This is a genomic window from Corynebacterium xerosis NBRC 16721 = ATCC 373 (genome assembly GCF_001552415.1).
Classification (GTDB): Bacteria; Actinomycetota; Actinomycetes; order Mycobacteriales; family Mycobacteriaceae; genus Corynebacterium; species Corynebacterium xerosis.
This window is the reverse complement of sequence record NZ_BCRD01000001.1, coordinates 574,183-675,224: the sequence shown is the minus strand read 5'-3', so window position 1 is coordinate 675,224 and position 101,042 is coordinate 574,183. Positions and strand designations below refer to the sequence as shown.

Below are 101,042 nucleotides of genomic sequence, written 5' to 3'. Positions count from 1 at the left end.
TTCCCGGCCGCTTCAAGCAGCAAGATGGAAGCTTAAACCACAACCGGCAACCAAGTCAAACTCGGCCCAACCAGAAGATGAACTTCCCGCAAACTACCCGACCCCGCCAGCACCTTCCGGTGACCGGCAGCCCGTCTCGCTTGCCCCGGTAACACTACACACGACCTTCGCCCGCGACAAAATGCCAGGTCACTACCCATTTCGTCGCCAAATGACGCGTCACGCGGGCCGTCGTAAAGCGAAAACCCCGCCACCCCGCGCGAAGTGGGATGGCGGGGCGAACCGCAACGGGCTTCGGGCCGCGCGTCAGCGATTGACGCGCACGCCGGCGAAGTTCTTCTTGCCGCGGCGCAGGACCAGCCACTTGCCGTGCAGGAGGTCGGAATCGGCGGGCACCCAAGCCTCGTCGGTGATGCGCTCGTTGTTCGCGTAGGCGCCACCCTCCTTGATGGTGCGGCGAGCCTCGCCCTTCGACTTGGCCAGCCCGGAGGCGACCAGCAGATCCACGGCGTTATCCGGCTCGCCGGCGTTGACGTCGGCGACCTCGGTCTCCGACACGGCGGAAGCCAGGGTGTTCTCGTCCAGCTCGGTCAGCTCCGCACGGCCGAACAGCGCCTGCGCCGCCAGCTCCACGGCCTTCGTCGCCTCCGGGCCATGCACCAGGTCCGTCATCTCCTGCGCCAGGCGACGCTGGGCCTCGCGCTTGAACGGGCGCTCGGCGACGGCGACCTCGTACTCCGCGATTTCCTCGCGGGTCAGGAACGTGAACCACTTCAGGTAATCGACCACCACGGCGTCGCCGGCGTTGATGAAGTACTGGTACCAGGCGTACGGGCTGGTCTGCTCCGCATCGAGCCACAGCTTGCCGCCACCGGTGGACTTGCCGAACTTGTTTCCCTCGGCGTCGGTGACCAGCGGCACCGTCAGGCCATGGACCTTCTCGGCGTCCAGGCGACGGTTCAGGTCCACGCCGGAGACGATGTTGCCCCACTGATCGGACCCGCCGATCTGCAGGCGGCACCCGTAGTTGCGTCGCAGGTGCACGAAGTCGTTGGCCTGCAGCAGCATGTAGGAGAACTCGGTGTAGGACATGCCGTCGCTCTCGAGGCGGCGCTTGACGGTGTCGCGGTCGAGCATCGTGTTCAGCGAGAAGTTCTTGCCCAGGTCGCGCAGAAACTCGATGACCGACATCTTCGACACCCAGTCGTAGTTGTTGACCAGCAGGCCCCGGCCCGGCTGATCCTCCTCGACGATGTCGATGAAGCGGCGCAGCTGGCCCTCGATCTTCTCCACGTTGCCGGCGATCTCGGCCTCGGTGAGCATGGAACGCTCGCCGACGTCGCGCGGGTCGCCGATCATGCCGGTGGCGCCGCCGGCCAGGGCGATCGGGCGGTGCCCGGCCTCCTGGAAGCGCTTGAGCATCACCAGGGGAACCAGGTGGCCCGCGTGCAGCGAGGACCCCGTCGGGTCGAAGCCCACATACGCGGTGATGGGGCCGTCCTCGGCCAGGGCGCGAAGGGCGTCCAGGTCCGTCGACTGCGCGATGAGGCCGCGCCATTCCAGTTCGTCGATGATGTTCATGTCGGTCACGCGGGTCATCCTAACGTGCCGGGTCGCGGCGGGCGTCGCGGGGTCGCGGCGTGCCCCGGGTACGGCCTCCGACAGCTCCCGCTATCCGAGCCCATCCGCTTTCGCGTGGCGGCGGTACGCGGACACGCTGGGCTCGCCCGGGATCCAGAACCGCCACGGCCGTTCCGATGCACCACGTAGCCCCACGCGCGGCCCGGACTTCGGCGCGGGGCCCCGCTGGGCCTCCCCCGTCTCCAACTGGACGCGTGACCCGGCGTCGAACAGATCTAGCCCGTAGTCCCCCAAGTCAATGCCGAGGGCTTGCCCCAGGTTACCGGGGCCCCGAGCCAGGTTCGGCTTGACGACGCCCGCGCCCTCGCGGATCCGCCGCGCCATCGCGGCGTCCTCACCGTCGAGGATCGTGGCCGCCCGCAGCAGCACTCCCCCGCCGACGCCGTCGGGGCCGGCGGTGACGTTGGCGCAGAAATGGATTCCGTAGGAGCGGTACACGTACAGGTGGCCCGCCGGCCCGAACATCACGCGGTTGCGCGGCGTCGGCCCCGGCCACGTGTGCGCGCCCGGGTCGGGCCACGGGGAATCGGCGGGCCCGCCGTAGGCCTCGACTTCGGTGATCCGCGCCCGCAGGCCTTCCCCCGGAACGGCGAGCACCCGGCCGAGCAGCGTCTTCGCCGCTTCGGCCGGGTGCACGGACAGCAGTTTCGTGCCCAGTTCGCCGCTCAATTTCCCGCCGCTCATCGCGGCCAGGCGAACGCCTCGTCCGACAGCATCACGGGGATGCCGTCCTCGATGGGGTACGCGATGCCCAGGCGCTCGTTGACCAGGACGGACTCGTCCTCCAGGTACGTCAGCGGCCCCTTGTCGCGGGGGCAGGCGAGGATGTCCAGCAACTTCGGATCGAGGCTCATGCGCACCATCCTAGGACTCGCCGGAACGGACCGGGGCCGCGGCCCAGGTACGGCCGCCGAACGACGCCTCGCGGACGCGGCCGAGCTGCTCGGCCACGCGCACGCCGGCGGTGCCGCCGCGGGTGTCGCGCGACGCCACGGCACCATCGATGGTGAGCACCTCGCGCACATCCGGGGTCAGCGACTCGTGCACGCCGGCGAGCTCGTCGTCGGAAAGCTCGTGCAGGCCCACGCCGCGCGACTCCGCGATGCGGACGCACTGGCCCGAGGCCTCGTGCGCGACGCGGAAGGGCACGCCCTGGCGCACCATCCACTCGGCGAGATCGGTGGCCAGCGTGAAACCGGCCGGGGCGAGCTCGCGCATGCGGTCCACGTGGAACGTCAGGGTCGCGACCAGGCCCGTCATGGCCGGCAGCAGCAGGTTCAGCTGGGCGACCGAATCGACGATCGGCTCCTTGTCCTCCTGCAGGTCACGGTTGTACGCCAGGGGCTGGGCCTTGAGGGTGGCCATGAGTCCCGACAGGTTGCCGATCAGGCGGCCGGTCTTGCCTCGCGTGAGCTCGGCGACGTCCGGGTTCTTCTTCTGCGGCATGATCGACGACCCGGTCGACCACTCGTCGGCCAGCGTCACGTAGCCGAACTCGGGGGTGCACCAGGCGATGATCTCCTCGGCCAGACGCGACATGTCCACCGCGATCTGGGCCAGGACGAACGCGGTCTCCGACGCGAAGTCGCGGGAGCTGGTCGCGTCGATGGAGTTGTCGGCGGCCGAATCGAAGCCCAGCTCGGCCGCAATGGCCTCCGGGTCCAGGTGCAGCGACGAACCCGCCAGGGCGCCCGAGCCGTAGGGGCTCACCGCCAGGCGGCGATCGAGGTCGCGGATGCGGTCGACGTCGCGCAGCAGCGGCTGGGCATGCGCCAGCAGCTGATGGCCGAGCAGCACCGGCTGGGCGGCCTGGAAGTGCGTCTTGCCCGGCATGATCGCGTCCGGGTGGGCGGCCGACTGGTCCGCCAGGGCATCGACCAGGTCCAGCACGCCCGCCGCGATGTCGCGCACGGCGTCGCGCACCCACATGCGGAACAGCGTGGCCACCTGGTCGTTGCGGGACCGGCCCGCGCGCAGGCGGCCGCCGACCTCGGGGCCGACCCGGTCGATGAGGCCACGCTCCATCGCACCGTGAACGTCCTCGTCCGACTCCTCCGGGCCGAACGCCCCGGACGCCACGTCGGCGCCCAGATCGTCCAGGCCCTTCAGCATGGTGGCCAGGTCGTCGTCGGACAGCAGGCCCCGCGCATTGAGGACCTTGGCGTGCGCCTTCGAGGCGAGCACGTCATAGGGCGCCAGCACCCAGTCGAAATGGGTCGACTTGCTCAACGCCGCCATGGCGTCGGCGGGACCGCCGGCGAACCGGCCGCCCCACAGCGAACCCTCGTTGGTGCCGTGCTTTGCGACGGCGGACTGCTCGGACATGTCGGTGGTGCTCCTCTTACAGGTTGAAGTCGCGCTTGGCGGCCATCTTGGACGACAGGCCGTGCAGCTCCACGAAACCGCGGGCCAGGGTCTGGTCGAAGGTGTCGCCCTCGTCGTAGGTGGCCAGGTTGAAGTCGTACAGCGACGAGTTCGAACGGCGGCCGTTGACGTTGCAGTTGCCCGCGTGCATGACCATGCGGATGTCGCCGGAAACGCCCTTCTGGGACTCCTCGATGAAGGTGTCCAGCGCGCGCTTGAGCGGGGAGAACCACAGGCCGTCGTACACCAGCTCGGACCACTTGGCCTCGACGCCGCGCTTGTAGCGGGCCAGCTCGCGCTCGACGGTGACGTCCTCCATGGCGGTGTGGGCCGTCATCAGGGCGATGGCGCCCGGAGCCTCGTAGATCTCGCGCGACTTGATGCCCACCAGGCGGTCCTCGACCATGTCCAGGCGGCCGATGCCCTGCGCGCCGGCGCGGCGGTTCATCTCCTCGACGGCCTCCAGCATGGTCACCGGCTTGCCGTCGATGGCGACCGGCTTGCCGTCCTCGAAGGAGATGATGACCTCGTCCGGGGAGTTGAAGTTGAGGGTGGGGTCCTCGGTGTAGGCGTAGACGTCCTTGGTCGGGGCATTCCACAGGTCCTCGAGGTAGCCGGTCTCGATGGCGCGGCCCCACAGGTTCTGGTCGATGGAGAACGGCGACGACTTCGACTGCTCGATCGGGATGTCGTTCTTCTCGGCGAAGGCGATGGCCTTGTCGCGGGTCCAGGCGTAGTCGCGGGCCGGGGCGATGATCTTCAGGTCCGGGGCGGTGTTGGAGAAGCCGACCTCGAAGCGGACCTGGTCGTTGCCCTTGCCGGTGCAGCCGTGGGCGACGTGGGTGCCGCCGTGGTCCTTGGCGGCCTGCGCCATGTGCTTGACGATCAGCGGGCGCGACAGCGCCGAGACCAGCGGGTACTGCTTCATGTACAGGGCGTTGGCCTTGATGGCCGGCAGGCAGTACTCTTCGGCGAACTCGTCACGGGCGTCGACGATGACCGACTCCACGGCGCCGGCGTCGAGGGCGCGCTGGCGGATGGACTCCATGTCCTCGCCGCCCTGGCCCACGTCGATGGACACGGCGACGACCTCGGCGCCGGTCTCCTGCTTCATCCACTCGATGGCGACGGTGGTGTCCAGGCCGCCGGAGTAGGCGAGAATGACCCGATCAGTCATGTGGGTTCGCTCCTTCTTGAGGGGTGTTGATACTTGTCGATTCTACTGCCCGGCGTCGCCGGACAAACGCCGGGCCAGGTCCGCCCCCGTGAGGGGCTCCCGGGCCAGGCAGAAAATGGTGTCGTCGCCGGCGATGGTACCGGCGATGTCGGGCAGGCCCGCGCGGTCGATCACGCTGGCCAGGTACTGCGCGGCCCCGGGCGGGGTGCGCAGCACGGCGATGGTCCCGGAGTGGTCGGCCCCGACGAGAAGCTCGTCGAGGACGCGGCGCATCCGGGCGACCGCGCCGCGGCTGGCGGCGATCCCGTCGGAATCGCCCTCCAGCACGTAGCGGGCGGCGGAGGCGCCGTCCTCGCGGATCTTGCGGGCGCCGAGTTCGTCGAGGTCCCGGGACAGCGTCGCCTGTGCGATGTCGATGCCCTCCGCCGCCAGCAGAGCGGCCAGCTCCACCTGGCTGGAGATCCGCCGCCGCCGCAGCAGGTCCGCGATGCGGGCCTGGCGGGCGGTGCGTGAACCGGGGATGGTCATGGCGCGCCTACGCTTCCCCGCCGGTGTTGCGCTCCAGCAGCCACGCAAGCAGCGCCTTCTGGGCGTGCATGCGGTTCTCCGCCTCGTCGAAGACCACGGAGGCCGGGCCGTCGATGACCTCGGCGGTGACCTCGTTGCCCCGGTAGGCGGGCAGGCAGTGGAGAAAGATCGCCCCGTCGGCGGCCTTGGCCATCAGCTCGGCGTTGACCTGGTACGGCAGGAAGGGCGTGCGGCGGTCGAGGCCGTCGTCCTCCTGGCCCATCGACACCCAGGTGTCGGTGAGCACGATCTCGGCGCCGGCGATGGCCTCGTCGACGTCGGCGGTCACGGCGACCGTCGCCCCGGTGTCCGCGGCGACCTTCCGGGCGCGTTCGACGAACCGTGCCTCCGGCTGGAATCCTTCCGGCGCGCAGATGGTCACGTCGAGGCCGGCCGTCGCAAAGCCGACCAGGTACGAGTTGGCCATGTTGTTGGCGCCGTCGCCGAAGTAGACCGCCTTGCGGCCGGACAGGCCCGCCTGGCCCTGCTCCGGACAGAGGTTCTCGATGATGGTCTGCAGGTCCGCGAGGATCTGGCAGGGGTGGAACTCGTCGGACAGGGCGTTGACCACCGGCACGGTCGCCGTTTCGGTCATCGCCTCCAGGCCGGCCTGCGCGTAGGTGCGCCAGACGATCGCCGAGACGAACCGCGACAGCACGGCCGCGGTGTCCTGGTAGGTCTCGCCCTTGCCCATCTGCGAGGCGCCGGAGTCCACGACGATGGAGTTGCCGCCCAGGGCGGCGATGCCGGCGTCGAAGGAAAAGCGCGTGCGGGTCGACGTCTTGTCGAACAGCACGGCCACGGACTGCGGCCCCTCCAGCGGGCGGGCCGCGTACGGGTCGGCCTTGAACTGCGCGGCCAGCGCGAGGACCTCGGCTTGTTCGGCCCGGGTCAGGTCGTCGTCCGCGAGGAAGTGTCGGGTGGTCACCGTCGTCACGGCTCCTTTCTTGTCTGTTGCTTTGCGACGGCCGCCGGTGCGGCCCGCCGCGTGCCCGGTCGCAGGTGCCCCGGGCGGGTCGGGCGTGGGCTAGTCGTCGGCGGCGTCGAGCGCGTCCTGCGCCTCGGCGAGGCACTGGCCGACGAGCTCGACGGCGCGGTCGATTTCCTCGTCGGTGAGGTTGAGCGGCGGGACGATGCGGATGACGTTGGGCTGCGGGGCGTTGAGGATCACGCCGTTGCGGTAGCCCGCGTCGACCGCGCCCTTGGCCAGCGGCCCGGCCAGGACCAGGCCGAGCATGAAACCGCGGCCGCGGACGTGGTCGACGTTGTCCAGCGAGGCGAGCTTGCGGGCCATGACCCGGCCCTTCTCCGCCACGCGGTCGATGAGCCCCTCGGTTTCCAGCACGTCGATGACGGCCAGCGCCGCCGAGGTGCACACGGGGTTGCCGCCGAAGGTGGTGCCGTGGGTGCCCGGGGTGAACAGCTTCGCCGCCTTGCCGTGGGCGACGACCGCGCCCAGCGGCAGTCCGCCGCCGAGGCCCTTGGCCAGCGTCATCACGTCGGGGACGATGTTCGAGTGCTGGTGGGCGAACCAGGCGCCGGTGCGGCCGATGCCGGTCTGCACCTCGTCGACGATCATCATGACGCCGTAGCGCTCCGTCAGGGAGCGGACCTGCTCGAGGTAGCCCTCCGGCGGGGCGACGACGCCGGTCTCGCCCTGGATCGGCTCCAGGATGATCGCGGCGACGCCCAGCGGGTCGGCCTCGATGGTCTTGGTCAGGAACTCGATGTCGCCGAAGGGCACGAATTCCACGCCTGCGGGCATCGGCTCGAACGGGGCGCGCTTGTCCGGCTGGCCGGTCATGGCCAGGGCGCCCATGGTGCGGCCGTGGAAACCGTGGTTGGTGGCGATGATCCGGCGGCGGCCGGTCATGCGCGCGAGCTTGAACGCTGCCTCGTTGGCCTCGGTGCCGGAGTTGCAGAACATCACGCGGGTGTCTTCCGCGCCCCAGCCGGTGAGCTCGATGAGCTTCTCGGCCAGCTTCAAGGGCGGCTCGGAGGCGAAGATGTTGGACACGTGGCCCAACTCGGCGACCTGCTTCGACACCGCATCGACGATGGCCGGGTTGCCGTGGCCGAGGACGTTGACGGCGATGCCCGCGAGCAGGTCCAGGTAGCGCTTGCCCTCGGAGTCGGTCAGCCACGGGCCCTCGCCCTTGACCAGCTCGATGCGCGGGGTGCCGTAGTTGTCCATCATCCTGGAGGTCCAGGCGGCGGTGAAGTCGGTCATGCGTGATCCCCCTTGGAATCGGTGGTGTCGGCGGTGACGGAGTTGTCGGTGAGGTCGGCGGCGTCGGAGATGTCCGCGGCGGCGTCGGCGGCGGATCCGGAGGATCGCGGCACCGGAGCCGTCGCCGCCGCCCCGCCCTCGGCCTCGGCACGGGCGTCCTCGAGGTCGCCCATGGCCGCGCGGATCGCGCGGGCACCCGGGTCGTCGCCCAGCGTGCCGTCGCCGGGGCGCACCATGGTGCCGATGCCGCCGGAGGTCAGCAGCTCCAGCAGCACGGAGTGCGGCTGGCGGCCGTCGATGACGTGGGCGGCCTTGACCCCGTTGTCCACGGCGTGGAGGCACGACTCCATCTTCGGGATCATGCCGGCATCGAGGCCGGGGACGACCTCCCGGAGTTCGTTGGCCGCGATCTGCGAGACCAGGGATCCCTTGTCCGGCCAGTTGGTGTACAGGCCCTCGACGTTGGTCAGGATCACCAGGCGCTCGGCGCCCAGCGCCGCCGCGAGCGCACCCGCCGCGGTATCGGCGTTGACGTTGTACACCTCGCCGTCGGCACCGGGTGCGATGGTCGAGACCACCGGGATCCGCCCCGCGTCGATCAAGTCGAACAAGGATTCCGACTTGACTTCGACGATGTCGCCCACGAGCCCGATGTCCGTGGGCACGCCGCCGACGTCGACCAGGCGCTTCTCGGCGGTGAACAGCCCGGCATCCTCTCCGGAGGTGCCCACGGCCAGCGGGCCATGGGCGTTGATCAGGCCGACCAGCTCGCGGCCGACCTGGCCGAAGAGCACCATGCGGACGACCTCCATGACCTCCGGCGTGGTCACGCGGAAACCGCCGCGGAACTCGCCGTCGAGGCCCAGCCGGCGCAGCATCGCGGAGATCTGCGGGCCGCCGCCGTGCACGACGACGGGCTTGATGCCCACCGTGCGAAGGAACACCATGTCCTGGGCGAAGGCGGCCTTGAGGCGGTCGTCGGTCATGGCGTTGCCGCCGTACTTGATCACGACGACCTTGTCGCGGTGGTGCTGCAACCACGGCAGGGCCTCGGCCAGCACGTGGGCGCGCTGTTCCGGGGTGAGGTCCTCGGTGAGGTTTCCGTTGAACGGGCTCATGGGTGGCGGCCTTCCTTAGGTCGAGTACGCCGAGTTGATGTGCACGTAGTCGTGCGAGAGGTCGGTGGTGCGCACGGTCGCCGATCGCGCGTCGCCGGTGCCCAGGTCGACTTCCACGTGGATGTCGGTCCCGGACAGGTCGACCTCGCGGGCGTCGGGGGTGCCGCCGGTGTCGCGGCAGACGACGTGGCCGTTGAAGGACACCGTGATGTGCTCGGGGTCCATGTCCACGGGCGCGACGCCGACGGCGGCGAGCACGCGGCCCCAGTTCGGGTCGGAGCCGAACATGGCGCACTTGAACAGGTTGTCGCGGCCGATGATGCGTGCGGCGACCAGCGCGTCGTCTTCCCCGCCGGTGCCGGTGACGGTGATGGCCACGCGCTTGGTCACGCCCTCGGCGTCGGCCTGCATCTGGGCGGCGATGGAGTCGCACACGGCCAGCACGGCGGCGTCGAGCTCCTCCTGGGAGGGCACGTGGCCCGACGCGCCGGAAGCCAACAGCAGCACGGTGTCGTTGGTGGACGTCGAGCCATCGATGTCGAGGCGGTTGAACGTCACGTCCGATGCCGCGGCCAGCGCGGCGTGGGCCATCTCCGGGGTGATGTCCGCGTCGGTGGTCAGCACGCCGAGCATCGTGGCCATGGACGGGCTGATCATGCCGACGCCCTTGCCCATCGCGCCGACCGTGAATCCGTCGGTGCGGTGCACCGCTTGCTTGTCGACGAGATCCGTGGTCATGATCGCCGTGGCCGCGGCACGGGCCGCGGCGGGATCGGCGGAAAGCCCCGCCACCAGCGGTTCGATGCCGCCGAGGATCACGCCCATGGGCAGCCTGTCGCCGATGAGCCCGGTGGAGCACACGGCGACGTCGGTCACGGGCACGCCGAACTCGTCGGAAAGCGACTCGCAGGAGCGCAGCGCATCCTCGATGCCCGGGCGCCCGTTGCACGCGTTTGCGTTGCCGGAATTGAGCAGGACCGCCGTGATGGAGCCGTCCCGGACGTGGTCGCGGGTGACGGTGACCGGGGCGGCCTCGACGCGGTTGCGGGTGAAGACGGCCGCGGCGGTCTTCTTCGGGCCGTCGTTGACCACCAGCGCCATGTCGGGGTTGCCGGACGCCTTGATGCCGGCGGTCACGCCGGAGGCCCGGAAACCCCGCGGGGCGGTGACGCCGCCGCACTCGGGCCCGAACTCGACGGTGCCGCCCACGGACGCATCCGCGGCGGAAATGTTCCGATCGGTCACGGCGCGACTCCCGCCAGGGGCAGCCCGGCCGTTTCCGGCTGGCCGAGGACCAGGTTCATGCACTGCACGGCCGCGCCGCCGGTGCCCTTGGTCAGGTTGTCGATCGCGGAGGTGACCAGCAGGCGCCCGGCCCGCTCGTCGACCTCGACCTGCACCTGCACCAGGTTGGAGCCCACGACCGACTTCGTCTGGGGCTGGATGCCCTCGGCCAGCAGCTGGACGAACGGCTCGTCGGCGAACGTGGCCGCATAGGCCTCGCGGGCCGAGGCGGTGGTCACCGTGGCGTCGGCCAGCGGCGCGGTGGCCGTGGTCAGGATGCCGCGCGAGGTCGGCGCGAGGACCGGGGTGAAACTGACGGAGAGATCCTCGGCGAAGGGGCGCAGGTTCTGGACGAACTCGGCGGTGTGCCGGTGGCGGCCCGCGGTGTTGTACGCCTTGAGGTTGCCCATGACCTCGGAACCGAGCATCGGCACCGCGGCCTTCTTGCCCGCGCCCGAGGTGCCCGTGATGGACACGACGGCGAAATCGGGCTCGACCAGCCCGGACGCCAGCGACGGGAACAGCGCGATGGTGGCTCCCGTGGGGAAGCAGCCGGGCACGGCGATGCGGTTGGCGGCGGCGATCTTCTCGCGCTGGTTCGGCAGCTCCGGGATGCCGTAGGTCCAGGTGCCGGCATGCGGCGACCCGTAGTAGTGCTCCCACTCGGCGGCGTCGGACAACCGGAAATCGGCGCCGCAGTCGATGATGGTGACATCGTCGCCGAGCTGCTCCGCGATGGCGGCCGAATGGCCGTGCGGCAGGCCCAGGAAGACCACGTCGTGGCCGCCGAGGGTGTCGGCGCTGGTGTCCTCGATGCGGCGGTCCGCCAGCGGCGCGAGATGCGGCATGATGTCGCCCACTCGCGCGCCGGCGTTGGAGGCGCCGGTGAGGGCGCCGATGGTCAGTTCGCCGGACAGGTAAGCGGGGTGCGAAAGGAGCAGCCGGAGGATTTCTCCTCCGGCATAACCCGTCGCCCCGGCGATCGCCACTGAAATGCTCATGCGGCCATTCAACACGTTCATTCACTCCGATGCAAGATATTCATTACATCGGCGTACCGCGTCGAGTGGCCGCATGGCGCGTAGGGCGCTCGGGAAAAAGAGCGCGCGGGGCGCCGCAACGAAACTAGCCGCGCAACTCCGCATCATGGCGCTGCTTCGCCAACTCGATGGCGGCGAGGCGGCCGGCGGAGGCCTCGTCCTCGGTCAGTGTGCGGTCGGTGGCGCGGAAGCGCAGCGAGAACGCCAGGGAACGGCGCCCCTCGCCCAGCTGCTCCGAGCGGTAGACGTCGAAGATGCGGATGGACTCGAGCAGCTCGCCCGCACCCTCGCGGACGGTGGCCTCGACGTCGGAGGCCGGGACCTCGTCCGAGACGACCAGCGCCAGATCCTGGTGCACCGCCGGGAAGGGGCTGAGCACGGGAGCCGGCAGGCCCTCCTCCAGCGGCAGCGCATCCAAATCGATCTCCAGCGCGCAGGTGCGCTCCGGCAGGCCGGCGGCGGCGATGACCTTCGGGTGCAACTCGCCGGCGTAGCCGACCACGCGGCCGTCGACGCTCAGCTCCGCACAGCGGCCCGGGTGCCACGGCAGGTGCTCGGCGTTGCGGATCTCCAGCTCGACGCCTGCGGCGCGGGCGATGACGCGGGCCGCCTCGATGGCATCGGCGGCGGAGTAGTCGCGGCCCGGGCCCCACGGGGAGTCGAGCTCGATCTGGCCGCAGGCCACGGTCGCGACGTGCAGCGGCTGATCCGGCAGGGACTCGCGCAGCTCGCGCAGCTCCTCGGCGTCGGGCAGACCGGCGGTGGACGGCATGGACGACCGGCCTGCGCCGCGCACCAGGCTGATCTGCTCGACGCCGTACAGCGCCAGGTCGACCTGGCCGCGGGAGACGTTGCGGCGCAGCGAGTCGAGCATCGCCGGAAGCAGCGTGGTGCCCAACTGGGCACGGTCGCTCTCCAGCGGGTTGATCACCTTGACGGTGTTGCGGCGCGGGTCGTCGGCGTCGAGGCCCCAGACATCGAAGACGTCGTTGGCGGTGAACGGCGTCGGGAGGATCTCCAGGTAGCCGTTGTGGGCCAGCGCGTGGCCGACGGAGCGGCGCAGCTGCTGGCGCGGGGTCAGGCCGCGGCCGGCGGGGGCGACCGGGAGCACCACGGGGATGTCCTCGAGGCCCTCCAGGCGCAGAACCTCCTCGACCAGGTCGGCGGACATGGTCAGGTCCGGGCGCCACGTCGGCGGGGTGACCATCAGCTTCGCGCCGCAGGACGAGACCTCGACGGAGCAGCCGACCTCCTCGAGGCGGCCGATGACGGTCTCGCGGGAGTAGTCGACGCCGGCGACGCGCGACGGGCGATCCACGGGGAACTCGATGACCGACGGCGCCGGCACATCGCCGACGAGCGTGCGGCCCGGCTCCACCGTGCCGCCGCCGAGCTCGGCGAGCAGGCGGCAGGCCAGATCCAGCGAGGGCTCGACCAGTGCCGGGTCGACGCTGCGCTCGTAGCGGCGCGACGACTCGGACGAGAGCTTGTGGCGGCGGCCCGTGCGGAACACCCGCAGCGGCGACCAGATGGCGGCCTCGAACAGGACATCCGTGGTGCCCTCGGAGATCTCCGAGGTCAGGCCGCCCATCACGCCGGCCAGGGACTGGATGCCGGACTCGTCGCAGATGACGACGTCCTCGGGGTCCAGCGTGCGCTCGACGTGGTCGAGGGTGGTCAGGGTCTCCCCCGCCACCGCGTTGCGCACGGTCAGGCCGCCGGCGATGGCGCCGCCGTCGAAGGCGTGCATCGGCTGGCCGAGCAGCAGCATCACGTAGTTGGTGATGTCCGTGGGCAGGTTGACGCTGCGCTGGCCCGCCAGGAGCAGGCGGCGGCGCATCCACCACGGGGTCGGCGCGTCCGGGTCGACGCCGGTGACGCGGCGCAGGCCGAAGCGCAGCGCATCGGTTTCCGGGCGCACGTCGAGGTCCAGGACGGAACCCTCCGCCGGAATCGGCTCGACGGCCGCCGGATCGGCGAACCCGACGCCGAACGCCGAGGCGATCTCGCGGCCCAGGCCACGGGCCGACAGGGCGTACCCGCGGTCCGGCGTGACGTTGACCTCGAAGAGCTCGTCGTCCAGGCCCAGGAAGGCACGGGCGTCCGATCCGATGGCGACGCCGGACGAGGCGTCGTCAAGCAAAGAAGAAGGCAGCGTGATGATGCCCGCCGACTGCGCCGTCAGGCCCAACTCGGCCTCCGAGCAGAGCATGCCCGCGGAAATCTTGCCGTAGGTCTCGCGCGCGCCGATGGCGAAATCGCCGGGCAGCACCGCACCCGGCAGCGCCACGACGACGACGTCGCCCTCGGCGAAGTTGCGGGCGCCGCAGATGATGCCCTGCTTCTCCCCCGTGCCGTTGGCGTCGGCGACGTCGACCTGGCAGAAACGGATCGGCTTCTTGAACTCGGTGAGCTCCTCGATGTGGTCGACGCGGCCGAAGACCAGCGGACCGGTCACCGGCGGCAGGGGCTCGTGGCCCTCCGTCTCGAAGCCGACGCGGACGAAACCGGCGTCGAGCTCGTCGGGCGTGACGGACCAGCCGGGATTGGCGGTGGCGACGACGTCGGTGACCCAGGACTGCGGGATGAACATGGTGAAGTTTCTCCTTGAGGTGGTGGGTTACCGGACTAGCCGCGGATGCCGAAGGGCTGGGTGAAACGGACGTCGCCCTCGACCATGTCGCGCATGTCGGACAGGCCGTTGCGGAACTGCAGGGTGCGCTCCAGGCCCATGCCGAACGCGAAGCCCGAGTACTTCTCCGGGTCGATGCCCGATGCCTTCAGGACGTTCGGGTTGACCATGCCGCAGCCGCCCCACTCGATCCAGCCGGCGCCGCCCTTCTTGTTCGGGAACCACACGTCGACCTCGGCGGACGGCTCGGTGAACGGGAAGTAGTTCGGGCGCATGCGGGTGCGGGTCTCCGGGCCGAAGAGTTCCTTGGCCATGTGGTCCAGGGTGCCGCGCAAATGGCCCATGGTCAGGCCCTCGTCGATGGCCAGACCCTCCACCTGGTGGAACACCGGGGTGTGGGTGGCGTCGAGCTCGTCGGTGCGGAAGGTGCGGCCCGGGCAGATGACGTAGATCGGCAGATCGCGCTCCTGCATGGTGCGCACCTGGACCGGCGAGGTGTGCGTGCGCAGCACCTGCAGCGAACCCGACGGCGCGATGTGGAACGTGTCCTGCAGCGTGCGCGCGGGGTGGTCGGGCAGGAAGTTCAGGGCGTCGAAGTTGAAGTACTCCGCCTCGACCTCCGGGCCTTCGGCGATCTCCCAGCCCATGCCCAGGAAAATGTCGCCGATCTGCTCCGACAGGATGGTGATCGGGTGCATGCCGCCGCGCTGGCCGCGGGTGGTGTCGACGGTGACGTCGATGCGCTCCTCGACGAGGCGGCGGGCGGCGTCCTCCTCCTCCAGCACGGCCTGGCGCTGCGCGAAGTTCTTCTCCACCCGGCCGCGCGCCATGTTGACGCGGCGGCCGGCGTCCTTGCGCTCCGCCTTGGGGATCGACCCCAGCGCACGGCGCGCCTGCGGGATCGGGGCATCGTCGCCCAGGTGCGCGCGGCGCGCCTCGGCGAGCTGCGCCAGATCGGCGGCCTCGGCGAACGCGGCGGCCGCGGCGGCTGCGGCGGCGTCCAGCGCTTCCTCGGACAGGTCGATGGAGATGGGGGTGTCGCTCACGTCAGATGCCCATTTCTTCGTCGGCGGGGACGACGGGCCCCGGAACGCGCATGCGGCGACCGGGAACCCGTTCTTGACAACGGGCAATCATAGCGGTTCGGCCGCTACTTGCCGCGAGCGGTCTCCCACAGGCACATCGCCGCGGCCGTGGCCAGATTCAGCGATTCCGCGCCACCACGGATGGGGATGGACACGCGGTGGCCCGCACCGGCGATCACGTCGGCGGGCAGGCCATGGGCCTCGTTGCCGAACAACCACGCCACCGGCCCGGCCGGAAGCTCGTCGGCCCCGAGGACCAACTCGCCGTTCATGGTGGTCGCCAGCGTCGTGAAGCCCGAAGCGGCCAGGGATTCCAGGACCGCCCCCAGGTCCCGCTCGCGGGCGACGGGCACGTTGAAGACCGATCCCGCCGAGGACCGCACGACCTTGCCGCCGAGCGGATCGACGGAGTCGCCGGCGAGCACCACACCGCCGGCACCGAGGGCGTCGGCCATGCGGATGATCGTGCCCGCGTTGCCCGGATCGTTGCATTCCACGGGCACTACGAGCATGCCCGACGCCACGCCGGCGGCGACCGCGTCATCGAGTCCCGACAGCACCGCCCCCGAGGAGCACACCGCGAACAGGCCGGTGGTGGTCACCGTCTCCGCCAGCGAGGCGGCCGCGGAATCGTCGATGATCGACACCGGCCGACCGGACGCGGCGATGGCCTCGACGAGCTCACGGTGGGCGTCGATCGCGTCGTCGGTGGCGAATGCCTCGACGATCGCGCCGGCCCGCGACGCGGCGTCGACGGAGTTGAAGCCCTCGATCAGGAAGCGCCCGGCCTTGCGGCGGGCGGCGGCCCGATGGAGCTTGGAAGCCGAAACGACCCGCGGAGTCCTTGCGGTGAAGGTATCCACGGGTCGTCGGAAGTCGTCAGCCATGCAGCAGACGTTACGCGAGGGGCGCGCCCTACTGCGCGGCCGGGGCGTTGACGTCGTCCGGCAGGGCGGCCTTGGCGGTCTCGACCAGGGCGGCGAAGGTCGCGGCGTCGTTGACGGCGAGCTCGGCCAGGTTCTTGCGGTCGACCTCGACGCCGGCCAGGGCCAGGCCCTGGATGAAGCGGTTGTAGGTCATGCCGTTGGCGCGGGCCGCGGCGTTGATGCGCTGGATCCAGAGCTTGCGGAACTGGCCCTTGCGGTGACGGCGATCGCGGAACTCGTAGGTCTTCGAGTGGAGCATCTGCTCCTTCGCCTTGCGGTACAGGCGGGAGCGCTGGCCGCGGTAGCCCTTGGCGGAATCCAGGACTTCGCGACGCTTCTTCTTGGCGTTGACGGACCGCTTCACACGTGCCACGTTGGTACTTCCTTACTTATCTAACGGATGTTGTGTTCGTTGTCGCGGGACCCGATGGTCGGGGCCGCGGGCAGTGGGAGGCTTACGCCTTGCCCAGGAGTCGCTTGATGCGCTTCTCGTCGGCCTTGGCCACGTCGGTGGTGCCCTTCAGACGGCGGGTGCGGGTCGAGGGCTTGCCCTCGAGGAGGTGGCGGCGGTTGGCCTGCTCGCGGCGGAGCTTGCCGGCGCCGGTGACCTTGATGCGCTTGGCGGTGCCCTTGTGGGTCTTCTGCTTCATGGTGTTTCGCGTCCTTTTCGAAATCTTGTTGTCCGGAACTCCGCGACGCCCGGCATCGGGGCGCGGTGGACCACCCGGGGATGCCTGCCGCATCCCCGGTTCGCGTCATTCCGGCCGTTGGCCGGCTACTTCTTGTTGCCCTTGCGGACCGGCCCCAGGACCATCGTCATGTTGCGGCCGTCCTGTTTGGCGCGGGTCTCGACGATGCCGTGTTCCTTGACATCGTCGGCGAGGCGCTCCAACAGTCGGAAACCGAGCTCCGGGCGCGACTGCTCGCGGCCGCGGAACATGATGGTGACCTTGACCTTCGAACCCTTGTCGAGGAAGCGGACCACATTGGCCTTCTTCGTCTCGTAGTCGTGATCGTCGATCTTCGGCCGGAACTTCTGTTCCTTGACCACAGTCTGCTGCTGGTTCTTACGAGACTCGCGGGCCTTCTGGGCCTGCTCGTACTTGAACTTTCCGTAGTCCATGATCTTGCAGACCGGCGGCTTCGCATTGGGAGCGACCTCGACCAGGTCGAGATCGGCTTCGTAAGCGAGCTTGCGGGCGTCATCCGTGCGAACGATGCCGACCTGCTCACCACCGGGTCCGACGAGTCGGACTTCGGGAACTCGGATTCGCTCGTTGATGCGAGCTTCAGCGCTGATGTGGCCTCCTAGGTAGTGCCTGTACATTTCGTTGCCGAACCGCCGGAAGCAAATGTACGAGGGAAGCCACGCGAGGCGACCCGTTTCCGGGCCACGACGCCTTCCGATGAAATCGGGCGCGCGGGCCTGGAATGGCCTTCTTCGCCCCATCGGGTCGACCCCGGCGCAACCATGATTCTTCGGCGCACCCAGGGTGGGATTCTCTCCTCTTCGCAACCAAGGCGGGGCACGGTGAAGTGCCACCGCTTGGCGGTCGTGGGAACGACGCTAGCACGGACCCACCCGAACAGCCAAAACCCGGGCCGTTTCGTGTCGCCACCCCATCGAACCACTTCCGATCAGCGTGAATAAAAAATAGACTGACCCGACTAGACAGACTTGTCCGTCCGTGTGTAACGTGCCCACGGCGGACGGCGCCCACACAAGCGTCGTCAAGCGGTTTTGAAATCTTTTTCCCTTCCGGGCAGGCATTCCCGCTCCCCCGGACATGATGAACAGGACGGTGCACTCGCATGCTCCTCACCGGTGCGGCCCTCGGGGCCATCCTCGGTTACGTGCTCCAGCGCGGACGCTTCTGCGTCACGGGCTTCCTCCGCGACCTCTGGCTGACCAAGTCGATGCGCGGCTTCACCGCCCTGATGGTCGTCATCGCGGTCCACGCGGTCGGCTTCTGGGTGCTCGCGGCGCTCGGCGTCGTCTCCGTCGGCGAGGAGTCCTTCGCCCCGGTGGCCACCATCGCCGGCGGCCTGATCTTCGGCTTCGGCATGGTGCTCGCCGGCGGTTGCGCCACCGGCACCTGGTACCGCGCCGGCGAGGGCCTCGTCGGCTCGTGGCTGGCCCTGATCGGCTACGCCATGACCGCCGCGTTCATGCGCATCGGCCCCCTGTCCGGCTTCACCGAGGCCGCGCGCGACCAGACCATCGGCTCCGGCACCATCCACGGCGACCTCGGCGTCCCCGTCCTCGTGCCGCTCGTCGCGCTGGTGGCCATCACCGCGTGGCTGGTCTACCGCGAGGTGTCCAAGCCGAAGATCGAGATCCCCGGCCTGCCGCCGCGCAAGACCGGCATCGCCCACATCCTGGCCGAGAAGCCGTGGGGCCTGTTCTCCACCGCCATCATCGTCGGCCTGATCGGCACCCTCGCGTGGCCGCTGTCGCAGGCCACCGGCCGCGACTCCGGCCTGGGCATCACGACCCCGTCGGCGCACCTCGTCGGCTGGTTCGGTTCCGGCGACTCCGCGTACATGAACTGGGGCACCCTGCTGGTCATCGGCATCCTCGTCGGCTCGTTCGTCGCGGCCAAGGCCTCCGGCGAGTTCCGCGTCCGCGTCCCCAGCGCCGAGATCGCCAAGCGCTCCGTCGGCGGCGGCATCCTCATGGGCGTCGGCGCCGTGCTGGCCGGCGGCTGCACCGTCGGCAACGGCATGGTCAACACCGGCCTGTTCTCCTGGCAGGGCTGGATCTCCCTCGCCGCCATGGCGCTGGGCGCCGGCCTGGCTGCCCGCATCTACCTGATGCGCAAGCCCCTGCTGCCCGCCTCCGTCCGCGCCTCGCTGTCCCGCAAGGCTTCGAACGACGTCGGCGACGCCAAGACCGCCACCGACAAGACCGACGCCGAGACCGTCAAGGTCAACGCCTAAACCCCCGCACTTCCCCGCACTTTTCCGAAAGGACCCATCACATGGCCACCCACGTTCTCGAAACCAACGGCGAAGTCTGCCCCTTCCCCCTCATCGAGGCGAAGCAGAAGATGGAGGAGCTGAACACCGGCGACGAGCTGGTCATCGGCTTCGACTGCACCCAGGGCACCGAGTCCATCCCGCGCTGGGCCGCCACCGAGGGCCACGGCGTGAAGGACTTCAAGGTCGTCGGCGACGCCGAATGGTCCATCACCGTCGTCAAGAAGTAGGCGCGAAGAAGTAGCCGTGCGTTAAAAGGCGCGGCACACGGCCCCTGCGCGGGCCGTCGCCAAGCAAGGAACCCGTCCCGGAACATTCCGGGGCGGGTTTCGCGCTTTTCGACGGACGGTCGCCAGGCATGATTGGCGGGGCGAACGTATCGTCGGGCCCATGACTACGCCCGATGACCGCAATAGGGAATTGGCCGCCGCGCTGACGGATCTGGCCGATGCGGCCGAGCGCGTCGCGTCGGCGGCGAAGGGCATCCGCGGGGAATTGGATGGGCACGGGCAGGGCGCCCCACGGGAGGCTCCCGCCCGGCCGGCCGCCCGACCCTCCCCCCGTTTCCCGGAACGGGCAGCTCCCCCGCCCGGCCCTGCCCTGGCGCCACCGCGGTCCGACCAACGGTTCCGGCCGGCGCCGATTGGGCCGTCGGGGCCAATGGAGCCGATGGACGGCGAGACCCCCCGCCCGATGTCGCCGCAGCCGGCGATGGGGCCCGGGCCGGGCCCTCAATCAGGTCCCCGGCCGGCCCCCCAACAAGGTCTCCGGCCCGGGCCCGCGCAACCGCCGCACGGCCCGCTGCCGCAGCAGCAGGTGCACGTGCCGCCGCGGACCCGGACGGAACCGTGGTGGAACGACGAGAAGCTGGTGCTGAAGGTCACCGCGGCGGTCGGTGCCCTGATCACGGTGTCGGGCATCATCCTGCTGGTCGCGTTCGCCATCCAGTCGGGCCCGCTCGGCCGCGTGATCCTCGCCTACTCGCTGGCCGTCGTCCTCGCCGTGGCCGCGGTCGTCGTCCACCGGAAGAACCCCGGCAACGCCGGCGTCACCGCCTCGGGCGCGGCGGCGGTGATCACCTCGCACATCACCACCGCGGTGCTCGTCCACGGCCTGGAATGGTGGCCGAATTGGCTGGGGACGGTGGTGGTGCTCGCCGTGATGGGGCTGGGTTTCCTCGGCGCCAGAGCATGGAAATCCGTCGCATTCCTGATGGTCGGATTCGTCGTCTCCTTCATCGCCGCATCGATCACCGTGTGGCCGCGCATGAACGACGCCTTCGACGTCATCGTGCTCGTCCTCGTCCCATCCGTCGCCGCCGCCTGGACCTGGCATGACCGGGAACACCGCGGGGTCGTCTCCATGAGCGCCGTCGTCCTGTACCTGATCGGCTCCATCGGGGTCCTCGGCACGGCCGAACCCGGGTGGCTGGCGGTGGCCGCGTTCATCGCCGCCGGCGTGGCGCTGGCGGTCCGCGAATTCCTCGACGACGACGTGATCGAAGGGATGGAAGTAACCGCCGGAGTCGATGCCGCGCAACGCGAACGATCGGCCCCGGAACAGTGGGCACTCATCATGCCCGTCCCGGGAGCCGCCGAACGGCGCGGCCTGGGCCTGCTCCCCCTGTATTTCCTCGCCTGGACGACGGCGCCGTTGTTGTCCGCGCTCGGCCCCGGGCCGACGTTCGCGCCCACCGTCGCCCTTGTGCTCGGGCTGGCCATCGGCGTGGCAGGTTTCGGCCCGTGGAAGGACCGCACCGACCCGCGCATGAACGCGGTGCGGTGGGCCGGCTTCATCTCTGCCGCCTGGCCCGCTCTGCATCTGGGCAGCATGGATTCGGACGGGTCGTGGACCCGCATGCCCGCGCTGATCCTGGCCGCGGCGTTCATCTGGATCCACGTTTTCCGGCCGTCGCAGTTGGGCAAGGTTCTCATCGTCCTGTGGACGGCCGTCGCCCTGGTCACCAACACTGCGGCGTTGGTGCTGACCATGTTCGCACCGTCGTACCTGCTCGAGCACCGCTTCCGCATCGACGCCCTCGACGTCCCGAACGTCACGCTGTCCGCGCTGCTGATCGGCGTCATGGCACTGGGCCTGATCGCGGTGCTGGTGGCTCGACGCGACCGGGCCGAGATGTTCGAAAAGGGCGCGGCCCTGCTCGGTCTGCTGCTCACCGCAGTGCCCGTGATCATCGTGCTGACCACGGCCGGCGTGCGATTCAGCCTCGCCCACGTGCTGGTCTCCATCGGGTGGATGATCGCCGCCGCTTGGATGATGCTCGCGCCGAAGCGCCTCAACGTCGACGCCAACATGGCGGCGTCGCTGGTCATCGCCACCGTGGCGGTGCTGAAGCTGGTGTTCTACGACATGCAGGCCATGAGCGGCCTGACTCGGGTGTCGGCGTTCCTGCTGTGCGGTCTGCTCATGCTCGGCATGGTCGTCGCACGCAGCCTGCGGGACCGCAACGCCGACCTCGCCGAGGCCAAAGAGACCAAAAAGACCTCGGAAGCCACGGCCGCGGCCGGGCGGGCGCCTGCCACCGCCGACGGACACACCGACGCCGGGGAGACCCCCGATGATTGGGGGCGGCCCTCGCCGTCCTAGCCGCGCAGCCTGGGTCTCGCAGCCCCGGCTTCGCAGCCCGGGTCGCGCAGCCCTAGCCGCGCAGCCCTAGCCGCGCAGCCCTGGCCTCGCCGCCTTCGACTCCTCGCTCTAACCCTGGAGCTGGAGCAACGGCTTGAGGTACTGCCCCGTGTGCGACGCCTCGACCTCGACGACGTCCTCCGGGGTGCCCTGCGTGACCACGGTGCCGCCGCCGGCGCCACCCTCGGGCCCCATGTCGATGATCCAGTCCGCGGACTTGATCACGTCGAGATTGTGCTCGATGACGATGACGGTGTTGCCCTTGTCCACCAGCCCCTGCAAAACGAGCATGAGCTTGCGGATGTCCTCGAAGTGCAGGCCCGTCGTCGGCTCGTCGAGGATGTACACCGTGCGGCCATTGGAGCGCTTCTGCAGCTCCGCCGCCAGCTTCACGCGCTGCGCCTCGCCACCCGACAGCGTCGTCGCCGCCTGGCCCAGACGCACGTAGCCCAAGCCGACGTCGACGAGGGTGTTCAGGTACCGGGCGATGGACTGGATCGGCTCGAAGAACTCCGCGGCCTCCGAAATCGGCATGTCCAGGACCTCGGCGATGGTCTTTCCCTTGTACAGCACCTCGAGGGTCTCGCGGTTGTACCGGGCCCCGTCGCACACCTCGCAGGGCACGTAGACGTCGGGCAGGAAGTTCATCTCGATCTTCAACGTGCCGTCGCCCTTGCACGCCTCGCACCGGCCGCCCTTGACGTTGAAGCTGAAGCGGCCCGGCTTGTAGCCGCGCACCTTCGCCTCCTGCGTATCGGCGAACAGGTTCCGGATCTTGTCGAACACGCCCGTGTACGTCGCCGGATTCGACCGCGGCGTGCGGCCGATCGGCGACTGGTCGACCTGCACCAGCTTGTCCAGCTGATCCAGGCCCTCCACGCGGGTATGGCGCCCCGGCACCTGGCGGGCGCCGTTGAGCTCGTTCGACATCACCTTGGCCAGGATCTCGTTGACCAACGTCGACTTGCCCGAACCGGACACGCCGGTCACGCAGGTCAACAGCCCCAGCGGAAAGTTGACGTCGACGTTCTTCAGGTTGTTCTCCCGGGCACCGCGGACGGTGACCAACCGGTCGAAGTCGACCGGGCGGCGCTTCTCCGGCGGGAGGATCTTCCGCCGGCCCGCCAGATAATCGCCCGTGATCGACCCCTCCGCATCGAAGATGCCCATCGGCTCACCCGAGTAGACGATCTCGCCGCCGTACTCGCCGGCGCGCGGGCCGATGTCGACCAGCCAATCGCCTTCCCGGATCGTGTCCTCGTCATGCTCGACGACGATGAGCGTGTTGCCCAGATCGCGCAGCTTTTTCAGCGTCTGGATCAACCGGTGGTTGTCGCGCTGGTGCAGGCCGATCGACGGCTCGTCGAGGACGTACAGGACGCCCGCCAGACCCGAGCCGATCTGGGTGGCCAATCGGATGCGCTGCGCCTCGCCACCGGACAGCGTTCCCGCCGACCGTTCCAGCGACAGATAATCCAGCCCGACGTCGAGCAGGAAACGCAGGCGCGCCTGCACCTCGCGCAGCACGCGGCCGGCGATCATCTCCTCGCGTTTGCCCAGGGTCAGCGAATCGAGGAACGCCGAACAATCCGCGACCGACAGCGCCGTAAGACCCGCGATCGACTTCTCGCCGAAACCCTCCGCCGCAAGCGTCACCGACAGGATCTCCGGGCGCAGACGGGTGCCGCCGCACGTGCTGCACGGCACCTCGCGCATGTAACCCTGGTAGCGCTCCTTCTGCGACTCGCTGTCCGCCTGCTCCAGCTTCCGGTGCAGGTACGGCATGACGCCCTCGAACGGCGCCGTGTACTCACGGGTGCGGCCGTAACGGTTGCGGTACCGCACGCTGATCTTGTGCTTCGACCCGTGCATCAGCGCCTTGTGCTGCGCCTTCGTCAAATCCTGCAGCGGCGTCGACGGATCGAAGCCCATCGCATCGGCCAACCCCGTGACCAGCTTCTCGAAGTACTTCTTGTTCAGGGTCCGGTTCCACGGCCCGATCGCCTCGGTCACCGGCTTCGACGGATCCGGGATGATCAGATCCTCGTCGACCTCCAGCTTCGTGCCCAGGCCATCGCAGGCCGGGCAGGCGCCGTACGGGGAGTTGAACGAAAACGACCGCGGCTCCAGTTCCTCGATGTCGATCCGGTGCCCGTTGGGGCACGAGATGTTCTCGGAAAAACTCTGCAACCGGTTCTCGTCATCGTCGTCAAGCCCGACCGCATCGATGACCACCACGCCATTGGCCAGGCGCAGCGCCGTCTCCACCGAATCGGTCAGGCGCTGCTTCTGCGCCGCCTTGACCTGCAGGCGGTCCACCACGACGTCGATGTCGTGCTTGACCTGCTTCTCCAGCGTCGGCGGATCCGTCAGGCGGTGCATCTCGCCGTCGACGACGACGCGCGCATACCCCTCGGCGGCCAACTCGGCGAAGAGATCGACGAACTCGCCCTTGCGGGTGCGCACCACCGGAGCCAGCACCTGGAATTTGGTGCCCTCCGGCATCTCCAGCACCTGATCGACGATCTGCTGCGGGGTCTGCGACGAAATGACCTCGCCGCAGGTCGGGCAATGCGCCGTACCGGTGCGGGCGAAGAGGAGACGCAGGTAGTCGTACACCTCGGTGATGGTGCCGACCGTCGACCGCGGGTTCCGGTTGGTCGACTTCTGGTCGATGGACACCGCCGGCGACAGGCCCTCGATCAACTCGACCTCGGGCTTTTCCATCTGCCCCAGGAACATGCGGGCATAGGAGCTCAGCGACTCGACGTAACGGCGCTGCCCCTCCGCGAAGATCGTGTCGAACGCCAGCGACGACTTGCCCGACCCCGACAAACCGGTGAACACCACCATCTTGTCGCGGGGGAGGTCGATGTCGACGCCCTTGAGATTGTGCTCCCGGGCACCACGGACGATGAGCCGATCGGCCAACGTGCGCACCTTTCCTAGTCGGACTGATCCTCCGCGATGATACATCACTCATACATCCGTTCGAAAGAAACCCGGCGGGAACCGCCGACCCCCGCTACCCTGGCGGCCATGACCGCACACGACGTCACCATCAACGACGACTACACCGGAGACCTGTCCCGCCACGAAGTCCAGCGCGTGCGCGTCGGCGCCATCGACGTGTACAAGACCTCCGTCGGCGAGATGGACAACAACTGCCATCTCCTCGTGGACACCAGGGCCCCCGAGCGTTCGCTGCTCATCGACGCCTGCGACGAAGCCGACCACCTGAAGGCGCTCGCCGACGCGGCCGGGGCGACGGTGACCACCATCGTCACCACCCATTCCCACGGCGATCACGTGCAGGCGCTCGCGGAACTGGTCGAGGCGTGGGGCGCCGAGCACCTCACCTCCTCCCTCGATGCGCCCGACATCGAGGTCCCGGCCGACCGCCTGCTGGACCAGGGCGACACCGTCACCTTCGGCGACGGGGCGACGCTGGTGTCCTTCATCCTGCGCGGCCACACCCGCGGCGGCGTGGGCCTGGGCCTCGACGCCGGCGAGCCCGCCAATGCGGAATCCCCCGCCGACGACGCCCCGATCCACCTTTTCGTCGGCGATTCCCTCTTCCCCGGAGGGGTGGGCAAAACCGCGAACCAGGAGAACTTCGCCCAGTTGCTCCACGACGTCGAAGAGCGCATTTTCGACGCGTACCCCGACGACGCCACGGTCCATCCCGGTCACGGTTCGGATACGACCGTGGGCGCTGAGCGACCCCACCTGGAGGAATGGCGCAACCGCGGCTGGTAAACCCCGGACACCCGGTACAACCCCGCGTAAGATCGATACATAGGGCACCGCAGCAGGCTCGCGCGGATTCGACATCACCGCCGACCGGCCCCGGCCCGCAGACGAGACACACGACAAACAGGAGATGACCTCAAAAATGATCCGCAAGCTCGCCCGTCCGATGCTCGCCTCGGTCTTCGTCGCCGATGGCGTGGACACCCTGATGAACCAGAAGGACCACGTCGAAGGCGCCCGCGAGGTGACCAAGCGACTCCGCACCGTCGTGCCCGCCCAGTACGTCTCTTTCCTGCCCAGCAACCCGCAGACGTCCGTGCAGATCGTCGCCGGCACCAAGGTCGCCGCCGGCGCCCTGTACGCACTGGGCAAGGCCCCCCGCGTCGCCGCGACCGCCCTGGCCGTCGTGCAGGTGCCCACGGCCCTGGCCCGCCACTCGTTCTGGGAGACCCAGGACCCGAAGGAGCGCAAGGCCCGCAAGACCGGCTTCCTCACCGACGTCGCGCTGCTCGGCGGCCTGTTCCTGGCCACCGCCGACACCGCCGGCCGCCCGGGTCTGGCCTGGCGCGCCGAGCACGCCGGCAAGCAGGTGAACAAGAAGGTGCAGAAGGCGCTGCCGACCAAGTCGGAGGCCGAGAAGCGTGCCGAAGAGCTCAAGGGCACCGCCGCCGAGTGGGCCGAGAAGGCCCAGGTCGCCGGCGCCGACCTGCAGGACAAGACCGCCGTCGCGTACCACCGCGCCGAGGACTACGTCGCCGACAACAAGGACGACTGGAAGGATTCGCTGGCCTCCTTCGCCGAGGACGCCCGCGACACCCTGGTCGGCGCCGCCGAAACCGCCCGCGAGTCACTGGCCGAGGCCGCCGACACCGCCCGCGACAACTTCGCCGACGTCGCCGACACCGCGGCCAAGGAAACGAAGAAGTCCCGCAAGCAGGCGCGCAAGCAGCTCAAGAAGGCCCGCAAGAACTTCAAGTAGGCCACGCCCGCCCGCACAGTCATGCGGCCCCGCCACCGGCACCCCGGTGACGGGGCCGCGGTGCGTTTCCGGGCCGTGCCCGACGGGTGCGGGCGCCCGCGGTGACATCGGCCCGTCGTCACGCGGCGGTGGCCGGGCGGGAAACCCCGTGCCGTAAACTGTTTCCTTCCCGCCACCGAGAGCCAAGATGATTGGAGCGCACGTGCCGCACCCGGATCTGCCCGCCGAGCAGGACCATCTGGACGAGGTGTACGCGCACCTCGACGCCGCGCGGCGCCGCGACCAGGAATCGCTGCGGAAGGTGATGCTCGACGACGACCCGGAGCCGCAGGCCCGCGTCGAACGCGAAGTGGAGTACCACCGGCTGCAGACGAACCTGGAGCGCTACCGGCACGCCGAGGTGGGCCTGGTGTTCGGGCGCATCGACATCGCCGACGATGAACCGGACAACCCCGTCCCCGGCGCCCCCGGGCTGGACCGGCGCTACATCGGCCGCATGGGGCTTTCCGACGCCGACGACGACTACCGCTCGCTGCTGATGGACTGGCGCGCCCCGCAGGCCCGGCCGTTCTACCTGGCCACCACCGCGCACCCCGAGGGCGTGACGTTGCGCCGCCACCTGCGCACCCGCGGGCGGACGGTCCGCGCCATCGACGACGAGCGACTGACCGGGGACGACGCGACCGCAGGCGCCGGTGCCGACGGTGCCGGTGCCGGTGCCGAAGCGAGCATCGAGGACGGCGTCGGCGGCGAGGCCGTGCTGCGCGAGGTCATCGACTCCGCCCGCACCGGCCACATGCGCGGCATCGTGGAAACGATCCAGCGCGAGCAGGACCTGATCATCCGCGACGCCGGCCGCGGCGCGATGGTCGTGCAGGGCGGCCCGGGCACCGGCAAGACGGCCGTCGCGCTGCACCGCGTCGCCTGGCTGCTGTACACCCACCGCGACCAGCTGGCGAAGACCGGCGTGCTCATCCTCGGCCCCAACACCACGTTCCTGGAGTACATCTCGCGGGTGCTGCCCAGCCTCGGCGAGACCGGCGTGGTGCTGCGCACCATCGCGGACCTCTACCCCGGCGTGTCCGGCACCGGCGAGGAGTCCCTGGCCACCCGCGAGGTCAAGGGTTCGGAGGAGATGACGCACATCCTCCGCCAGGCCGTGCGCGACCGGCAGCCCGACCTGGCAGAGGCGGAAACCGTCACCTTCGACGGCGTCGAGTTGGCCATCACCCCGGCCATGGTCCGCGCCGCCCGCACGCGAGCCCGGCGTTCCCGCAAGCCGCACAATCTGGCGCGCCCGCTGTTCCGCGAGCATCTGGTGGAGTCGCTGGCCCGCCTGCTCGCCGACCGCATCGGCGCCGACCCGCTGGGCGGCGAGAATCTGCTGTCCACGACCGATGTCGCGGACCTGCGCGACGAACTCGACGACGACGCCGTCATTTCCGGCGTCCTCGACGACATGTGGCCGGAGCTGACGCCGGAGGAGCTGCTCACGGATCTGCTCGAGTCCGAGGACCGCATCGCCTCCGCCGCCGCCGAGTACGACGACGCCACCCGCGCGGCCCTGCTGCGGCCGGCCGGCACCCCGATGGGCCCGTCGGACCCACCGCTTCTCGACGAGCTGGCGGAGCTCCTCGGCGACGTCGCCGACGTCGGCGACGAGCGCGAATGGTGGCGTGAGCAGATCGCCGACGCGCAAGACGCGTTGGACATCCTCACCGGCTCTGCCCAGCAGGAGCTCGACGACGGCTCCGACGCCGAGATCCTCATGGCCTACGACCTCATCGACGCCGAGGCGCTAGCCGAGCGCCACCGCGACCGCGACGTGCGCAGCACCGCCGACCGCGCCGCCGGGGACCGCGAGTGGACCTACGGCCACGTCATCGTCGACGAGGCCCAGGAGCTGTCCGCCATGGCGTGGCGGATGGTGCGCCGCCGCTCGCCCAACGGCTGGATGACCATCGTCGGCGACATCGCCCAGACCGGCTCGCCCGCCGGCGCGGAGAGCTGGGCCGGCGCACTGGACCCGATCATCGGCGACCGCTGGCGGCTGCACCGCCTGACCATCAACTACCGCACGCCCGCGGAGATCATGGACGTCGCGGCAGATGTTCTCGCCCACATCGCGCCGGAGGCGGAGCCGCCGCGTTCGATCCGCTCGACCGGCCGCGCGCCCGTGCGCGTGGACGCGATCGGCCGTGCGGTGGACATTGCCCGCGGCCAGTCCGGCGATTCGCGCCTCATCGCGGTCATCGCCCCGGCGGCACGGCTCGGGGAGGTCACGGGCTTGCTTGACGACGCCGACGTCTCCGTCCACGACGTCGTCGACGCGAAGGGGCTGGAATTCGACGAGGTCATCCTCGTCGACCCCGACGCCATCGTCGCCGAGTCGCCCCAGGGCCTGCAGGATCTCTACGTGGCGCTGACCCGCGCCACGCAGGGCCTCACCGTCGTCGCCGACGCCCAGCCGGAGTCGCTGCCGGAGATCGCCCCGGCGGGCTGAGTCACGGCACGCGAAAACCCCGCCGGCCACGGATGGACGGCGGGGTTCGGCGACTGCGCCGCAGAAACGGCGGAAGCGGCTACAGCGTTACGCGACGGTGTGGACGATCATCACGTCGCAGTCGGACTGGCGCGCGACGTCGGCCGGCACCGAGCCCAGCAGACGGCCGGTCAGGGAGTTGATGCCGCGGTTGCCCACGACGAGGAGGTCGGCCTTGCGGTCGTTGACCAGTGCCATGAGGGCCTCCACCGGGGAACCGGCCTTGATCTCGGTCTCGACCTTGGTGGCGCCGGCGGCCTCGGCGGCGGCCTTGGCGGTGTCGAGGTTCTGCTGGGCGGGATCGTCGCCGAGGACCTGGACGGAGTCCTGGCGCAGCGTGGAGGAGGCGGCGTCCTGGTTCTCGTAGTACGCGCAGCCGATGACCAGGGTCGCGTCGAACGCGGCCGCAATCGCCGCGGCGCGCTCCACTGCCAGAAGCGAGGACTTCGAGCCGTCGGTGCCGACGACGATGGTCTGGTAAGCGCTCATGAAAACTGCCTTCCGCAAAGCTCGGTTGTGATTAACGTTCGCCCAACCCTAGCAAAATCCGAGGGGGTTCGACCGGGGGTTTCCATGCAAGTGCGAATGACGATTCACTGAAAAATCAACATCTGCGCATGTCATCACGGATGCGGCCAATTGTGACGCGCATCTCAAGGGCGCAGAAAAGTATCCCCCGTCACTAACCCCGTTCGCCGGGAAAGATGCCGCCCACCACGGAAACGGTCCCGAGCACCCTCCAAGGCACGGTCCAAGGCACGGTCCCGGGCACCGTCGCGTCCACCGCTTCGGTCCCCGCTACTCCAGCCCCGCCTCCTCCATTCCGCGCAGCTCCTTCTTCAAGTCGTAGATCTCGTCGCGCAGCCGCCCGGCGAGCTCGAATTTCAATTCGCGCGCTGCGGCACCCATTTGAGCGGTCATGTCGTCGATGAGCTTCTGCAGCTGCGCCTTGGGCATGCCCTCGACGGTCGCGCGCTCCGCCAGCACCGCGTCCACCGCCGCCGCATCGCTGCCCACCCCATCGCCGACTTCGGCCTGATTCTCATGGACCTGATCGAGGATGTCGGCGATCTTCTTGCGAAGCGGCTGCGGATCGATGCCGTGCTCGGTGTTGTAGGCGATCTGCTTTTCGCGGCGACGCTCGGTTTCCTCGATCGCCCGCGCCATCGAATCGGTGATGGAGTCGGCGTACATGTGCACCTCGCCGGAGACGTTTCGCGCCGCGCGGCCGATGGTCTGGATCAGCGACGTCGTCGACCGCAGGAACCCCTCCTTGTCGGCGTCGAGGATCGCGACCAGCGACACTTCCGGCAGGTCGAGGCCCTCGCGCAGCAGGTTGATGCCCACCAGCACGTCGTAGTCGCCCAACCGCAGCTGGCGCAGCAGCTCGACGCGCTTGAGGGTGTCCACGTCGGAGTGCATGTAGCGGACGCGGATGCCGTTTTCCAGCAGGTAGTCGGTGAGATCCTCTGCCATCTTCTTGGTCAGGGTGGTCACCAGCGCGCGCTCGCCCTTTTCCTCGCGCAACCGGATCTCGTGGATGAGGTCGTCGATCTGCCCCTGCGTGGGCTTGACCACCACCTTCGGGTCCACCAGGCCGGTGGGGCGGATGACCTGCTCGACGACTTCTCCCCCGGTTTGCCCCAGTTCGTACGGGCCCGGCGTCGCCGACATGAACACCACCTGGCCGACGCGCGCATCGAACTCGTCGAACGTCAGCGGTCGGTTGTCCAGCGCCGACGGCAGGCGGAACCCGAACTCGACGAGGTTGCGCTTGCGCGACGCGTCACCCTCGAACATGCCGCCGATCTGCGGCACGGTGACGTGCGACTCGTCGATGATGGTGAGGAAGTCCTCCGGGAAATAGTCGATCAACGTCGCCGGCGCCGACCCCGCCGCGCGCCCGTCGATGTGCCGCGAGTAGTTCTCGATGCCGGAGCAGAACCCGACCTGCTGGATCATCTCCAGGTCGTATTCGGTGCGCATGCGCAGCCGCTGCGCCTCGAGCAGCTTGCCGCGATTCTCGAAATCCGCCAGCCGCTCGGTCAGCTCCATCTTGATCTCCTCGATGGCGCGCTCCATGCGCTCCGGCCCCGCGACGTAGTGGGTCGCCGGGAAGATCCGGAGTTCCTCGACTTGCTTGACGACGTCGCCCGTCACCGGATTGAGGTAGTAGAGGGAATCGATCTCGTCGCCGAAGAACTCGACGCGCACGGCCAGTTCCTCGTAGGCGGGGATGATGTCGACGACGTCGCCCTTGACGCGGAAGGTGCCGCGGGTGAAGGCGATGTCGTTGCGGGCGTACTGGATGTCGACGAGCATGCGCAGGAACTCGTCGCGGTCGACTTCTTCGCCGGTGCGCAGCATCGCCGACCGGTCGAGGTAGGACTGCGGGGTACCCAGGCCGTAGATGCAGGACACGGAGCTGACGACGACCACGTCGCGCCGCGACAGCAGCGCCGACGTCGCGGAGTGGCGCAGGCGCTCGACGTCTTCGTTGATGGACGAGTCCTTCTCGATGAAGGTGTCCGTCTGCGCGATGTACGCCTCGGGTTGGTAGTAGTCGTAGTAGCTGACGAAGTACTCGACGGCGTTGTTCGGCAGCAGCGAGGACAGTTCGTTGGCCAGCTGGGCGGCCAGCGTCTTGTTCGGTGCCATGACCAGCGTGGGCCGCTGCATCTTCTCGATCAGCCACGCCGCCGTCGCCGACTTGCCGGTGCCGGTGGCGCCCATGAGCACCACTTCCCGCTCCCCCCGGGTCAGGCGCTCGGACAGCTCTGCGATGGCCTGGGGCTGGTCGCCGGACGGTTCGAAGTCGCTGATGACCTCGAAGTCGCCGCCGGCGCGCTCGATCTCCCCGACGGGCCGAAACTCGGAATGGGCGACGACCGGTTGTTCTGCTGCGAAGGCCATGAACACAGCCTACAAGCGCCCGGCCACCTTCGCACACCCGTTCGCCGCACGCGGCTATTGCTTGAGCAGCTCGCTCACCAGATGCTGCTGCATCGGCTGGCCGACGGCGGCCATGCCGAACTCGGTGACCAGTTCCGTGCGGCCGGCGTCGAGCACCCAGGTCCGGGCGGTGGCGTCGACCTGCTTGGCGGTGCCGGAGTTCACCACGGTCGATTGGTCCATGACGATGCTCAGTTCACCGTCCGCACCGGCCTCGACCCGCCCCTCGAGCACCTCGGTCTGGCCGGTGGGCTGGGCCAGGATGAATTCGACGCGGCCGTCTCCGAGCGGCCGGAAGAAGCCGCATTCGGTGTGCATCGGCCGACTCTCGGCCCCGGCCGTCTTCTGCTCGTAGCGCAGGAAAGGCTTGCCGGGGATCGACGCGAAGGTCAGCGTCTCGTTGTACCGGAAGGAGTCGATGGTCGGGTAGTGGCCGCGACCGGGGCCCTTCCACGTGCCGATGAGGAACTCGAACTCGGCGATCAGGGGATGAAGGTTCATGCCCCCGAGGGTACCGAGTTCCCCGCCGGACCTCGCCCGCGGCCGCACCCCTGTCGGCGGCGGGCGAAGCCGCTACCCCTGCGTCGCCAGCAGCTCGTCCGGGGTCTCCGGCAGGTCGGCGGTGAGGGTCTTCGCCTCCCCCTTCAGGTCGACCACGTGGACCTTCTTGGTGGCGGGATCGGTGACGTAGGCGACGTCGCCCTCGACGGCCAGCGCCGGGCGCGGGTCCTGCCACTCCTCGGACTCCTCCCAGGCGTCGATGACGTCGATGGTCTTGACCACCTTCGCCTGCTCCGCGTCGATGAGGTGCAGCTTGCCGTCGGTGCCCAGCACCACGGCCAGGCCGTCGTCGTTCATGCCCAGCGAACGGAACGTGTAGGACGTGCCCAGGTCGACGAGCTTCAGCTCACCGGTTTCGGCGTCGATGATGGAGACCTTCTCGGGGCGCTCCAGCTCGTCGTTCTCGGCGGCCTTCTCATCCGACTTGTAGTCGCCGAGGACGTACTTCGACTCGGTGGAACCGGCCTGGTTGCCGATGCGGCCGTACGCGTTGGGCGACTTGACCTTCGTCACCTCGCCGTCGCGATAGACCAGGCCGCCGTCCGCGCAACCGACGAAGACGCCGGCGGCGGTTTCCTCGGCGCCGTGCGCGCCGGGGCACTCCTCGAAGCGCTTGAGCTCCTTGCCGTCGGCGTCGACCTGGGCGACGCCGGTGCGCTTGCCGTCGGCGTCGGCGATGGTGACCATGTACGTCCCGTCCTCGCCGAGCACCGCGATGCCGTGGTGGGCGGGTACGCGGAAGTGATCGATGGCGTCCATGCCGGTCAGCCGCAGGGTGGTGACGTCGCCGGTCTCGTCGTCGAAAAGCACCGCCTTGTCGTCAGCCGCGACGACGTGGCCCGGCTTCTCCGCCGCGACCTCGAAGCCGGTGAACAGCGGGTCGCCGGCGTAGTGGTGCGAGTGGTCGCCGTGCGGCTTGGAGTAGGAGCCAAGATCCAGGGCCCGGAAACCGGCGTCGGTGGACACGAACACGTGGCGGCCGTCTCCGGCCGGGCTCAGGCGCAGGTACCCCTCGGCGGGCAGATCGGCCAGCACCTTCGGGGCCTCCCCCTTGCCCAGGTCGCCGGCGTCGAGGACCATCACGCCGCCGTCGTGGCTGATGGCCAGGCGGGGCTCGGCGGAGCGGGATTCAGGGGCCTCGGCCGCCGTCGTGGCGGTGGTCACCGCGGGCGTCGCCGCGGACGGGGTGGTGCTCGAGTCGGTGCCGGCATCGCTTTCCGACGACGACGGGTCAGTGGAGCAGGCGGCCAGGAAAAGAGAGGCGGCGGCGAGAGCGCCGACCGCGATCTTGGTATTGGTCATGGTTTGCATTAGAGCATTTATTGCGAACCATTTTCAACTAGATTGCGGCGTTGGTGGCATCATCCCGCCAGCAGCACCCCCGCCAATCCGATGACGGCCACAACGACGGTCGCCGCCGCAGCCATCACCACGGGCGCGCCACCGACCTTCCGGATCAGGGAAAACCGCACGCCGACGCCCAGCGCGAACATCGCCGCGCCGAGCAACAGCTGTTCGGCGACGCCCGCGGCATCGAGAACGCCCTGCGGAACCACACCCGTCGACCGCACGGCGACCATTGCCAGGAAACCGGCGACGAACAACGGCATGATCGGCGGCAGATCCACGTCGCCGCCCCCGCCGGCCGCGCGGATGCGGCGCCGCTCCACCACTCCCAGAACCGCCATGACGGGCGCGAGCATGAGCACGCGGCCCAGCTTGATCACCACGGCCGCACCCAACGCCGCACCGCCGACGGAACCACCGATGGCCACGACCTGCGCGACCTCGTGCACCGACGCCCCGCCCCACATGCCGACCTCCATGTCGGCCAATCCCAGCGCGTGCCCGAGCATGGGCACGAGCGCGATCATGAGGGTGCCGAAGACTACGACCAGCGCGATGGCGGCCGCGACGGATTCGCGCAGACCCGGCTCCCCCGCCCCCTCGGCATTCGCACCGGCCCCCGCACCGGCCTTCCCCCCGTCCCGCCCACGGTCCCCGTCGTCTTCGCCATCTGAGACCTTCCCACCATCTGCACGGCCACCGAGCACCCCGGCCACCGCCGCCACCGCCGCGGCCCCGCAAATGGCGATTCCGCACGCGATGAGCAGGCGCTGCCTCCGACCGATGCCGAGTGCGCGGCCGATGGCCACGCCGGTCACGATGCCGCCGGCGACCACCGCAATGACGGTGAGGATCATTCCCGCGCCGAGGCCGGCGACGTCGTGAAGCGACAACCGCAACCCCAGGACCACGATGCCGATGCGCAGCACCCTCTTCGACGCGACGGCCAGCCCCGGCTCGAGCACCGACGGGACGCGGGCGACGTTGCCGACGACGACGCCCAGCACGATCGCCGCGACCATCGGGCCGACCATGTCGAACGGCGCCGACACGGCGTAGGCCACCGCGACTCCCGCGGCGGCGAAGAGCAGCCCGGGCCAGATGGAGGCGCGGGAGCCTGCCGCGCGCCCTGCAACGGGACCCGGGGCGGCCCACGGGGCGGACTCCGGGGCGGGCACGGCATTGGCCTGCATGGCGGGGATGCGGTCATGGTCGATGTGGGCGGTCACCCATCCAGTGTCGGGCACCGGCGGGTGGGCCGGTAGAGCCCGGTTCCGGCTGAGGGCATACGATTTTGATATGACCCGGCCCGCTCCCCGCCCCGATCGCCCGCTGCACCTGACCGCACTGCGGCTGTTGGCCGCCGTCGATGAACTCGGCGGCCTCGGCGCCGCCGCCCGCGCGATGGGCATGGCCCAGCCCAACGCCAGCCGGGCGCTGGCCGCCCTCGAACGCGAACTCGGCGCCATGCTGCTCGACCGCGGCCCGCGCGGGTCCGCACCCACGCCCATGGGCCGGGCGATCCTGGCCGCCGCGGTCCCGCTTTTCGACGCCGCCGACGCCTTCCACCACGACGTCGACGTCCTCACGTCGGACGGCACCGCACCACTACGGGTCTCCGCGAGCCTGACCGTCGCCGAACACCTCATGCCCGGCTGGCTGGCGACCTACCGGCGCCTCCACCCCGGCGCCGAGGTCGGGCTGCGGGTGCGCAACTCGGATCGAGTCTTCGACGAGGTGCTCTCGGGAGCCTGCGACATCGGGTTCGTGGAAACGCCGCTGTCGCGCAAGAATCTCCACGGCACCGTCGTCGCCGACGACCACCTGGTCGTCATCGTCGCGCCGGATCATCCGTGGGCGACGCGCGGATCGACCGAGGGTGGCGAGCAGAACCGGGTCACCGCCGCCGAGCTGGCCGCCACCCCGTTGGTGCTGCGCGAGCGGGGATCCGGCACCCGCGCCATCCTCGACCGTGCGCTGGCCCCATGGAACCCCGTGCCGCCGGCGGTGGAGCTGGGCAGCAACGCCGCCGTCGCCGCCACCGTCCGGGCGGGCCAGGAACCCGGCGTGCTCAGCGAACTCGCCGTCGCCGACGCGCTTGCCCACGGCGATCTCGCGGTCGTCGACGTCGGCGACGAACTCGACTTCAGCCGCCACATCCGCGCCGTGTGGCGCGGCACGGGGCCACTGCGGGCGGCGCGGGACCTGATCCGCATCGCGTCGTCGTAAAGCACCGGCCGCCGCCGAGCGAAACAGGGTCAGGCGCCGGCGACCCGCGCATCCTGATCCGGGGTCTTCTGGCGCACCAGCGTCACCGGATTGCCAGGATCGAGGCTCTCGACGTGCCTGCCGACGCGCCGCCACGGCGCCCCCTCGATGTCCGGATCCCCGTCGATGGTGAGCACCAGCCGCTTTCCGCTGAGCACCGAACCGACCACGCCAACGCCGAACTGCCGGGTCACGCGGGCGATCTCGCGCTCGATGCGGCCCGACGGCCGCACCGGCTGCGGTTCCGCCAAACCGGCGACGCCCGCCATCGGCACCAGGCGCGTGCGCCACACCCGATCGACCTGGGTGTGCAGGGCCCGCTCGGTGCCGGAATTGTCGATGACCACGTCGGCGGCGGCCAACCGCTCGGCATCCGGGATCTGGGCCGCGATGCGGCGGCGGGCATCCGCCTCGTCGACGCCGCGGTTTTCCACCAGACGGCTGACCCGAAGCTCCACCGGCGCATCCACGACCAGCACGATGTGATGATCGGGCGCCAGACCATTCTCGACCAGCAACGGCATGTCGTGGACGACGATGTCCTTGGCCCCGGCGGCGTCGAATAGCTCCGCCGTGCGCTCCTTGATGCGGGGATGCGTGATCGCGTTGAGCTTCGCCGTCGCTTCCTGCGACGCGAAGGCCCGATGCGCCAGACGCGCGCGCAGCAGGCGTCCGTCGGCGTCGAGGATGTCCGGCCCGAATTCCTGGGCCAACTCCTCCAACGCGGGCTGACCGGGTTCGACGATCTCGCGCGCAATGGCATCGGCGTCGATGATCACGCACCCGAGCTCGCGCAGCCGCCGGGCCACCGACGACTTGCCGCTGCCCATTCCTCCGGTCAATCCAACTTTCAACATGTGCGTCACAATAGGCCACCGGGCGGACGCCGATCCCCCCCGACACCCCAAAACCCCTGCGAAGCAACGGATTTGACCAGACTGGAGTGAATTCCGGTTACCCCCGGGCGCGCGAAGGGCCCCGCGCACGTAAAAGGCCCTCGGCATGCGAAAGGCCCCGGCCCCGCACCTTCCGTGGAAGATGCGGGGCCGGGGCCCGGTTCAGCCGGCGGAGATCAACCCCGGGCGGCCGTACCTACTCGACTCAGTTGCCGGACAGGCGGGCGCGCAGGGCGGCCAGCTGCTCGTCGGAGGCGAGGGTGCCGCCGGACTCGGCCGGAGCCTCGGTGGCCGCCGCCGGGGCGTCCTCCGTGGTCTCGGACGAGTAGTTCGACGGGGTCGCGGCGGCCTCGGCGGCCTGCGCGCGGTGACGCTCGATCTGCGCGGCGTGCATGCCGTGGTGGCGCTCCGCCTCGGCGTAACGGGCCTCCCACTCGGCGCGCTGGGTCTCGAAGCCCTCCATCCACTCGTTGGTCTCCGCGTCGAAGCCCTCCGGGAAGATGTAGTTGCCCTGCTCATCGTAGGAATCGCCCATGCCGTACTTGGTCGGGTCGAACTCCTCGGTGAAGTCCTCGTCGGCCTGCTTCAGCGACAGGGAGATGCGGCGGCGGTCCAGGTCGATGTCGATGACCTTGACCATGGCCTCCTCGCCGACGGTGACGATCTGGTCCGGGACATCCACGTGGCGCTCGGCAAGCTCGGAGATGTGGACCAGGCCCTCGATGCCCTCCTCGACGCGGACGAACGCGCCGAACGGCACCAGCTTGGTGACCTTGCCCGGGACGATCTGGCCGATGGCGTGGGTGCGGGCGAACACGCGCCACGGGTCCTCCTGGGTCGCCTTCAGCGACAGGGAGACGCGCTCGCGGTTGAGATCGACCTCGAGAACCTCGACGGTGACCTCGTCGCCGACCTGGACGACCTCGGACGGGTGATCGATGTGCTTCCAGGACAGCTCGGAAACGTGCACCAGGCCGTCGACGCCGCCGAGATCGACGAACGCGCCGAAGTTGACGATGGAGGACACGACGCCCTTGCGGACCTGGCCCTTCTGCAGCTGGTGCAGGAACTCGGAGCGGACCTCGGACTGGGTCTGCTCGAGCCACGCACGGCGGGACAGGACCACGTTGTTGCGGTTCTTGTCCAGCTCGATGATCTTCGCCTCGAGCTCCTGGCCGATGTACGGCTGCAGGTCGCGGACGCGGCGCATCTCGACCAGCGACGCCGGCAGGAAGCCGCGCAGGCCGATGTCCAGGATCAGGCCGCCCTTGACGACCTCGATGACGGTACCGGTGACCGGCTCGTCCTTCTCCTTGAGATCCTCGATGGTGCCCCAGGCGCGCTCGTACTGCGCACGCTTCTTGGACAGGATCAGGCGGCCTTCCTTGTCCTCCTTGGTGAGGACCAGGGCGTCGATCTCGTCACCGACCTCGACCACCTCGTCGGGGTCGACATCGTGCTTGATGGACAGCTCGCGGGAGGGGATGACGCCCTCCGTCTTGTAGCCGATGTCGAGCAGGACCTCATCGCGATCGACCTTGACCACGGTGCCTTCGACGATGTCGCCATCGTTGAAGTACTTGATCGTGGAGTCGATGGCGGCGAGGAAATCCTCAGCGGTGCCGATGTCGTTGACGGCGACCTGAGGGGTGTTGGAGGTGGGCATATGTAAGTTGCTCCGAAGCGGATAGGAATCGAGTTGGACAGGGTCGGTCCGGTACACCCGCATCCGCCCTGATGGACGGGGTGGGGTCGTCGGATCGGCAGGCGGGCGCCGGTTGCGCACGCATACCGCGAACACGATACGCGCCCACCTGCACCGAATCAAGTCCCGCCGCAGGTGAGACGGGTGTGACGGAAGGGTTCCGGCGCGTCCTAGACTCGCCCCATGTCCCAATTCTTCGGTTACGCCCCGGTCGGCGACGACGAATCCGCCAGGGCGAACCGCTCCTGGTGGGATTCGGACGCCATCGACTACCACCGCGAGCACCCGCTCTACCTCGGTGAAGGACGGCCGGAGGGCGATTTCGTCTGGTGCCCCGAGATGCTGCGCGAAGAGCACGCCCATCTGCTTGGCGACGCCGACGTGCTCGCGAGTTCCGACGTCCTCGAGATCGGCTGCGGTTCCGCGCCGTGCTCTCGCTGGCTGGCGGCCCACCGCCCGCCGAAGTCCTTGACCGCCTTCGACGTGTCGATGGGCATGCTCGCCCACGGGGTGACCGCGGCGGCATCCGACGACGCCGGCGGACGCGCTGGGCGCGGGCCGTCGTCAAGCGGGGGTGGCCCCCGGGAATTGGCTGGCGTGAATCTGGTGCAGGCCGACGCCGCGGCGATGCCGTTCGGGGACGCTTCCTTCGACATCGCGTTCTCCGTGTTCGGGGCCATCCCCTTCGTGGCGGATTCGGCCGGGCTGATGCGCGGCGTCGCCCGCGTGCTGCGGCCCGGCGGGCGCTTCGTGTTTTCGGTGACTCACCCGATGCGCTGGTGCTTCCCCGACGACCCCGGGCCCGCCGGATTGAAGGCGGGCATCCCCTATTTCCACCGGTCGCCGTACGTGGAGCGCGACGCCGACGGCACCGCGATCTACGTGGAGCACCACCGCACCATGGGCGACCGGGTCCGGGACCTGGTCGGGGCGGGCTTCGTCCTCGAGGACCTCATCGAACCCGAATGGCCCGAGGACCTCGACGTGACGTGGGGCCAATGGTCGCCGCTGCGCGGGGCCGTGATCCCGGGGACGGCGATCTTCGTGGCGCGGCTGGCGGAATAGCCCGCGGAACATGTCGCCGGTGCCCCGAAGACGAGCGGGGCGAACCGGCGGAATGCGATGGCGGGGCACCCGTGTTCGAATGCCGCCGGGCGGTGATCCGGGAGCTTTCCTAGCATGGGGCCCATGGAGATCACTTTCGGTTGGGGCCTGGACGGGGCCGCGTGGGAAAGGCCCTGTCGCGAGGGCGAATCGCGGGCGACGCTCGGGCACGCGGCGGTCGGGCCAGCCGGGCTGGCGGGGATTCTGGGCACGCGCCTGGGCATCGGCGGGGTGATGCTCGAGCGCCCCCTGCGCATCGGCGCGTACCGTGATGCGCTGGCGCGGACGTCGCGGCAGTGGTGCGGCGATTCCTTCCAGCTCGACGCGTGGGCGGTGGCGAAGAAGATGCTGTCGTGGCGCGACGAGCTCGTCACCGCAGGGTGGGACGGTTCCCCGGTGGCGGGAGCCTCTCCCCGCTTGGCCGATCTCGCGGAGGCCGAAGAGCTTTTCGACGCTCCCGGAGCCGCCGATGATCTGCGGGGCGTCGCGGCGATGCTGCGCGAACTCGTCGTCGACGGAGTCGTGTGGCCGCTGGGCATCGACCGGTTGACCATCTTGGGGTCGCGCGCGGAGCTGCCGGCCCCGTGGCCGGGGATCATCGACGACGTCGAGGCGCTCGGCGTGTCCATCGGCGAGGAAGGTGCGCCCGCCTCGGTCGAGAGATTGCGGGTGATCACCGCCGCCACCGAATGGGAGGCGGCCGAGGCCGCGGCGCGCATCCTGGCGACCGCGCCCGGCACCGCCCTGGTGGCCACGCACCACACGGAGGTCCTCGATCAGGAGCTGTCCCGCCGGGGCATGGCCCGGCTCGGGGCGTTGGAGGCCTCGGACCAGCGCGCGACGGCGCAGGTCTTGCCGCTCTTCCTGGACGCCATCTGCGGGCCGATCGACGTCCACGCCATCGCCGCGTTCCTGGACATGGGCCTGACCACCTCCGATACCCGCACCGGCACGGTGACCGACCTGGGCGTCGTCCCCTACGTCATCCGCCGCGGACTGCTCGGGGCACTCGCCGCGCAACCCGGCGTCGGCGGCCCGGCGTGGCTCGGGGCGCTGGAGGACATCCGCGCCGACATCGCGGCCCGGGCCGACGAGTCCGTGGACGAAGTCGCGAAGAGCGCCGCTCACCGTGCGGCGACACACGAAGAGCTGCTGGACGCGCTCGACTTGTACCTGCGCACCTCGCGCATCGGGTTCGTCGACGGCGTGTGCGACACCGCCGCGATCATCGAGCCCCTGGACTGGCTGGCGAAGCGCCTGCGCAACATGGGCGCGATCTTCGAGGCTCCGGAGCTGTTGGTCGCGGGGAGGTCGGTGACCACGGCGATCGAGGTCCTCGGGCGGCAGGCCACCGTAAGCGAGCGTGAATTGCAGAGGATCCTCGAAGACTGCGGTTCCGCGCAGCAGTCTCCCCTGGCGGGGGCCGAGGCCGCCGAGGGCTCCCGCGTGCCGTCGCCGGCGTTGATCCGCAATCCCGGCCCCGTCGTGTGGTGGGGCGCCGTCGACGACGGCCGTACCCGGCGCCGCATCTGGACTCCGGAGGAGGTGCGCACGCTCGCCGTTGCCGGCGTCGACGTACCCGATCCCGGCATTCTGGCCAGGCTGACGTCCACGGCGGAACTGGCGGGACTGTGCAGGGCCGGCGACGTCGTGGCGGTCGTCCCGGCCGTCCTCGATGGTGCGGCGACGACCCGGCACCCCGCCCTGTCCTTCGCGGCCCACGGCAGCACGGGATACGACGGGGCCGAATCCGAATTCACCGCCCGCCAACTCGTCGTCGACGGCACCTGGAATTTCGGCGGCGCCGACCTTCCCCTGGATGTCCCGGAGCCTTTCGTCCCGGACGCCGACGCCCTCGCCGCGAACGCGTCTCGCCGTGAGGTGCCTCCGGGAACCCACCTGTTGCCGGACCGGCTGTCCTACTCCCAAATGGAGAAGCTCCTGGTCCACCGCCTGGAGTGGCTGCTGGCGTACCCGCTGCGGATCCGCCAGGGTTGGGTGACCGACATTCCCACCGGAAACCGGATGATCGGCACCTTCCTCCACGCGATCATCGAGAAGATCGTCGAAGAAGGACTGGACGGGGCCGACGTCGCGACGGTGCGGACCTGCTTCGCCGAATTGCTCCCCCACTACGCCTCGGAGCTGAACCTGCCGGGCAATGCCCGACTGCGCCAGCAGGTGGAGGCGGAGGCCCTCGAGAGCATCCCCGAGCTCTTCGGGACGCTGCGCCGCGGCGGCATGATCGTCACCGCTGCCGAGGCCCCCATCGAGCGGGAACTCGTGCTGGCTCTTCGGGACCCCGACGGCGACCCGGATGATCCGGCGAACGTCCACGAGCATCCGGTCACCATGGTGGGCTTCCGCGACCTCGACGCCGAAACGGCCGACGGCACCACCGTGGTCATCGACATGAAGTACTCGGTCAGCCGACGCAAGTACGGCGACCTCATCGAATCCGGCCGCTCCCTGCAGCTGGCCACCTACGCGTGGTCGGTCGCCGATGAGCTTCCGCTGGAGAGCATCGTCACGGCCTACTTCGAGCTCAAGTACGCGCGCTTCGACTCGCTCGACCCCGCGCTCGGCGGCCTGACCCCCGCCACCGGTTCGGTCGCCCCCGAAACGCTGTGGCGGCGGGCCGTGACCTCCGTCGAAGAGGCGCTGTCCGAGATCGCGTTCTCCGGGGTCGTCAAGGACGAGGGCAACGCCATGCTCGTCGCCGCCGACGGCGTCGAGCGCGAGATCGCGAAGAGGTCGGCGAAGGCGTCCGAGGCCGCCGACATGAACGACCGCTACCTGCCCATGGACACCGCGAAGTACGTGGACTACGGGATCATCACCGGCATCGAGGCCGATCCGTCATGACCGATGGGAACCAGAAGAACACCATGAAGTCGACCATCATCACCGCCAGCGCCGGCACCGGCAAGACCTACACGATCACGGGCAAGCTCGCGGACCGCATCAAGGACGGGTTGTCGCCGTCGGCCATCATCGCCACGACCTTCACCACGAAGGCCGCCGGTGAGCTGTCGGAGCGCATCCGCTCGAAGCTGATGGAAGACGGCCTGGCGGAGCAGGCCCAGGCCATCGGTTCCGCCCTGGTCGGCACCGTCAACTCGGTGTCGGCGACGCTGGTGCGCGACTTCGCCATCGACGCCGGCCTGTCCCCCGAGCTCGAGACGCTGACCGAAGACGCCGCCGCCAGGGCCTTCGACCTCGCCTGCGATGCCGTCATCGCCGATGCAGAGGACGCCCACCGCGATCTGCTGCGCCGGACCGGATACGACAAGCCCGTCGACGCGTACGAGTTCGATCAGCGGAAGTCCTTCTCCGACACCGTCCGCGCCATCGCGGAGACCGCGCGGCAGAACCTCATCGGCCCCGAGGGCCTCGCCACCGCCGCCGAGGCGTCGGTCGCGGAGCTCATCGAGGTCCTCGATCAGGTCAATCGCGAATCGGTTGGCGCCGTCGAAACCGACGACCGTGCCATGTGGGCAAGTGATGCAATTTCTGCATGCGAAGCCGCGATCGAGCTGGACGCGGGCGACGAGCGCAATGCCGCCATTGGCCGCCGCCGCAAGTTCGCGGAGCTGGCCAAGGCGATGTCGCGCGACGTCGATCGGATCCCGTGGAACGAATGGGCGAAACTCGCGGACGTGAAGTCCCCCAAGGCCATCGGCAAAGTCTTCGAGGGCTTCGCCGAGATCGCCGCGGACATCGCCGCCAGCCCCGCCTACCGCGAGGACATGGCCGCATTGACGCGGTTGGTGCTCGGCACCGCCGCCACGTGCCTGACCGCGTACGACGACCACAAGAAGGCGCTCGGCCTCATCGATTTCACCGACCAGGAGGTCCTGGCGCTAGAAATCATCACGACGTCGCCGTCGGTGCGCGCGGCCATCGCCGAAACGTACGAGGTCCTCGTCGTCGACGAGTTCCAGGACACCAACCCGATCCAGCTCGCCCTTTTCTTCCAGTTGGGCGAACTGGCCGGCGAGGTCATCTGGGTCGGCGACCCGAAGCAGTCGATTTACGGTTTCCGCGGTTCCGATCCGCAGCTGATGGCCGCCGCCTTCGACGAGCTCGCCGTTCACGGCACCGTCGAAAAGCTCGATCGGTCCTGGCGTTCCTTCAGAGAGCCGCTGGCGCTGACCAACGAACTGTTTTCCGCGTCGATGCCGGACGCGGACGTCCGCCTCCGCGTCGCCGAACCGAAAGTGTTCGAGCACAAGGGCGGTGACGTGCGTGTTTGGCAGCCCTCCACCGACGGCGGCACGTCGAATGCGCCGTGGTTCGGGGCGATCGCCAAGGGCGTGTCCTCGCTCATCGCGGAGGGCACGGCGCCGAAGGACATCGCCGTTCTCGCACGGTCGAAGTCCAACGTCGAGAACATCGTCGACACGCTCACCGAGGCGGGCATCCCCTGCACCGGCGACAAGGCGGATCTGCGCACGGCGCGGGAAGGCCAGGTCATCCGGGCGGGACTCGGATTCCTGCTCGATCCGCGGGACACCCGCTCGCTGGTCGAACTGATCGTGCTGTGCGATGACCACTCGGCGCACGACACCTGGTTCTCCCGGCTCACGGCCGCCGATACGACCCGGGAATCGCGGAGCGAACTGTTGCGATCCTGGGCAGACGACGAGGCGCTCGCCCCGCTGCAGCAGCTGCGCACCGCCGCGGTGAACCTCACCCCGGTCGAATGCGTCCGACAGGTCATCGATGCGCTGGACCTGCGCCGCCGGATCGTGGGATGGACGCGACCGTCGCGGCGCATGGGATCGCTCGACGCCTTCACCGGTCTGGCACGCGAGTACCAGGACGAGACCCGCTCGGCGGGCGGGGCGACGTCGCTGTCCGGATTCCTCAATTGGTTCGACGCCATCGATGAACTTCCGGAGGCCGGCGGCGACGACGATTCGGTGTACGTGGGCACCATGCACTCCTCGAAGGGCCTCGAGTGGGATGCGGTGTGCGTCGCGGTGCCCAAGCCCAAGGACATGTTCACGCCCGACGGTCATTGGGTGGCCTCGCGCGAAGCGCCCACGCTGGAGAATCCGCTGGGCGACCGCTACCTGCGGTTCTGGCCCGCAGCACCAGGCAAGGCGAAGGTCATCGTCGAGACGATGGCCGCCCAACCCGTGCAGAAGGAACGCGCGGCGGCCGAGGTCGAGGACGCCCGCCGCCTGGCCTACGTGTCGCTGACGCGCGCGGCCAAGCACTCGATCCTGTGCGCCCGGTCGGGATTCGAGGACTTCGCCGCCGTAAAGGGCACCCCGGTGACCATGAAGGCGGTCGGTGACCACGTGGCGGTGAAGGACGCCGCGGGCAGCGTGGTCCAGGTGCCCGCCCTGATCGAGGCGATGATCTGGGACGACGCCGACGCGACTCCGCCCATGCCGTCGCGGCATCGCCCCGGCCTCGATTCGATGCGCGGCCCCGCACCGGCCGGCCGACTGGCGCCCGCGCGCGTTGCGCCGTCGTCGATCGCCGCGACCGACGACCAGAGGGCCGCGGCCGCCGTCGTCGAACGCGTCGTGCTGGGCGCGCCGCTGGTTTCCGGCGGAGGCCAGCATTGGGAGCGCGTGGGCGAAGCCGTCCATGGTTACCTCGGCCTGCCGCTGGCCACGCTCGGCGCGGACCTGCGCGAGCGGGCCGCCGAGCGCCTCATCGATTCTTGGGGAGTAGGCGCGCACGTCTCCGCCGAAACGATGACGGACCTGGGCAGGCGCTGGCTGGATTGGCTGAATGCGGAGTTCCCCGGTGCCGTGATCCGCTCGGAAGTGCCGGTGACCTGGCGCAACGACGACCACCAGATTCACGAGGGCTGGATCGACCAGCTCCTGGAACTTCCGGACGGCCGCGTGGTCCTCATCGATCACAAGACCTATCCGGGAGACGACCCGATCGACCATGTCCGGAAGAACTACATCGGCCAGCTCTCCGGCTACGCCGACGCACTGGAACGGGCGGGCGCGGGACGGCCCGCCGAGATCCTGGTCCACCTGCCGCTGAAGGGGTTGGTGGTGGCGATCAGGCCGTGACCCCGCGGCGCACTAGCCGTCATGCTCCGGTAGGAAGCGTTCGCAACCTACCGGGGCAAACAACTGGCCCGCCATCCAGCCCGTCGCCCCACGGGCATCGCCCTAGTGCGCCGCCTCGTCCCAGTTCGAGCCGGCGCCGACGGACACGTCGAGCGGCACCTTCAGTTCGAAGGCGGCGTCCATCTCACGGCGGAGCATCTCCTCGATGACCTCCCGCTCACCCGGAGCCACCTCCACGACCAATTCATCGTGGACCTGCAGCAGCACGCGGGAAGCGTAGGGGCCGTCCTCGCCGCCCCGTCGCAAAGCATCGTCGACGCGCAGCATGGCCACCTTGATGATGTCCGCCGCCGTGCCCTGGATCGGCGAGTTCAGGGCGGCGCGCTCGGCCATGTCACGGGCCATGCGGTTGTCGGAGTTGAGATCCGGCAGATAGCGGCGGCGGTCGAACAGCGTCGCGGTGTAGCCGTCCTTGCGGGCGCGCTCCACGACGCCGTCGAGGTAGGCGCGGACGCCGCCGAAACGCTCGAAGTACTCCTCCATCAGGCGCTTCGCCTCGCCCTGCGGAATGTCCAGCTGCTGGGCCAGGCCGAACGCCGACAAGCCGTAGGCCAGGCCGTAGGACATCGCCTTCACGCGGCGGCGCAGGTCCGGCGTCACGCCGTCGATCGGCACGTCGAACACCTTCGAGCCGACGTAGTTGTGCAGGTCCTCGCCGCGCCGGTAGGCGTCGATGAGCCCCTCGTCACCGGACAGGTGCGCCATGACGCGCATTTCGATCTGCGAGTAGTCGGCGGTGACCAGGCCCTCGTAGCCCTCGCCGGCGACGAACGCCGATCGAATCTCGCGGCCGAACTCGGTGCGCACCGGGATGTTCTGCAGGTTCGGCTCGGTCGACGACAGGCGGCCGGTCGCGGCGACGGTCTGGTTGAACGTCGTGTGAATTCGCCCGTCCTCGCCGACGGCCTTGACCAACCCCTCGACGGTCGACTTCATCTTCTGCGACTCGCGGAACGCCATCAGCCGCTCCAGGAACGGGTGATCGTTGGTCTTGGCCAGGTTCTCCAGCTCCTTGGCGGCGGTGGAGTAGCCCGTCTTCGTCTTCTTGGTCTTCGGCATGCCCAGCTGGTCGAAAAGCACCTCCTGCAGCTGTTTCGGCGACCCCAGATTCAGCTCCGGCCGGTCGACGATCCCGCGCGCCGCGTCCTCGGCCGCGGCCTGCGCCTGCGCCGCCTCGTCGCGCAGGGCCTTGAGCTTGGCGACGTCCACCGCGATCCCGGCACGCTCCATCCGCGCCAGAACCGGCGCGAGAGGCACCTCGATGTCCGCGTAGACGTCGTAAAGCCCATTGGCGTCGAGTTCCGCGGCCAGCGCACCCGCGAGATCGAACACAGCGACGGCGCGGTCGGCGTTGCCGGGGCCGGGCTCGTCGAGCAGCGTCAGCTGGCCCTCCGCCTGCGCCAGCGTGCGGTTGAGGTGCCGCTGCAGGATGTTGTCCAGCGTGTAACTGCGCTGGCTGGGCCTCAGGAGGTACGAGGCCAGGAACGTGTCGTGGACGACGCCGGACAGCTCCAGCTCATGGCCCCACAGGGCATGCATGGTCGACTTCGAATCGTGGACCATCTTCGGGTGGTCGCCGGCGAGCCATTCGGCCAACGCTGCGGCGTCGCCCGGCACCAGCCCGGCAGGGTCGACGACGATGGCGGAGACGGTGGACGCTGCGGTGGTTTCGTCGGCGTCGGCTGCATCGTCGGTGGCCGGCTCCTCCTCATGCTCCGACGCGGCGATGGCCAGCTCCCCGCCGGAGTAGTCGATGGCCGCGGGGCCGCGGCGGGCGGCGAGCCACCCCGCCAGCGCACCATCGTCGAGGCTCTCCACGACCACCTCGGTGCCGGAGTCGCCCTCGGCGGCGGTGACGCCCGCGCCTTCGACGGACAGGGTGCGGAACACCCGGTCGCGGAGGCTGTCGCCGAACTCGAGGCGGTCGAAGAAGTCGGCGATGCCTTGAGCGTCGGCCGGCCGCAGCTCCAGCTCACCGGGGCCGTAAGGCAAGGGAAGATCCTTGACCATCTCGGTGAGGTCGCGGTTCATCTGCACGGCGGCGACTCGCTCGCGCAAGTTGTCGCCGACCTTGCCTCGGACCTCGTCGACGCGGTCGATGAGCTCGGCCAGGCTGCCGTACTGCAGGATCCACTTCTGCGCCGTCTTCTCGCCCACGCCCGGGACACCGGGCAGATTGTCCGACGGGTCGCCGCGCAACGCGGCGAAATCCGGGTACTGCGCCGGCGTCAGTCCGTACTTCTCCTTCACGGCTTCCGGTGTGAAGCGATGGAGCGTCGACACGCCACGCATGGGATAGAGGACGGTCGTCGCATCGTTGACGAGCTGCAGCGCATCGCGATCGCCGGTGACGATGAGCGTCTCGAAGCCCTCCGGCAGCGCCTCGGTGGCCAACGTGGCGATGATGTCGTCGGCCTCGTAGTTCTCCTTCTCCAGCGTGACGATGCCCATTTCCTTGAGCACCTGCTGCAGCAACGGCACCTGGCCGCGGAACTCCTCGGGGGTCTTCTCGCGCTGGGCCTTGTAGTCGGGGAACTTGTCCGTGCGGAAGGTCTTGCGGCCGACGTCGAACGCGACGGCGACGTGGGTGGGCTTCTCTTCCGCCAGGAGGTTCGCCAGCATGGACAGGAACCCGTACACCGCGTTGGTGAACTGCCCGCCGGTGGTGGAGAAATTGTCGGTGGGCAACGCGAAGAAGGCCCGGAAGGCCATGGAGTGGCCGTCGACCAGCATGAGGGTTCGTTTCATGCGGACCAGTGTAGGAAAACGCGCCGGCGCGGGGACCGCCCCCACCGCCGCAGGTGCCGACGACGGTCATCACCGACCCCCGGCCCATTTGACCCACGGCGACAAACATGGGGAAAATCGATGTGAAAAGCGCCAGCGGCGCTGGGGGTGCCGGGGGTGCTACCCCCTCTCGATTCCGGCGAATGCAGATTAAATCGGAACTATGGATCGGGCCCCGAAACTCTATCAGTCAACGCCCGCCCGAAACGCCACCCCCGACAGGGGCTGTCCGGCCGCTCGTCCACCCCCACAAGAAGCCATTCCCGGGCACCCCAACTAGGTCCATACCCCCACCGGCTTTATGCTATTTACCATGGATAGCGAAACCTCCCGCCCGCGCCGCCAGAACTCGGCGACGACCCGGGCCCGCATCGTCGAGGTGGCTGCGGCGTACTTCACCCGGAAACCATTCTCGAAGGTCTCCCTCAAGGAGATTGCCACCGAGGCCGGCGTCAGCGCGCCGTTGATCATCAAATACTTCCGCACCAAGGAAGGGCTCCTGGAGGAGCTGATCAACTTCGAGGCGATGAAGGATCTCATCTGCGAGGTTCCCTTCGGGGACATCGGCACGTCGCTGGCCGATGACGCGATCAACGGCGACCGCTCCTCCACCAGCTCGCTGGTCGCGCTGCTGATGGCCACCGCCGGCAGCCCGGCCGCGGTGAAGACGGTCACCGACCAGTTCCAGGAGAGCATCGGCGGCGCCCTGTTCGACCGCATCCGTGACGAGGCCCCCGGCGTGACCGGCGACGAGGATGCCGAGCAGCGTTGCCAGTACGCCCTGGCCATGTACACCGGCCTGGGCACCGTCCTGGTCAGCTACGCCCGCGGCATCCCCTCGGAGGGGGCTGCGGCGGTCGATTCATACGGCGCCCACATCCAGCGGGTCCTGGAGACCCCGACCGAGGTTCCGGTCTCCCCCGCCGGCGACTGACGGCGGCACCCGCGCACTGCCCCGCATCGCCGACGCGCCGCCCGCGCACTTATCCTCGTCGGCGCAGTCGGGCGCCGCACCCCCATGTGACGCGCGCCACCCTCCGTCACCACGGGTTTTTCGGCCATGACCTAGTAACATCGCGTCGCGATGGATACCAACGAAAACACCCGGCCCGCCCCCCGCTCCCGCGTGCCCGCACCCGTGGACGGCCCGGCGGTCAACACCGATCCCCGCCCTCCGACGCCCGCCGGCACGGCGGCCAACGTGGTGCGCGGCGGCCTCATCGGTCTCGCGGAGACGGTCCCCGGCGTGTCCGGCGGCACGGTCGCGCTGGTCACCGGCATCTACGAGCGCCTGATCGCGTCGGCGAAGAACATCACGGAGCTCCCGAAGGACGCCGTGACCAAGGGCGATTGGCGCGCCACGGCCCGCAAGATCGATTGGTGGCTGCTGCTGCCGGTGGCCGTCGGCATGCTCGCGGTCGTCTTCTCCATGGCCGGCATCATGGAATCGTTCGTCACCGACCAGCCGGTTGCGTCGAAGGCACTGTTCATGGGCATGATCGCCATGTCGGTGCTCATCCCCTTCCAGGAGATCCGCCCCGGTGCGCTGGAGCGCCCGGGCATGCGGGGCAAGGTGATCGCGATCTTCGTGTTCTTCGCCGTGGCCACGTTCTGGCTGACGTCGCTGCCGCAGGCCACCGCATCGACCGACCCGTCGCTGTGGATCGTGTTCTTCGCGGCGTCGATCGCCATCTGCGCCCTGGTGCTGCCCGGGGTGTCGGGCTCGTTCTTCCTGCTCGTGGCCGGCCTGTACGCGCCGACCATGGCCGCCGTCGACCAGCGCGACTTGGCCTACCTGGGCGTGTTCATGCTCGGCGCGCTGCTGGGCATCGTGCTGTTCGTGCGTCTGCTGGAGTGGCTGCTGGAGCACAAGCACACCGTCACCCTCGTCGCCATGGCCGGTCTGCTGCTCGGTTCGTTGCGCGCCCTGTGGCCGTGGCAGGCCGAGGACGGCTCGATGCTGCGCGTCGGCGACGACTGGCCGATGGCCCTGGGACTGTTCATGCTCGGCGCATTCATCGTGGGCGTCGTCGCGTGGGTCCAGCACCGTTTCTCGGAGCCGGAGGACGTGCGCTAAGATTCTTCGAGTTGCTTCACGATGGCCACCGGCCGCACCGGAGCAGCCTGGAGCGCCCCTGTAGCCCAATTGGCAGAGGCAACGGATTCAAAACCCGTCCAGTGTGGGTTCGAGTCCCACCGGGGGCACCGGAGATGAACCCCGCCACCTGTTTCACCGCAGGTAGGCGGGGTTTTTTCGTGCCCGTTGCCACGTACCGAATGGTGCTGTGCTTCGCCATGGGTCGTACAGTGGGCGGTACGATGAGGGAAGGCACGGGTGGTGAGGACATGGACCGGAACGCGAACGCCGACGGTTACGGCAACGACGGCGGCTACGGCTCCGAATGGGCCCGCCCGCCGCTGTGGAAAATCGCGTTGGCCGTGCTGTCGATCCTCGCCGGTGCCGTTTGTCTCTTCGCGGCCATCGCTCTGCGTGGTCTGCCCGGAGTGGCCATCGGAGCGGCCGTCGCCGCCGGCCTGATTCTGCCGGGCGCATGGTGGTCGTGGCATGAAAGCCGCGAACACCGCGCCGCCGTCGACCCCGACGCCCCCGCCGCAGTACTCGACCGGCGCTGGCGTTTCATCGCCCCCATCGCCGTCGTCCTGCTGGCCCTCGGTTCGGTGCTGGCCGTGGCGCTGCCCGACCCCGACGCGGCGCCGGCGACGAACGAAGAGGAATCCAGCTCGCAACGGACCCCGCCGAAGCCGTCGAAGACATCCACGTCCCGGACGGCGACCCAGCGCCCCACGGCGACGGAAACGTCGGTGACGAGGACGGAAAGTTCGTCGGAGACATCGTCGGAGGAAACGTCGACGTCGGAAAGCGAAAGCACCGGCACCTCCACGCCCACGGTCCCCACCACCGAACCGACGACGCGACCCACGACGCAGCCGACCCCGACGACGCAACCGACGCAACCCACCCAACCGACCCAAACGCAGCCCACCCAACCGACGCAAACGCAGCCTCTTCCCCCGGAACCGCCGCAAACGCAGCCTCTTCCCCCGGAACCGCCGCAGGACCCCGCCGGCGCATAGGCCCGGCCGGTGGAGCCCGGCGGGGTTGCGCGGGACGCTCTCGCATGCGCCGCGAACGCCGTCGATTAGGCTGTCTTGACGAACCGACGGGCGAACGACGCCCGTCCGACGAACGAGGAGCCGACGCAGATGGCCAGCGCCAAGGACGAGAACAAGGGCAACGACATCGTCGATGGGATCGGCGACGGCACCGTGGATGCCACGGCCGAGGCCGGCAACGGTGACGTCGGCAACGGTGACGCGGGCGAAGCCTCCATCACGACCGACGAGATCTTTCGCGCGCACGAGGGCGGCAAGCTCATCACCGCGTCGACGCTGCCGCTGAACTCCACCCGGGACCTCTCCATCGCCTACACCCCGGGCGTGGCCCAGGTCTGCGAGGCCATCCACGACGACCCGAAGCTGACGCGCACGTACACGTGGACGGGCAACAACGTCGCCATCATCTCCGACGGCACCGCCGTGCTCGGCCTCGGCGACATCGGCCCCAAGGCCGCGCTGCCGGTCATGGAGGGCAAGGCCCAGCTGTTCGGCCGCTTCGCCGGCCTCAACGCGGTGCCCATCGTCCTGGACACCACCGACCCCGAGGAGCTGGTGGAGACCATCGCGCGCCTGGCCCCGTCCTTCGGCGGCATCAACCTCGAGGACATCTCCGCGCCCCGCTGCTTCGAGGTGGAGCGCCGCCTCGACGAGATGCTGGACATCCCGGTGTTCCACGACGACCAGCACGGCACGGCGATCGTCATCACCGCCGGCCTGCGCAACGCCTGCAAGCTCACCGACCGCCGCCTGGAGGACCTCAAGGTCGTCATCTCCGGCGCCGGCGCCGCGGGCGTGGCCACCACCCGCATGCTCCTGTCGGCGGGCGTGACGGACATCGTCGTCTGCGACTCGCGCGGCATCATCCACGAGGGCCGCGAGCCGCTCAACGAGGTCAAGGCGACCCTCGCCGAACTGACCAACCCGCGCGGGTTGCGGGGTTCGATCTCCGACGCGCTGGTCGGCGCCGACGCCTTCATCGGCGTGTCCGCGGGCCACCTCAACTCGGAGCAGATCTCCAAGATGGCCGAGGGGCCGTTCCTGTTCTCGTTGGCCAACCCGAACCCGGAGATCCCCCAGAAGATCGCCCTGGAGTACGGCTCCGTCGTGGCCACCGGCCGCTCGGACTACCCGAACCAGATCAACAACGTCCTGGCGTTCCCGGGCATTTTCAAGGGCGCGCTGGCCGCCGGCGCGACGCGCATCACCAAGTCGATGAAGCTCGCCGCGACCCGCGCCATCGCCGCCGTCGCCGCCGAGGATCTGCGCCACGACTACATCATCCCGTCGCCGCTGGACACCCGCGTCGCCCCGGCCGTCGCCGCCGCGGTGGAAGTCGCCGCCCGCAATGACTCGACCTCGGGGGCGTCCCGGTAAAGTCGTCTCCCATGAGACGACCCCTCGCCGCCGCCGCGGCTTCGCTGGCGGCCGCACTGACATTGGGGTTGGCCGGCTGTGTCACCAACGACGAAGGCGGCCATCCCGACGGGTGGGAACCGGTGGCCCCGGACGCCGTGCCCGAACTCGCCGAACGGGTGCCGGAGGACATCCGCGCCCGCGGCACCATCTCGATCGGCACCAACCCGCCGTTCGCGCCGCTGGAGTTCAAGGACGCGGGCGGGCAGATCATCGGCTTCGACCTCGATCTCGCCCGCGCCGCGGCCAACGTGCTCGACCTGGACCTGGTCGTGCGCGAGCAGGACTTCACGCTGATCCTGCCGTCGATTTCGGCGGGCACCGTCGACTTCGGCGCGTCCGGTTTCACCAGCAACGACGAACGGCGCCAGACGTACGACTTCGTCGATTACCTGGACACCGGCCTGCAGTGGGCGCGCCCGGCGGGTTCGACCATCACGCCGGACGACGCCTGTGGACGCGAGATCGCCGTCCAGCGCGGCACCGTCGCGGAGATGGAGGACCTGCCCGCCCGCAGCGCCGCCTGCGTCGAGGAGGGCAAGGAGCCGATCAAGCGCCTGGCTTACCAGGACGCGGGAACCGCGGCGACGGCGGTCGTCCTCGGCCGCGCCGACGCGATGGCCGCCGACTCCCCCGTGTCCGCGTGGGCCGTCGCCCGCGCCGACGGGAAGCTGGAGATGGCCGGCGACATCTACGACGGCGCCCCCTTCGGCTGGCCGGTGCCGAAGGACTCGGAATTGGCCCCGCTGCTGGCCGACGCATTGCAGCACCTCATCGACACCGGTGAGTACGAGCGCATCCTGACCATGTGGGGGCTCGACGACGGCGCCGTGGACCAGGCGCGCATCAATGGAGAGGACATCCGATGACGGAGACGACCGACGGCTCCCGCCACGAGCCGACCGAGCGCGAGCTCGACGCGCCCATCAAGGCCAAGCCGCTGCCCCACCCGGGCCGGTGGATCGGCGCCGCCATCCTGCTGGCGCTGGCCGCGTGGTTCGTCATCGGCGCCGCCCGCAACGAGGCCTACCACTGGGACGTGTACTTCAAGTACCTCCTGGACACCCGCATCGCGGAGGCCGCGCTGCACACGCTGGCCCTGACGATCCTGGCGATGCTCATCGGCATCGTCGGCGGTGCGCTCATCGCGGTGCTGCGCATGTCCGACAACCCGGTGCTGTCGACCATTTCGTGGGTCTACCTGTGGATCTTCCGCGGCACCCCGGTCTACGTCCAGCTGGTCTTCTGGGGCCTGCTGGGCACCATCTACAGCTCCGTCAACGTCGGCTTCGCCGAGCTGGACCTGCAGACGGCGCTGCAGAACACGTTCCTGCTCGCCGTGCTGGGCCTGGGCCTCAACGAGGCCGCCTACATGGCCGAGATCGTCCGCGCCGGCATCCAGGCGGTCCCGGAGGGCCAGACGGAGGCGTCGAAGGCCCTGGGCATGAGCTGGGGCCAGACCATCCGCCGCACGGTGCTGCCCCAGGCGATGCGCATCATCATCCCGCCGACGGGCAACGAGTTCATCTCGCTGCTGAAGACCACCTCGCTGGTCGTCGCGGTGCCCTACACCGCCGAGCTCTACGGCCGCGCCACGGACATCGCCAACGAGCTGTTCCTGCCGGTGCCGATGCTGCTCGTCGCCGCCACCTGGTACCTGGTCATCACGTCGATCCTGATGGTCGGCCAGCATTTCCTGGAGAAGCACTTCGCCAAGGGCGCCACGCGCCATCTCACCGCCCGCCAGCTCGCGGCCCTCGCCGACGCCGAGGGCGTGCCCCCGGTCAACGCCCGCGTCGTGGAGAAGTCCGAGCGCGCCAACTACGAGGAGGATCAGCGATGAGCCCCGCCACCGCACACGGACCCGCCAACGGACGCACCGGCGCCGAGCGCCCCATGGTCGAGGCGCACCACGTGCGCAAGTCCTTCGGCCGCCTGGAGGTGCTCAAGGGCATCGACCTGGAGGTCCCCCGCGGCACGGTCACCTGCCTCATCGGCCCGTCGGGCTCGGGGAAGTCGACGCTGCTGCGCTGCGTCAATCACCTGGAGCAGGTCAACGCCGGTCGCCTGTACGTCGACGGCGAGTTGATCGGCTACCGCGAGCGCGACGGCGTGCTCCACGAGATCTCGCCGCGCGACGCGGCCCGCCAGCGCGCGGACATCGGCATGGTGTTCCAGAACTTCAACCTGTTCCCGCACCGCACGGTGCTGGGCAACATCATCGAGGCCCCGATGCACGTGAAGGGCGTCAAGCAGGACGCCGCCACGGATCGGGCGATGGAGCTGCTCAACCAGGTCGGCCTGGCCCACAAGGCCGACGCGTACCCGGTGCAGCTCTCCGGCGGCCAGCAGCAGCGCGTGGCCATCGCCAGGGCGCTGGCCATGGATCCGAAACTGATGCTTTTCGACGAGCCGACGTCCGCCTTGGACCCCGAGCTCGTCGGTGACGTCCTGGGCGTCATGCGCGGCCTGGCCGACGACGGCATGACCATGATGGTGGTCACCCACGAGATGGCGTTCGCCCGCGAGGTCGCCGATCAGGTTGTCTTCATGGACGACGGCGCCGTCGTCGAGGCGGGCACGCCCGACGAGGTGCTGGGCAACCCCCGCGAGGACCGGACGAAGTCGTTCTTGTCGTCGCTCTTCTAGGCTGCCCTGTTCCAGGCGGGGATGTTCCGGGCGGCGCTGTCCCAGCTTGGCTGCTCCGCTCGGCACCGGCTCCTAGAACATCCCGATGAGGCCGCGGACCAGCGTCACCGCCGCGCCGGTGGAGGCGACGATCAGCGCCAGCCGCCGGGCTTTCCGCACGTCGGTGCGCTTGGCGATGACGGTGCCGATCTTCAGGCCCGCCACCATGGCCACCAGGCCGATGGCCCACAGGTGCCAGGGCGCATGCGGGATGATCGGTTCGGCGGCCGACAATTCCTTCACCGTCAGCGACACGGCCCCGGAGACGAAGAACAGCGGCTGCAGCGTCGCCGCGAACGTCTTCTGCGGCCACCGGCTGGCCTGCGCGTAGACGGTGATGGCGGGCCCGGCGATGCCGGCCAGGGTGTTCATGAACCCGCCGGCCGCACCGGAGGCCATCGCGTAACCGCGGCCGTCGATGCGCACGTGGTTGGGCATGATGGTGGTCACCGTCAGCCCCAACAGAACCAGAGCGCCGACGATGACCTGCAACGGCGCCGTCGGCGTGGAATGGACGACCCAGGCGCCCGGGATCGCCCCGGCGAGCATCACCGGGCCGATCAACCAGAACTTCCGCCAATCCACGTTCTCGCGCACCGACAGCGTCTGGAAGATCGCGTTGACGGCCGCGAGGACGTTGATGATCAGCACGCCCGCCACCGGCCCCACGATCAGGCTCAGCACCGGCGCGCCGATCAGCCCCAGCCCCATGCCGGAGACCCGTTGCAGGCACGCCCCCACCAGGGCAACCACGGCGATGACGAGCAACGCCCACGTCGAAAGGTCCATGGCGGGGAATGTTACCTCCCCTGCCGGGGCCGCCCGACGTGGGCGTGGGTCGTCGTGAAGCGGAAAAGCGCTAGTTAACGCTAGATGATGCCCTGCGCGAGCATCGCGTTGGCGACCTTCTTGAAGCCGGCGATGTTGGCGCCGACGACGTAATCGTGCTCGCGGTCGTAGGTGGCCGCCGTCTTCGCGCAGTTCTCGAAGATGTTGGACATGATGCCCTGCAGGCGCTCGTCCGTGTACTCGAAGGACCAGGAATCCCGGGTGGCGTTCTGCTGCATCTCCAGCGCCGAGGTGGCCACGCCGCCGGCGTTGGCGGCCTTGCCCGGGGCGAAGTTGATGGAGGACTTGCGGAAGTACTCCACGGCCTCCGGCGTCGACGGCATGTTCGCGCCCTCGGCGACGTACTTGCAGCCGTTGGCGACGAGCATCTTGGCGTCGTCGCCGTTGAGCTCGTTCTGGGTGGCACAGGGCAGCGCGACGTCGCAGGCGACCTCCCACACGTTGCCCTTGGCGTGGAACTCCGCACCCTCGGCCTGCTCGGCGTACTCGCCGACGCGGCCGCGGCGGACCTCCTTGATCTCGCGGAGGAGCTCGACGTCCACGCCGCCCGGGGTGGAGACGTAGCCGGAGGAGTCGGAGAACGCGACGACGGTGGCGCCCAGCTGCTGCGCCTTCTGCATGGCGTAGATGGCCACGTTGCCGGAGCCGGAAACGACGATCTTGGCGCCGGAGAGCGACTCGCCGTGCTCCTCCATCATGCGCTGGGTGAAGTACACGGTGCCGTAGCCGGTGGCCTCGGTGCGGACCAGGGAACCGCCCCAGGTCAGGCCCTTGCCGGTGAGGACGCCGGACTCGTGGCGGTTGTTCAGGCGGCGGTACTGGCCGAACAGGAAGCCGATCTCGCGGCCGCCGACGCCGATGTCGCCGGCCGGCACGTCGGTGTACTCGCCGATGTGGCGGTTGAGCTCGGTCATGAAGGACTGGCAGAAGCGCATGATCTCCAGCTCGGACTTGCCCTTGGGGTCGAAGTCGGAGCCGCCCTTGCCGCCGCCGATGGGCAGGCCGGTCAGGGAGTTCTTGAAGATCTGCTCGAAGCCGAGGAACTTGATGATGCCCAGGTTCACGCTCGGGTGGAAGCGCAGACCGCCCTTGTAGGGGCCGAGCACGGAGTTGAACTGGACGCGGAAACCGCGGTTGACCTGGACCTGACCCTGGTCATCGACCCACGGGACGCGGAAGATGATCTGGCGCTCCGGCTCGCAGAGGCGCTGGACCAGGCCCTTCTCGCCGTACTCGGGATCCTTGGCGAGGACGATCTTCAAGGATTCGAGGACCTCGGACACGGCCTGGTGGAACTCGGGCTCACCCGCGTTCCGACGCAGCACGAGCTGGTAGAAATCGGAGACTCGATCGTCGACGTTCAACTAAGCACCTTTCTTCGCTCCCGTCCGGCGCACCTGCTCGACGCCGGGCCCCTGGGGCCCGCCGATTCACGGGACCGCGCGTGAAGCGCCGACCGGGACGGGGAGATGGTTTTTACCAAAGTGCATTGTTTCATGCTCTTCGCCGACACGGAAACGCGCGGGGCGACCCCGTTACGCGCCGCCCCCAATGGTCACCCCCATTGATGGCCCGCGGAAATGGGCGGGAAACGGGCGCGAAACACGTCGGAAACATTGGCGGACCGATGCGCGGGTTTCTTCGCTTTACGACGGCCCGGCGTGAAACTCGTCACTCGGGGCGGGATCAGGGGCGCACCGCCACGGACCACGGGTAGCGGGCGACCTCCTCGAGCATGTCGTCGAACTCGCGGAGCACCGGGTCGTCGGGAAGTTTTGCCGCGGGCGTCAGCAACCGCGAGAGGTCCATGGTCAGCGCGTTGAGCGAACCCTCCAGCCCGGCGAGGTCGAGCGTGTAGCGGCGCATGGTGCGGTCGCCGACGGGTTCGTCGGGGTTCTCTCGCTCCCACTGCTCCAGGAGCTGGTCGTCGGCGGGCGCATCGGAGACGATGACGTCGGCGTTGGAGATCTTGCCCTCGGCCTCCAGCTGGCCGAGGCGGGCGGCGAAGGCGCGGGCGAGATCGTCGGAATCGGCGGGCGGTACGAGACATTCGAAGATGATTGCGGGCATGCGGTGAGGGTACCCTCACTCGACTGCTCCGCGCCATGATGGGCGCATGGACGCGCAGGCCGAATTCACCGTCATCTGCTGCCCCGACAGCTTCAAGGGCACCGCCACCGCGCGGGAGGCCGCCGAGGCGATGGCCGCGGGGGCGCGCGACGCTGGGGCGCGGGCGATCGCCGTCCCCATGGCCGACGGCGGCGAAGGCACGGCCGAGTTGCTCGCGCAGGCGTGGGCGGGGACGGCAGGCGGCACAGGCCCCGTTGGCATAGACGGCACAGGCGCCACCGCCCATGACGTCGCCACCGTCGACGCCATCGGCCGCCCGATCACCGCGCGTTGGTGGGAGCCCGCGCCGGGGCGGGCGGTGCTGGACCTGGCGTCGGCGTCGGGGCTGCCGGCCGTCGCGGACTCCCCCGACGCTTCCGGCGCGTCGACGTTCGGCACGGGCGAGTTGATCCTCGACTGCCTGGCCGCCGGCGCCGACGACGTCACCTTGTGCCTCGGCGGCTCGGCGACCACGGACGGCGGCGCCGGGCTGATCACCGCGCTGGGTGCCCGCATCCTCGGCGCGGATGGCCGGGAGCTTCCCCGCGGCGGTGCCACGCTGGCCGACGCCGCGCGCCTGGACCTCGCGGGCCTCGACCCTCGCGCCCGGCGCGCCCGGTGGACGCTGGTCCTCGACGTCACCACCTCTCCCCGGGATGCCCCAGCGGTCTTCGGCCCGCAGAAGGGGGCGTCGCCGGAGCAGGTGGACCAGCTCACCTCGGCCCTGTTGACGTGGTGCCGCCTGTGCGGCGTCGATCCCGGGGAACCCGGCTACGGCGCGGCGGGCGCGACGCCGGTGGGCATCGCGGCGATCGCGGGCGCGGACTATTGTCCGGACCATTCTCCGGCGTCCCTCACCATCGAGCGCGGCGCTCCGCTGCTCGCCCGGGCCACGGGGCTGGAAGCGGCGTTGGACGGTGACGTTCCCGTCGATCTCATCCTCACCGGCGAAGGTTCCATCGACGCCCAGAGCCACGAAGGCAAGGTCCTCGGCTGGATCGTCGCCCGCGCGGCGACGCCGCCATCCCCGGGTGCCCGTCCCATCCCGGTGCATCTGATCGGGGGCCGGGTGGAGTGGGACGCGGTCGTCGTCAAGCGAAGTGCCGGGGCCACCGCCCTTCCCTGGCCCATGGCGCGGACCCTGGACCAACTGCGGGAGGCGGCCCGCCTGGCCACCCTCGACGCCCGGCGCGGGACCGGTGCCGGAGCGGGGAGCGAAGCGGGGAACGCGGCGGGGAACGCGGCGAGGATTCCGCGGCGGTCGTAATCTGGGGGCATGCAGGAAATCGGAACGCCGTTGGTCACGCTCGCGGATGGCACTGTCAAGCAGCTCAACCCATTCTCCGGCACCCAGGTCTGGACGGTCCCCGGGCGCGGCAACCGCCCGCTGGGCATCTCGCGGCCCGATCCGAAGCCGCTGACGGACGCGGACTTCACCGCACGCGACGCGTTCGGTTCCGACAATGCGCTGCAGACGCCGCCGGAGAAGTCGCGCGTGGTGCGCGACGATTCCGCCCCGACCGGTTTCCGCACCATCCACGGCGTCCTGCCCGGCCAGATCCACGACACCGTCGCGGAGTTCCGGCGGGTGCCCAACCTGTTCGAGATCGTCAGCTACGACTACTGGGCCGCCAACTACGGGTTCATCCCCGACGACGAGACCCGCTCCCGCATGGCCCGCTACCTCGCCGACCCGGCGGGGCGCGAACACGTGCTGGCCATCGTCCGTACCCGGCTCAAGGCCGCGGGGCAGGCACCGGAGAAGGTCGCGGCGCTGACCGACGGCGAGCTGCTGGAGCACGCGCCCGGCTACTTCGCCGGCGGGCACGACGTCATCGTGGCGCGGCGGCACTTCGTCGATGGGGCGACCCGCGACGACCAGCTGGCGTCGTCGGGCACACTGACCGTCGACGAGCACCGGGCGTTCATCGCCTTCACCGTCGAGTCCATGGCCGACCTGTACCGCCGCAACCGGTACGTGCGCTACGTCGCGGCGTTCCAGAACTGGCTCAAGCCGGCGGGCGCGAGCTTCGACCACCTGCACAAGCAGCTCGTGGCCATCGACGAGCACGGCGAGCAGCTCGAGCAGGAGATCCGCCGCCTGCGCGAGAACCCGAACATGTACAACGAGTTCGCCGTCGACTACGCCGCGCGGCACAACCTGGTCATCGCCGAGAACGACCACGCGGTGGCGTTCGCGGGTTTCGGGCACCGCTACCCCACCCTGGAGATCCACTCGAAGTCGCCGACCTGCGAGCCATGGCGGCAGACGCCGGAGGAGGTCGCGGGCATGAGCGACCTCATCCACGCCTGCCACGCCGCCGCCGGCCCCGACGTGCCGTGCAACGAGGAGTGGCACCACCGGCCCATCGACCTGGACGTGCGGATGCCGTGGCGCGTCATGATCAAGTGGCGCGTGTCCAACCTCGCCGGGTTCGAGGGCGGCACGAAGATCTACCTGAACACCATCTCCCCGCAGGCCCTGCGCGATCGCGTCGTGCCGCAGCTGTACCGCCTGCGCGACGAGCGCCGCATCGCCGCCGATACCCGCATCGCCGTCGAGTGCGCCTGCCGGCCGAACTCCCTGCACTACAACCCGCAGGTGTCCACGGAGTCGCGGTTGTAAGGGCTTGCTTTTCGCTTGACGACGGCCCGGCGCCACCCCCATTCGCAGTACCGGCGCAAACGGCGGGCTTGCGGGGCGGCCCGTTCGAACACCGAGTTGCGGTGGAGGGCTTCGATTTTGAGATGTTGAGTCGATCATTTGTTCGACTCAGGGGCTATTTTCGCCCCATTTGATCCGGTGCATTAGATACTCTGTTCCCGTGACCAACGGGGGCGATGGCAACGGTTCGACGGGCACCGGGCGGCCCGCCGGGTGCGTCGCGGACTTGCGCGAAGCGGTCGGGCACTTCTCCGCCGCCGTCGACGTCATGGCGGGAGGCTGGGACCTCCTCGATGACGACGCCCGGCACGAGCTCTACGTCGAATTGGAAACCGCGCGCCGTCGGCTCGCCACCGTCGACACGGAGTATTTGTCGGCGACGGCGAACGGGCGCGTCGTAAAGCAAACACCCGTGGCCATGCGGAAACTCGTCGAGAACGCGCACGTGTCGCGGGCCGAGGCGCGGCGGCGATTGGCCGCGGCGCACCGGCTGCAGAGGGCCGAGGCCCAAGACCGGCCGCCGAAACACGACCTGCCGGCGGTGCGCCAACGCGTGGAGGAGGGCGTGGCGGGCGCAGATGCGGTGGAGCTGATCCACAAGGCGCTGGACGAACTGCCCGAGCGGGGCAACGAACTGGTCCACGTCGCCGATCCGCACATCGCCGATTTGCTGGACAAGGTGCAGGTCGATGATCTGCGGCATCTCGGGCCGATGCTGCGCGCGTTGCTGGGGCTGGATGACCCGTATTCCGACGAGGACCGGCAGCGGCGCCGCAGCGTGCGGTTGTCGCAACCCGACGGAGACAACATGTCCCGGATCAGCGGGCACGTGACGCCGGAGCTGGGCGCGATTCTCCGGCGGCTGTGGGCCGATTTTGCGGGGCCGGGGGCATTGCTGCCCAAGGGTGCCGACGACGACCGCACCGCGGATCAGCGTCGCCACGATGCGGTGGAAGCGGCGATCGCCGCGGGGTTCGGGAGCGAGGGGTCGGATGAGGAGGCCGGTGAAGGACCGGATGAGGGGCCTCCTCCCACCTCCCCCGCTCCTCCCGCCCCTTCCCCGGCGCCGAACGTCCGTCCGGCGAAGAGGCTGCGGCCGAAACGCGGGACGACCTCGATCGTGGTGACCATGCACATCTCGGAGCTGGCGAAGATGACGGGCACCGCGCTGACGGACGTGGCCACGACGACGTCCATCGGAGAAGCCGTCCGCGGGGCCGATGCGCGCGACGTCTTCCTGTCGGTGATGGATTTCCGGGGGCGGAATCTGTGGTTCGGGCGGTCGAGGCGCGCCGGTTCCCTCAACCAGTACCTCGCACTGTGCGCGGAAGAAGGGATGAGTACGGCGCCGGGGTCATCGTCGCCGCCCGCCTACTGCGACATTCACCACATCGACAGGTGGGACACGGGAGGGCCGACGAACGTCGACGCCATGACGCTCGCCGACTACGTCATGCACGGCCGCGTCGACGACGACCGGGCCGACGAAAATCGCTGGTGGACGACGAGGGCGGGGCCACCGGAGGACCGGAAATCCGGGCGCGGGGCAGCTCGGGGGCGGGAAGATGGGGCGCGGCATGGCCCCGAGAACCCCAAGGTGCGCTGGATACCGCCGAAGTCGATGGATCCGGACCGGGCGCCGCGGGAAAATCACCATCCGCTCGGATGGCTCGCGCCGGGGCGTCGGATCCGGAGGTTCTTTTCGCGGGGAGCCGGCTCCGACGGCGAACCGGACGGGGGCGATGACGGGGCTCCGCAGGCGTGAGGGCAGCGAAATTCAACCGACCAGCCGAAAATGGACTGATCGGTACACTGGCATGAGCACTTCGCGCAGGGGTTCACACCGCGCATGGTTCACACCACGCGAGCCCCCCGCACGACACGCACGCACGCCGCAAGCACAATCGCAGAATGAGGTTCACCGACCCGATGTCCGCCACCGCCCCGACCGACGCCCGCCCGTACCGCACGATCCCCGAGATCATCGCGGATCACGGAGTCGACTTGTCGTGGCAGCAATCGGTGTACCGGCACCTGCACGCCAACCCGGAACTGTCGGCCGTCGAAGAGCGCACCGCCGACTTCCTGGCACACCGCCTCTCCGAGTTCGACTGCAGCATCACCACCGGCATCGGCGGCCACGGATTGGTCGGCGTCTTCCGCAACGGCGACGGCCCCACGGTGCTCTACCGCGCCGACATCGACGCACTGCCGGTCGAAGAAGCCACCGGCGTGGACTACGCCTCCGTCGCCGACGGCGTCTCCCGCGAAGGCGTCGCCTCCAAGGTCATGCACGCCTGCGGCCACGACCACCACATGACGGCGCTGCTCGGCGCCTGCGCCATCCTCGACGCCAACCGCGAAGACTGGTCCGGCACCTTCATCGCCCTGTTCCAGCCCGCCGAGGAAACCGCGTGCGGCGCCCAGGGCATGGTCGACGACGGCCTGATGCTGAAGATCCCCCGCCCCGACGTCTGCCTGGGCCTGCACGTCGTCCCCGGCCCCGCCGGCCGCGTCATGTCCGCCGCCGGCCCGGTGCTCACCGGCTGCGACACCATCACCATCGACATCACCGGGCGCTCCGCCCACGGCTCCATGCCGCACAACGGCGTCGACCCGACCTACATCGCCGCGGCGATCGTGATGCGCCTGCAGGGCATCGTCGGCCGCGAAGTGTCGCCCCACGAATTCGCGGTGATCTCGGTGGGCACGCTGTCGTCCGGCAACTCGAACAACACGATCCCCGGGCACGCGCGGATCGTCCTGAACATCCGGTACTACTCCGACGAGGTCCGCGGGATCCTCATCAACGCCATCGAACGCGTCGTCCGTGCCGAATGCATGGCCTCCGGCGCCGGCGCCGAGCCGCGCTTCACGTACTCCGACCACGGCGACGTCACCGACAACGACCCGGAAGTCTTCGCCGACGTACGCGCCGCCTTCGACGGCGTCTTCGGGGCCGAATCCGTCACCGCCGAGCGATGGACGGCGTCGGAGGACTTCTCCGACATCCCCAATGCGTTCGGCTGCCCCTACGTCTACTGGACCGTCGGCGTCACCCCGCGCGAGCTGTGGGACTCCGCCGTCGCCGCCGACCGCATCCTCGAGGACGTGCCCTCCAACCACATGTCCACGTTCCTGCCGGACTACGAACCCACCGTCGACGCCACCACCCGCTCCGCTGCCGCGGCCGTGCTGGCCTGCCTCCGCCGGTAACCGAACCGGAGCCCCGACGTGCCCCTCCACCTGCCCACGGACCGGATGACGCTCGGCCTGGCCGAGCCCCTCAGCGGCGGCCGCGGCCCCGTCCCCGACCTGCAGGTGCTGTTGAGGGACACGGCGGCCGTCGCAAAGCACGCCGAAGACGCCGGTGCGACCGCACTGTGGTTCCGCGACGTCCCACTGCTTGTCGACGAATTCCGCGACGCCGGCCAGATCCTCGACCCCTTCACGCACATGGCGTACCTCGCGGCGCACACGTCGAGCATCGGCCTGGCCACCGCGTCGACCGTGCTGACGCTGCGCCACCCCATCCACGTGGCGAAGCAGGCCGCCAGCGTCGACCAGCTCTCCGGCGGGCGCGTGGCCCTGGGCGTGGCCACCGGCGACCGGCCGGAGGAGTTCCCCGCCTTCAAGCGCCGCCGCGCCGACCGCGCCGACGACTTCCGCCACGCCGTCGGCTACGTCCGTGCCCTGTGGCGCCCCGGCACGCCGCGCACCACGGCCAACCGCTGGGGCGGCGTGGACATGGGCATCGAGATGCTGCCCAAGCCCGTCGGCGGCTCCCCCATCCCGCTCTACGTCACCGGCCACTGCCGCCAGACGCCCGAGTGGATCGCCGAGCACGGCGACGGCTGGATGTACTACGGCCAGGACCTCGACACCACGGCGAAGCTGGTCCGCGGCTGGCGCGACAACGTCGCCCGGGCGTGCGGGACGGATGACGGGGGCGTGGACGTCGTCAAGCCGTACATCACCACCCTGACCCTCGACCTGCTGCCGGACCCCGACGCCGAGCCGAAGCCCCTGCGCTACGGTTTCCGCGCGGGGCGGACGTTCCTGCTGCGGTACCTGGAGCGGCTGGCGGGGCTCGGCGTCGATCACGTCATCTTGGGGCTTCGGGCTTCACGACGGCCCGTGCCCGACGTCCTCGACGAACTCGGCGAGCACGTGTTCCCCGTCTACCCGCGCTGAGAATTCGCGCGGCGGTGGCTGCGGCTACTCCGAGTACACCGGGTACTCCGGCTAGCCGGCTGCCCCGGTTACCCCGAATACGCCGGGTAATCGGTGTAGCCGGCCTCCCCCTGGGCGTAAATGGTGTCCCTGTCGGCCTCGGCCAGCGGCAGGTCGTCGCGCAGGCGGCGCACCAGATCCGGGTTGGCGATGAACGGGCGGCCGAAGCCGACCAGATCGACCAGCCCGGAGTCGAGCCACTCCTGCGCCGACTCGGCCGTCTGCCCGCCGGTGAAGATCACCGCGCCGGGGTACACCTCGCGCATGTGCTCCACGAACTCGCGGGGCACCTCGGGCGTCACGCGATCGCCGGTCGTCGACGACTGGTCCGCGACGTGGATGAAATCGACCCCGCGGGCGCCGAGCTCCTTCGCCAGCGCGACGTAGGTGGTTTCGATGCCGTCGTACAGCGGCATCCCGTTGACCGTGCCGTAGGGCGAAATGCGCATGCCCACGGCGAACGGGGTGCCGGGCTCGCGGGTCCCGGCGTCCTCCGCCGCGCGGACGGCGTCGCGCACCGCGGCCAGGACGGCATCGGCGACGGCGAGCGGGAACCGCAGCCGCTTGTCGACGGTGTCCGCGCCCCAATCATCCGACCGGTCGTTGACCCCGGGATTGATGAACTGCTGGATGAGGTAACCGTTGGCGGCGTGGATCTCGACGCCGTCGAATCCGGCCTCGACCGCACCGGCGGCGGCGCGGGCGTAGTCGGCGATCGTCTCGGCGATGCCGTCGGCGTCCAGGCCGATCGGGTCGGAGGCACCGGTGAAGCGGGCCTCGCCGCGGGAGTCGAAGATGTAGCACTTGGCGTCGTCCGTCGGCGTCGACGTCGAGCTCACCGGCGCCGACCCCGACGGCTGCAGCGCCGTGTGCGACACCCGGCCGCAGTGCCACAACTGGGCGACGATCCGGCCGCCCGCCGCATGGACGTCCCCGACCGCCTGGGCCCAGCCCTCGACCTGCGACGGCTTCCAGATGCCCGGCACAGCCGCGAACCCGCGCGCCGCCGGGGAGATGAAGGTGCCCTCCGACACGATCAACCCGGCCGTCGCCCGCTGCGCGTAATACTCGCCCGTCATGTCGTCGGCCACCTGCGCCTGCGAACGGACCCGGGTCATCGGGGCCATGACGACGCGGTTGGGCAGCTGCAAGCCGCCGATGCTGAACGTTTCGAACAGGGTGGGCAACGAACCTCCTCGGGAACTGCCGCGGTGCGCGGGGCATGTGCGGGAACCGAACGGAAAACTATTCCGGTGACCTTAACACCGGGCCCCGGCCCTCCCCCGCACGCGGTTCGGCTCGGCCTCAGTTAGTGGTCGGGTCCGATTCCTCCTGGACCGAACCCCGCACCGTGACGTCGCCGTCGATGACCGCGCCGCCCGGGATGTGCAGGTTGCCCTCTTCGTCGATGAGCGGCGCCGGCAGGGGTTCGCCGTTTTCGTCGTAGCCCGGGGCCGGCGTCGACTCCTGGGACTCCAGCGCGTCCGGCGTGAATGCGGGGCGCCACTGGCGGGTGCGCGGCTCCGGGATCGCTGCGGCGTCGTCGCGGATGCCCTTGACCAACGAGATCATCATGATGAACCCGAGGACGAAGAACGGCAGGCCGACGACTGTGATCGTGTCCTGCAGCGCAGTCAGCCCGGCCTCGCCCGCCCCGACGAGCAGGATCGCCGCGACCAGCCCGGTGAGCACCGCCCACAGGACGCGCTGCACGGGGTTCGACTTGTCCTCGTCGCCCAGCGCCATCATGTCCAGGACCATCGAGGACGAATCCATCGACGTGGTGAAGAAGATGACCACGATGAACACCGCGAACAGGGACATCACCGGCGCCCACGGGAAGTTGGACAGGAACTCGAAAAGCGCGCCCGGCACGTCGCCCTGATCGACCACGACGTCGACGAGGCCGCCCTGCTCCTGCTCGACGCGGAACGAGGCCATGCCGAAGATGCCGAACCAGATCAGGGAGAAGGCGACCGGCAGCGCCAGGACGCCGCCGACGAACTCGCGGATGGTGCGGCCGCGGGAAATGCGGGCGACGAAGATGCCGACGAACGGCGCCCACGTGATGGTCCACGCCCAGTAGAAGACGGTCCAGCCGCCCTGCCAGCCGGGGTTCTCCTCGAACGCGTCGTTCCACAGCGCCAGGCGGGGCAGCTCGACGAAGTAGGCGCCCACGGCCTCGATGGTGCCGCGCAGCAGGTACAGCGTCGGGCCCGCGAAGAGCACGAAGACGAGCAGCAGGACCGCGGCGCCGATGTTGAGGTTGGACAGTCGCTTGATGCCCTTGTCCAGGCCGAGCGCCACCGACACGCACGCGATGAGCGAGACGATCACGATGAGCAGAACCTGCACCGTCACCGATTCATCGATGCCGTACAGGCGGTTGAGGCCCGCGCTGATCTGCATGGTGCCCAGGCCGATCGAGACCGCCACGCCGAAGACCGTGCCGACGACGGCGATGACGTCGACGAGGCGGCCGATCGGGCCGTAGATCCGGGTGCCGATCAGCGGCGCGAGGATCGACGACAGGCGCGCCGGCAGCTTGCGCTTGTAGATGAAGTAGGCGAATGCCAGGCCCGGCAGCGCGAAGATGGTCCACGTGTGCAGGCCGAAGTGATAGAAGGTGAAGGCCATCGCCTCGCGCGCGGCGTCGGCGGACTGCGGTTCGACGTCCGCCATCGGTGGATTGGCGAAGTGGTTCAGCGGTTCGGCGACGCCCCAGAACATGAGGATCGTGCCGATGCCCGCCGCGAACAACATGCCGAACCACGTCGGCGTCGAATGCTCGGGGCGTTCATCGTCGCCGCCCAGCCGAATCCGCCCGAACCGCGACACCGCGATCCAGATGAGGAACACCAGGAAGACGGTGACGCCGAGGATGTAGAACCAGCCCAGGTTCTCCTTCAGCCAGTCGGCGGACGTGGAAAAGGTCGACGTGACCGATTCGGTCGAGATCAGCGTCCAGGCCACGAACCCGAGGATGAGCGCCACCGACGGCCAGAACACCGGCGGGTCGATGCGGAAGGTGAATTTTCGCCCCCGGGTGATGTCCCCCGGTCCGGAATCGGCGGTGCCCGCGTCCTCCTTCACCGATCTTCCGCCGTCGGATCGGCGACCGTTCGATTTCTCGGATTCGGGCAGGGACACGGGGAATCACCTCAGGTGAGTTGGTCGGTCGACTGTCTTCCTTCCACATGACCATTATTAGCCTTCAAATACAACTGGATCGGGCCGAAAAGAATCCGAATCGTTGCCGAACGGGACCCGCCCCATGTGCGCGGGCCCCACGCGAGCCCCCACGCGAACGGGCTCGTGCAGACGGCCCCTCACGAACGGCCCCCTCACGCGAACGACCCCGCCACACCGGCGGGAAAACCGCGGTGTGGCGGGGTCGTGCGGATGGAAGGGCGCGGGCCCCGGCAGGGACTACTCCCCCTTGATGTCTTCGCCCAGCATGTGGACGTGAACCAGGTTGGTGTTGCCCTCGTTGCCCGGGGGCGAGCCGGCGACGACGACCATCATGTCGCCGCGGCGGTACTCGTTCATGTCCAGCAGCGCCTCGTCGACGGTGGTCATCATTTCGTCGGTGGTGCGGACTTCGCGGGTCAGGAAGGTCTCGGCGCCCCACGTCAGCGACAGCTGGGAACGCACGGATTGGTGCGGGGTGAACACCAGCAGCGGCAGTCGCGAATGGAGGCGCGCCACGCGACGGGCGGTGTCGCCCGAGGACGTGAAGGCCACCAGGGCGCGGGCGTTGAGGCGCTCGCCGATGTCGCGGGCCGCGTAGGAGATCACGCCGCGCTTGGTGCGGGGCACGTGCGTCAGCGACGGCACTTCGCCGTCGCGCTCGGCGGCGCCGACGATGCGGGCCATGGTGCGCACGGTGGTCTCCGGGTACTTGCCCACCGACGTCTCGCCGGACAGCATCACGGCGTCGGCGCCGTCGAGGACGGCGTTGGCGACGTCCGAGGCCTCGGCGCGGGTCGGGCGGGAGTTGACGATCATCGAGTCGAGCATCTGCGTGGCGACGATGACCGGCTTGGCGTTCTCGCGGGCGATCTGCACCGCGCGCTTCTGGACCAGGGGCACGTCCTCCAGCGGCACCTCGACGCCGAGGTCGCCGCGGGCGACCATCACCGCGTCGAACGCGAGGATGATGGCCTCGAGCGCATCGACGGCCTCCGGCTTCTCCAGCTTCGCGATGACCGGGACGCGGAGGCCCTCCTCGTCCATGATCGCGTGGACGAGCTCGACGTCGGAGGGCGAGCGCACGAACGACAGCGCGATGAAATCGACGCCCAGCTTCAGGGCGAAGCGCAGGTCGCGGATGTCCTTCTCGCTCAGCGCCGGCACGGAGATGTCCATGCCCGGCAGGGACACGCCCTTGTTGTTGGACACGGGGCCGCCCTCGGTGACCTCGCAGATGACGTCGTTGCCCTCGACGCCGACGCACTTCAGGCCGACCTTGCCGTCGTCGACGAGCAGGCGGTCGCCGGGCTTGGCGTCGTTGGCGAGGTTCTTGTAGGTGGTGGACACGCGGTCGTGGGTGCCCTCGACGTCGTCGACGGTGATGCGGACGATCTCGCCGTCCGCCCAGTACGTCGACCCCTCGGCGAAACGGCCGAGGCGGATCTTGGGGCCCTGCAGGTCGGCGAGGATGCCGACGGCGTGGCCGGTCGCGTCGGAGGCTTCGCGGACCCAGCGGTAATTCTGCGCGTGGTCCTCGTGCTCACCGTGGGAGAAGTTCAGCCGGGCGACGTCCATGCCGGCCTCCACGAGGCCGGTGATCCCCTCCAGGGACGCGACGGCGGGGCCAAGGGTACATACGATCTTCGTTCGTCTTTGCACGGTCACCACCCTAGTCCCCAACCGCGGCGTCCGCGCCGCGGCCCGCCCCTCCGCGGACGGCTTCGGGTGCTTCACGACGCTTGTGCCTGAGCATGAAGACGAATCCGCAGGCCACGAGGAATACGACGGCGGAGGTGACCGTGTTGATGCGCAGGCCGCCGAAGACCTCGGTGGCGGCGTCGGTGCGGATCAGCTCGATGAAGAAGCGACCGAGCGTGTAGCCGGCGACGTAGAGCGCGAATACCAGGCCGCCGCCGAGGCGGAAGCGCCGGTCCAGCCACACCAGCAACACGCAGATGGCGACGTTCCACACCAGCTCGTACAGGAACGTCGGGTGCACCACGGCGAGGACCTCGCCGGTGGAGACGCCCGTGACGGGGGCCAGGTTTCCTGCCTCGTCGACACGCCGATAGATCTCCAGGCCCCACGGCAGGTCCGTGGGCCCACCGTGGAGTTCCTGGTTGAACCAGTTGCCCAACCGGCCAATGCCCTGGGCGAGGATGATCGTCGGGGCGACCGCGTCGAGCATCGGCGCCACCGGGACCTTCCGCCACTTCAGCACCAGCCATCCGGCCAGCGTGCCCAAGGCGACGGCGCCCCAGATGCCCAGGCCGCCGGCGGCGATGTTGAACGCCTGCCAAGGGTTTCTGCCCTCGCCGAAGTACTTCGGCCAGTCGGTGAGCACGTGGTAGATGCGGCCGCCGATGATGCCCGCGGGAATCGCCGCGATGGCGACGTCGAGGACGATCTCCGGGTTGCCCCCGCGATCGGCGTAGCGCCGCTTCGCCCACAGCACCGCGATGACGATGCCCGCGAGGATCGACAGCGCATAACCGCGCAGCGGGATGGGGCCCAGCTGCCACACGCCCTGCGGCGGCGACGGGATGTTCGCCAGCAGGTCGACGGTCACTCCCGCTCCCCCGACCGCACGCCGGCCGCCAGCTCCCCGGCGAGCGCCACGAGCTCGTCGCGGCCGGCGGTGGCGGCCTTGATCAGGGCGGAGCCGACGATGACGCCGTCGGCGAATCCGGCGATCTCGGCGGCCTGCTCCCCGTTGGAGACGCCCAGGCCGACGCACACCGGCAGATCGGTGAACTCGCGGGTGCGCGACACCAGGACACCGGCCGCGGAGTCCACGGCGCTCAACGCGCCGGTGACGCCCATGTGGCTGGTGGCGTAGACGAAGCCGCCGGTGGCGGCGGTGGTCAGCGCGATGCGCTCGTTCGACGACGACGGTGCGACGAGGAAGATGGTGTCCAGACCGTGCTTCTCGGCGGCGGCGAGCCAGCGGCCCGCCTCCTCCGGCAGCAGGTCGGGGATGATCGCGCCGAGGCCGCCGGCGGCGGCGAAGTCCTCGGCGAACTTCTCGGGTCCGTACTGGAGGATCGGGTTCCAGTAGGTCATGGTCACGCAGTTGCCGCCCGCGTCGGTGACCTCGCGGACGACGCGGAACAGATCGCGGATGCGGAAGCCCTCGGCCAACGCGATGTTCGCGGCCTCCTGGATGGTGGGGCCGTCCATCATCGGGTCGGAATACGGCAGGCCCACCTCGACGATGTCGGCACCTGCGTCGACGATCGCCTTGATGGCGTCGACCGACCCGTCGACCGTCGGGTACCCGGCCGGGTAGTAGGCGATGAACGCCGCGCGGTTCTCGGCGCGGACCTGGGCGAAAACGTCTGCGAGGCTCACTTGCCCTGCTCCTTCGGCTCATCCTTCGGCTCAGCGTCCAGCTGATCCGTCAATTCGTGCTCGGCGGATTCCGGGCCCGTCGTCTCGGCGGGCGTGCGGATGGTCTCCGGGTGGAGGTCGAACCACCGCGCCGCCGTGTCGACGTCCTTGTCGCCGCGGCCGGAGATGTTCACGATGATGACCGGCTCCCGGCCGAGATCGTCGGCAAGCTGCTCTGCGGCGACCCGGGCCGCCGCCACCGCATGGGCGGACTCGATGGCCGGGATGATGCCCTCCATGCGCGACAGATCGCGGAAGGCGTCCATGGCCCGGGTATCCGTGATCGGCAGGTACTCCGCGCGCCCCGAATCGGCGAGCTGGGAATGCTCCGGGCCGACGCCCGGGTAATCCAGGCCGGCGGAAATGGAGTGGGACTCGATGATCTGGCCGTCCTCGTCCTGCATCAGCGCGGCGAAGGAGCCCTGGAAGACGCCCGGCTTGCCGCCCGCCGAAATGGGGGCGGCGTGGCGGCCGGTCTCGACGCCGTCGCCCGCGGCCTCTGCGCCGATCAGACGGACCGTCTCGTCGTCGATGAAGTGGTGGAACAGGCCGATGGCGTTGGAACCGCCGCCGACGCACGCGATGACGGCGTCGGGGAGTTCGCCCGTGGCGGCGAGGATCTGCTGGCGCGCCTCCGCGCCGATGACGCGCTGGAAGTCGCGCACCATCGCCGGGAACGGGTGCGGGCCCGCCGCGGTGCCGAAGCAGTAATAGGTGTCGTCGGCGTTGGCGACCCAGAAGCGCATGGCCTCGTTGATCGCGTCCTTGAGGGTCCGCGAGCCGATCTGGACCTCGATGACCTCGGCGCCCAGCAGACGCATCCGGGCGATGTTGAGCGCCTGGCGCTCCGCATCGACGGCACCCATGTAAACGCGGCACTCCAGACCCAGCAGCGCGCACGCGGTGGCGGTGGCCACGCCGTGCTGGCCGGCACCGGTTTCCGCGATGATCTTGGTCTTGCCCATGTTCTTGGCCAGCAGCACCTGGCCGAGGACGTTGTTGATCTTGTGGCTGCCCGTGTGGTTCAGGTCCTCGCGCTTGAGCCACACCTTCGCGCCGATGGCCTCTCCGAACTTGGCGGCCGGGTACAGCGGCGACGGGCGGCCCGTGTAATCGCGCTGCAGCCGGTCGAGTTCCGCGAGAAACCCTTCGTCGGCGCGGGCCTTGGCGTAACCGTCCTTGACCTCGTCGATGACCGCCATCAGGGCCTCGGGGATGTAGGTGCCGCCCCACTCCCCCCAGTGCCCCAGCTCATCGGGCTCGTGGTCGGTGGTCCGCGAAATGACCTCGCCCACCGTGGGCAGGCGATCTCCGACGGCGTCCTTGTTCTTGAATTCCTGATCGTTCACCCGACCATTGTGACGCATCCGCGCCCGGGGCGCGGCCACCGGGGTGGGCGGATGCGGGCGCGCCCGCAGCCGGAATTCCGAACGGACGCGACCGGGTGCCGGGCCGGTTGGAAAACCCGCGTGACCCCCCCGTCGAACGGGAAATCGCCCTGACGGGGACCCAGCCGCCCGGACTGAGACCCAGCCGCTCGAAGCGGGAACCTAGCCGCGCGAGGCGGGGTGCTGCCCCGCGGCGACGAGGCGGCGGCAGGCGTCGCCCGGGTCGCCGGCGGTGACCAGCCCCTCGCCCACCAGCACGCAGTCGGCGCCCTGGTCGGCGTAGGCGCGCAGGTCCTCCGGGCCCTTGACGCCGGACTCGGCGACCTTGACCACGGTCTCCGGCAGCATCGGGGCCAGCTTGCCGTACACGCCCATGTCGACCTCGAGGGTCTTCAGGTTGCGGGCGTTGATGCCCAGGATCTTCGCGCCCGCGGCGACCGCGCGGTCGACCTCCTCGGCGGTGTGCGCCTCGACGAGGGCGTTCATGCCCAGCGACTCGGTGCGGTCGAGCAGCGACTCCAGCGCCGCCTGATCCAGCGCCGACACCATGAGCAGCACCAGGTCGGCGCCGTGGGCGCGGGCCTCGTGGATCTGGTACGGCGTGACGATGAAGTCCTTGCGCAGCACCGGGATGTCCACGGCGGCGCGGACGGCGTCGAGGTCGGCCAGCGAACCGCGGAAGCGGCGCTCCTCCGTCAGGCAGGAGATGACCGCAGCACCGTTGTCGGCGTAGGCCTTCGCCAGCACGGCCGGCTCCGGGATGTCCGCCAGGTCGCCCTTCGACGGGGAGGCGCGCTTGACCTCGGCGATGACCTGCACGCCCGGACGGGACAGCGCCGCCACCGCGTCCAGCGCCGGCGGGGCGTCGAGCGACCGCGCCTTGATCTCGGCGTAGGGAACCTTCGCCTCGCGGGCGGCCAGATCCTCGCGCACTCCGGCGATGATGTCGTCGAGCACCGTTGCCATGGTCAATCCCCTCACAGCGGGCCCGTCGGGGCCCTGAAGTCGATGAATTCCGTTTCCGGGTGAATGTTAACGCTTGACCCCGCCGTCACCGGGCGCGGGGTCGGGGTCCGTCGGGTCCACGCCCGCGTCCAGCGCGTCCCACAGCACGCGGCCGGACTCCGGCTCGCGGGACAGGTCGTCGCGCACGCGCTCGCGCCGGACTTCCGGGGTCTCGTACGCGCCGGAACGCCGCTTGGCGCCCGTGCCGCCCGGCCGCACCAGCAGCAGGGCGCCGCCGAGCACGCCGAGCGCCGCCATGACGATGGAGATGACCGGCCCGGTCGAATGCACCGCTAGATCCTGCACCTCCGCCCAGTCCGACACCGTCACCGGCGCGTTGGCCCGCTGCGTCGCCGCACCCGACGACAACAGGTCCAGTGCCCGCTCGGGGTCCGCACCGCTGGTGAGCAGCTGCAGCGGCGACCACGCGGCCGTCGCCGCGATGACGGCGGCCAAGGCACCGACGATGCGGCGGCCGATGCCGCCGAGGATCAGCGTCGCGCCGACGGCGGCGGCCAGGGCCAGCGCGAGCGCCGTGGTCTCCGGCGCCCACGTCGCGCCGACGAGATCGTTGACCGCCTCGCCGGACTTGTCGTCGAACGTCGTCACCGTCAACCACGCCGAACGCCCGGCCAACCACAGGCCCAGCGCCGACACCACCATGAGCAACTGCGCGACGCCGGGGCGCCGATCGGACTTCTTCTTCGGGTTCTTGGCGGTGCGGTGGCCGTCGTCAAGCAAAGAATCGTCGTGGGCGTCGTGCGTGCCGTCAGTCATCTGTTCCCCCGTCAGCGTTTCCCCGGGCTTCCCGGATGGTTTCGGCGGCGGCGACGGCGCGAAGCACCGCGGCGGCCTTGTTGCGGGTCTCGGCGTCCTCGGCGTCGGGATCGGAATCCGCGACGATGCCACCGCCGGCCTGCACGTACACCGTGCCGTCCTTGATCAGGCCGCTGCGGATGGTGATGGCCTGATCGGTGTTGCCGCGGAAATCGAAGTATCCGACCGTGCCGCCGTAGACGCCGCGGCGGGTGTCCTCGAGCTCGTCGATGATCGCCAGCGCACTCGGCTTCGGGGCACCGGACAGCGTGCCCGCCGGGAACGTCGCGGCGAACGCGTCGACGGCGGTGGACTCCTGGGCCAACGTGCCCGTCACCGTCGAGACCAGGTGCATGACGTGCGAGTACCGCTCGATGTGGCGGAAATCGTGGACCTTCACCGTGCCCGGCTCGCAGACGCGGCCGAGATCGTTGCGGCCCAGGTCGACGAGCATGAGGTGCTCGCTGTTCTCCTTCTCGTCGGCCAGCAGCTCCTTCTCCAGCAGCACGTCGGCCTCGACGTCCGCCCCGCGCGGGCGCGTGCCGGCGATGGGGTTGGTGACCACGCGGCGGCCCTTGACCTGCACCAGCGACTCCGGCGAGGACCCGACGATCTGGAACGCCGTGCGCTTCATCGATTCGTCCGGCACGTTGACCAGGAACATGTACGGGCTGGGGTTGGTCATCCGCAGCATGCGGTAGACCTCCAGCGCGGTGGCGTCGGTGTCCATCTCGAACCGCTGCGACAGCACGATCTGGAAGGCGTCGCCGGCCCGGATGTGCTCCTTGGACACGTCGATGCGGCGCTTGTGCTCCTCCGGGGTGCGCTGGCGGCGCACCTGCGGCTCCGGCAGTTCCACCTCCACCGGCGGCGTCGACAGCGGCGCGGCGAGCTTGCCCAGCATCGATTCGATGCGCGACACGGCGTCGTCGTAGGCCTCGTCGACCCGCTCGTCGGAGGCGTCCCAGTTGATCTGGTTGGCCACCAGCCAGATGACGCCCTCGTGGTGGTCGACGACGGCGAGGTCCTCGACCAGCATCTGCACCATCTCCGGCACGCCGAGATCGTCGACGCAGGTGTCGGGAAGCTTGCGCTCGATGAAGCGGATGATGTCGTGGCCGAAGTAGCCGACCAGGCCGGACGTGAAGGGAGGCACCGAACCGGCCTCCACGGCGGCGTCGTCAAGCGGCAGTTCGCTGTGCAGGAGCCGCAGCGTCTCGCGCAGCGCCACCAGTGGATCGCCGCCCTCCGGGGCGCCCTCGGGCGCCGTGCCGATCCAGCGCGCCTCGCCGTCCACGACCGTCAGGGCCGTGCGCGAACCGCAGCCGATCATCGACCATCGCGACCACGACTGCCCGACGTCCGCCGACTCCAACAGGAACGTGCCGGGGCGATCGGCGGCGAGCTTGCGGTAGGCCGACAGGGCGGTCTCGCCGTCGGCCAGCACCCGCTTGATCACCGGCACCACGCGGTGGTCGCGCGCCAGGGCGCGGAAGCGCTCCCGGGAGGTCATCGAGGTTCGCGTCGAGGTTCGCGTCATGCGTCACATCATGCCAAACGCCGGTGCCCGGCCACCGACGCGGGCCTACACCAGCGGATCGACGTCGAAGCAGGAATGCGCGCCGGTGTGGCAGGCGGCGCCGGTCTGATCGACGGTGACCAGCACGGTGTCGTGGTCGCAGTCCAGGGCGACATGGTGGACCTTCTGGAAATGCCCGGAGGTCATGCCCTTGATCCAGTACTCGCCGCGCGACCGCGACCAGTACGTTCCGCGGCGCGTGCCCAGCGTGTACGCCAGCGCGTGGTCGTCCATCCAGGCGAGCATCAGCACGTCGCCGGTGCCGGCCTCCTGCACGATCGCCGGCACCAGGCCGGCGTCGTTGCGCTTGAGGCGGGCGGCCAGGTCGGGGGCCAGGTCCCAGGTGGCCGGGTCGTCGGGGTCCTGCTTGCCGACGGTCAGCGCCGCACCCGCAGCGGCCGGCACCTCCTCGAAGCCGCTCATCGGCGGACCTCGATGCCGGCGTCGGCCATGGCGTCCTTGACCTCGCCGATGGAGACCTCTCCGAAGTGGAAGATCGACGCGGCGAGCACGGCGTCGGCACCGGCCTCGACGGCGGGCGGGAAATGCTCGGCCGCACCGGCGCCGCCGGAGGCGATGACCGGCACGTCGACGGCCGCACGGACCTTGCGCAGCAGCTCGAGGTCGAAGCCGTCCTTGGTGCCGTCGCCGTCCATGGAGTTGAGCAGGATCTCGCCGACGCCCAGTTCCTCGCCGCGGCGGGCCCACTCGACGGCGTCGATGCCGGCGGACTTGGAGCCTCCGTGGGTGGTGACCTCGAAGCCCGACGGCTGCTCCTGGCCGCCCTCGGGCACGCGGCGGGCGTCGACGGACAGGACGATGCACTGGGCGCCGAAACGCTGCGACAGCTCGCGCAGCAGTTCCGGGCGGGCGATGGCGGAGGTGTTGACCGAGACCTTGTCCGCGCCGGCGCGCAGCAGCTGATCGACGTCCTCGACGCTGCGGACGCCGCCGCCGACGGTGAGCGGGATGAAAACCTGCTCGGCGGTGCGGCGCACCACGTCGAGCATGGTGCCGCGGCCGTCCTTGGAGGCGGTGACGTCGAGGAAGGTCAGCTCGTCGGCGCCCTCCTGGTTGTAGCGGTGCGCCAACTCGACGGGGTCGCCGGCGTCGCGGAGGTTCTCGAAGTTGACGCCCTTGACCACGCGGCCGTCATTGACGTCGAGGCAGGGGATGACGCGGATCGCGACGGACATGGTTCTCCTAGTGTCGGGTGTTCGGGGCGGGATCGGGGCTGGAACGGAACGGGAACGGGGCTGAAGCGGAACGGGAACGGGGCCGGGCCGGGTCAGGCGCGGAAGTCGGTGGGCGGCTGCAGGCCGCGGACGATGTGGAGAAGGCCGGCATGGACCTCTTCCGTGCCGGCGAGCACGCCGACGGAACCGTCGTGCCATTCCTCGCCGGCCAAGTCGGTGACCACGCCGCCGGCTTCGCGGATGAGCAGGACGCCCGCGGCGTTGTCCCACACGTGCGGCGAGAAGGTGACGGTGCCGCCGAAGGAGCCTGCGGCGGTGGCGGCGAGATCCACGCCGACGGAACCGGAGATGCGGATCGTCGGGTAGCGGTCCCCCACCGCGGACAGCAGCGCCTGCCGCCAGCCGCGGGGGAACGTGCCGTCGCGGCGGGCGATGACCGAGCCGAATGCGATGGACACCGGGCGGCCGGACTTGGGGTCCATGTGGACCTCGCGGCCGTTGACGCGGGTGCCGCCGCCGAGGGTGGCGGTGACGCGGCGGCCCAGCAGCGGCATCGACGCCAGCGCGACGATGGGCTCACCCTTGTGCAGCAGCGACACGAGGATCGCGCACATGGGGAAGCCGGCCGCGTAGTTGGTGGTGCCGTCGATCGGGTCGACGACCCACACGGTGTCGGAGACGGAGTCGCGCTCGCCGCCGGTGCCGTACTCCTCGCCGTGCACGGGGAAGCCGGTGAAGTGCTGGAGCAGCTCGCGCAGGCGGCGCTCGATGGCCAGGTCGATTTCCGTGGCGAAGTCGCCGCGGGCCTTGGTCACCAGCGGGTCCGCACCGAGGTTGACGGTGAAGAGGTCCTCGACCTCATCGACCGCCGCCTCCGCCATCGCCAGCAGGGCCCGGGGCTCCAGATCCGCCATGGTCCAACGACCTTCCCGCGCTAGGAGCGCGCCACCGCCAGCGCCTCTTCCAGCGTGAAGCGGCCGGCGTAGAGCGCCTTGCCGATGATCGCGGAGTCGACGCCCTCGGGCACCAGGGTCTTGATGGCCTCGACGTCGGCCAGGGAGCTCACGCCGCCGGAGGCGACGATCGGCGCGTCGGTCGCCGCGGCGACGTCGCGAAGCAGCTCCAGGTTCGGGCCGGCCAGGGTGCCGTCCTTGGACACGTCGGTGACCACGAAGCGGGTGCAGCCCTCGGAATCCAGGCGCTCCAGCACCTCCCACAGGTCGCCGCCGTCGGAGACCCAGCCGCGGCCGCGCAAGCGCCACTCGCCGTCGATCTGGCGGACGTCGAGGCCGATGGCCACGCGGTCGCCGTAGCTGCCGATGAGCTCCTTGCACCACTCCGGGTGCTCCAGCGCGGCGGTGCCGATGTTGACGCGGCGGCAGCCGGTGGCCAGCGCCGCCTCGAGCGACTCGGTGTCGCGGATGCCGCCGGACAGCTCGACGTCGACGTCCAGCTTGCCCACGACGTCCTTGAGCAGCTCGTAGTTCGAGCCGCGACCGAAGGCGGCGTCGAGGTCGACGAGGTGGATCCACTCGGCCCCGGCGTTCTGCCAGTTCATCGCGGCATCGAGAGGGGCACCGTAGTGGGTCTCGGAACCCGCGGCGCCCTGGACCAGGCGGACGGCCTGTCCATCGGCGACGTCAACGGCGGGCAGGAGGGTCAAGGTCATGGCGGTGTATCGCTCCCCGGGGGTCGGTGGTTGATTTCGGTGGCCGCCGTGGAAAAAGCGGCCGGAAGTTCCGGATTGCAGTATAGGCGAGGGCTCCAGGGCCGGGACCGGCGCGGGCCGATGACGGGCCGATGACGGGCCATTGACGAGCCAGTGACGGGCCGGCGGCGTGCCGGGCCGGACCCCAGCCGAACGTCAGCCGTGCGTCAGCGGAGCGTCGCGGTCCAGTTGCGCAGCAGCGCGAGCCCGGCGTCGCCCGACTTTTCCGGGTGGAATTGCGTGGCCCACAGGGGGCCGTTTTCCACGGCGGAGACGAACCGGTCGTTTTCGTGTCCGGTCCAGGTCACCAGCGGCGCGGCGATGCGGGAGTCGTCGTCGAGCTCCCAGCGGCGGGCGGCGTAGGAGTGGACGAAGTAGAAGCGCTCGTCGGCGATGCCGCGGAACATCTCGGAGCCGTCGGGGGCCTCGACGGTGTTCCAGCCCATGTGCGGCAGGATCGACGCGTCGAGGCGTTCGACGGTGCCGGGCCATTCGCCGCAGCCGGGCGTGCCGATGGCGCGCGCGCCGGGGTCGGTTTCGTCGGCGTGGGCGCCTTCGGCGAACTCGACGCCGCGGTCGAAGAGCACCTGCATGCCCACGCAGATGCCGAACACGGGGCGTCCGCCGGCCAGGCGGGAGCCGATCAGGCGCGGGCCCTGGACGCGGTGGAGACCCTCCATGCAGGCGGCGTAGGCGCCGACGCCGGGGACGAGCAGCCCGTCGGCGTTCATGACGGTGTCCGGGTCGGCGGTGACGACGACGTCGACGCCGGTGGAGGCCACGGCGCGCTCGGCGGAGCGCAGATTGCCGGAGCCGTAGTCGAGGATTGCGACGGTGGTCATGGGGAGATCATAAACGCCCGTTTCCGACGCGCCCCGCGCGCCCCGCGCGAATGGCGCGACATGTCCCCTGAGGAATGCTAAGGTTAACGGCAGGTTAACTTCCACTGAACTTCACGCCAATCAGCGCAGGTGGGACGGTCATGATTGTGCTTTGCGACGGGCCGCCGCACGGAGTTGGAAGTGCAGAGCATCACCAGAAAGGGCCCTCGATGACCAATCCCCTCCTCAAGCGCCAGTTCGAGATCGTCCGCGAGGACATGCACCGCCGCTACGGCTCGCTGCACACCGCCGAGCACATCGACGCGCTGGTCGACCAGACCATCGCCGAGCGCACCGCCAACGCGAAGGTCGAGACCTTCCTTCCGGTCATGGTCGAGCGCGTCGTCTCCGAGAAGCTGGAGGAGCAGGCGGCCGCCGCCGGCGCGACGGATCCGTGCGCCCGCCAGGAGGTCCTGTACGTCTGTGAGCGCAACGCGGGCCGTTCCCAGCTGGCTTCCGCGATCACCTCGTGGATCGTCGGAGATCGGCTCTTCGTCCGTTCCGTGGGACTCAACCCCGTCGGCGGCATCAACCCGACCGTGCTGGAGGTCCTGGCCGAGCGCGGCATCCCGACGGGTCACCTGTACCAGAAGGAAATCGTCGCCCGCACCGTCCACCGTTCCGACGTCGTGGTGCTGATGGGCGTCGACCAGCGCCCGGACATCCCCGGCGACCGCTACGTCGAGTGGGACATCGCCGACCCGGAGGGCGCCTCCATCGAGGAGGTCCGCACCATCGCCGACGACGTCGAGCGCAACGTCCGCGCACTGCTGGCCGACATGGGCTTCGCCGAAGCGCAGTCCGCGTAGAGACATCTCGAGCGGGATGCTCCACTCCCCGACCACCGACGGCCGGCCCCGTGCACCGGGGCCGGCCGTCCGCGTCCCTGCGGGAGTCACGAACCCGACAAGACCGCCCCGTAGTAGGACGAATGACTCTTGACCTCGCCTGTCAGGTCATGATCGACGATTTTCTCCTCCGCCGCTCCGAACCCCGTCAGCCCCACTGGCGTAGCTCCGATCTGGACGGCCCGGTACAGATACTTGAGGATCTGATCCGCCGCCGAGTGATAGTTGTGGATCTTTCGCTCGACTCCCCGTGCCAGCACCGACCAGTCATCGCGGCGGCTCTTCGCTGCGCCGAAAAGCCTCATTTCGTCGATGATCGGGGGTTTTCCTTCTGATCCCAGCGACTCCGCGGCGGAAATCATCACTCGAGCTCCGAGACTGTGGCCCACCAGAACAAATCGACCTTCGTCGACCTTCGCCAGCAGCTGTGCAAGAACCTTCCCGGTCTTCTCTGCCCTGCTCACGGCGACCGACCACGGATTGGCGGCCAAGCTCGCCGCACCCGTGACAATTCCGGCGGGATTCAGCTTCGAGGGTGCGGTCTTCATCGCCCGCTTTGCCGACTTTCTCGCGAAACGGATCGACGCCTGCGTAGCCCCGGACGTTTGCACAGCATCGGCGAGCGACTTCAGTTCCTTGCTTCCCCAGCGGACGAGGTAGATGGACGGGTCGCCGTAGAGTTTCTCCGCCACAAGCACCGGCTCCAGCCAGTCGTCGGTGCCCTCGGTGGTGAACCCCCGGGCGATGACGACGTTCGGCCCCGCGCCGTCGCGGAGTTTCTCGATCTCGAAGGACTCGTCCTCCTTCACGTATGCACCTACGATCCCCGCGCCCTGGGCACCACCTATGGCCGCGCCTCCCATCGCCACCATCATCGCCCCGCCGGCCATCCCCTTTCCGCCCGCGGCCAGAGCACCACCACCCAGCCACGCCAGACCTGCATTCGTCGCCGCCGCACCCGAGTAACCGAACAGGTGCACGCCGATCAACCCTCCGACGGCCGGTGCCGCCACGAAGGCGGCCGCCGCGAGCGCACCGGCTCCGACGACGCCTCCCGCGGCCACTTTCGAGGTGCGTGCGACGTTTTTCTTCGCGTAAACGAGCAATTCGCCATAGTCTGCCAGGTCGCCGACGGTCGCGTGCGCCGCTTCGAAACCGAGAATGTCGTGGCGATGTTCGGCGCACAGCGGAGGTGCCGGCATCTTCCGCTGAAGCCGACGCACCGCCATGTTGTCGCAACGGGGCACCGAGCAGAGAGTGGTCGGGCTCCCGCAGTCGTCGCAAAGCCACACCTGCGCGGTCCGCGCGCGGCCATCGACCTTCCGATGGACGTAACGGCCCACGCACGCGGAGCACCAGCCGAGCCGCTCCTCGTCGCCGAGGCGATCAATGAATCGGGTCAAGGTCGTGATGTCGGAAACCACGCTTTTCGCCATCTTTTCGGCGTTGGCCCGCTGCTTCTCCACACGGGTGGCAGCATCGTCGTCGGGCATCTCCACCTCGAGGTCGGACATGTCCGGAGCTTCCACGTCGGCAGCGTCGGGGAAGGCGATTTCCCTGCTCGCGTCGGTGCCTCCCCTCGCCGCCTCCGAAAACTCGGCGAATGCCACCGCCAATGCAATCAGTGCCTTGTTCTCCGTAAGCGCAGCATCCCCCCACACCTCTTGGATCCCGTCGGCGATGTTTCCGGTGACGCGCAGCCGGTAGCCCTTCTCCGAACGGATCTCACACACGTATGAGTCATCTGCGATGAAAACCGCGTTGATCTTGATGGCCATTTTCCGCATCCTCCAGGTATCCATCGAGGAGCGATGTGTGCGCCTCGTCCCTTCGGAAATCTAGACGGGCGACCGGATTCACCGGACCGCGGGTGACCCCGCGTCCGCACCGCCGTTCGACGCCGATTGCTTAAACCCCGGCGCGGACCTTCAGCGCCGGCGAGCACGCCAGCGCGAGCAGGCCGAGCACGATGAGCAGCCCCAGCGCCACCTGCAGGCCGACGCCGGTGGCGGCGACGCCGATGGCGGGGCTGGTGACCAGGAAACCCATGCGCATGAGCCAGCCGACGAGGGTGACGCCTGCACCGTCGGACACGCCCGGCACACGGGACGCCGCGGCGAAGGCCGACGGCACCAGCGTCGCGCAGCCGAAGCCGGCCAGGGCGAACCCGCCGATCAGCACCACCGGCGCGGCGATCGCCCCGCCCAGCACCACGAGAATGCCGCCGACGGCGATGAGCCCGCTGCCCGCGCCGGCCACCTGAGCACGCCCGAACTTGTCGATCAGCGCGTCGCCCGCGAACCGCCCCAGGGTCTGCGACGACAGGAACACCGCGTAGGCGATGCCGGCCGACGCCGCCGCCAACCCGGCGAGCTGGTGGGCCGCCAGTCCGCCCCAGTTCTGGCCGAGGTCCTCGACGGCGGTGCCGGCGATCGCCACGGCCGCCAGCGGCAGCACGGCGACGAACGCCGCCCGCAGCGCCGGCCACTTCGGCGCGGCCTCTGCGCCGTCGGCGTGGGCGTCGTCAAGCTTCTCTTCCGGCAACGGCGACGCGCCCTCCCCGACCAGCCACGCGCCGACCGACACCATGGCCAGGCAAGCGGCCGACGCGACGACGAGATGGACCCCGATGTCGTTGCCGGCGATCGCCGACCACGTGGCGATCGCGCCGCCGGACGCGGCGCCGAGACTCCAGAAGGCGTGCAGCCGCGAAATGATCGACCGGCCCGAGCGATGCTCGACGCGGGTTCCGGCGACGTTCTGGCCGACGTCGGCGGTGGCGTCGCAGATGCCGAATCCGAACAGCAGCGCCGCCAGCGCGAGACCTCCGGAGATCTGGCCGATGAGGATCATCAGCACCGCCATGATCAGTGTGCCGCCGACGGCCGCGAACAACGGCCCGCGCTGCCGCACGATCCGCGCCGGCAGCGCCGACGACACCAGCGACCCCAGCGGCATGGCGGCGACGATGAACCCGAACTGGAAGTCGGTCAGCCCCCATTCCTTGACCAGCGTCGGGTACCACGGCAACAGCGACGCGAACAGCGCGCCATTGGACGCGAACATCAGCGAGGTGCCGAAAAATCCCCTGCCCATCCGATCAGTTCCTTCCGTCGGATTCGGGCCGCGTTTCCGGGGCCTGCCTGCGCTTGACGACGGCACCGCTCAACTTCCGCAGCGTTGCCCTCGTGTTGTGCCGCTCCGCCACACGGTGCGTCCCGACGATGTGGTCGAGAATCGCGGCGACGAGCCCGATGGACATCAACCCCGCCGCGACGGCGAACACCGCCGGGTACGGCTGCAGCGCCGCGCCCGCCACGAGGCCGAGGACGAAGGAGCCGGTGCCCGTGCCGGAGTCGAAGGCCATGTTCCAGTAGGCGCTGGCCTCGGCGGTGCGCTCGCGGGGCAGGCGGGCGAACATGAGCAGCAGGGCCTCGTTCTGCACCATGCCGAACCCGGCGCCGTAGAACGCCGCTGCCCCCAGCAGCCACCACGCCGACCATCCGGCGTAGACCACCAGCGCCATGAAGATCAGCCCGACCACGCCGGCGGCCAGCGCGCCGATGATGAGGGTGCCCGCCTTGCCCTTGCGGTCCGCCCACGCGCCGGCGATGTAGCGGAACACCATCTGCGCACCGCCCATCACCGACAGCGCGGCACCGGCGACGATCGCGCCGGCGACCAGATCGATCTCCCGGGCCGCGGGCGCCAGGAACGCCGAAATGCCGCCGAAGCCCATCGCGGTGGTGCCCATCGCAAGTGCGGGCACGGCGACGAGCTTCCACGTGGGCACGTTCTCCGCCGGGCCGGGATCGCCCGTGGGCAGCTCCGTGGCGGGCTTCCCCGCGACCTCCGGTGCGGTCCCCTTCGCGGTCTTCGTCCCCGTGGACGTCTTCGCCGCCGCCTTGAGCTTCGGGATCAACAAAGCCATCGCCGACCCGACCAGCGAGATGACGCCGCCGAGGACGTAAACCCACTGGTACGTGCCGGTCCAGTGCGCGATGGCAAGACCCAGCGGCAGACAGGTCAGCTGGGCGACGCCGACAGCCACGCCCAGGGCACCGGATGCCTTGCCCAGGAATTTCAGGGGCACCAGCTCCGCGATCAACGCGGACTCCGCCACCGTCAGGGCGCCGAAGCCCATGCCTCGGATGACGGCGATGCCGAGCACCAGCGCGGCGTCGGTGCCGAATACGTGGAGGAACGTGGGCAAGCCCAGCAGCAGGCCCGAGACGAACATCGTCTGCCCGTAGCCGAATCGGCGGAGCATCCGCGGCGTCTGCGTCTGCGTCAGCACCGTCGCGGCCATGAACACGCCGGTGTACGCCCCGGCCAGGCCGGCGCCGCGGCCGTCGTCGAGGATCGCCTGCGGGATCACCGGCAGCAGCAGCGACCAGCCGCCGAACGCGGCCAGGACCGCCACCAGCGTGGGGATGAGCCCGGGCGCCTTCCACATGGAGTCCACCCGGTCAGTCACGTCAGCTCATCTCCCGTTCCCCGGCGCGCGCCGGATCCATCGAATCAGTTCATTTCTCCCACGAGCCACAGCACCGCGCCGGCGGTGGCCAGCACCGCCAGCAGGCCCAGGACGACCGTCCCGAACCTCGAGCCCGCCTGGTACGCGGACCAGGCGCCGCCGACCAGCAGGCCGGCGAGGATGAACAGGAAGATCGTGGGCATGTCGGCGGCGCTCACAGGGTGCCCTTCGTCGACGGGATGCCCTGGACGCGCGGGTCCGGTTCACACGCCGCGCGCAGGGCGCGGGCGACGGCCTTGTACTCCGCCTCGGTGATGTGGTGCGGATCGCGACCGTACAGGCACCGGACATGGAGGGCAATCCGGGCGTTGAGGGCGAAGGACTCGAAGAAGTGCTCGTTGATCACGGTGGCGTAATGGCCGCCGATGACCGCCGAGAGCATCTGCTCCGGCTCGCCGGTGATGACGAAGTACGGGCGGCCCGACACGTCGACGATCGCGTGCGCCAGGGTCTCGTCCATGGGGACGTAGGCGTCGGCGAAGCGGCGGATGCCCGCCTTGTCGCCCAGCGCCTGCGCGAACGCCTGGCCCAGCACGATGCCGGTGTCCTCGACGGTGTGGTGCGCGTCGACCTCGGTGTCGCCGTTGGCGTGGAGCTTGATGTCGAACCTGCCGTGCACCGTCAGGGCGGTGAGCATGTGGTCGAAGAACGGCAGGCCGGTATCGATGTCGGCCCGGCCGGTGCCGTCGAGGTCGACCGTGCAGACGATCGACGACTCGCTGGTGGCGCGTTCGACGGTGCCGACGCGGGTGGCGCCGCCGTGGGTGGGATCGGTCATTGTCTACTCCGTTTCGGTGGTGGCGCCGTTGCCGGCCCCGGTCGTGGCTCCGGTCGTGGCGCCGGTGGTCGCGCCGGACACGATGACGCCTTCGGCGGCCTCGAGGAACGCGTCGTTTTCCGTGGGCAACCCGATCGTGGCGCGCAGGCGGCCGGGGACCCCGACGTCCCGGATGAGGACGCCGCGGTCCAGAAATTCCCGCCACGCACTGGCGGCGTCGTCGAAAAGCCCGAAGAACACGAAGTTGGCGTGCGAGTCGATGACGTCGTACCCCAGCTCCTCGAGCCGGGCGACGACCCGGTCGCGCTCGCGCGCGAGCTTGTCGACGGTGCCCAGCGTCTCCCCCGCATGGCGCAGCGCGACGGTCGCCGCCGCCTGCGTCAGCGTGGACAGGTGGTACGGCAGGCGCACCAGCATGACGGCGTCGACGAAGGCCGGGTCGGCGACGAAATAACCGAGGCGGCCGCCGGCGAAGTCGAACGCCTTGCTCATGGTGCGGCTGACGACGATCTTCGCCGGGTACTCCGCGATCAGGGAGACCGCCGAGGGCTCGTCGGTGAATTCCGCGTAGGCCTCGTCGACGATGACGATGCCCGGCGCGGCGTCGAGGATGGCGCGCAGGTCCCCGGTCGGCGTCAGGTTGCCGGTCGGGTTGTTCGGGGAGGTGACGAAGATGACGTCGGGCCGCTGCGCCTGGATCGCCGCCAGCGCCGCGTCCATGTCGATGTCGAACGTCGCCGGATCGCGCGGGACGGCGAAGAACTCCGTCTGCGTGCCCGCCGACAGGATCGGGTGCATGGAATAGCTGGGCGTGAAGCCCATGGCCGTGCGGCCGGGGCCGCCGAAGGCCTGCAGCAGCTGCTGGAGGATCTCGTTGGAGCCGTTGGCGGCCCACAGGTTCTCCTCGCCGACGCCGACACCCGTGCGGGCCGAAACGTAGTCGGCCAGCGCGCGGCGCAGCACGACGGCGTCGCGCTCCGGGTATCGGTTCAGGTCCGAGGCGACCTTGCCGATCTCGCCGACGAGCTCGTCGATGAGCGAGTCGGAGGGCGGGAACGGGTTCTCGTTGGTGTTCAGCCGGACGTCGACATCGAGCTGCGGGGCCCCGTAGGCCTCCTCGCCGCGCAGTTCCTCGCGCAGCGGCAGGTCCGCCAGGGTGATTCCGGATTCCTTCATGGGTCGTCCTCCCGTCATCGGTTCTCCTCCGGGGCCGACAGGTCCTCGAAACGGGCGCGGATCGCCTCGCCGTGGGCGGGCAGGCGCTCGGCATCGGCCAGCGCCACCACCGTATCCGCAACGCCCTTGAGCGCAGCTTCGTCGTACTCGACGACGTGGACGGCCTTGAGGAACGTGTGCGTGGACAGGCCCGAGGAATGGCGGGCGGTGCCCGACGTCGGCAGCACGTGATTGGAACCGGCCGAGTAGTCGCCCAGGGGCACCGGCGAGAAATTGCCGACGAAGATGGCGCCGGCGTTGGTCACGCGGTCGGCCAGCGCGGCGGCGTCGGCGGTGTGGACCTCGAGGTGCTCGGCGGCGTAGGCGTCGGCGACCTTGAGCCCGACCTCCATGTCGTCGACGAGCACGATCCCCGACTGCTCTCCCTCCAGCGCCTGCTTGACCCGGTCGGCGTTGAGGGTGACGCCGTAGCGCGCCTCGACCTCGCGGTCGACGGCCTCGGCCAAGTCGGTCGAATCGGTGATGAGCACCGACGCCGCCATGACGTCGTGCTCGGCCTGCGAGATCAGGTCGTAGGCGACGGCCACCGGGTCGGCGGTCGCGTCGGCGAGGATGGCGATCTCCGTCGGGCCGGCCTCGGAGTCGATGCCGACGACCGAACGGCACAGCCGCTTGGCGGCGGTGACGAAGATGTTGCCCGGGCCGGTGACCATGTCCACCGGCTCCAGGCCCTCGTCCTCGTCGCCGTAGGACAGCAGCGCGACGGCCTGGCCGCCGCCGACCGCCCACACCTCGGTGACGCCGAGCAGCGCGCACGCGGCGAGGATGGTCGGGTGCGGCCAGCCGCCGAAGTCGGCCTGCGGCGGTGATGCGACCACCAGCGACTCCACGCCGGCGGCGAGCGCCGGGATGACGTTCATGAGCACCGACGACGGGTAGACCGCGTTGCCGCCGGGGACGTAGAGGCCGACGCGGCGCACCGGGATCCACTTCTCCCGGACCACGCCACCGGGCACGACGTCGACGGACACGTCCGCCGGCTTCTGCGCCTCGTGGAAAAGGCGGATGCGGGAAATGGACTCCTCCAGCGCCGCCCGCACGTCCGGGTCCAGCTGCTCGAGCGCGCCGGCGATGACGTCGGCGGGCACGACCAGAGATTCGGGGATGACGTGGTCGAACTTCTCCGAGTACCGCATCGCGGCGGCCACGCCGTTGTCCGCGACGTCCTCGACGACGGGGCGAACGGTCGGCAGCATCGAATCGACGTCGGCGGCGCCGCGGGGCAGCGCCCGGCGCAGCTCGGCGGTGGAGGGGACGCGACCGCGCAGGTCAATGGTGGACAGCATCGGGGCAGACGCCACCTTTCGGGAGGTGCTCGGGAGCTTGCTCGTTGATCGGGTTCATCATAGTTGCCGCCGGCATCCCGCCCGGTCGCGGCCCTGCCGCGGCCCTGCCACGATCCGGAGGCAGCCCAACGGCAGCCCAACGACAGCCCCGGCAGCGGCCCCGCCGAGCCCCTCCACCCCCTTCCGAGTTCCACCTTCGGAGTTTCCGTTGCGCGGATGCCTGCGTATCCGGGACAATCGTCCGCATGTCCAGCACCGATAGCAGAGACCTGGCCGATCTGGCGCGCCGTGCACTCTCCGCCGCATGGGACGGGGATCCTCTGGCGGCCCGCCTCGTCGCGGCGGAGTTCGCGGCGTCGGGCCATGCGGAGAGCCCCGAGCCGCCGGCCGACCTGGACGCCGATCTGCACGGTGCGCACCATTCGCTGCGGCGTTCGGTCGCCGAATCGCTCGGCATGGAAAAGCTGGCCCACTCCGCGGCCATGGCGTGGACCGGGTGGGCCATGACCCGCGGCAACGCCGCCCACGAGCTGCGGGCACGGTCCCGTCTGGCCGTCGACGAAGCCAACCGCTGGCTCCGCTTCGTCGACGACAGTTCCTCTGGCGCCGACGTCACCGACATCCCGCTGCTCGCCCAGATGGTGCGGGGCCTGCCCGGCCGCGAGGGCGAACCGAGCCCGGCGACCGAGCCCGCCGATCCGATCCTCGTCGACGCGATGCTCCAGACGGAGTCCGCCGCGACGCTGGTCCGCCGGCCCGACATCGCCGAGCCGCTGGCCAATTGGCTGCGCGATCAGTCGGAGGCACCGGGCGCCGAGAACCTGTCGGACGCCGTCACCCTCATCGACGCCCGCCGCCTGCACGCCATCGGCGATCTGCCGGCCGCGGCGCGCTTGTGCGCGGCGGCGGCCGACGAACCGATGGGCGAGCCGGTGACGGCCGCCATCGATTTCCGCCGCGAACTGGCGCTGTATTCCATCGAGGCCGGTCACGACGAGACGGCCGCGCGGATGTTGGCCGGCGTCGCAAAGCAAGCCGCCGACGCCGGCCTCGCCCTCGACCAGGTCGCCGCCGCACGCCTGTCGGCGCCGGTGCTCGACCGCATGGGGCGCACGCGCGAACGCCGCGCCATGGCGCAGGCCGCGCTGGCCGCCGCCAAAGGGTTCCCGGACTCCCCCGCGCTGCGCGAGGTCGCCGCCGCCGCGAAGTAGGCGTTTTGCCTTCGCCCGCCCCGGGGACACACAATGGCCGAATGACCTGGTGGGATGAATCCGTGGACGCGTCGGCCCCGATTGTGGTGCGCGCGCCGGCGACGCCCCCTCCCGCGGTGCCCGCCGATTTGCCGGGGCTGGTGGCCTTTTCGCGGCAGTCGGCCCGCTCGCTCGACCACGTGTCCAGCTGGCGCGCGGTGACGGCCTACGCCCGCGATCATTGGCTCGACGACGACCCCGCCGAGGTTCCCGAGGAACTGCTCGGCGAATTTCACGCCCTGCGGCACGCGGCGGCCGATCAGCTCGAGCTTTCCGACGAAGCCGAGGAGGCCAGGCGGCGCTGGCTCGATTGGGCCGTGCGCACCGATCGCCCGGCGGCGGCCTTCCACGCGCGGTCCTTCGGGGCCTTCGCCGAGGCGGAGAAGTTCATCGACGCCCGTCCCGGCGGCGCCCGCCCAATGGATGCGGACGTGCCGGTGCTGACGTCGCTGACCCGCGACATCTTAGACCTGCGCCCCAGTGGCCCGGAGGCGTATCAGTTCGCACTGTCGGCCGCGGTGGCGGGTGCGGCGGCGTCGCTGGCCCGCAGGCCGGACCTCGCCGGGGCGCTATCCCGGTGGTCGGCCGAATACGCCCCTCCGCGCACCGGCGACGACGACCGCCGACTGCTGGAGGCCCAGGTCGCCCATGGCCGCGGCGACCTGGTCGAGTCGGCGCGCATCTGCGCCGCTGTCGCGGCCGCCCCCGCGTCCGAGCCGGTGACCAGCACCATCGAGGCCCGGCAGATGCTGTCGCACCTGTCGCTGGAAGCCGAGGAACCCCTCGAGGCCATGCGCCAACTGGCCCCCGTCGTGGAAGTCGGGCTGGAATACGACCTCGTGGTCGGCACGCTGCGGTCGGCGCGGCTGCTGACCGCCCTGCTCAACTCCGAAGGCGAGTACGCGCGGGCCGCCGAGCTGGCCCAGGAGGCGCTCGACGCGTCGTCCGGGATGCCGGTCAACGCGCTGGTGATGGACCTGCGCCTGATCTTGGCGCGGTCCCTGCTCGACGCCGGCGACGATGGCGCCGCCCTCGACCACGCGGTGCCGGTGGCGCAGTGGTCCTCGCTGACCAGTGACGAGGAGCGCACCGACGCGGCGTTCTCCATCGCCGCCACCGCCGCCGGGCGGGCCGGGGATTCGGGCCGCGCCGCGGACCTGCTCATCGAGCACGCCGAGCACCTGCACCGCCTCGGCGACGACGAAGGCGCCTCCCGTGCTCTGCGCCAAGCCGCGCGCAGCGCCGTCCACGACGATCCGGAACGGGCCGAGGACCTGATGGTCGACGCCCGCGACCTGATTTCCGGCGGCTGGTCCATCGCCGACTGGCACGACGACCTCGCCTACGTCTACTGGGCGTCGTCGCGCGAGGACCTGGCGTTGGGGCACGTGGACACCGCCGCGGCCGGTTACCTGGAGGCCGGCGACGGCGAGGAAGCCGCGCGGGCGCTGCTTACCGGGGTGCGCTGCTGCATGGACCGCGACGATGAACCGGGCGCGCGGCGCTACGCCGCCCGCATCGACGACCTGCTGCCGGCCGATTCGTGGTCCGGCCACCCCGTCCGCGAGGCCCTGCGCGAGCTTCTGGGGCACCTGAACTGACCGGGGCGTTCGGCCAGTAGGATCGCTGACCATGCGCACCCCCTCCGAACTCCTCGAGGCCGCGACGGCCCTGGCCGCCGACGGCAAGCTCTGGTCCGCCGCCGATTCGCTGATGGCCGGTTTCGCCGATCTCGGCGACGCCGCCGACGCGCCCGACGTCGACTCGCTGGGCCGCCCGATCCGGGGGTCGTCGCCGAAGCTCATGGACGTCGCCGCCGATTACATGGACCTGCTCGACTCCATCGAGGCCGACGACCCGGACGCCATCGACGCCGAGGTCGCCGAGGCCACCCCGCCGCGCCACATGCGCTGGGCCCAGTGGCACGCGCTCAACGGCCACGCGGAGATCCGCCGCGGCCATCCGGGCCGCGCCGTCGATCACCTGGAACTGTCGGCGGGCCTGTTCGGCTCCGATGCCATGCGCGCCCAGGAGATCCCGCTGCTCGCGCAGATCGCCCTGTGCCAGCTCGAATGCGGCGACGTGCCCCGCGCCGAAGACGCGCTCAACCGCGCCCTGGCCGCCCGCGCGGCGCTGGGCACTTCGGATCCGGGCACCGCGGCGCGGTTCGCTTGCCTGCTCGACGACGTCTCGGCGCGGATCACGGCCCAGCTGCGGCCGTGACCGCCGTTCGCCGCACCGACGTACTCGTCATCGGCGCCGGCCAGGCCGGATTGTCGGCGGCGCATCATCTGGGCCTGCGGGGCATCGACCGCATCGTCGTCGACGCGGAGGACGGGCCCGGCGGGGCGTGGCGGCATCGCTGGGACAGCCTGACCATGGCGACGGTCAACGGGATCTTCGATCTGCCGGGCATGCCCCGCGAAGACGTGGACCCGGCCACGCCGTCGAATGTCGCGATCCCCGACTATTTCGCCCGCTTCGAGGCCGCCCACGTCCCCGACGTCGAGCGCCCGGTCCGCGTGCGCCGTGTCCGCCGCGTCGACGGCGGATTCGCCTCGGAACTCGAATTCCCTGCCATCTCCGGTGCGGGCCCCGATGCGGCTTCCGGTGCGGGCCCCGATGCGGGCGGGAACACCATTTTCTCCCGCGCCCTGGTCAATGCCACGGGTACGTGGCGGCGGCCCTTCGTGCCGTCCATCCCCGGCCACGAATCCTTCCGCGGCCGGCACGTGCGCACGGTCGACTACGGGGACGCCGAGGATTTCCGCGGCCACCGCGTCGCCGTCGTGGGCGGCGGGATCTCGGCGGCCGGGTTCCTCCTCGAGGTGGACCGGGTGGCGGAGGTCCTGTGGTTCATCCGCCGCCCGCCCGTTTTGAGACGGGAGCGCTTCACCCCCGAGATCGGCGCGGACGTCGTCGCGCGCGTCGACGACCGCGTCCGCCGGGGCCTGCGGCCGCAATCGGTCGTGTCGTTGACGGGCCTGCCGTACTCCCCCGAGCTGGCCGCACATCGGGCCCTGCCGATGTTCACCGCCATCGAACCGGAGGGCGTCCGGCTTCGCGACGGCTCCTTCGAATCACTCGACGACATCATCTGGGCCACCGGCTTCCGAGCCGATTTGGGCCACCTGGCGCCCCTGAAGCTGCGTGGGCCCGGCGGCGGCATCCGCATGGACGGCACCGCGGTCGCCGCCGATCCGCGCATCCACCTGGCCGGGTACGGGCCCGGGGCGTCGACGGTCGGCGCCAATCGCGCGGGCCGCGACGTGGCCATCGCCTTAAAAGCGCTTTTCGACGACTGACTGCCCCGGGCACCCGCGGCCCCGGAAGTCGGGGCGGCCGTAAGCGGGGCAGCCGGAAGTCCAGCGCGGCCAGGAGTCGCGGACCTAGAAGTCCAGACCCAGATCCAGCACGCCGGACGAGTGGGTCAGCGCGCCGACGGCCAGGAAGTCGACGCCGCAGGAGGCGTATTCGCGGGCGACGTCCAGCGTCAGCCCGCCGGAGGACTCCAGCTGCGTGGCCGGGGAAACCTGGGCGCGGCGCTGGACGGCGATCTGCGTCTGCCACACCTCGAAGTTGTCCAGCATGACCAGCTCGGGCTTCATCTCCAGCACCTGGTCGAGCTGCGTGAGGTCGTCGACCTCGATTTCGCACTTGAGCTCCGGGTACGCGCGGCGCACGCGCTCCAGGGCGGGGACGACGCCGCCGGCGGCGGCGACGTGGTTGTCCTTGATCAGGGCCTCGTCGCCCAGGCCGTTGCGGTGGTTGACGCCGCCACCGCAGGTCACGGCATACTTCTGCAAATTGCGCAGGCCCGGGATGGTTTTGCGGGAGTCGCGGATGCGGGCGCCGGTGCCCTCGACGGCGTCGACCCAGCGGCGGGTCGCGCTGGCGATGCCGGAGGCGTGCGTGACGATGTTGAGAAGCGTCCGCTCCGCCGTCAGCAGCCCGCGGGTGGGCGCTTCGATCTCGGCGACGACGGTGCCCGGGGCGACGCGGCCGCCGTCGGCCACCAGGATCTCCACCTCGAATTCGTCGGCGATGACCTCCTCGAGCGTCCAGCGGATGGCGTCGCCCGCGGCGATGACCCCGTCGACGCGCGAGGTCACGGTCGCCCGCGATCGCTGCGCCGGCCCGACGGTGGCCAGCGACGTCACGTCGGGGCCGTAGGCCAGGTCCTCCTGCAGCGCGGTGCGGATGAGGCCGCGGGTGATCTGTTCGTCCAGCATTCGGTGCTCCTCGGTGATGGTCGGTGGTGGTCGGTGGTGGTCGGTCCGTGGTGGTTGCTTTGCGACGCCGCCGCGTCACCCGTCCAGCCGCGTGTGGCAGCCCAGGGTGGTGGGGCGCGCGGCGGCCGCGGCGACGATCGCCCGCGCCACGGCGACTTCCGCGGAGTCGGGCAGCGCCGACAGCGCGTGGGCGGCGCGCGCCAGCGATTCGGCGGTGCGCGTGACGCCGGCGCCGTCGGTCATGGCGCGCTGCAGGCGGTCGAGGTCGCGCGGCCAGGGGCGCGGGCGGATGCGGCGGCGCCGGATGTCGCCGGGCCCCTTCTCCCCCAATTCCCTGGCCGCGATGGCCGCGGCAACGTCCTCGGCGACGGCGCGGCCGACGACGATGCCCTCCAACAGCGAATTCGACGCCAGGCGGTTGGCTCCGTGCAATCCCGTGCGGGCGCATTCGCCGGCGGCGTAGAGCCCCGGGACGCGGGTGCGGCCGTCGACGTCGGTGGCGATGCCTCCGCAGGAGTAGTGCACGGCCGGGGCGACGGGCAGCAGATCCTTCGCCGGGTCCAATCCGGCGGTGGCCACGCCGGCGGTGACCGTCGGAAAGCGATCGCGCACGCCGTCGATGTGCCGGGCGTCGAGGAACACGCACTCCTCGCCGAGTTCGCGCAGGCGCGTGGCGATGGCGCGGGAAACGATGTCGCGCGGCGCCAGATCGCCGCGCGGGTCGACGCCCTCGGTGACGGAGCGGCCGCGGGAATCGACCAGCCGGGCGCCCTCGCCGCGGACGGCCTCCGAGATGAGGGGCCGGCGGCCGCGGCGCTCGCGGTCGAACAGGACCGTCGGGTGGAACTGGATGAACTCCATGTCCGCGAGCTCCGCGCCGGCGTCGAGCGCCAGGCACTGGCCCTGGCCGTGCGCCCCATCCGGTGCCGTCGTCGCGCGGAACAGATGGCCGACGCCGCCGGTGGCGATGAGCGTCGCCGCCGCCGTCACCGCACCGAGGCCGCGCGGATCGCGGACCAGGGCGCCGAAGGCGCGGTTGCCGTCGCCGACACCGCTGTTGCCGCCGGCGCCACCGTCTCCGTCACCGCCGTCGACGATGATCTCCTCCGCCACCGCATTCTGCAGCACCCGCACCCCGGCCACGGAGGCCTCCAGGGCCCGCTGGATCTCCGCGCCCGTGGCGTCGCCGCCGGCGTGGATGATGCGGCGATGGGAATGGCCGCCTTCGCGGGTGCGGGAGTACTGGCCGGCGTCGGCCGGGTCGGTCTTCGCGTCGAAGCGCGCGCCCAGGTCGATGAGCCACTGCGTGGCCCGAGCGCCGGCGCCGACGATGGCGCGGACGGCGGCCTCGTCGCAATGCCCGGCGCCCGCATCGAGGGTGTCGGCGACGTGGGACTCCACCGAATCGGGGCCGTCGGGGCCATCCGATCCGCCGGGGCCCTCCGGCCCCTGGGGCGCGTCGCCGAGGCCGACGACCGACAGCCCGCCCTGGGCGAGGTTCGTCGCCGCCCCCTCGAACCGCAGGTGACGGCGCGCGCCCTCGGACCAGTGCCCCTTGTCCACGAGCAGGACGTCGAGCCCCAACTCGCGGCCCCGGCGCACCGCAGACAGGCCCGCGACGCCACCGCCGATGACCAGCAGATCGCAGTGCGCCGCCCAGTCGAACCCGAACGCGGGCCCGTGAACACCGGCTCCGGCGCCCACGGCCCTACTCGCCGCCGCCCGGATTGCCGATGGCGATCATGCGCTCGACCGACGCGCGCGCCTTCTCGGCGACGTCGGCGGGCACGGTGACCTCGTCGGTGCCCTCGGCGAGGCAGCGCAGCAGGGCCGACGGGGTGATCATCTTCATGTAGACGCAGGAGGCACGGTCGTTGATGGCCTCGAACTCCACGTCCGGGGCGGCCTTGCGCAGCTGGTGCAGCATGCCGACCTCGGTGGCCACGAGCACCTTGCGGTCCTCGCGGTTCTCCGCGCGCTGGGCCTCGCGCTGCGCCGACGCCAGCATTTCGCCGGTGGAGAGCATGTGCACGCGCTCCGGCTCGATGGTGCCTTCGCCGGCCAGGTAGATCGCCGAATTCGCGCAACCGCACTCCGGGTGGATGTACAGGTCGGCGTCGGGGTTGTCCGCCGCCCGGCGCGCCAGCTCGTCGCCGTTGATGTTGGCGTGGACGTGGCACTCGCCGGCCCAGATGCGGATGTTGTCGCGGCCGGACTCGCGCTTGACGTGCGCGCCGAGGAACTGGTCCGGGTTGAACAGGATCTCCTTGTCCGCCGGCAGCGACTCGATGACGTCGACGGCGTTGGAGGACGTGCAGCACACGTCGGTCTCGGCCTTCACGTCGGCGGTGGTGTTGACGTAGCTGACCACCAGGGCGCCCGGGTGCTCGGCCTTCCACTCGCGCAGCTCCTCGGCCGAGATGGAGTCGGCCAGCGAGCAGCCGGCGCGTTCGTCGGGGATGAGCACCGTCTTGCCGGGGCTGAGGATCTTCGCGGTCTCCGCCATGAAGTGGACGCCGCAGAACACGATGACCTCCGCCTCGGTCTCGGCGGCCACGCGCGACAGGCCGAGGGAGTCGCCGACGTAATCGGCGATGTCCTGGATCTCCGGCAGCTGGTAGTTGTGCGCCAGGATGACGGCGTTGCGCTCCTTGGCCAGGCGGCGGACCTCGTCGGCCCATTCCGGCGTCGCCTCGACGCCCGTGTAGCCGCCCTCGCCGTCGACGACGGACGCCGCCAACGCGGACTCGAGGGGCTTGAGGGTCGCGCTTTCCTGCGCGGACGCGTGGGTGGTCACATCGGCTCCTTGGCTGGGGAGGATCTTCTTGCCGCCGATATTAGCCCGTGGGGCGGGCGTCCCCCGCATCACCGTCGCCGCCGCGCCCGGGCCCCGGTTCCGCCTCCGCCCCGGGCGCCAGGAAGATCAGGCACCAGTACGCCAGCATCGCCGCGAACGGCGCGACGAGCAGCGCCACCGGCACGTCGAACGCGGGCAGCACGTCCACCGACGAGCCCGGCGCGACGGCGTCCAGGTCGGGCTGGCGCACCCCGGCGATCAGGTTGCCCGACGCCAGCTGCACGGCGGCCATGGCCAACGCCGAAACTCCGACCCAGGCCTCCATGGCCAGGCCGCGGGCCGTCGGAAAGCGCTTGTGCGCGATCGTGCCCAGCACCAGCCCCAGCACCAGCGCGATGCCGGTGAACCACAGCAGAGCCGAGAACGTCGCGTCGAGACCGTCCTGCCCCACCGCCAAACGGCCGCCCTCGAGGAAGGTGACGGTCTGCATGGGGCGGGCCATCGCCCATGTGACGCCGCCGAGTACGCCGCCGACCAGCGCCGCGAGCAGCACGGCCGACGCGTCGCCGATGAAGCGGGGCGGGCGGCGGGCGTGCGGGACGGCCGCCGCGGGGGTCTGCGGATCCATGGGGGCGAATGTACCCGGCCCCGGCGGCCGACTGGCCTCCGGTGGGCGGGTGCTTTGCGACGCCACCCGTCCCGAACACTGTTCAAGTGATGGTTTATCGTGGGGCCATGACCGACGAACGCACGGGCCGCTCGCATCTGGCGGACCTCGGGGACCTGACCCGCGGACGCCTCGCCGCCGGGCTGCACCGGACGCTCGCGCCACGGCCGCCAGGCCCGGCCGAGCTGCTCGACCTGGCGTCGAACGACTACCTGGGCATGCACGATCACGCCGCCGTCATCGACGCCGCGGCCGCCGCGCTGCACGACTACGGACTGGGGTCGACGGGATCGCGGCTGGTCACCGGAGCGACGGACGTACACGACGAGTTGGAGAACGCGCTGGCCGCGTTCATGGGGTTCGGTTCGGCACTGACCGCCTCGTCGGGGTACATGGCCAACCTCGCGGCCGTCACGGCGCTGGCCGGGCGCGGCGACCTCATCGTTTCCGACGGCGGATCGCATGCCTCGCTCATCGACGCCTGCCGGCTGTCGCGGGCGCGCGTCGCGGTCACGCCGCTCGGTGACGTTGCGGCGATCGAAGAAGCCCTGGCCGCGCGCACGGAGACGCGGGCCCTGGTGATCTCCGACGCCGTGTATTCCACGTCGGGCGCCATCGCCGACGTCCGCGCCCTTTATGCCGCGGCCCGCGCGCATGGCGCCGCACTGCTGGTCGACGAGGCCCACGGCCTGGGCGTCGTCGGGCCCGGCGGGCGCGGCGCGGTGGCGGCGGCGGGCCTGTCCGGAGCCCCGGACCTGGTGGTCACCGTGACGCTGTCGAAATCGCTTGGGGCGCAGGGCGGCGCGATCCTCGGCCCGGCGCAGCTGCGCGATCACCTCATCGACTCAGCGCGCCCGATCATCTTCGACACCGCCCTTGCACCACCGGCGGCCGCGGGCGCATTGGCCGCTTTGCGGCTGCTTGACGACGACCCGGAGTTGCCCGCCGCCGTCCTGCGCAACGCCGACGCGATCGCGGGCGCCTGGGGCGTGGACGCCCCACCGTCGGCCGTCGTGCCGGTGATCCTGGGCGACCCCGTCCGGGCGGTCGCGGCGCGCGACAACTTGCGCGCCCGCGGCGTGCTGGTCGGGGTGTTTCGGCCACCGAGTGTGCCGCCGGGAGGCTCGCGCCTGCGCATCACGGCGCGGGCGAACCTGACGCCGGAGGAATTGAAACGCGCCGCCCCACGCGACGGCGACGTGCCGGCGGCCTGATTCGGGAGCCCAGCCGGATGCCCGCGTTTCGGCGGGCACTCGCCGGCACCCGTCAGCGCTTGCGAGCACACGTCAGAGCCCGCCAGTACCCGTCAGTGCTCGTCGTAGTGGTCCCCATGGGCGGCGTGCCGGTGTCCATCATGGACGTAATCGACGTGGTCGCGGTGCGCGAACGAGACGTGGCCGCAACCCTCGCCGTGTTCGTGATCGTGATTTTCGTGGACGTGCTTGTCGGTGCTCATGGCTCGCCTTCCGGTCAACCGCTCCGGGCCACCATGACCCGGGGACAGGGCCCGGACGCCGTTCCCGACCGTCCGGGCTATGCATTTTTCATGCATACGCCTATCCTAAGTTGCACCTCAGTTGCGCTGAATGTATGCGACGTGGGTCTCGGTGAATTCCAGCAGGCCGTGCTTGCCGTCGGCGCCGCCGATGCCGGACTCGCGGCGACCCGCGTGGAACCCCTGCATGGCCTCGAAGTTCTCGCGGTTGACGTAGGTCTCGCCGTACTGCAACCCCTCGACGGCCTTCAGCGCCTGATTGAGGTCGTCGGTGTACACCGAGCTGGTCAGGCCGAAGCGCGACGCGTTGGCGATCTCCAGCGCCTCATCCAGGTCCTTGACGCGGACGACCGGCAGAACCGGGCCGAAGATCTCCTCCTTGGCGATCTCCATGTCCGGCTTCACCCCGTCGAGGATCGTCGGCTCGAAGAACCAGCCGTCGCCCTTGCCCTCCGCACGCGAACCGCCGGTCACCAGGTTTGCGCCGGCCTCGCAGGCACGCTCCACCATCCCCGCGACGTCGTCCAACGCCGATTCCGTGATCAGCGGGCCCATGTCCAGCTCCTCGATCTCCGAGGTGTCGCCGTAGCGGGTGGCGTCGAAAAGCTCCTTGAGCTTGGCCACGAGCTCGTCGTGCACCGCGTCCTCCACCAGCACGACTTCCGCGCAGTTGCACACCTGGCCGGTGTTGATGACGCGCGAATCCCAGATCGCCTTCGCCGCGAGATCCAGATCCGCCGACGCCAGCACGATCGCCGGCGCCTTGCCGCCGAGTTCCAGGTTCACGCGGGTCAGGGTCGGCGCGGCCTTCTCCATGATCCGCTTGCCGACGGACACCGACCCCGTCATGGAGATCATCCCGACATCGGGGTGGGTGCTCAGGGTTTCGCCGACCACGCGGCCGCGGCCGCTGACCAGGTTGAACACACCGGCCGGAACACCGGCCTCATCGACGAGCTTCGCGAACTCGAGGGCGTTG

81 protein-coding genes, 1 tRNA gene and 2 pseudogenes (1 of these 84 running past the window's edge) are annotated in these 101,042 nt (G+C 70.0%); 28 read left to right on the top strand and 56 right to left on the bottom strand.

Features of this window, described 5'->3' with window-relative positions; translation table 11 throughout:
- Positions 1-306: 306 nt before the first annotated feature.
- From tyrS to infC, 17 genes and pseudogenes are all read right to left on the bottom strand, one after another.
- Positions 307-1,581, bottom strand: a complete 1,275-nt coding sequence (tyrS, locus tag CX1_RS02960) for a tyrosine--tRNA ligase (RefSeq protein WP_046650656.1) — start codon at positions 1,579-1,581, stop codon at positions 307-309.
- Positions 1,582-1,671: 90 nt separating this feature from the next.
- Entirely contained in the window at positions 1,672-2,298 is a 627-nt protein-coding gene (locus tag CX1_RS02955) for a DNA-3-methyladenine glycosylase (protein ID WP_174520140.1), read from the bottom strand.
- 23 nt (positions 2,299-2,321) lie between these two features.
- Positions 2,322-2,495 carry a Trm112 family protein gene (locus CX1_RS02950; RefSeq protein ID WP_046650655.1) on the bottom strand — a complete coding sequence of 58 codons (174 nt, stop codon included), beginning with the start codon at positions 2,493-2,495 and terminating at the stop codon, positions 2,322-2,324.
- A gap of 10 nt (positions 2,496-2,505) precedes the next feature.
- A complete protein-coding gene (argH, locus tag CX1_RS02945; RefSeq protein WP_046650633.1) occupies positions 2,506-3,966 on the bottom strand; it encodes an argininosuccinate lyase in 1,461 nt (486 codons plus the stop codon).
- A gap of 16 nt (positions 3,967-3,982) precedes the next feature.
- The gene (locus CX1_RS02940; protein WP_046650632.1) at positions 3,983-5,182 is read right to left on the bottom strand and encodes an argininosuccinate synthase; all 1,200 of its coding nucleotides are present in this window, start codon (positions 5,180-5,182) and stop codon (positions 3,983-3,985) included.
- A gap of 42 nt (positions 5,183-5,224) precedes the next feature.
- Positions 5,225-5,710 carry an arginine repressor gene (locus tag CX1_RS02935; protein WP_046650631.1) on the bottom strand — a complete coding sequence of 162 codons (486 nt, stop codon included), beginning with the start codon at positions 5,708-5,710 and terminating at the stop codon, positions 5,225-5,227.
- Between the two features lie 7 nt (positions 5,711-5,717).
- Positions 5,718-6,686 (bottom strand): ornithine carbamoyltransferase, encoded by a 969-nt coding sequence (gene argF / locus CX1_RS02930; RefSeq protein ID WP_046650630.1) that lies wholly within the window; start codon positions 6,684-6,686, stop codon positions 5,718-5,720.
- Between the two features lie 90 nt (positions 6,687-6,776).
- Positions 6,777-7,979, bottom strand: a complete 1,203-nt coding sequence (locus tag CX1_RS02925) for an acetylornithine transaminase (RefSeq protein WP_046650629.1) — start codon at positions 7,977-7,979, stop codon at positions 6,777-6,779.
- Between the two features lie 224 nt (positions 7,980-8,203).
- A pseudogene (argB, locus tag CX1_RS02920) lies at positions 8,204-9,097 on the bottom strand (acetylglutamate kinase); the annotation flags it as partial.
- A 15-nt stretch (positions 9,098-9,112) separates the two neighbouring features.
- Entirely contained in the window at positions 9,113-10,306 is a 1,194-nt protein-coding gene (gene argJ, locus CX1_RS02915) for a bifunctional glutamate N-acetyltransferase/amino-acid acetyltransferase ArgJ (RefSeq protein ID WP_046650654.1), read from the bottom strand.
- 32 nt (positions 10,307-10,338) lie between these two features.
- The gene (argC, locus tag CX1_RS02910) at positions 10,339-11,382 is read right to left on the bottom strand and encodes an N-acetyl-gamma-glutamyl-phosphate reductase (protein ID WP_046650653.1); all 1,044 of its coding nucleotides are present in this window, start codon (positions 11,380-11,382) and stop codon (positions 10,339-10,341) included.
- A 124-nt stretch (positions 11,383-11,506) separates the two neighbouring features.
- Positions 11,507-14,014, bottom strand: coding sequence for a phenylalanine--tRNA ligase subunit beta (gene pheT, locus CX1_RS02905; RefSeq protein WP_046650628.1), 2,508 nt, complete (start codon positions 14,012-14,014; stop codon positions 11,507-11,509).
- Between the two features lie 35 nt (positions 14,015-14,049).
- Complete coding sequence (pheS, locus tag CX1_RS02900) at positions 14,050-15,099, bottom strand: phenylalanine--tRNA ligase subunit alpha (protein ID WP_046650627.1); 1,050 nt, start codon at positions 15,097-15,099, stop codon at positions 14,050-14,052.
- 104 nt (positions 15,100-15,203) lie between these two features.
- Complete coding sequence (locus CX1_RS02895) at positions 15,204-16,025, bottom strand: TrmH family RNA methyltransferase (RefSeq protein ID WP_082719033.1); 822 nt, start codon at positions 16,023-16,025, stop codon at positions 15,204-15,206.
- 28 nt (positions 16,026-16,053) lie between these two features.
- Positions 16,054-16,437, bottom strand: coding sequence for a 50S ribosomal protein L20 (gene rplT, locus CX1_RS02890; RefSeq protein WP_046650626.1), 384 nt, complete (start codon positions 16,435-16,437; stop codon positions 16,054-16,056).
- A gap of 82 nt (positions 16,438-16,519) precedes the next feature.
- Complete coding sequence (gene rpmI, locus CX1_RS02885; protein WP_035119589.1) at positions 16,520-16,714, bottom strand: 50S ribosomal protein L35; 195 nt, start codon at positions 16,712-16,714, stop codon at positions 16,520-16,522.
- 125 nt (positions 16,715-16,839) lie between these two features.
- The gene (gene infC, locus CX1_RS02880; RefSeq protein ID WP_046650625.1) at positions 16,840-17,391 is read right to left on the bottom strand and encodes a translation initiation factor IF-3; all 552 of its coding nucleotides are present in this window, start codon (positions 17,389-17,391) and stop codon (positions 16,840-16,842) included.
- Positions 17,392-17,876: 485 nt separating this feature from the next.
- On the opposite strand from infC, the pseudogene CX1_RS02875 reads away from it, so the two are divergent.
- Together CX1_RS02875 and CX1_RS02865 are read left to right on the top strand one after the other, a co-directional pair.
- Positions 17,877-19,273 (top strand): annotated as a pseudogene (locus CX1_RS02875) (YeeE/YedE thiosulfate transporter family protein).
- 592 nt (positions 19,274-19,865) lie between these two features.
- Positions 19,866-21,647, top strand: a complete 1,782-nt coding sequence (locus CX1_RS02865) for a hypothetical protein (RefSeq protein ID WP_113570102.1) — start codon at positions 19,866-19,868, stop codon at positions 21,645-21,647.
- Positions 21,648-21,755: 108 nt separating this feature from the next.
- Here the strand turns inward: CX1_RS02865 and uvrA are convergent, their stop codons facing one another.
- On the bottom strand, positions 21,756-24,617 hold the full coding sequence (uvrA, locus tag CX1_RS02860; protein ID WP_046650652.1) for an excinuclease ABC subunit UvrA: 2,862 nt from the start codon (positions 24,615-24,617) through the stop codon (positions 21,756-21,758).
- A 108-nt stretch (positions 24,618-24,725) separates the two neighbouring features.
- On the opposite strand from uvrA, the gene CX1_RS02855 reads away from it, so the two are divergent.
- The 3 genes from CX1_RS02855 (at position 24,726) to CX1_RS02845 (ending at position 28,921) form a co-directional block, all read left to right on the top strand.
- Complete coding sequence (locus CX1_RS02855) at positions 24,726-25,445, top strand: MBL fold metallo-hydrolase (RefSeq protein ID WP_046650621.1); 720 nt, start codon at positions 24,726-24,728, stop codon at positions 25,443-25,445.
- 124 nt (positions 25,446-25,569) lie between these two features.
- Positions 25,570-26,418, top strand: coding sequence for a DoxX family protein (locus tag CX1_RS02850; RefSeq protein ID WP_255217628.1), 849 nt, complete (start codon positions 25,570-25,572; stop codon positions 26,416-26,418).
- A 187-nt stretch (positions 26,419-26,605) separates the two neighbouring features.
- Positions 26,606-28,921, top strand: a complete 2,316-nt coding sequence (locus tag CX1_RS02845; RefSeq protein WP_060925234.1) for a HelD family protein — start codon at positions 26,606-26,608, stop codon at positions 28,919-28,921.
- Between the two features lie 87 nt (positions 28,922-29,008).
- Here CX1_RS02845 and CX1_RS02840 read toward each other — a convergent pair whose 3' ends face one another.
- From CX1_RS02840 to CX1_RS12760, 5 genes are all read right to left on the bottom strand, one after another.
- Positions 29,009-29,449, bottom strand: coding sequence for a universal stress protein (locus CX1_RS02840; RefSeq protein ID WP_046650618.1), 441 nt, complete (start codon positions 29,447-29,449; stop codon positions 29,009-29,011).
- Positions 29,450-29,758: 309 nt separating this feature from the next.
- The gene (gene uvrB / locus CX1_RS02835) at positions 29,759-31,873 is read right to left on the bottom strand and encodes an excinuclease ABC subunit UvrB (RefSeq protein ID WP_046650651.1); all 2,115 of its coding nucleotides are present in this window, start codon (positions 31,871-31,873) and stop codon (positions 29,759-29,761) included.
- Positions 31,874-31,927: 54 nt separating this feature from the next.
- A complete protein-coding gene (locus CX1_RS02830; protein WP_046650617.1) occupies positions 31,928-32,413 on the bottom strand; it encodes a heme-binding beta-barrel domain-containing protein in 486 nt (161 codons plus the stop codon).
- A 72-nt stretch (positions 32,414-32,485) separates the two neighbouring features.
- Positions 32,486-33,775, bottom strand: a complete 1,290-nt coding sequence (locus tag CX1_RS02825) for a hypothetical protein (protein WP_052753235.1) — start codon at positions 33,773-33,775, stop codon at positions 32,486-32,488.
- A 59-nt stretch (positions 33,776-33,834) separates the two neighbouring features.
- A complete protein-coding gene (locus CX1_RS12760) occupies positions 33,835-35,049 on the bottom strand; it encodes a YeiH family protein (protein ID WP_052753234.1) in 1,215 nt (404 codons plus the stop codon).
- Between the two features lie 70 nt (positions 35,050-35,119).
- On the opposite strand from CX1_RS12760, the gene CX1_RS02815 reads away from it, so the two are divergent.
- The gene (locus tag CX1_RS02815; RefSeq protein WP_060925233.1) at positions 35,120-36,049 is read left to right on the top strand and encodes a LysR substrate-binding domain-containing protein; all 930 of its coding nucleotides are present in this window, start codon (positions 35,120-35,122) and stop codon (positions 36,047-36,049) included.
- 29 nt (positions 36,050-36,078) lie between these two features.
- Here CX1_RS02815 and coaE read toward each other — a convergent pair whose 3' ends face one another.
- Both coaE and rpsA read right to left on the bottom strand, forming a co-directional pair.
- Entirely contained in the window at positions 36,079-36,945 is an 867-nt protein-coding gene (coaE, locus tag CX1_RS11940; protein ID WP_082719030.1) for a dephospho-CoA kinase, read from the bottom strand.
- A 244-nt stretch (positions 36,946-37,189) separates the two neighbouring features.
- Positions 37,190-38,650: a 30S ribosomal protein S1 gene (rpsA, locus tag CX1_RS02805; RefSeq protein WP_046650615.1), complete on the bottom strand. Its 1,461-nt coding sequence runs from the start codon at positions 38,648-38,650 to the stop codon at positions 37,190-37,192.
- A gap of 222 nt (positions 38,651-38,872) precedes the next feature.
- On the opposite strand from rpsA, the gene CX1_RS02800 reads away from it, so the two are divergent.
- From CX1_RS02800 to CX1_RS02790, 3 genes are all read left to right on the top strand, one after another.
- A complete protein-coding gene (locus tag CX1_RS02800) occupies positions 38,873-39,754 on the top strand; it encodes a class I SAM-dependent methyltransferase (RefSeq protein ID WP_060925232.1) in 882 nt (293 codons plus the stop codon).
- A 123-nt stretch (positions 39,755-39,877) separates the two neighbouring features.
- Positions 39,878-42,658, top strand: a complete 2,781-nt coding sequence (locus tag CX1_RS02795; RefSeq protein ID WP_169793204.1) for a PD-(D/E)XK nuclease family protein — start codon at positions 39,878-39,880, stop codon at positions 42,656-42,658.
- Positions 42,655-45,840 carry a UvrD-helicase domain-containing protein gene (locus CX1_RS02790; RefSeq protein WP_060925230.1) on the top strand — a complete coding sequence of 1,062 codons (3,186 nt, stop codon included), beginning with the start codon at positions 42,655-42,657 and terminating at the stop codon, positions 45,838-45,840. The genes CX1_RS02795 and CX1_RS02790 overlap by 4 nt, the downstream gene beginning before the upstream one ends.
- A 102-nt stretch (positions 45,841-45,942) precedes the next feature.
- Here the strand turns inward: CX1_RS02790 and polA are convergent, their stop codons facing one another.
- On the bottom strand, positions 45,943-48,633 hold the full coding sequence (polA, locus tag CX1_RS02785) for a DNA polymerase I (protein ID WP_060925229.1): 2,691 nt from the start codon (positions 48,631-48,633) through the stop codon (positions 45,943-45,945).
- 367 nt (positions 48,634-49,000) lie between these two features.
- Between polA and CX1_RS02780 the strand changes: the two genes are divergently transcribed.
- The 8 genes from CX1_RS02780 (at position 49,001) to CX1_RS02745 (ending at position 55,887) form a co-directional block, all read left to right on the top strand.
- On the top strand, positions 49,001-49,621 hold the full coding sequence (locus CX1_RS02780; RefSeq protein WP_052753233.1) for a TetR/AcrR family transcriptional regulator: 621 nt from the start codon (positions 49,001-49,003) through the stop codon (positions 49,619-49,621).
- A 150-nt stretch (positions 49,622-49,771) separates the two neighbouring features.
- Positions 49,772-50,764: a DUF368 domain-containing protein gene (locus tag CX1_RS02775; RefSeq protein ID WP_060925228.1), complete on the top strand. Its 993-nt coding sequence runs from the start codon at positions 49,772-49,774 to the stop codon at positions 50,762-50,764.
- Between the two features lie 54 nt (positions 50,765-50,818).
- Positions 50,819-50,892, top strand: a tRNA-Leu gene (locus CX1_RS02770).
- A gap of 141 nt (positions 50,893-51,033) precedes the next feature.
- Positions 51,034-51,783, top strand: coding sequence for a hypothetical protein (locus tag CX1_RS02765; protein WP_060925227.1), 750 nt, complete (start codon positions 51,034-51,036; stop codon positions 51,781-51,783).
- A gap of 129 nt (positions 51,784-51,912) precedes the next feature.
- Entirely contained in the window at positions 51,913-53,199 is a 1,287-nt protein-coding gene (locus tag CX1_RS02760; RefSeq protein WP_082719028.1) for an NAD(P)-dependent malic enzyme, read from the top strand.
- A gap of 11 nt (positions 53,200-53,210) precedes the next feature.
- The gene (locus tag CX1_RS02755; RefSeq protein WP_046650607.1) at positions 53,211-54,107 is read left to right on the top strand and encodes an ABC transporter substrate-binding protein; all 897 of its coding nucleotides are present in this window, start codon (positions 53,211-53,213) and stop codon (positions 54,105-54,107) included.
- The gene (locus tag CX1_RS02750; RefSeq protein ID WP_060925226.1) at positions 54,104-55,081 is read left to right on the top strand and encodes an amino acid ABC transporter permease; all 978 of its coding nucleotides are present in this window, start codon (positions 54,104-54,106) and stop codon (positions 55,079-55,081) included. Before CX1_RS02755 ends, CX1_RS02750 begins: the two co-directional genes overlap by 4 nt.
- A gap of 53 nt (positions 55,082-55,134) precedes the next feature.
- On the top strand, positions 55,135-55,887 hold the full coding sequence (locus CX1_RS02745; protein WP_046650643.1) for an amino acid ABC transporter ATP-binding protein: 753 nt from the start codon (positions 55,135-55,137) through the stop codon (positions 55,885-55,887).
- Positions 55,888-55,959: 72 nt separating this feature from the next.
- Here CX1_RS02745 and CX1_RS02740 read toward each other — a convergent pair whose 3' ends face one another.
- The 3 genes from CX1_RS02740 to CX1_RS02730 all read right to left on the bottom strand — a co-directional run bounded on the left by CX1_RS02740 (position 55,960) and on the right by CX1_RS02730 (position 58,845).
- Positions 55,960-56,715 (bottom strand): sulfite exporter TauE/SafE family protein, encoded by a 756-nt coding sequence (locus CX1_RS02740; protein WP_046650606.1) that lies wholly within the window; start codon positions 56,713-56,715, stop codon positions 55,960-55,962.
- A gap of 80 nt (positions 56,716-56,795) precedes the next feature.
- On the bottom strand, positions 56,796-58,139 hold the full coding sequence (gdhA, locus tag CX1_RS02735) for an NADP-specific glutamate dehydrogenase (RefSeq protein WP_046650605.1): 1,344 nt from the start codon (positions 58,137-58,139) through the stop codon (positions 56,796-56,798).
- A 322-nt stretch (positions 58,140-58,461) separates the two neighbouring features.
- The gene (locus CX1_RS02730; RefSeq protein ID WP_046650604.1) at positions 58,462-58,845 is read right to left on the bottom strand and encodes a hypothetical protein; all 384 of its coding nucleotides are present in this window, start codon (positions 58,843-58,845) and stop codon (positions 58,462-58,464) included.
- Positions 58,846-58,891: 46 nt separating this feature from the next.
- Between CX1_RS02730 and CX1_RS02725 the strand changes: the two genes are divergently transcribed.
- The 5 genes from CX1_RS02725 to CX1_RS02705 all read left to right on the top strand — a co-directional run bounded on the left by CX1_RS02725 (position 58,892) and on the right by CX1_RS02705 (position 65,743).
- Entirely contained in the window at positions 58,892-60,151 is a 1,260-nt protein-coding gene (locus CX1_RS02725) for a glycerate kinase (RefSeq protein ID WP_060925225.1), read from the top strand.
- A 9-nt stretch (positions 60,152-60,160) separates the two neighbouring features.
- On the top strand, positions 60,161-61,510 hold the full coding sequence (locus CX1_RS02720; protein ID WP_046650602.1) for a DUF4921 family protein: 1,350 nt from the start codon (positions 60,161-60,163) through the stop codon (positions 61,508-61,510).
- Between the two features lie 199 nt (positions 61,511-61,709).
- On the top strand, positions 61,710-63,314 hold the full coding sequence (locus CX1_RS02715) for a DUF222 domain-containing protein (RefSeq protein ID WP_052753231.1): 1,605 nt from the start codon (positions 61,710-61,712) through the stop codon (positions 63,312-63,314).
- Positions 63,315-63,460: 146 nt separating this feature from the next.
- Positions 63,461-64,765, top strand: coding sequence for an amidohydrolase (locus tag CX1_RS02710; protein WP_244465484.1), 1,305 nt, complete (start codon positions 63,461-63,463; stop codon positions 64,763-64,765).
- A gap of 18 nt (positions 64,766-64,783) precedes the next feature.
- The gene (locus CX1_RS02705; RefSeq protein ID WP_060925224.1) at positions 64,784-65,743 is read left to right on the top strand and encodes a TIGR03571 family LLM class oxidoreductase; all 960 of its coding nucleotides are present in this window, start codon (positions 64,784-64,786) and stop codon (positions 65,741-65,743) included.
- A 68-nt stretch (positions 65,744-65,811) separates the two neighbouring features.
- On the opposite strand, the gene CX1_RS02700 is transcribed toward CX1_RS02705, so the two are convergent.
- The 14 genes from CX1_RS02700 to hisH form a co-directional block, all read right to left on the bottom strand.
- Complete coding sequence (locus tag CX1_RS02700; RefSeq protein ID WP_082719027.1) at positions 65,812-66,969, bottom strand: oxidoreductase; 1,158 nt, start codon at positions 66,967-66,969, stop codon at positions 65,812-65,814.
- A 118-nt stretch (positions 66,970-67,087) separates the two neighbouring features.
- Positions 67,088-68,791, bottom strand: coding sequence for a BCCT family transporter (locus CX1_RS02695; RefSeq protein ID WP_082719058.1), 1,704 nt, complete (start codon positions 68,789-68,791; stop codon positions 67,088-67,090).
- A 420-nt stretch (positions 68,792-69,211) separates the two neighbouring features.
- Complete coding sequence (gene pyk, locus CX1_RS02690; RefSeq protein WP_060925263.1) at positions 69,212-70,633, bottom strand: pyruvate kinase; 1,422 nt, start codon at positions 70,631-70,633, stop codon at positions 69,212-69,214.
- Between the two features lie 10 nt (positions 70,634-70,643).
- Entirely contained in the window at positions 70,644-71,543 is a 900-nt protein-coding gene (gene lgt / locus CX1_RS02685; protein WP_046650600.1) for a prolipoprotein diacylglyceryl transferase, read from the bottom strand.
- Complete coding sequence (trpA, locus tag CX1_RS02680) at positions 71,540-72,325, bottom strand: tryptophan synthase subunit alpha (RefSeq protein WP_046650599.1); 786 nt, start codon at positions 72,323-72,325, stop codon at positions 71,540-71,542. Before trpA ends, lgt begins: the two co-directional genes overlap by 4 nt.
- Positions 72,322-73,713: a tryptophan synthase subunit beta gene (trpB, locus tag CX1_RS02675; protein WP_244465483.1), complete on the bottom strand. Its 1,392-nt coding sequence runs from the start codon at positions 73,711-73,713 to the stop codon at positions 72,322-72,324. The genes trpA and trpB overlap by 4 nt, the downstream gene beginning before the upstream one ends.
- Before the next feature lie 201 nt (positions 73,714-73,914).
- Positions 73,915-74,718 carry an indole-3-glycerol phosphate synthase TrpC gene (trpC, locus tag CX1_RS02670; RefSeq protein ID WP_046650597.1) on the bottom strand — a complete coding sequence of 268 codons (804 nt, stop codon included), beginning with the start codon at positions 74,716-74,718 and terminating at the stop codon, positions 73,915-73,917.
- A gap of 66 nt (positions 74,719-74,784) precedes the next feature.
- Positions 74,785-75,534 (bottom strand): TIGR02234 family membrane protein, encoded by a 750-nt coding sequence (locus CX1_RS02665; RefSeq protein WP_082719025.1) that lies wholly within the window; start codon positions 75,532-75,534, stop codon positions 74,785-74,787.
- Positions 75,527-77,113, bottom strand: coding sequence for an anthranilate synthase component I (locus CX1_RS02660; protein ID WP_046650596.1), 1,587 nt, complete (start codon positions 77,111-77,113; stop codon positions 75,527-75,529). Before CX1_RS02660 ends, CX1_RS02665 begins: the two co-directional genes overlap by 8 nt.
- Before the next feature lie 45 nt (positions 77,114-77,158).
- On the bottom strand, positions 77,159-77,575 hold the full coding sequence (hisI, locus tag CX1_RS02655) for a phosphoribosyl-AMP cyclohydrolase (RefSeq protein ID WP_082719024.1): 417 nt from the start codon (positions 77,573-77,575) through the stop codon (positions 77,159-77,161).
- Positions 77,572-78,348 (bottom strand): imidazole glycerol phosphate synthase subunit HisF, encoded by a 777-nt coding sequence (hisF, locus tag CX1_RS02650; RefSeq protein ID WP_046650595.1) that lies wholly within the window; start codon positions 78,346-78,348, stop codon positions 77,572-77,574. Before hisF ends, hisI begins: the two co-directional genes overlap by 4 nt.
- A 92-nt stretch (positions 78,349-78,440) precedes the next feature.
- Positions 78,441-79,262 (bottom strand): inositol monophosphatase family protein, encoded by an 822-nt coding sequence (locus tag CX1_RS02645; RefSeq protein WP_046650594.1) that lies wholly within the window; start codon positions 79,260-79,262, stop codon positions 78,441-78,443.
- 20 nt (positions 79,263-79,282) lie between these two features.
- On the bottom strand, positions 79,283-80,017 hold the full coding sequence (priA, locus tag CX1_RS02640) for a bifunctional 1-(5-phosphoribosyl)-5-((5-phosphoribosylamino)methylideneamino)imidazole-4-carboxamide isomerase/phosphoribosylanthranilate isomerase PriA (RefSeq protein ID WP_046650593.1): 735 nt from the start codon (positions 80,015-80,017) through the stop codon (positions 79,283-79,285).
- A gap of 206 nt (positions 80,018-80,223) precedes the next feature.
- Entirely contained in the window at positions 80,224-80,898 is a 675-nt protein-coding gene (gene hisH / locus CX1_RS02635; RefSeq protein ID WP_060925223.1) for an imidazole glycerol phosphate synthase subunit HisH, read from the bottom strand.
- A 209-nt stretch (positions 80,899-81,107) separates the two neighbouring features.
- Between hisH and CX1_RS02630 the strand changes: the two genes are divergently transcribed.
- The gene (locus CX1_RS02630) at positions 81,108-81,746 is read left to right on the top strand and encodes an arsenate-mycothiol transferase ArsC (protein ID WP_046650592.1); all 639 of its coding nucleotides are present in this window, start codon (positions 81,108-81,110) and stop codon (positions 81,744-81,746) included.
- 86 nt (positions 81,747-81,832) lie between these two features.
- On the opposite strand, the gene CX1_RS02625 is transcribed toward CX1_RS02630, so the two are convergent.
- The 7 genes from CX1_RS02625 to hisD form a co-directional block, all read right to left on the bottom strand.
- Complete coding sequence (locus CX1_RS02625; RefSeq protein WP_060925222.1) at positions 81,833-83,563, bottom strand: DUF726 domain-containing protein; 1,731 nt, start codon at positions 83,561-83,563, stop codon at positions 81,833-81,835.
- A 130-nt stretch (positions 83,564-83,693) separates the two neighbouring features.
- Complete coding sequence (locus tag CX1_RS02620; protein ID WP_255217625.1) at positions 83,694-84,881, bottom strand: MFS transporter; 1,188 nt, start codon at positions 84,879-84,881, stop codon at positions 83,694-83,696.
- A 4-nt stretch (positions 84,882-84,885) separates the two neighbouring features.
- Complete coding sequence (locus tag CX1_RS02615; RefSeq protein WP_432264140.1) at positions 84,886-86,262, bottom strand: MFS transporter; 1,377 nt, start codon at positions 86,260-86,262, stop codon at positions 84,886-84,888.
- Between the two features lie 44 nt (positions 86,263-86,306).
- Complete coding sequence (locus tag CX1_RS12240; protein WP_156425050.1) at positions 86,307-86,480, bottom strand: hypothetical protein; 174 nt, start codon at positions 86,478-86,480, stop codon at positions 86,307-86,309.
- Positions 86,477-87,100 carry an imidazoleglycerol-phosphate dehydratase HisB gene (gene hisB / locus CX1_RS02610; RefSeq protein ID WP_060925221.1) on the bottom strand — a complete coding sequence of 208 codons (624 nt, stop codon included), beginning with the start codon at positions 87,098-87,100 and terminating at the stop codon, positions 86,477-86,479. The genes CX1_RS12240 and hisB overlap by 4 nt, the downstream gene beginning before the upstream one ends.
- A gap of 3 nt (positions 87,101-87,103) precedes the next feature.
- Entirely contained in the window at positions 87,104-88,276 is a 1,173-nt protein-coding gene (locus CX1_RS02605; RefSeq protein ID WP_162488621.1) for a histidinol-phosphate transaminase, read from the bottom strand.
- 14 nt (positions 88,277-88,290) lie between these two features.
- Positions 88,291-89,622, bottom strand: a complete 1,332-nt coding sequence (gene hisD / locus CX1_RS02600) for a histidinol dehydrogenase (RefSeq protein ID WP_046650540.1) — start codon at positions 89,620-89,622, stop codon at positions 88,291-88,293.
- A 245-nt stretch (positions 89,623-89,867) separates the two neighbouring features.
- Between hisD and CX1_RS02595 the strand changes: the two genes are divergently transcribed.
- From CX1_RS02595 to CX1_RS02580, 4 genes are read left to right on the top strand one after another with little or no spacing between them, the layout of a single operon-like run.
- Positions 89,868-90,833, top strand: coding sequence for a hypothetical protein (locus tag CX1_RS02595; RefSeq protein ID WP_060925220.1), 966 nt, complete (start codon positions 89,868-89,870; stop codon positions 90,831-90,833).
- 41 nt (positions 90,834-90,874) lie between these two features.
- Positions 90,875-92,473 carry a hypothetical protein gene (locus tag CX1_RS02590; RefSeq protein WP_052753332.1) on the top strand — a complete coding sequence of 533 codons (1,599 nt, stop codon included), beginning with the start codon at positions 90,875-90,877 and terminating at the stop codon, positions 92,471-92,473.
- Positions 92,474-92,504: 31 nt separating this feature from the next.
- On the top strand, positions 92,505-93,095 hold the full coding sequence (locus CX1_RS12755) for a hypothetical protein (protein WP_052753331.1): 591 nt from the start codon (positions 92,505-92,507) through the stop codon (positions 93,093-93,095).
- The gene (locus CX1_RS02580; protein ID WP_046651330.1) at positions 93,092-94,177 is read left to right on the top strand and encodes an FAD-dependent oxidoreductase; all 1,086 of its coding nucleotides are present in this window, start codon (positions 93,092-93,094) and stop codon (positions 94,175-94,177) included. Before CX1_RS12755 ends, CX1_RS02580 begins: the two co-directional genes overlap by 4 nt.
- 84 nt (positions 94,178-94,261) lie before the next feature.
- Here CX1_RS02580 and nadC read toward each other — a convergent pair whose 3' ends face one another.
- The 4 genes from nadC to CX1_RS02560 all read right to left on the bottom strand — a co-directional run bounded on the left by nadC (position 94,262) and on the right by CX1_RS02560 (position 98,529).
- Positions 94,262-95,104, bottom strand: a complete 843-nt coding sequence (nadC, locus tag CX1_RS02575) for a carboxylating nicotinate-nucleotide diphosphorylase (protein ID WP_046651329.1) — start codon at positions 95,102-95,104, stop codon at positions 94,262-94,264.
- Positions 95,105-95,179: 75 nt separating this feature from the next.
- Positions 95,180-96,808 (bottom strand): L-aspartate oxidase, encoded by a 1,629-nt coding sequence (gene nadB / locus CX1_RS02570; protein WP_082719020.1) that lies wholly within the window; start codon positions 96,806-96,808, stop codon positions 95,180-95,182.
- Positions 96,809-96,812: 4 nt separating this feature from the next.
- Complete coding sequence (nadA, locus tag CX1_RS02565; protein WP_060925219.1) at positions 96,813-97,901, bottom strand: quinolinate synthase NadA; 1,089 nt, start codon at positions 97,899-97,901, stop codon at positions 96,813-96,815.
- Positions 97,902-97,941: 40 nt separating this feature from the next.
- Positions 97,942-98,529: a hypothetical protein gene (locus CX1_RS02560; protein WP_060925218.1), complete on the bottom strand. Its 588-nt coding sequence runs from the start codon at positions 98,527-98,529 to the stop codon at positions 97,942-97,944.
- A gap of 107 nt (positions 98,530-98,636) precedes the next feature.
- On the opposite strand from CX1_RS02560, the gene CX1_RS02555 reads away from it, so the two are divergent.
- A complete protein-coding gene (locus CX1_RS02555) occupies positions 98,637-99,782 on the top strand; it encodes an aminotransferase class I/II-fold pyridoxal phosphate-dependent enzyme (RefSeq protein ID WP_060925217.1) in 1,146 nt (381 codons plus the stop codon).
- Between the two features lie 92 nt (positions 99,783-99,874).
- Here the strand turns inward: CX1_RS02555 and CX1_RS12500 are convergent, their stop codons facing one another.
- Positions 99,875-100,024, bottom strand: coding sequence for a hypothetical protein (locus CX1_RS12500; RefSeq protein ID WP_162836788.1), 150 nt, complete (start codon positions 100,022-100,024; stop codon positions 99,875-99,877).
- A gap of 117 nt (positions 100,025-100,141) precedes the next feature.
- Positions 100,142-101,042 carry the 3' portion of an aldehyde dehydrogenase gene (aldA, locus tag CX1_RS02550; protein WP_205908701.1) on the bottom strand. Its footprint extends 509 nt past the window's final position, so only the last 901 of its 1,410 coding nucleotides appear in the window; its start codon lies beyond the right edge, outside the window — the gene reads right to left on this strand; the stop codon is at positions 100,142-100,144.

What these genes read in the sequence shown, in the direction of transcription:
- tyrS (WP_046650656.1), bottom strand. Translation starts at nt 1,581, where the DNA reads ATGAACATCATCGACGAACTGGAATGGCGCGGCCTCATCGCGCAGTCG.
- CX1_RS02950 (WP_046650655.1), bottom strand. Translation starts at nt 2,495, where the DNA reads ATGAGCCTCGATCCGAAGTTGCTGGACATCCTCGCCTGCCCCCGCGAC.
- argH (WP_046650633.1), bottom strand. Translation starts at nt 3,966, where the DNA reads ATGTCCGAGCAGTCCGCCGTCGCAAAGCACGGCACCAACGAGGGTTCG.
- CX1_RS02940 (WP_046650632.1), bottom strand. Translation starts at nt 5,182, where the DNA reads ATGACTGATCGGGTCATTCTCGCCTACTCCGGCGGCCTGGACACCACC.
- CX1_RS02935 (WP_046650631.1), bottom strand. Translation starts at nt 5,710, where the DNA reads ATGACCATCCCCGGTTCACGCACCGCCCGCCAGGCCCGCATCGCGGAC.
- CX1_RS02925 (WP_046650629.1), bottom strand. Translation starts at nt 7,979, where the DNA reads ATGACCGACTTCACCGCCGCCTGGACCTCCAGGATGATGGACAACTAC.
- argC (WP_046650653.1), bottom strand. Translation starts at nt 11,382, where the DNA reads ATGAGCATTTCAGTGGCGATCGCCGGGGCGACGGGTTATGCCGGAGGA.
- pheT (WP_046650628.1), bottom strand. Translation starts at nt 14,014, where the DNA reads ATGTTCATCCCGCAGTCCTGGGTCACCGACGTCGTCGCCACCGCCAAT.
- CX1_RS02895 (WP_082719033.1), bottom strand. Translation starts at nt 16,025, where the DNA reads ATGGCTGACGACTTCCGACGACCCGTGGATACCTTCACCGCAAGGACT.
- rpmI (WP_035119589.1), bottom strand. Translation starts at nt 16,714, where the DNA reads ATGAAGCAGAAGACCCACAAGGGCACCGCCAAGCGCATCAAGGTCACC.
- infC (WP_046650625.1), bottom strand. Translation starts at nt 17,391, where the DNA reads ATGTACAGGCACTACCTAGGAGGCCACATCAGCGCTGAAGCTCGCATC.
- CX1_RS02855 (WP_046650621.1), top strand. Translation starts at nt 24,726, where the DNA reads ATGACCGCACACGACGTCACCATCAACGACGACTACACCGGAGACCTG.
- CX1_RS02850 (WP_255217628.1), top strand. Translation starts at nt 25,570, where the DNA reads ATGACCTCAAAAATGATCCGCAAGCTCGCCCGTCCGATGCTCGCCTCG.
- CX1_RS02845 (WP_060925234.1), top strand. Translation starts at nt 26,606, where the DNA reads ATGATTGGAGCGCACGTGCCGCACCCGGATCTGCCCGCCGAGCAGGAC.
- CX1_RS02840 (WP_046650618.1), bottom strand. Translation starts at nt 29,449, where the DNA reads ATGAGCGCTTACCAGACCATCGTCGTCGGCACCGACGGCTCGAAGTCC.
- uvrB (WP_046650651.1), bottom strand. Translation starts at nt 31,873, where the DNA reads ATGGCCTTCGCAGCAGAACAACCGGTCGTCGCCCATTCCGAGTTTCGG.
- CX1_RS02830 (WP_046650617.1), bottom strand. Translation starts at nt 32,413, where the DNA reads ATGAACCTTCATCCCCTGATCGCCGAGTTCGAGTTCCTCATCGGCACG.
- CX1_RS02825 (WP_052753235.1), bottom strand. Translation starts at nt 33,775, where the DNA reads ATGACCAATACCAAGATCGCGGTCGGCGCTCTCGCCGCCGCCTCTCTT.
- CX1_RS02815 (WP_060925233.1), top strand. Translation starts at nt 35,120, where the DNA reads ATGACCCGGCCCGCTCCCCGCCCCGATCGCCCGCTGCACCTGACCGCA.
- coaE (WP_082719030.1), bottom strand. Translation starts at nt 36,945, where the DNA reads ATGTTGAAAGTTGGATTGACCGGAGGAATGGGCAGCGGCAAGTCGTCG.
- rpsA (WP_046650615.1), bottom strand. Translation starts at nt 38,650, where the DNA reads ATGCCCACCTCCAACACCCCTCAGGTCGCCGTCAACGACATCGGCACC.
- CX1_RS02800 (WP_060925232.1), top strand. Translation starts at nt 38,873, where the DNA reads ATGTCCCAATTCTTCGGTTACGCCCCGGTCGGCGACGACGAATCCGCC.
- CX1_RS02795 (WP_169793204.1), top strand. Translation starts at nt 39,878, where the DNA reads ATGGAGATCACTTTCGGTTGGGGCCTGGACGGGGCCGCGTGGGAAAGG.
- CX1_RS02790 (WP_060925230.1), top strand. Translation starts at nt 42,655, where the DNA reads ATGACCGATGGGAACCAGAAGAACACCATGAAGTCGACCATCATCACC.
- polA (WP_060925229.1), bottom strand. Translation starts at nt 48,633, where the DNA reads ATGCTGGTCGACGGCCACTCCATGGCCTTCCGGGCCTTCTTCGCGTTG.
- CX1_RS02780 (WP_052753233.1), top strand. Translation starts at nt 49,001, where the DNA reads ATGGATAGCGAAACCTCCCGCCCGCGCCGCCAGAACTCGGCGACGACC.
- CX1_RS02775 (WP_060925228.1), top strand. Translation starts at nt 49,772, where the DNA reads ATGGATACCAACGAAAACACCCGGCCCGCCCCCCGCTCCCGCGTGCCC.
- CX1_RS02765 (WP_060925227.1), top strand. Translation starts at nt 51,034, where the DNA reads ATGGACCGGAACGCGAACGCCGACGGTTACGGCAACGACGGCGGCTAC.
- CX1_RS02760 (WP_082719028.1), top strand. Translation starts at nt 51,913, where the DNA reads ATGGCCAGCGCCAAGGACGAGAACAAGGGCAACGACATCGTCGATGGG.
- CX1_RS02755 (WP_046650607.1), top strand. Translation starts at nt 53,211, where the DNA reads ATGAGACGACCCCTCGCCGCCGCCGCGGCTTCGCTGGCGGCCGCACTG.
- CX1_RS02750 (WP_060925226.1), top strand. Translation starts at nt 54,104, where the DNA reads ATGACGGAGACGACCGACGGCTCCCGCCACGAGCCGACCGAGCGCGAG.
- CX1_RS02745 (WP_046650643.1), top strand. Translation starts at nt 55,135, where the DNA reads ATGGTCGAGGCGCACCACGTGCGCAAGTCCTTCGGCCGCCTGGAGGTG.
- CX1_RS02740 (WP_046650606.1), bottom strand. Translation starts at nt 56,715, where the DNA reads ATGGACCTTTCGACGTGGGCGTTGCTCGTCATCGCCGTGGTTGCCCTG.
- CX1_RS02730 (WP_046650604.1), bottom strand. Translation starts at nt 58,845, where the DNA reads ATGCCCGCAATCATCTTCGAATGTCTCGTACCGCCCGCCGATTCCGAC.
- CX1_RS02725 (WP_060925225.1), top strand. Translation starts at nt 58,892, where the DNA reads ATGGACGCGCAGGCCGAATTCACCGTCATCTGCTGCCCCGACAGCTTC.
- CX1_RS02720 (WP_046650602.1), top strand. Translation starts at nt 60,161, where the DNA reads ATGCAGGAAATCGGAACGCCGTTGGTCACGCTCGCGGATGGCACTGTC.
- CX1_RS02710 (WP_244465484.1), top strand. Translation starts at nt 63,461, where the DNA reads ATGAGGTTCACCGACCCGATGTCCGCCACCGCCCCGACCGACGCCCGC.
- trpC (WP_046650597.1), bottom strand. Translation starts at nt 74,718, where the DNA reads ATGGCAACGGTGCTCGACGACATCATCGCCGGAGTGCGCGAGGATCTG.
- CX1_RS02665 (WP_082719025.1), bottom strand. Translation starts at nt 75,534, where the DNA reads ATGACTGACGGCACGCACGACGCCCACGACGATTCTTTGCTTGACGAC.
- CX1_RS02660 (WP_046650596.1), bottom strand. Translation starts at nt 77,113, where the DNA reads ATGACGCGAACCTCGACGCGAACCTCGATGACCTCCCGGGAGCGCTTC.
- hisI (WP_082719024.1), bottom strand. Translation starts at nt 77,575, where the DNA reads ATGAGCGGCTTCGAGGAGGTGCCGGCCGCTGCGGGTGCGGCGCTGACC.
- hisF (WP_046650595.1), bottom strand. Translation starts at nt 78,348, where the DNA reads ATGTCCGTCGCGATCCGCGTCATCCCCTGCCTCGACGTCAATGACGGC.
- CX1_RS02645 (WP_046650594.1), bottom strand. Translation starts at nt 79,262, where the DNA reads ATGGCGGATCTGGAGCCCCGGGCCCTGCTGGCGATGGCGGAGGCGGCG.
- priA (WP_046650593.1), bottom strand. Translation starts at nt 80,017, where the DNA reads ATGACCTTGACCCTCCTGCCCGCCGTTGACGTCGCCGATGGACAGGCC.
- hisH (WP_060925223.1), bottom strand. Translation starts at nt 80,898, where the DNA reads ATGACCACCGTCGCAATCCTCGACTACGGCTCCGGCAATCTGCGCTCC.
- CX1_RS02630 (WP_046650592.1), top strand. Translation starts at nt 81,108, where the DNA reads ATGACCAATCCCCTCCTCAAGCGCCAGTTCGAGATCGTCCGCGAGGAC.
- CX1_RS02625 (WP_060925222.1), bottom strand. Translation starts at nt 83,563, where the DNA reads ATGGCCATCAAGATCAACGCGGTTTTCATCGCAGATGACTCATACGTG.
- CX1_RS02620 (WP_255217625.1), bottom strand. Translation starts at nt 84,881, where the DNA reads ATGGGCAGGGGATTTTTCGGCACCTCGCTGATGTTCGCGTCCAATGGC.
- hisB (WP_060925221.1), bottom strand. Translation starts at nt 87,100, where the DNA reads ATGACCGATCCCACCCACGGCGGCGCCACCCGCGTCGGCACCGTCGAA.
- CX1_RS02605 (WP_162488621.1), bottom strand. Translation starts at nt 88,276, where the DNA reads ATGAAGGAATCCGGAATCACCCTGGCGGACCTGCCGCTGCGCGAGGAA.
- hisD (WP_046650540.1), bottom strand. Translation starts at nt 89,622, where the DNA reads ATGCTGTCCACCATTGACCTGCGCGGTCGCGTCCCCTCCACCGCCGAG.
- CX1_RS02595 (WP_060925220.1), top strand. Translation starts at nt 89,868, where the DNA reads ATGTCCAGCACCGATAGCAGAGACCTGGCCGATCTGGCGCGCCGTGCA.
- CX1_RS02590 (WP_052753332.1), top strand. Translation starts at nt 90,875, where the DNA reads ATGACCTGGTGGGATGAATCCGTGGACGCGTCGGCCCCGATTGTGGTG.
- CX1_RS12755 (WP_052753331.1), top strand. Translation starts at nt 92,505, where the DNA reads ATGCGCACCCCCTCCGAACTCCTCGAGGCCGCGACGGCCCTGGCCGCC.
- nadC (WP_046651329.1), bottom strand. Translation starts at nt 95,104, where the DNA reads ATGCTGGACGAACAGATCACCCGCGGCCTCATCCGCACCGCGCTGCAG.
- CX1_RS02560 (WP_060925218.1), bottom strand. Translation starts at nt 98,529, where the DNA reads ATGGATCCGCAGACCCCCGCGGCGGCCGTCCCGCACGCCCGCCGCCCG.
- CX1_RS02555 (WP_060925217.1), top strand. Translation starts at nt 98,637, where the DNA reads ATGACCGACGAACGCACGGGCCGCTCGCATCTGGCGGACCTCGGGGAC.
- CX1_RS12500 (WP_162836788.1), bottom strand. Translation starts at nt 100,024, where the DNA reads ATGAGCACCGACAAGCACGTCCACGAAAATCACGATCACGAACACGGC.